The organism is Alteromonas sp. AWM4_230 (assembly GCF_056158305.1).
Window position 1 is genome coordinate 3,219,018 of the sequence record NZ_JBSWTB010000001.1, and the last position, 115,343, is coordinate 3,334,360.

Here is a 115,343-nt window from a genome sequence, read left to right on the forward strand (position 1 = left end):
CGACGATGAAATTGACTCTATTCGCTATTTCGATACTGAAACTCAGCGCTCTGGCGAAGCGGTAAATAAAATACGCTTACTACCGGCTCGAGAGTTTCCAACAGATAAAGAAGCAATCACCCTTTTCCGCCAGCAGTTTTTAGAAAAATTCGACGCCAACAACGCCTCTGAAAGCGTCTTTTCGCAAGTAAGCAAAGGTACCATGCCAAGCGGTGTGGAATATTACTTGCCTTTATTTTTCAAACAAACCGCGACTTTGTTCGATTACCTTCACCCGAAAAGCCTGCTGTTGCTTCACGGCGATGTGCAAGATGCCAGCGAGTTCTTCTGGGCCGATGTTCAAGAACGTTACGAGCAGTATCGCTATAACTTAGCTCGCCCGTTACTTGCACCAGATGAACTCTTTTTACCTATTAACGAGCTATTCGGTGCTATTAAGCAATGGCCTCGTGCGTCGCTTTCCAGCAAGGTACTTGAAGAAAAACAAGGTTCTACCAACCTTCAGTGCGAAAAACTGGATGACATTGCGATTAACTCGCAGAAAAAAGTACCTGCTGAACGACTTATTAAAACCGTAAATCAGGCCACTGACAACGGGGCTAAAGTACTGTTTTGTGCTGAAACCCAAGGTCGCCGAGAGGGTTTGATTACTGTGCTTGCCAAAGCAGGTATAAAACCCAAGATTGTTGATAGCTTTAGCGACTTCATCGCAAGCCACGACAGTATTGGTATTACCGTGGGTATGGTTGATAACAGCTTTCGCTGGCAAACCCAAGAAGGCGAGCTGTTATTTATCACAGAAACGGAGTTATTAGGCCAAAAAGTAAGCCAGCGCCGTTTACGTGATAAGCGCACCGCCACAGACGAAAGTGCCATTATTCGCAATTTGGCCGAGCTTTCTATTGGCCAACCGGTTGTGCATTTAGACCACGGCGTGGGCCGTTACCTAGGCTTGCAAACGCTAGATGCAGGCGGCGTTACCACTGAATACTTGTGTATTGAGTACGCCAAACAATCAAAATTGTACGTGCCCGTTGCCTCACTCCATTTAATTTCGCGCTACACAGGCGGAGACGCAGACAGCGCGCCAGTAAGCGCTTTAGGTTCTGACGCCTGGACAAAAGCCAAGCAAAAAGCCGCTGAAAAAGTCCGTGACGTGGCTGCGGAATTACTCGATGTATATGCACGCCGTGCCGCCAAGCCAGGTTTTGCTTACAATATAAACTGGGACGACTACCAAGCATTCTCAGACAGCTTCCCCTTTGAAGAAACGCCCGACCAGGCGCAAGCTATCGCTGCGGTTATGCACGACATGGGAAGCCCATCAGCTATGGATCGCTTAGTTTGCGGCGACGTAGGCTTCGGTAAAACCGAGGTTGCCATGCGAGCCGCATTCCTTGCCGCAAATGCAGGTAAACAGGTAGCTATATTAGTGCCTACTACCCTACTGGCTCAGCAACATTACGAGAACTTCAAAGACCGCTTCGCCGCCTGGCCGTTTGAAATTGAAGTAATGAGCCGCTTTGTCAGCGGTAAAGCGCAAAAGTCTGTGGTGGAGCGTATTGGCGAAGGTAAAGTCGATATCGTGGTAGGCACGCATAAGTTGCTATCTAGCGATATTAAGTACAAAGACTTAGGCCTTGTGATCATCGACGAAGAACACCGCTTTGGTGTGCGTCAAAAAGAGAAGCTAAAATCTTTACGTGCAGATGTAGATATTCTAACCCTTACCGCTACGCCTATTCCTCGTACGCTGAATATGGCGTTATCTGGTATGCGCGACTTATCTATTATCGCTACAGCGCCGGCGCGTCGTTTATCAATTAAAACCTTTGTACAGCAGCGCAATAAAGCCGTTATTCGCGAAGCCATCATGCGTGAAATTCTGCGTGGTGGTCAGGTTTACTTCCTTCATAATGAAGTGGAAAGCATTGCACGAACGGTGGAAGAGATTGCCGAAATTGTTCCTGAAGCACGTATAGCAATGGGGCACGGTCAAATGCGCGAGCGCGAACTAGAAGGCGTAATGAGCGACTTCTACCACCAGCGCTACAACGTACTAGTTTGTACCACTATTATTGAAACCGGTATCGACGTACCAAGCGCGAACACCATTATTATGGACAGGGCCGACCATTTAGGTTTAGCACAGCTTCACCAACTTCGTGGTCGCGTGGGTCGTTCACACCACCAAGCCTACGCTTACCTGTTAACACCGCATCCAAAGCGCATGACCAAAGATGCAGTGAAACGCTTAGAAGCCATATCTCAACTTGAAGATTTAGGTGCAGGTTTCGCCCTTGCTACCCACGACTTGGAAATTCGTGGTGCAGGTGAGCTTTTAGGTGACGATCAATCAGGGCAAATCGCCAGCATAGGTTTCAGCCTTTATATGGATATGCTCGATAAAGCCGTTAATGCACTTAAAGATGGTAGAGAGCCGTCGTTAGATGATGCAACATCAGGGCACACTGAGGTCGAACTGCGTATTCCGGCCCTACTGCCTGAAGATTATATTGCCGACGTTAACACTCGCCTATCGCTATATAAGCGCCTAGCAAGCTGCACCAACCAAGACGATATTGACGAGTTCCAGGTAGAGTGCATTGACCGTTTCGGTCTTTTACCAGAGCCTGCTAAAAACTTGATAGAAGTGGCTGAAATTAAACTAAAAGCCCAAGACTTAGGCATTCTAAAAGTAGACTTGTCGGCGCAAGGCGGTACCATAGAGTTTAAAGAAAACACTAAGGTCGACCCGGGCTTTATTATCAGCTTGGTACAAACTAAACCTAATACTTTCAAATTTGAAGGTAGCCAAAAACTGCGTTTGGTGAAAAAGACCGAAACAGCTAAAGAGCGCATCGCGTTTATTAGCGATATTATTGCCGATTTTGCAAAGGAGTCGCGATAACATGAAGTTATCTCGCTGGTGCCCGTTAGTCGCATCAATTAGCGCCGTATTTTTAACTACAATTTCGACCACAGCTTATGCCAACGATAACTGGTGGTTCGATGTGGAAGTGATTGCGTTTAAGCGCAACGTGGCACTGTCTGAATTAGAAGAGCAGTTTTCGCTAGCCGACAACTTAAACGCCCCTCGCGCTCAGGCAGACATCATCAGCGATGTAATTGCACCCGACATTAGCTATTTAAAGCAAGGCTTAGCCGTTTGCGGTGCAGACTCTACAATAAAATGGCCTAACAAAACCCTTTTTGATATTCCTTCAAAAGATGTAGATTTTTTATCGCTAGCTACCCCATCTAGCACACAAAATAGCGTTAAGAGTAAGGGCGCCTATAACAATGATACACAGGGTGTATCGCACTCTGACGCAACAAGCAGAGCCTACAATGATGCTTCAAGCGTGGCGGCAGGCGTCTCGTCTCGCACTTCAGGTGTAAATAATCAAAGAGAAACGGCGTTTAACAAAAGCCAAGATAACGCAGTTTATTCATCAACTGGGTATACCAGCAACACAGATTATTCATATGCCGAGACCGCAGGTAACGCACCAGATGCAGCAACAATTGCTAGCTACTGGACATGGTTTTTTGGTGTAAAACAAACAACGCCCGTTACTGTACCAGCCTTTAAGTTTTGCGAAGAAGCAAAACCTTGGCTTAGCGCAGAAATTACCACTGTACTAAACGTTATGGCCTCGACAGAGAGCGACGTGAACAATGAGGCAATGACAAGCGCGAATTCAGACAAAACCCGTGCAATTCAGTCTGCACTGAAGCCGGCCATAGTATGGAAGGTAAACAAGCCAGACAACAGGCTCCCTGCCCCTGCAAGTTTACCCATTGTTGTTGAAGGGCACGACTGGCCACTAGCCTCAAAAGCTCACCTGCTTACTAGTGAGCAACAAGCGCTATCATCTATCTCGCGTCAAATTCGCTCGAACCGACAGTTAGAACGCTTATTTCATGCTACCTGGCGTCAACCCGTTATGTTTGGCAAAAATAAGGCTTTTGATGTGCGCCTATATGGCGGTCAAAACTATGCACAGCAGTTCGATTTAAACGGCGATATGCGAGAGCAAGTGCAGCCCACCGCTGATATTGGCCAATCGCAAAATGGCAAGTCGGAATTTGGATATGGTGCAACCGCAGGTTTAAGCGCTAATAACACATCAAATACGCCAAACGACGACGCATTTAGCCCCGTAAGCACAAGCGAAGATGCGAATAGCACATACAATACTTCATCGTTAGGTGATGGTGAGTTAGCTAGCGTGTCTGATATTTTTGCTGACTTAGACCGCCGGCTTTCAAACCCACAAGCTATAAAGTATGAAGCGCTTAAAGCGCTAGATACTGCTATGATTGTGCAACAAGACGAAGATAACGGATCAGACGCAGCGTTAAGAACACCCATTTGGGAGATCGACGGCACAATAAAGGTATTTCTTAAATACATAAATCGCGTACCGTATCTTCATGTAGATGGTGAAATGTTTTATCGCCAACCAGTGCCGCTAAGCTACTTTAGCAGTGAAGAAAGTAACGCTGCATCAGCCGATCAAGCAACCCCAACCGAATACAAGTTGGTATCGATTCCGTTAGCCGAGCAGCGCCGAGTGATCAGTACTCAGCTACACTACTTCGACCACCCTTTATTCGGGTTTATAGTTCAGGTTCGCCGTTACAACCGCCCTAACGTCAGCGAGTAGCGTTTGTCGCGCCAGCTGCAGTATTGGCGCGTTCAGCTAGTTGCTAGTTGCGAGTTGCTAGTTGCTAGTTGCTAGTTGCTAGTTTGCAGCATTTAATGGCTTAGCGCGTAAAAGCAGAACGAGAAATGAGTTAAGAAAATAAGGTTTTTATGAAAATTTACACTCGCACTGGCGATAAAGGCAGTACGCAGATTTATGCCGACAAAGCCGTACGTGTTGATAAAGACGATTTGGTAGTACAAAGCTACGGTGACATGGACGAACTTAATAGTCACATTGGTTTGCTAGCCGCTTATGTTGCTAACGAACATAAGCCAATGCTGCACGATATTCAGCGTAACCTGTTCCAAGCTGGCTTTGCCATCTCTGCAAGCTCTACATTAAAGCAAGACGACGTTGAAAGTTTAGAAAGCCTAATAGACACCATTACTAGTAAAATGCCGCCCAATAATTCATTCGTACTGCCCGGCGGATGTAAAGCGGCAGCCCAGGCTCATGTATGCCGAGCCGTGTGCCGCCGTGCTGAACGCGCTGTTATCAGCCTTTCTAAACACTACGACGTACCCGAAGTAGTACACGCGTATTTGAACCGCTTAAGTGATTTCCTTTTCACCTTTGCGCGCTTTATGAATGTAGAAGCCGGGGTAGAAGAAACCGCGGTATAAAGAGCCAATTCTTAATTTGCCAACGACTAACCTAAGGGAGTAGTCGTCGGCAAAACCAGTGAAAGAGCAAGCAAAAGCACATCGAGAAAACCAGCAAGAACAACTGGCGAGCAAAACGGTAGGGTTAAAAAACCTACCGTTCGCTTAATTGCTTTACTAACTCAACGGCACTGTCGTACTTATCATTTAGCCCTGCAGGCATAACCCGCCCGTAAAGCGCCATAATCCGCTCTTGCTTCTGTGAATCGCCCTCACTTAAGTTAGAAAAGCGTGTTTCTAATCCATCCAAAATATTTTCGGCCCCTTCGGGGTTATTGCAAGCAAGTACCATGTCGCAGCCAGCATCTAGTGCAGCTTCAGCGCGCTCCACATAGCTTCCGGCAACACTTGCGCCATGCATAGACAAATCATCAGAAAATACAGCGCCACCAAAGCCCAAATCACGCTTAAGCACATCTTGTAGCCATTTTGGTGAAAACCCTGCTGGTTTATCGCACACCTGATTAAATATAACGTGGGCAGGCATAACGCCATCAAGCATTGCGCGCTGTATTAATCGTTCAAATACCACCATATCAGTGCTTCTTATCTCATCGAAATCACGCTCATCTACCGGTAATGCGATATGTGAGTCAGGGGCAACACTGCCGTGCCCAGGGAAATGCTTTCCAATAGCGGGCATATTGACGGTTTTTAGCCCTTGTATAAGGTGGGTAGCAAGACGTATCACCTCGTTCGCATTATCAGCAAATGCTCTATCGCCAATAACTTGCGATACACCGTTAATATCAAGCACAGGCGCAAAACTAAAATCAATATCTAAGATTTTAAGTTCATGTGCCAATACTAGCCCGCACGCCTTAGCATACGCTGCACTTTCATCCTGATGTTCCGACTGCTTTAAAATACTGCCCATTGCAGGTATAGCGGTAAAGCCCTCGCGGAAGCGCTGAACTCGGCCCCCTTCGTGATCAACCGCTATCAGTATAGGGCGTTTGGCATAGCGTCTTATATCCTGAACAAGCGCAGAAAGCTGGCGTTTGTCATGATAATTACGACTAAATAAAATTACGCCACCCACAACAGGATGGGCTAACTTTTCCTTTTCTTCAGGCGCAAGTTCTTCAGCCTGACAATCCAACATTAATGGTCCCACAGCACCGCCTTTGTATGTGTCATAAAACATCACTTCAATTTTGCTAGTTCTGTGGTTAGGATAGAGAAAAATAGGGAGTTTTACACGTGATAAATTGGTTCAAGTGGTTGGTTTTAAGTGTTTTAACACTGCTTCTAATAGCGGCTTTGGGACTTTATATATTGCTTCGGCTAAGCTTACCCGCACTTGATGGCAATAGTGCCACCTATCACGTAAACGCACCCACCAAGTTAAGCCGCGACAGCTTAGGTCATGCCGTCGTTAACGCCGACGACATTTTCGATGCTGCCTACGCTTTAGGTTTTGCTCACGCACAAGACCGGTTCTTTCAAATGGACTTACAACGTCGCGCTGCTTCGGGAAGTTTGTCGCAATGGGTGGGCGATGTAGCCCTAGACATTGATAAGAACGCCCGCTTTCACCAATTCGAAAAACGAGCAAAAGCCGTATTCAAGAACCTGCCTTCAACACAACAGGAATTGTTAGTACGCTATGCTCACGGTGTTAATGACGCACTAGATGAATACACCTTACCGCCGTTTGAATACCTGGCCGCAGGCGTTGAAATAAAGCAATGGCAACCCACCGACAGTATTCTAGTTATTTACAGTATGTATTTAGACTTACAAGGTACGCAAGTAGAACTAGATTTAGCGAGAGAAGCACTACTTTCAATTTTCGGAAATGATATATATAGCTTTATTACCCAGCCAAGTAACTATCAAGCAGCGTTAGACGCCAGCGAAATCCCGTTACTTGAGGCTGAAATACCAGACTACCCTGCTACCCTTCGTACAGATACCACTGCACCAGCTAGTAGTATTGACGAGCCCGCTGAACAGCGCTCGGAAATCAAAACCGTTGAGCCTATAAGCGACAATCAAAGTGAAGATTCTGCATCTATCGAATTTTCACACAATAAATATGGCACATCTAAACCTACACCAGATAAAAACAACAACACTGCTATTGCTCGTGCCCAATATAACGGCACTGAGCTTCCCGACATTGGCAGTAACAATTGGGCGGTTACAGGAAACTACACAGCAACAGGTGGAGGCCTTTTAGCGAACGATATGCACCTGGGTTTGCGTGTGCCCATTATTTGGTATCGCGCCCAGCTTAACTACCAAGAATCGGGTAACAAGGTGCAGGTAACTGGTGTTTCTTTACCAGGCATTCCTGGAATAGTGGTGGGTACCAACGGTCATATTGCGTGGGGTTTCACTAACGCAAATCTAGATAATGTGGACTGGATTGAATTAGAGGAAACAACGCCTACCGATACTGTAACAGAGCGTATTCCCCTGCCCGATGGCGAACATGAATACACATTTGAAGTAAGCGAATACGGCCCGGTAAAAGAACTCAACGGCAAACGGTACGCGCTGAACTGGGTCGCGCATCATCCCTTTGCTGCTAATTTGGGTATCATAAATTTTGGCGCCGCAAAAAATGTTCAAAAAGCGATTACTATAGGCAAGCGCATTGCCATTCCTACACAGAACTTAGTTGTTGTAGATGAAACTGGCAACGCTGCGTGGCTTCCTGGCGGCGCGGTTATGGATAGGCAAACGGCGTCGTTCACCGCTATAAAACAGCAAGATGCAATAGAACCAAAGCGCGCTACACAACTTCCAATGTTATTAAACCCTGAAATGGGAAGAATATGGACAGCCAATGCCAGGGTAATATCATCTGACGACTTCAAAGTCTGGGGCGACGGTGGCTATGCCCTTGGCGCTCGCGGGCAACAAATAAGAGACAGGCTTTTCGAAAAAGACACCTTCAGTGAAACCGACTTTTACGCTATTCAGCTAGATAATCACGCCCGCTTCCTCATTCCATGGCAGCACCTATTGTACGGCTTGCTTAACATGCAAGACATTGAGTTCAAACCAGACCTTGCTTATTTAAACGCGTGGAAAGAATGCGCATGTGAAGATTCAGTGGGCTACACCCTAGTTAAGCATTTTAGGCGCGAGGTAATACAAACACTGTTTGGTGGCATGCTTTCTCACTTAGACCAACAAGGTGTAAACAGCCGTACTCTGCTTAGGGGTATTGAGCCTGCCACTTGGCAGCTTATTCATAGCCAGCCTGGTTCCTGGCTGCCTACCGACACTGAAAGTTTCGACGAGTTATTGGTAGATGCTTACCGCCGAGCCAAACACAAATTATTAGATAAGTATTCTCCGGTAGAAGCTAACATGGAAACCTTAGCCTGGGGTAAGGTCAACGCTTTATCTGTAGAGCACCCTTTCGCTAGTCAAATTCCATTAGTAGGAAGCATGTTAAATATGCAGCAAGTAGAAGGCTTTGGCGATACCTACATGCCTGCGGTTCAAGCGCCTAGCTTTGGTGCTTCTGAGCGATTCTTTGTGAGCCCTGGTCATTTAGAAGATGCCATTTTAACCTTACCTGGTGGGCAGAGCGGACACCCGCTGTCAGATTTTTTTACAGCAGGTTTTAACGACTATGCCACCCATGCGGCAACGCCCCTACTACCCGGCGAACCTATACACAGTCGAACATTCTATAAAAAAGAGGTTGAATGACACCTGCAATCACACTACTTACCAAAAAGCGTATAGCCCATAAGGTATTAAAGTATGACCACGATGCAAATGCAGCATCCTATGGGCTAGAAGCGGTCGAAAAGCTAAACCTAGACGCCGATACTGTATTTAAAACCTTAGTGGTGAGTACAGACACCAACAAACTGGCTGTTGCTGTAGTACCGGTAAACACCAAGCTAAGCGAAAAGAAAATGGCGAAAGCATTAGGTGTGAAAAAGGTAGAAATGGCGCAGGCAAACGCGGTAATGGTTGCCACAGGCTATGTGTTAGGTGGGGTAAGTCCTTTAGGGCAAAAAAAGCGCTTAGCAAGCGTTATTCATAAAAGCGCTGAAAATCTGCAAACTATGCACGTAAGTGCGGGAAAGCGAGGGTTAGAAGTGGCCCTTTCCCCTGCCGATTTAGCTTCGCTGACCGGTGCTCAATTTGCTGATATTTCGGTTGCTTGACTCATATTGTTGTTCCATTACAGGTGTGGATTGATGTGGTAACACGATAACGCTGTCACACTTATCACATACGCCAACCAAAACCTTTTTAACCACACCCGTACCATCACTGAAAGGAACATCTCTTAATCGAAATTTCGCATTTTCAAATGATTGACACTTGTTACATGCCGCTTTTTGCGACTCGCCTACTTTGAAAATTTTCATAACTTTTCCTCAATGATGAATGCTAATAAATAGCCATCTTGGTTGGTAAATTTACGACTACCTAATTACCCGCCTGCGCTAACCACTGCTTTCGCGCTTCTTCAAGCGCTGTTTCGTCAGGCTGTTCGTTGCCCGAAATAGCTACAGCAATTTGCTGAATAATGTCATCGCGCTTTTTAATCAACGCATCAGTGCGAGGGAATAGATCTTTAGCTTCAGGATATTCCGCCTTCAGCGATTCAACGTCTTCTAAGGCATAATAGCGCGCTTCAAAGGCTTCGTTATACAACTGACGTTTAGCATTAAATACCACGTAGTCTTTGGCTGTCTCTGAATTAAGGTAATCCATATCCTCTGAAGATAAATTAGCGGCCTGCCCCACTTCACGGGCTTGAGCCATCCATGAATCTACAGCTTCGGCATTGCCCTCTTTAACAGCTTGCTTTACGCCTGCCTGCAAATCGCTGGCGTGAAGAATTTCCATCACTGTAATAAGCGGAACTTGTGCTGCGGTCTGGTCTCGATTGTCTGCATCTAGCGACAAATAAGCGAACCAAGCGAAGATAGCGGCAATAATAATAGCAAGAACGACAAGTGCTTTTTTCACACTTTCCTCCAAAGACATGCATATAGAAATCAGTGCGGGTGCACTGTAAAAAAGAAGCAATACAAAAAGAGCGAGAGATCTCGCTCTTTTTCAGTATTGTAACGACCTAAAGATTATTGGTCGACAGGCTCTGAGTTTTCAACTCGGCTTTTCAGTTTTTGACCCGGGCGGAATGTAACCACGCGGCGCGCTTTAATTGGAATGTCTTCACCGGTTTTAGGATTACGGCCAGGACGTTCGTTTTTATCACGCAAGTCAAAGTTACCAAAACCCGACAGTTTTACTTGCTCACCAGATTCCAGAGCGCCTTTAATCTCTTCGAAAAAAAGCTCTACCAGATCCTTCGCATCACGCTTGTTAATGCCTAGTTTCTCGAATAGGTGTTCAGCCATCTCGGCTTTGGTCAATGCCATAGTTTACTCTCTTAACGCGGCCCCAAACTCAGATTCCAGACCTTTAACCACAGTATCTACAGCTTGCTGAATCTCAGCTTCTTCCAAGGTTTTATCCGGATCTTGTAAATGAAGTGACAAAGCAAGGCTCTTATAGCCAGGCTCAATTCCCTTGCCTTTGTACTCATCGAACAAGTTTAGAGCAACTAGTTGATTTACGCCAATATTTTCTATGTAAGAAAGCACATTTCCTACACGCACTTCATCTTTAACCGTAATAGCAATATCACGGCGATTCGATGGGAAGCGCGATACTGGTACGGCTGACGGTAATTTGCGATCGGTAATGGCATCTACCACTAGTTCGAACACAAATACGCGGCCGTTAACACCAAGCAATTTAGTAAACTGCGGGTGTATAGCACCAATATAGCCAACTTCTTCATCATTAAGCAAAATTTTTGCCGTCATACCAGGGTGCAACGCACTATGTTGCCCTGTAACGAACTGGAACTCACCGGTTTTACCGGTAAGTGCCAACAACGCCTCAACGTCAGCTTTCGCATCGAAGAAATCAACCGGGCTGTCGCCCAAGTCCCAATGTTCTTCATTACGACGCCCTGCTACTACACCACCAATTACTTGCTGTTGCAATACACCATTAGGCGCATCTTGTTGAGGAATAAAGCGTAATCCGGTTTCAAACATGCGAACACGTTGTTGCTGACGCTTCTGATTATAAGCAGTAGCACCTAGCAAACCCGGCCATAAACTTACGCGCATTACCGACATATCAGATGAAATTGGGTGTGGTAACACCATGCCTTTCACGTCTGGGAATAATGCGTTTTGAATTTTAGGGTCAACAAACGAGTAAGTAATCGCTTCATTGTAGCCACGGCTAAGAAGCAACGACTTCATAGTGTTTAGCGGCAACTTAGCTTCTTGCGAAGGTAGCATTGCCAGCGTAGCTTTTGGCGCCACGTTTGGAATGTTGTTGTAGCCGTAAACGCGGGCAATTTCTTCAATCAAATCTTCTTCAATTGAAATATCGAAACGATAGCTTGGCGCAACCGCTTCCCAGCCTGCTTCGGTCTGAGTTACGTCTAAACCAAGGCGATTAAGCATTTCCGTTACTTTCTCATCATCAATGCTAATGCCTAGTACACGAGCTAAACGTTCACGACGAAGCGTAACCGTTGCCTGCTTAGGTAGCTTGTCTTCAGCCACAGCTTCAACAACAGGGCCAGCTTCACCACCACAAATTTCAAGTACTAGTGCAGTAGCACGTTCCATGGCTTTACGCTGAAGTAGCGGGTCTACACCACGCTCATAGCGGTGTGAGGCATCGGTATGCAAACCGTACTGACGGGCACGGCCCATAATGGCATCACGGCTAAAGAATGCACTTTCAAGCAAAATGTCTTGGGTTTCAGTAGTTACACCAGAGTGTAGGCCACCGAAAATACCCGCTATGGCTAGCGCTTTGTTGTCATCAGCAATAACTAACGTATTGCTTTGCAGCTTAGCTTCGGTTTCATCAAGTAGCGTAAGGGCTTCGCCTTCATTCGCCATACGTACGTTAATGTTGCCTTCAATGCTGGCAAGGTTAAACGCGTGCATTGGCTGGCCAAGCTCTAGCAATACAAAGTTAGTCACATCTACAATGGGGTCGATACTGCGAATACCGCAACGACGAAGCTTTTCAACTAACCACAGTGGCGATGCTGCTTTAACATTTACGCCTTTAACTACACGGCCTAAATAACGTGGGCATGCGTCATCCGCACTTAGCGTAATTGATAATTTGTCATCAATAGTTGCGTCTACCGCAGCTACTTCAGGCTCGCACACGTCAAGGTTATTAAGCACGCCTACTTCACGGGCAATACCGCGAATACCCAAACAATCTGCACGGTTTGGTGTTAGATCTACTTCAATAGCGTTGTCATCAAGACCAAGGTAATCGCGAATGTCTGCGCCAATAGGTGCATCGGCTGGAAGCTCGATAATACCGTCGTGGTCGTCGCTAATACCTAGCTCAGAGAAACTACATAGCATACCGAATGACGGCTCGCCGCGAAGCTTCGCTTTCTTAATTTTAAAATCGCCTGGCAATACAGCACCAACAACCGCTACCGCTACTTTAATGCCCTGACGACAGTTAGGTGCACCACAAACGATATCTAGTAGTTCATCGCCACCTACGTTAATTTTAGTTACGCGCAGTTTATCGGCATTCGGGTGCTGACCGCACTCAACTACTTCACCTACTAACACGCCTTTAAAATCGCCTGCTACTGGCTCAACGCCGTCTACTTCTAGGCCAGCCATGCTCAACTGTTCAGACAGCTCATGTGCCGACAGCGACGGGTTAACCCACTCTCTTAACCATTTTTCACTGAATTTCATGTGTACTCTCTGCCTTAGTTGAACTGCTTAAGGAAACGAAGATCGTTTTCAAAGAACGCGCGCAAGTCGTTAACACCGTAACGAAGCATAGTTAAGCGCTCTACGCCCATACCAAAGGCAAAACCTGTGTACTCTTCTGGGTCGATACCCACAGCTTTAAGTACATTTGGGTGCACCATGCCACAGCCTAGCACTTCAAGCCACTGGCCGTTTTTACCCATCACGTCTACTTCAGCTGAAGGCTCGGTAAACGGGAAGTAAGACGGACGGAAGCGAATTTCTAGCGACTCTTCAAAGAAGTGATGTAAGAAGTCGTGCAAAATACCTTTAAGGTCGGTAAAGCTAACGTTCTTATCAACCATCAAACCTTCCACCTGGTGGAACATTGGCGTGTGAGTTTGATCGTAGTCGTTACGATACACGCGCCCTGGCGAGATAATACGCAATGGCGGCTTTTCCGCTTCCATAGTACGAATTTGAACACCAGAGGTTTGCGTACGAAGCATCATGTCTGGGTTAAAATAAAAGGTATCGTGATCGGCACGCGCTGGGTGATTCGCAGGAATGTTCAGTGCGTCGAAATTGTGAAAACCATCTTCAATTTCAGGGCCGGTCTTAACTGAAAAACCAAGCTCACCAAAGAAAGATTCAATACGCGCAATTGTGCGGCTAACCGGGTGCAAGTTACCTGGCTTTTCTGTGCGACCAGGCAAAGTTACATCAATGGCTTCTTCGGCTAGCTTTTTGTTAAGCTCTTCAGTGCGTAAAAACTCACCTTTTGCAGAAATAGCTTGCTGAATAACCTGCTTAGCTTGGTTAATCTTTTGGCCCGCGGCAGGACGTTCTTCGTTCGATAACTTTCCAAGCCCTTTAAGTAAGTCGGTAAGTTTACCTTTCTTACCCATGAATTCGACCCTAACTTGGTCTAATGTGGCTGCATCTTGTGCAGCGTCAATCTGGCTTTGTGCCTGATTGATAATAGCGTCAAGCTCCATGTTTTCCTCAATTTACATGATGACTGCATGGCCAAAGCATAGGAAGAATTATTCTGTGCGCTAAGGCTTGCCTGAAATAAAAGCGGTAGTTTACACGAGTGACAGACATTACCGCTACCCTATATAGCTGATAATGGCGAAATTTTGTGGGTTTTAAACTGGCGACGGTAGAACTTACAACTTTATTTGAAACACGTGCGATATAACAAAGAAGTTCTAGCAACGTATTTACTAGTAGACTAAAGTATATTTTTTGAGCAACCATTTAGGCTACTTTATGAATATCTCCTATCGTCAACTGCTAAGTAGTATTGCTTTCATCTTCGCAAGCTTTTCGGTAAACAGTGCAATTGTAACTTATAACTTCAACGGGTTTGTTTCAGAAGTCGAAAACTCGGCACAAGAGTTTTTTAATCCATTTAGCTTACTGGGTGAACAGGTAACGGGTTCTTTCACGTTAGACACTTCAGCGCCCATCCGGGGAAGACTTGAGACAAGCTATTACTGGTGGTCTGTACATGATAACGACCGCCCAGCAATGACATCTAGTATTAGTTTCGGTGATATGTTCTTTAAACTAAACAACGAAGGGGTTTACTTAGAAGAATATGATGAATATTACCCCGAGGAAATGTTAGAAATGTACGATGGACCAACTTATGACGATGGCTACATTGGCGATGGTATATCGCTTAAAGATTACGCTAGAAAAACTACTCTCTTCTCAAATGGAAGCTTAGCAAAAACGTTGCACCTCAGTTTCGGCTTTCGTGATTTGATTAATGACTTTTTTCAATTTGATGAAGACACCTTATTGCGAGATGAAATGCCTGATTTCACATCTCCAGTTTCATGGTTCGATAACGACCTCAATACAGATACCCAAAGAGGTGGCGGTTCACTTAGACTAGTAAAGCGCATTGATGACGAGAATACGGGAGTTACTTATCCTGTGGATTCTACCGTTAGATTTGCTTTAACAAGCGTGGAAACGGTTAAGGTTAGTTCGCCGAATATGACTTTTAGCTTCTATTTGTTTGTCGTTTTTCTTTTATGGAGGAAAGTAGATAAGCAAAACTTTTTAATTTGATTCTTTACTGTCAAGACGGTTTGATACTCCATTCTGCTAGAAGACGCTAATCATACTGCCATCTAAAAAGCTCGACTATCAAAGTTTCTTATAAGACAATATTGTAATTCGAAAGTACCTTACGTACCTGGCCTTAACAGTATCGAACCGCATAAGAAACAAATAAAATGAAATTTAGGGAAGATATCAACGCATTGCGTGCCATCGCAGTTGCTTCAGTAGTCGTTTTTCACTTCAATCACAGTTGGTTGCCTGGCGGCTTCGCAGGTGTAGATGTCTTTTTTGTTATTTCAGGCTTTCTTATGACAATGATCGTTGTGAAAGGCTTGGAAAAAGAAAATTTCTCAATTCTATCATTTTACAATGCTAGAGTAAGAAGAATCATACCAGCCTTATCTGTTCTCTGCTTTGCCCTCTTGGTGTTCGGTTTATTTTTCATTCATCCGATAGACTATTTGAACTTAGGCAAACACGCAGCAGCAAGTTTATCTTTCGTATCAAACATGGTTTACTGGTCGGAATCTAACTATTTCAACCCTTCATCAAATGAAAAATGGCTGTTACATACTTGGAGCCTCTCGGTAGAGTGGCAATTTTATCTCATCTACCCTTTGGTTTTAGTTTTCTTAAATAAAGTTCTTTCGCTTCGACAGTTAAGGCTCGTTATACTTTGCGGAACTATTCTAGCTTTCTTGTTTTCTGCTTTCGTGACCGTTAAGTCGAGTAGCGCAGCATACTTTCTGCTACCGACTAGAGCATGGCAAATGTTGGCTGGGGGGTTAGTGTTTCTCTACCCTTTTAACATTAGAGATAGTTTTAGACATCCATTACAACTAACCGGCTTCGTTCTAATAATAAGCTCTTTCTTCATATTCACTTCGTCTACACCTTGGCCGGGATATGCTTCGCTATTGCCAATTGTTGGTGCGGCCATTGTATTAATTGCTAACAATAACTCTAAACTTGTAAGCAACAACATTACCCATTTACTAGGGAAATGGTCTTACTCTATTTATTTATGGCATTGGCCCATAGTTGTGGCAGGATATTATTTTGAGTTGGGTCCGAATTGGTGGGTAGTTGGTATACCACTATCCGTTTTACTCGGTGCTTTGAGTTTTACTTATATCGAATCTAAAACGCTAAAAGATTACCACTTGGACAATTTTAAAGTGCTTTTACGCCCCTTGCCATTCACAATTGTAGTTGCTCTAAGTGGCATGGCTATTTTTCATACTAACGGGCTTTTGCTACGTTTGCCACCAAGTGAACAAATGTTGGTTAAATCGGCTTTAGAAGCTAAAGAGGACTGGAATTATCCTGAACCCAATATGGAAGTCGCTGGTTTGAAAGTAAGGTTTATTGAAGGTAATTCTGATAAGAATATATTGGTCATGGGCGCAAGTCACATAGAACAAATCTATCCTTATGTTGAAAGCTTAAATAACGAGTTTAACATCTATTTTCTCACGAGAAGTGGATGTTTTGTTACACCTTCAATGATAAATCCAAAGTGGTCCTGCAGTAATCTACAAGACTATCAAAAACTGGTCAATAAAGTAAAATTTCACCGTGCTCTTACTTCATTTTACAATTTTGATTCATACCTACCTGACGAAGGGGAAGACCGAAAGCTCAGCAAACAGTTGAGAATCAAAGAGTTTGACGATTTTTTATCATCTTTAAAGCGTTCTATACCAGAAGTTTTTCTTATAACTGGAGAGCCAAAAGGGCTCGCATTCGATCCTATCATTAGTCTTCGTAATAATTTACCTAACGTAATTTCTGCAACTTCGGTACGTAATAAGTATTCTGAACATGTCAGAGCATTGGGTCTTTTAAAAAATATACGCGACATCAAAGTTATCGATCCCATCAAGTATTTATGTAACGACGGATTGTGTAAAACTCGAAATACTGAGAAGGGGTTTTATTATCGTGATGATAATCATATGCGACCGTGGTACTCCATAGAGTACAATAAATATTTAGAAATCGTCTTTAGTCAAAATTCAAGCTTGTAGTCGTTTAATAGAGTTACTTAAATGGAAAACAAAAAATTTCGGACCGATATTCAGGGTCTACGCGCGTTAGCGGTACTAAGTGTAGTTATCTATCATATCAGCCCAAAACATTTGATCGGTGGTTTTATCGGTGTCGATATATTTTTTGTTATATCTGGCTATCTTATTATCGGCCAAATCTGTCAGAAACTCGAAAGTCACAAATTCAGTTTAGTTAACTTCTATGCTAAGCGTTTCAAGCGCCTGTTTCCTGCATATATGGTTGTAGTAACGATTACCTCTTTCTTCGCATTCGTGTATTTCCTCCCAAGCGAATTCTCGGCTTATGCTAGTAGCTTAGTGTACTCCTCTTTTTACTTATCTAACTTTTATTTTTATTCCAAATCAGGGTATTTCGACTCTGAACTTCAAGGGAATCCGTTATTACATACTTGGTCACTTTCTGTGGAAGAACAGTTTTACGCTGTAATGCCATTCATATTGATATTCTGCTTCACAAAATTTAAAAAGTATAAATATATAGGCTTAATAAGTATCGGTTTTACTAGTTTTTTTGCGAGCTTGATATTGTCACAGACGGACATCAATTTTGCGTTTTTTTCTCCATTTACACGTTTTTGGCAGTTTATAGCTGGGGGATTTGCGGCTATTTATTTAACTCGCGTTACGCTTAATGCAGTTGTACGAGAAGCTATCAATGCGTTTAGCCTTTTCACTTTAATAGCTTGTATTTTATTTATGGGACACGATGATTTTCCAGGGACAAAAGTAATTATACCAACTCTAGCAACAACCTTGTTTCTTGGCTTATCTACACCAAATAGTATTACTTACAAATTGACATCCATACACATTGCAAAGTTCTTTGGCAATATATCGTATTCCCTTTACTTATGGCATTGGCCAGTAATCATTTTTTACCCGTTGATATTGCAGCAAGAGGCAACCCAACTTCATAAGCTATACATTCTTTGCATTTCTATAACTCTTGGTACTATCGGCTACTATTGGGTAGAAGAGCGTTTTAGGCGAGGTAAAAGCACCCCACTCAATGTAGGGTTAACAACTGCTGTATTAACGTTAGCACTCACTTTGACAGTTTGGAGAATTCAGCCAGTACATAACTCTTTGTTCTCAACTGAGCAAAAAAAACTTGAAAGCTATTTGTCATACGAAACGCCTCACTTTAGAGCAGAGACTTGCTTTTTAACGACCAAGTCAAATGGCGTAGAAGATTTTGATAAAGATGGTTGTCTTCAATCTACTAGCAGTAAAGAAAATATTGTATTAATTGGTGATAGCCACGCCGCACATTGGTTTTCTTCACTTAACAAAGCCGTATCCCCCAGTCAGTCACTCAGCCAAATTACTGCTAGTGGTTGTAAGCCGACAAGAAGAAGTTCTGGCGAAAAGCGTTGTGTCGAGTTAATAGAATGGGCATATGATGACGTTCTATTCAAGAACAAATTCTCAAAAGTTATTATTTCCGCACGTTGGCTAGAGAAAGATATCCCGAAACTAATACAAAGTGTCGAACTTTTGGGTTCTCGAGGATTAGACGTTATTGTCATGGGTCCAGTCGTAGAGTATTTTCAACCACTACCGAGAATTTTGGCAATCTCAGATGATTCTTCAGATATCTCCAAGAATAGTAACTTTCACAAAGTCGAAAAGATTGACGCTAAAATTCATAGAGAAGTGACAAAAGTAGGTGCCAAATATTTTTCAACGCTTAAAGCTATGTGCTCCAGCCCAACGGAATGCCTGTCTCAGGTGGATGGAGTGCCCGCACAATTTGATTATGGGCACTTAACCGAAGCAGGAGCGCAAAAGGTACTCGAAAAATTCAAGTACTTGTAACCGAAATTGGCTATTTTAACTATCGTATATAAATAACGTAACCTAAAAAGATTCTCATTTTTGGTTAGCTTTTTGCTTAATATGTCTTAGTAAGCGAAATATAAAAACATTTTTTAATTACCTCTTCAAAATCGTCATGGAATAAAGATGCAGAAAACAGTTTCCGTTGTAATCACAACACACAATCGCCCCGACTACTTAAAGGAATCACTCGCTGCAGTATTGAAACAAACTGTTATGCCAAAAGAAGTGTTCGTTATTGATGATGGCTCGTCAGTAAGCTATGAAGAAGTATTATCTCTCTTTCCAAGTGAGCAATTTACTTACGTTAAAGTTCCAGTGGCATCAGGTGCTAACGCGGCACGTAATTTAGGTATATCTAAGTCAACATCAGATATTATTGCTTTCTTAGATGACGATGACGTGTGGGACAACGACTATCTTGAACAACATATTGCAGTGCACCAACACGCCGATGCAGTAACTTGCGGCTATCGGTTTCTTGAAACACCGGATAAAATTCACATCAACGAAACTGAAGTTATCACTACAGATGTGATCAAAAAAGGTAATAAATTCTGCGGAATGAGTGGTGTTACGTGCAAGGCATCATTAGCTAAAAAGCTGATGTTTGATGAAGAACTAAAGAACAGCCAGGATTGGGATTTCTTTGTTCGTATTACGTTAGAAGACGCTGTTTTCAGAAACATACCTAAAGATATTTATTTCTATCGCAGAGGTCACTTTAGCATTTCTACCGAAGTAGCCAATATGCCACTAGAAAAAGTCTTCCCAAGGCTTAAGGCATTTAAAAAACATAAGGCGCTATTAGGTAAAGAAGCTTATAACGACCGTGTTGCTAATCAAATTCTTAGTCAAATTGGAAAGAAAAATAATAAGCTGGGCTGGATTGGATTGTCTGTAAGAGAAGCTGGCTTAGTAGCCACCGCAAAAGTTATATTAGGAAAAGACAGGCTTCGTCGGAAGTTCGGCAAGTAGCTTGAATAGTTTAAACTACTGTGTGCGCTGTTGACAAAATTTACAGCGCACTTTTTATATCAGCACAAGAGCGTTATAGGCTGTTTATTACCTCTGCATAGCGTTCTGCCACACTCTCCCAACTAAAATCGGCTGCTTGCTCTATCGGCGCATTGGCCCAGTCGGTTGATAATGTAGTGGCTATGGCAGCAGCGTATTCTTCAATGTTTTCAACATCACAAACTAGCCCAGCTTTACCTATTAGTGTTCTACGCATGGAGTCATCAGTAGCTACAACAGGTAACCCACTTGCCATTGCCTCTAGGTACACTCGCCCAAAAGGCTCGTCTTCAGATGGCAATGTAAATGCATCTACTGAACGATAAACATTAGGAATATCAGCGAAGTCGACTTTAACGATTTTAAAGCGTTGTGAACCTAACTTTTGAATACAAAGTTCGTTAAAGTACTGTACATCTGGGCCGTCACCACAAATAAGCAATGAAACATCGTTCAGCTGGCTTACTGCCTCGATGGCTAGATGTATACGCTTGTGATTTTGCCTATTTAACGCCCCCACAGTTAACAACACTTTGCCCTGTAAACCATGCTCATATTTCTCGCCTTGTGGGCTGAATTTAGCTAGATTCACACCGTTTGGGATGATTTCCACCCGTTGTTCTGGTGCTATAGAATGAACATATTCTTTGGTTTCTTGGTTAAACACCACTAAGCAGTCGGGCTTAAATTTTAAATTGCGACGTAACACTTTACCGTTCGATACCATCCCTGCCCTTTCGGTATAAAGAATAGGCGTTTTGAATAGCTTTCTAATTACTGCTGCTACTGCCAAGCCCCCATAATCATTATTGGGGTAAATGACATCACATCGCTTAAAAATTAAATATGGCGTGTATGTTAGGAAGCTAGTTAGCGACTCGATAAGCAAAGATGGATTAGAAACAAAGCGCGTTAGCAACCAATCAATGGTTTTATTGCGCTGGGCTTTTTTCACCTTCCCTCTGGGAATACAGGGAATAACTACACTGTACTCGCTACATTTAGATGAGCTTAAAAGCTTTACGTCAAAAAATGCGGCAAGATGTTCCGCCATTTCATACGCACTGAGCTGAGATCCGCCGCTGGATGAAAACCCTGCCTCAGGGTGAATAACGGCTACTTTTTTCTTCATAAAATTTCCATTTTAGTGCATAGAAGCAATTGCTTTGTCCGGTATCCTTGTTAAGTATACCAAATTGTCTTTAAAGATTATTCTTGTAATAGTCGAGTTAGTAATAAACTGTCACTTATATTCAATTTTCAAATATTTAGATTAAGCAATTTAGATTCCGTTTTTTCAAAAATTTAAAAGAACCAGAATAAGGTGGGCTGTTTTATCAGCAGAAGCAAACTAAAATTGTAAAGATCCCAGCGACCGCCTTGCTACGTAACAACGTTAGCACTACCCTTTTAATACAGCCCTAGTTTTCCTTTCATGCTTTTCAATCTATAGGGATATATCATGCATTCTGCTAACTCAAAGCCATCTATTTTCCACTTCACTTTAATTGGTTTGCTGTCTTTTTTAATGCTTTCTTGTGCCACAGTGAACAAGAATGATAAAGATAATACAAAAGGCGGCCAACCCGGCGATATTTTGCATAACTATCTTAATGCGAATATTAGCGACAATAATACCGTAAACTCATTACTAGCTAATTACAAAGGCCCGAAAAGCCTATCAACCATTGTAGAGAAGTACGAAGTCGAGATAGCCCAGTTGCATAAGCAAAAAGTATTATCACGTAAGCCATCACTTAGTGAAGATGCAAAGAAAAGGCTGTTTGCCAATATAACCTCTAACCAAGTCTCTGCACTGTTCGCTTTATATCCTATTGATACAGCAAAGTGGATGAAAATAATTTCAACATACTCGGGTTTGAGCAAAAACGATATTTACGAATCGGCAATTACAGCGGGGTTAGACCCTTCAATTGTTTTTGCCGCGTCGGCTTCTGGCTTTGAAGATACTGCTACCCCGCTTATTAACTCGATAGGGTTAGTTATTTACGGCCAGGGTGAAGAAAGTACTGCCAGCGTCAAATTTAGAACCGAAGATGATACTTATTGGCGTGAAGGGTTGGACCTAGCATGGGAGCCAATTTACGGGTCGTTCGCCGGAAGCATAGTGTACCTAGAAGCAAACACTACGTATCATATAGAAGTCACCATTACGGATGTTTATGGCGATATCGTTGAACATTCCTTTCAAACAACAACAAAACCTAATACGCCCCCTATCGACCCGAATAAAATTTATTACCTTTCTGAAATTTACTCTGGCGGTCAACTGGATTTAGAAGCACTAAATATAGAAGGTAGTGCCGATGGCTATGCAAAAATTATAGGCGACGGCCCCGTTATTGAAGCTGGCAACGATGTACTAGCGGCTGTGAATATTGGTAACAACTCATACGTTATGCTAGAAAACCTGACCGTTAAGGGCGGGCAGCGTTACGGCATATTTGCAAAAAAAGCACATCATATATGGATTAAAGGCTGCAACGTATCTGAGTATGGTAGAGAAGCAGTGGATATTAGAAATGGTGTAGCCTATTCAAGTACGACTAATAATTCACCTATCAATTATGATTCCGGTATTTACCTAGAACGAAGTGGAATTGCCGTGATTGAAGAGTGTGAGGTCCATAGCCCTAACTTAGGTGCGAATAGCTGGGCAGTAGGTCACCCTAAAGGTGCAAATGCGCTACAAGTTTGGGCATACCACGACAGTGATGCCTACAGGGGCGAATTCATTGTTCGAAATAACCGCTTTTATGGAGCGCCTAATCATAGATTCAACGACGTTATTGAGGGCAGAAAGAACTTCGAAAGACGTGGTGGCTTCGTTAAGAACTCAGCTATTTATGGCAACTACCTAGCCTATGCGAATGATGACTTAATAGAAATAGATGGCGGCCAACAAAACGTGTTGGTGTACGACAACGAAATGGAACAAGGCTATGCTGGTATTAGCATAGCGCCAAATACGTTAGGCCCTAGCTATATATTTCACAACTACATACACAATTTAGGCGATGAAACAGGTAAAGAGTGGACTGCAATAAAAGCTGGCGGACTAATTTCTAAACCAGCAGGCAGAACCTTTGTTTTTGAAAATGTTATTGATGTAGAGCGTAACGGCATTGCTGCATCAAAAGTGAATAATGACTCAACATTTTGGGTTACCACACAAAATAATATTATATTAACTCAGAATACTGGCTATTCAGTTGGCTACTGTATTTTTGATAAGGAAAAGTATTTAGGCAGTACAAGCACTAACGACCTTTGTTTTAACGAGAACTCTGGTGACGCAAGATACGAATTCAATTTAGATAATGTTATTGAACACCCCTACTCCGATGATTTTTCTTACATAGAGTCACTGCAAAGCTCGTCTGAACCTACTCTATATGTACCAGAAGAATTTAAAATTCCTAACTTTTCTACGGAGGTAGCGTTACAAGCAGTTGTAGAGCAGCCGCCAACAGTGTGGGAATTCAAAGCGAGCGAGATTGAGTACAGCGGATTTCCTAAACAGTACCGCTACGGAGCTACTACGATTTCTGATAACGATACCGTTACCTTAACTGGTAACAACTGGCAGATGTTCCCTATTAGCTACACATTAACTGAGGACTCTGTATTGGAACTAGAGCTTGAAGTAGAAGGTAACCCAGAGGTCGTTGGCATTGGTTTTGAGACAGATACTAAGTTAAATAGCTCTAAAGTCGTTAAATTTTATGGAAAACAAGCTTGGGGAATTAGAGGTGAAGACTCCTTTGCACCTAAATCTAGCGCTATAACTTTTCCTATTGGGCAATATGTGAAAGGTAGAGTGAACTATTTGATACTAGTACTAGATAACGATGATATTGAAAGCTGGCGCAATAGAGATAAAGCAGCTTTTAAAGCGATAAAAATTAAATAAAAGGAAACTGCGATTGGCATTACAAAGTGAATTTTCTAATCTTTAATTATGCCTTATATAGCTCTTAGGTAACATGAAAGATTACCAGTAACCCCCCTCTCGCTCAATAGTTTGGCTATCGTTAAAGCGCGGGCTAATTGTTAACCGGTGACTCAACACCTTTACCAAGACTGTAAAAGAGAGGCATTTCTATTTAACTAGAAAAACTTCTTACAGAAACTGTACTTTCGTAAGCACTTTACTCCTTCCATTTTTGCGAATAATTTGTCACCTTGTATTCAATAATTGATGTTATTATTCCTGAGAGCTAGTAATTTTAATAATAGTAGAATATTCATTGAACATTATTCTTATTTAAGCACGCTTATACCACACAAAATTCAAGGTACGTTTATTGCTAACTGTTTGGCAACCGGGAAATTTTTAAGCTAGCAGTGATACAGTTTTATAACAACTCAATTTAAAAAGAAGTACATGAAAGGATTTAAAATTTTATGAGCAGGATAGTTAACGCTACTAAATGGACTACCGTTGCAACGATAGTAACTATACTGTTAACAATATTACAAATATCAATTTTAACCCGTTATATCGAGCCTTCTACATATGGATATTTCGCTATTGTCAATTTAGCAATCGAAGTATTCACAGCTATGGCCCTTGGCGGCATATCCTCATTTGTAATATATAAAAAAGAAATAAGTCAACGTGGCACTAATACCATCTTTCTGATGGTTGCATGTAGTGGCATTGCAGCATTTCTATTTTTTTATTTTGTAGGCCCAATGCTTACCTCATTACTTGGCTACCCTATCCTCGAAGGGCCAATGCAGTTAGCTGCAATTCTACTTCCACTTTCAGCACTATCATCACAATACCAAGCTATTGGACTCAAGCAATTTTCACACGATAAGGTTGCAAAGATTGAAATAACAGCCAAAACTCTATCTTTTTTAATCGCTATCAATACCACCGAGCTAGAAATTTTCTGCTTACTCGTATCGTATATTAGTTATTATATATTTAGGCTTATTGGCTTGATTATCGTTTTCAGTAAAGTCGTGAATTTTAGCCCCTCTTTTGAAAGGGCAATTATAAAAGAAGCATTTAACTACGGAGCTTTTGAATTTGGAACGCAAACCTTAAATATCGTCAGACGTCAACTAGACGTCCTCATATTGTCACTTACATTGAGCGCGAACGATCTTGGGATTTATCATGTCATCAAGCAATTGGCCAGTCGACCAGCTATGGCAGTACAACCAATAGTAAACAAGGTAGCGCTACCAACTTTTGCAGGACTACAGTCTAATGCAAACCGCTTAAGAGAGACCTACTTGGATTTCATGGGCGCCCAATCATTTGTATTGGCATTTTTCTATGTTCCAATCATTCTCTTTTCAGACCTAGTAGCTTCATTATTATTGGGTGATGAGTATGCCTCCCAATACATAGTACTATCCTTATTAGGGGCTTTTTGGTTTATTCGAGTAGGTTCTAGTAACTTGATAGGTCCAATCGTTCTCTCTTCCGGAAAAACTAAGGCAAACTTTTACTGGAATCTTGGTATCATGATCCCGAATATTGCGGTTATATACTGCTCTTCTTATTTCGGTGTCATTCATCTTGCTGTAGCGCTGATAATATTCCAGCTACTAGTCATACCTACTGCTAACAAGTTGGTTGTCGGACAGGTTCTGAGCATTCCGCTGGCTAAAATTGCGCTTAGTTTGGCAATTCCGTTTTTACTGTTGCTGATTCCATTAATATTACTAAAAGTGCTTTTTTTAAACGTAACTATAGATACCTTTCTTATAGGGGAAAGCATCGTAGGCTTAGTAACGCTCTTAGTATCATTCCTATGCTTCAAATACATTTCATTTATTAGAGATGGCCTTCTTCGATTAAAAAAAGGATAGTTTCGTTGAAAAAAGTTATATTCTTCGTCAAAAAGTTTCCGATTCTTTCGCAGACTTTTGTAATAGATCAAGTAAACTCACTTATCGATAATGGGTTCGACGTTCAGATAGTTTCGTTCTATAAAGAAAAAGAAACTGTTCACTTAGCATCGCTAGAACGAAACAACCTTTTAGGTAGGACGCACTTTATTAGCCCACAGGGTGCGCAATCAGTGAAGAAACCCTTTAAACTGTTATTCATAGCAAAATTTCTAATTTTGTCTCGAACTTATGAAAATAAATTAGCGCCATGTGCTGATTTAGTAGTTCATCTTATGAAAAACAACAAAATAACCTTAGCTTATGAAATCGCAATTACTTCCTGGAAAAACAAGTCAGTAAATTTTAGTGCTGACAGCATTATCGCTCACTTCGGAAATAACGGTGTAGTCGCTAAGGCAATGAAAAACGCGGGCATCTTATCTGGCCATCTAAATACAGTTTTTCATGGTTACGAGATTAGTGAGTATGAAAATATAGAACTGTGGAAAGATAAATACGTCGACCTCGCAAAAGATAGTACTTTACTACCAATAAGCAATTTTTGGAAACAGCGCTTAGAGCAATGGGGAGCTAACAGCGAATCGATAAAAGTTTTGCGAATGGGTGTAAATGTTGACAAGTTATCACTGAAATATAAGCCTGTGAGCAAACCTATTCGAATAATTAGTGTAGCAAGAGCAACAGAGAAGAAAGGGCTTAAGTATGCTATTTCAGCAATGCACTATTTATCTAACGATTTCCATTTGGACATAATAGGTGGTGGCGCGTTACATGATGAGCTTGTAACACTGAGTAAAACGATTTCAGTAGATCATCGTATAACCTTTCATGGCGCACAATCGCCAGATTACGTCCAAAAAAGCCTTGAAAAATCAGATATATTTTTGTTGCCATCGATAGTTGATAGCAAGGGAGACATGGAAGGAATCCCGGTAGCTTTGATGGAAGCTATGGCTTCCGGCTTAGTAGTTGTTAGTACTTATCACAGTGGTATCCCTGAACTAATCGAAAATGGCGTAAGCGGATTTCTAGTCCCAGAGCATGACCCTGAAGCCATTGCAATAGCTATAAAAAACGTTGCTAACAGTGATGATCTAAACGATGTTGTAAAGGAAGCTAGAAAGAAGGTTGAAAACGAATTTAACTCTTTAAAGCTGGGTAAAGAGCTAAGTACACTGCTTAATAAACAGTAGACTACTCGCTACACTATTTGACGAATGTAGTTGCACTACTTTACTAACCTAACAGTTTGAAACAAGGAAAAGCAAACTAGCTCATGTTTGAAAAAGCATTATTAGCGTTAAAGGCCAAATGTCATTGTGCTTTTGTACGCAATGCCATTTAAAATTATCCCGTCAAGGCGGACAGAGCGATTGACACAAACAAAAAAAGCCGCTCAATAAGCGGCTTTTTCATATCGAAGTTGGTTTACTTTTTGATTTTACGTCTCAGCGCACCAACTAGCAAGATAGCTAGACCAGCAAAACCAATATGACTTGGTTCAGCTACTTGAGTAACTGAAGAAGATTGGCAAACTAAGATATTGTCACAAATTTCAACATTGGTGAATGAAGCAACAGAACCCGACCAATTTTCATCATTATCAAGAATAAAAACTATACGGTCGAATGAACCAGTAATATATTGTCCGATTTCAATTGAAAAGTTAACAACGCCATCGCCACTTTCATAATCAGAAAACGCATTAGCACTTGCGATATCAAGAGCTTGAGTACCACCGACAAAAGCAAAGTCAGACATTTCGTCATATACGTAACTATCGTTGTTGTCGAATGCGATTCCATACAACTCGGCGTTCAAACCTGTACCTTCAAATGTGAAGTTCAAGAATCGAAGTGCTTGTAAGAGTGCTGCTAGCAAGAATATCAACCCAAAGGTTACCTGCTAATGTTAATGTGCTTCCGCCATCCTCGATAGTAGCTGTACCCGCTTTAAATTGGTTACCATACTCTGTAGGCGTATAATTGTTAAAATCAATAAAAGCAGCATTTGCGCTACTTGCTAAAAACAACGTCGCGATACACGCAATTTTAGAAATAAACTTCATTTTAAATCCTTTGACAAAACTAAAAGGTAAAACCACTAACTAGTTAAAAGCAAAACATGTGCCATTAAAAATAAATAAAAATTACAATAACTTACAGAGGCACCTTGTATTAGTGTAAAAATTCTTGACAAAAAGTTCTAATTTAATGAGTGAGCGATCATGCCACGGGCTCTTTCGCGTTCTGATTCCACAGCAACACGTACCTTTTCACTAACTAAAGCGATATCAGATAATACACTGAATACTTTTTGCTCTAATGTTTTGTCTATTAATTCTACTAAGGGAACCCCGAAGTCACTTAACCCAAGTTGATTCATTATGCCTTCAGACTTGTGCTCGTAATTTAAAGCGAATGCGGGTGTACCAAAGTTCATAGAAATTATGGCGCTGTGGAGCCTAGTTCCGATTGTCAGCTCGCATTTACTAAGAAGATTGCCTAACTCCACATCATTCAACTCGTCCATAACAACTTTGAATTTGTCAGTATTTTTTATAAGCTTGCTTACTCTAAAAGCTACCATTCTATCGTCTTTTTGGTAACCCTCTATTCCAGTGCAAGTAGAGCACGCTAGTACATTTACACCCTTATCAATAAGACTATTACACAACTTACCAAAAGCAGCTTCATATTCTTCTTGAGTTATACCCAGCCTTTTATCAAATGGTTTAAGCTCTCTTAATGTGATAGCTACTGTTTTTCCACTAGCCACAAACTCGTCTAAAGTTTGATTTTCTAATACAATTTTATTACGACCAACTAACCACGCAGTGTCTGCTCCTTCAAAAAAACCTTCAGGCAGAGGCATTTTCTCTTCAAGAAGCCCTTTACTTACTGGCTCACGCAGTCCAAGTATCTTAGCTTTTGAAAAAACAAGTTCTGCAGCTTCGCAAAATAACTCATTTTCAAAAGGTCCTACTGAATGGCCAAGCATTAACAATGGACGTTTGGCTGCTATTGCGCAAAATGCGTGATAAAACTGACCTAGGCCATACAAATCAACAAAGAAAGAGCCGCCAACTTGAATTATATAGTCATATTTCGCCAGTGAAGTTATATAGTCTTTAAATTCAACAGGTAGGTTTTTGTCAGCTTCGCCCTCTTTAGCTGAAGACAGAAGCTGCTGAAAGAGTTTGTTTTTAAAAAGTCTATTCTTAATCTTTCCTTTTAAACCGCCTGAATAACTTTTGTATCTATATAACCAATCATTTGCGAACTTTTTGCCTAATAGTATTTCTGAACTGATAGGAAACCGCGAGATAAGATCAATATCAGTATTCTTATCATGCCTTTCAAGCTCTTCTATTAAACCGCGAAGTATCGCCCCATCACCTCTATTGCCACACGAGTGATTGCCTATTATTAAAACTTTCATTATTTAGTTGTTCCGTTAAAACTTAAGATTTGAAAATTGTGGTCAGATTAAATACTAAAACTAACTTCTATTAGCCTCTTTACCCAAAAAAAGACGAAAGAACTCAACATTACTAGTTATCCAGATTTTGAACAGTAGATAAATTAGGCCTGCTTTCCTACTGAGGGTTAGGTTAGAATAGAATAAGACGCTCTTTCCACGCCCAAGAAACATTTTTAAAAGTCTAATTAAAAAAGACACTCTGTCTACAGTTGTCGAGCGTTTTAACTTTGTCTCCCAGTTTCCACCTATAATTCTTTTACGTTTGACAATCAATTCATGGACATTTCTAGATGGGTGATTGACTGATGCTTCAGGGTTAAATATTACTGCTCCCCCCTTAGTTACAGCGCGCTGACTTATTTCTACATCTCCCCCAGACTTTAATTTAGAATTGAATACACCCACGGAATCGAAAAATTTCTTATAACAAAAGAAGTTTGCTGTAATACACTTGCCATTTTTAGCATTTTCTTCTTGTTTCATTGAGAAAGTATTTTCAAAATCAATAGCGCTTTGTTCAGTAAATTTTTCGTTCTCTTTAAAAAAATTGACCTCACCAGCTATTATTGTTGTTACCCCTTCCCCTTTAATCTTCGTAAGATTCGCGTCTATCCAGTTTTTCGAAACAATACAATCCGAATCAGTAAAAGCAGTAAAGTCGCCGTTACACACCGATAAGCCTTGGTTACGGGCCGCATAAGAACCTGGAACTTCGCAGCTTTCCACCACCAAGTCTTTATACTTAGTTTTAAGTTCACTTTCGATAATAGCCAGGGTGTTATCTGAAGAGCCGTTATCTACTACTATGACCTCTAAAGAGTAATTTATCTGAGACTGTTCATATACCGAATTCACACAATCTATAATGCGCTTTTCGTCGTTGTAAACTGGTATAATTACGCTAACTAATGGTTTTTCCACTTTCTTCCCTCTGGATCCCCCGGTTCTTAGTAGCAGAATGCTGTCGCATCCGCCTACATCATTACCATGAACCTATTCTTTATCTTTTTGCAATTCTTCTTACAATAGAGGTAGTTGTTTCGGCGATGTTTCCCCAATCAAATCGAGATAAGAAACTTTGCTGGTCTAGTTTTAAATCTAAACTTGCTAGTTTATTAAGTTTAGTCGACAGCTCTTCAATATCTCCGACACGAAAATAGCTATCGCTTTTAGCCTCTATATCTTTATTAGGGAATATGTCGCTCAGTAATACTGGCGTTCCTGCGCTAATTGCCTCTAATGCTACGATAGGAAGTCCCTCATGATATGAAGGTAAAACAAATATTTTTGCGTATTTAAACAAGGCATGTAATTCATTTCCGCTTCGACGGCCTGCGAATATCACTTTTTCAGCTCTATTGTTTAATAACGTTGATGCATATTCATCGACGTGATCAGCATCACCAACAATTACTAAAGGTTCCGCTATTCCTGATTTTTTGTAAGCTTGTACAAGATCATGAAACCCTTTTTCAGGCACTAATCTACCCACTGCGAGTAAATAGTTATGCGGTTGCAACCCAAGATCTTTAGGAAGAAAAGAGTCTGAAACATCCTCGGCAAACTTCGGTAGCATACCGTTAGGTACGTATTGAAGTTTATCTGAGTCATTTGGGAAACGTATTTTCAATTGCTCTGTTAAGGTCTTCCCTACGACTAAAACAGCATTGCCATAATTTATACCCATTTTTTCGCCAAACTTTAGTACCTTTTTAGCGAATGGACTCCACTTTTGCCTGTCGTAGTCTGCGCCATGGTGAGTAACCATAACCTTCATACCAAGTAATCGTGCTAATGGCGTGAATAGTGCGGGTCCTATGGCATGCAAATGCACAATATCTGGTTTTACAAAAAGTCTGGCATAAATAATAGCGATAAAAGTATGTAAGAAGGTTTCTAGCAATTTGTGCCTTAGCGCCCAAACACTAATAACTTCTACACCTTCATATTCATATCGCTTCTGACTTACATAAGGCGAGCGCGCTAAAACCGTAACCTCCGCTCCTTGCCTTACCATTTTAGGGTAAAGCTGTTGGCAATGAGACTCTATCCCTCCCATAACATCTGGGATACCGCGTAGACCTATTGCGCATATCTTCATAAAACTAATCCGTTGTAGTTAATGTTGCTAATTGGTTTCTAAAACTATACCGCGCTTTGGCAGGGGCAGTATTACCTAAAGAAACGCCTATCAAAATTGCGAAGAATATTAGCCCTTCTATATTCCATAGTGGCATTGTTGCTAAATTCATTGTTAGAAAGCCTATCAAAGAGAGTGGCAAGATTTTTGACAAGCGTTTGTCTTTTACACCAGCGGTAATAATCAAAGAATACGAGCATAGGAATAGAAAAGAGAACAGCCCTATGTATCCGTATTCATAAAAGTAAGAAACATACGTGTTATGTGCATAATGCTTAAAAACGCCGTTCCACGCCTCTGGTCCATAACCAACTAATTGTTGAAGCAAGTCTGAATTTGTTAGCGCATCTATATATTGGCTCCACAAATATACTCTTGAAGACATAATGTCTTTCTCAGCTTCAGTAAAATAGGCAGGCGCTTTAAATATTAGGTCTAAGTTCGACGCTAACATTCCGACGTCGGCAAACCTTTCCCTCATCGTAAAAGAAAGTGCCACGAAAACAAAAATAAGGAACATTGAAACCACTGTTAAAACAGGGGCTTTTTGGGAAGGCTTCAAACGTTGCTCTACCAACGAGTAATAGAATATTGCAGCAATGGGTAAAATTGTTAACACTGCAGTTCTGTAATTAACGAGTATAAGAAGAAAGACCGCTATTGTAAAAAGTGTAGTTCGAAACCTTATTGCATGTCTTTTTGTTAACCCTAGAACAAAGATGAAGCTAACTATTATCATAGAAAAAGCTGCTTCGTGATTGTATCCGCCAATATAGCTTGCCGAGCCATCGTTCTCTGTAGCTTTCACCTCTCCAAGCACTATAGACAGGACTTGCATTGCTACAGGCATAAAAAAGCACACCAATAGCTTTTTAAAGGTAACACTGTGACCTTGAGCCCTTACTGATAAAAATATAGCTCCAGTTAACACCAAGAAATAGCACCATTTAACTAATACATTTATAGTGCCTGGAATCAACATGTTAACAAAGCCACTTATTGCAATGGCAAGAAACAGAAAGTAGAAAGGAAGTAGTTTACGTAAGGTAAATACTGCAAACGGTAAGAAGAAAAGCCCAAGCCCTGCAACCGAAATACTTGAAAGCGCATTTATTGAAAAACCCGCTACCAAAGAAGGGTAAGTAATAGTATGAAACGCTGACAAAAAGAATCGCAGCCATATAGCGCAAATAGCAAACGCTAAATATTTATTGCAGTTCCCCGTTATGGTTCGATACACCATAATGAAGCTTATTAGGCCAACAACTACCTTTAACCCTTCGAACATGTTTATTTACAAACCTTTTCAATAATGGCTATGACTTTTTCTTGAAAGGCATTGTAAGAAAATTGCTGTGCACAGCTTTTACTCTTAGCAGCGTAAGATACCCGAGCGGTTTCATCACTGAATGAGCTTAACGCACTTGCAACACCTTCAGCGTTATTTAACTCACACAGAATACCGTTTTTTTCATCACTAGCGCCAGTTACTCTGTAAGGATATTGGTCGGCAATAATTTCCGCAGGGCCCGACTCACAGTTTGTTGCTATTACCGCTTTTTCTAAGCACATAGCTTCAACTATGGCGTTAGGGAACCCTTCAGCATTCGATGTACTTACAAAGTATTCAGCATGGCTTAAATAAGGGTATGGGTTTGCTTTAAAGCCAAGAAACTGAACCTTGCTATCAACTCCTAGTTCTTTAGCTTGCGCTTTAAGGTTCAATTCTTCATCGCCCACGCCCAAAATTACCAAGCTTTCTGCTATATTTGCTTTGGCGTAGGCGTTAAGTAGTAAAGAGAAGTTTTTATTCTTAACTAAGCGCCCTACTCCAATAATGTAAGGCTTAGTTGGTAGGTCAGACACACTTTCTGAGGCCTGGGCCTGAAGTTGGTCTATATCGTAAGGGTTATACAACACCGATACCTTGTCTCTTGATACTGAATAGTTATCGATAAGGTCGGCTTTTACGCCTTCGGATACAGCTACAACGCTGTCGGCTTTATTGTAAAGCAAACGGACTAATAAACGGCTTACACTATCCTTTAAGCCGCCAGAAAGGTGGCTTGTTGTATTAACCCGTTCGCTTATTATGGCTTTAAAGTTTAGCCGTTTCGCCAAGGTAACGTTTAAGAAGTTACTTCTTGTTAAAAAGCTAAAGCAATATTCTGGGTTTAGTTCTGCTAGAACGGGCTTAAGCTGCTGGTAGCCCGAAACTAAACTGCCCTGGGAATTAAGCACTATTTTATTAACGTACTCGGGGCAAACTTGAGATTCAGGCAAGTCGTCTAGCAGAATTAGATGTACAGGAATGTTTTTAGCAACGAAGTAAGATTGCATTATGGTTAACAGTTTAACCATTACTCGTTCAGCGCCACCGCCTTCAAGTGAATTGATGATAAACACCGCTGGACGCGCTGAGTACTCCATGAAAGTTCCTTTTCGTTGTAAATTTACTACAAAGCTGGGTAATGATACCAGAAGGTGTGCAAGTTCATAACCCACACCCTGTACTTATATGTTCAAGGCTCTATTTAAAGATAGCTTAAACATAAAATGTGCCAAAAAGATCAATATAGTACAAAAAAACTTTTCGGTATTTGAAATACCTTTCAAGTTCCTAATAAGTTTGCCATCATTGCTTTATTGGTAGGCAAGCTATGCTATCGCATAGTGGTGAAAGATTTTTTACACTTGCCTTAATCTATTGCATAAAGTACCCACGGTTTGCACCAAAAGAAACGTTTTTACTCTCCTTTTCTTACCCGTTTTACTGTGCGCAGCATGTTAACCGCTGTTCGCTCAGCCGTTGTTGTAGGTCTTGTCTTACTAGTGGTTACATCGCCTATTGCCCAACAAAAAACCGTTTTCACACCGCAAATTTATGACCGTATAGGCTCAATTTATGGAACTGAAGCTAGCGAAGACGTTGCTAAATGGCGACAATTGGTTGCTGAGTTACAAAGCGAAGACCTAGATGAAAAGCTTTACGAAATAAACCGCTTTTTCAATCGTTTTGATTTTGTAGACGACCTTGTTCACTGGCAGCAAAAAGACTATTGGGCAACGCCAATTGAGTTCATTTCTACCGGTGCTGGCGACTGTGAAGACTACACTATTGCCAAATACTTCTCTTTAATTGAACTTGGCGTTCCTGAACAACAGTTGCGATTAATGTATGTAACCGCCTTAGAATTACGCCAACCCCACATGGTTTTGGCGTATTATGAAACCCCAACCTCTATTCCACTTGTTTTGGATAATATAAATAGGCGTATATTGCCTGCTAATAAAAGAAGAGATTTGTCACCCATTTATAGCTTTAATGGTAACGGCTTGTGGGCCGCAAAAGCTATGGGAACGGGCCGCAAGCTGAGGGGAAGCGGCCCAATGAAGATGTGGGACGATATGGTAGAGCGGCTAGACCGCGTTATGTACGGAGATAAAGAAGAATAATGAGACTATCTACCCAACTAAGTACAAGCTTACTCGTTTTTTTGATACTGGTTTTTGCTGGCTCTTTCATAATAAACGTTAAGCTAACCAGAGAATATGTAAACGAGCAGCTTGCCACCCACGCGCAAGATACTGCGACTTCGTTAGGGCTATCTATTACCCCATATTTAAGTGAAGACAACGGTATTGCGGTAGCCGAAACCATGGTAAACGCTATTTTCGATAGAGGTTTTTACCAATACATAACCATTACCGACATGGAAGGCAATTTACTAATTGAAAGGCGTAACCCTAACACTATTGATACGGTGCCAGACTGGTTTACTAATATTGTGGAAGTTACACCACCGGTAGAGAAAACCGAATTAAATGATGGATGGACGATGGCCGGTGAACTTGCGGTTCAAAGTCACCCAGGGCTTGCCAATGAAACCTTGTGGGAAAGCGTTAAACAAAGTGCGTTTATGTTTTTCGCTGCCTTCGTTTTTGCCTATATTGCGCTGCTTTTTATTATTACTGCCATTACAAAACCCCTTCGTATTGTGGTAAACAAAATTGAGGATATTCAAAACCAAAAGTTCTCTCACATTAACTACAAACCTTTTACCAAAGAACTTTCTTTTATAACTCAGGCGGTAAACAGGCTTTCTTCGTCTGTTGAGGTAATGTTTAAAGAGTTAACCCAGAAGGCCGAGCAGTTCAGAATTCAAGCTTTTGAAGACAGTCTTACCGGTGTGCAGAATAGAAACGCATTTACCCGCCATATGAACGCGCTACTTAGTAAAACTGCCACCTCGGATGAAGGCTATGTAATTTTAATACGTCTTGCACAACTAAACGCTATTAACATGACGTTAGGTGCACAAGATGGCGATAACTATGTTACTGGTGTGGCTGAAGAGCTTAAAAACTTCTCATCTAGCATTCAAGAAACATCTTTTTTGTTTAGGGTATCGGGCGCTGATTTTGTTTTGGTTACAGAGGCTATGACAAAAAAAGAGTGCGAAGCGCACCTGCAGGCACTTAATACCACTTTGTCTCACTACAACCCGCTTAAAGATGGCAGTAAAGCGGTATGGATAGGTGCAGCGCAATTTAATGACCAACAATCTTTTTCTGAAATTATGGAAAATGCTGATAGCGCGCTTATGGCTGCCACAAAGCAACCCAACGGCTGGCAATTTGCTTCTGAGCTTTCTCATATTCACAGTAACACAGCGTGGAAAGAGCGTTTAAACCAAATTTTAAATCAGCAATACGCCGATATACTTATTCAGCCTGTAATGAACGTTGACCAAAACACGCCCGCTTATTTCGAGGCGTTTGCACGATTTAAAGACAAAGATACTGGCAACCCTATACCAATGTCTCAATTAATTCCGGCGTCAGAGCGCTTGAACTTAATTCCTAAGGTAGATAAGTTGGTGGTAAGCCTAGTGCTTAATAAGCTAGCAAAAGGTAAACGCAACGTAGCTATTAATATTGCGAACGCGTCGCTAGCCAATGCAACATTTAGACAGTGGCTATTAGGTTTACTGAACCAAAATGAAGCGCTGTGCACCTATTTGATCTTTGAATTAGAAGATTCGGCATTAATACACCATAAAAACGACGCAGTATCGTTTTGTAAGTCGTTGGTTAATTTAGGCTGCAAGATTACCATTGAGCATTTTGGAGACAATCTTGCATCATTAGTTGGGTTGAGGGCTATTCAGCCTCATTTTGTAAAAATTTCCGGCAAACTTACGAAAGATATTCACTCAGACAAAGACAGTCAGCTGTTTGTAAGTAGTTTATTGAGTATCGCTCGTGGGTTAAGTATTAACATTATTGCTGAACTTGTTGAGAATGAAGCGGAATGTGTCGCTTTATCAAAGTTAGATGTTTCATATCAGCAAGGTTTTTATTTTGCGAAACCTTCGCTGTGGCAGTACTAATACTCGCGTAAAATGAGCATAAATGAATAGATGTACAACAAAAGCGAGATCTTAGACGTTCACTTGTTGTACAATATGGTCATATGGCGTTAGCAAGAAGCTAACCCGACGTTTTTAATCTAAGGATAAGTTATGCGTAGCAACGTTTTTTTATCTGTGCTTTTAAGCGCTTTAATCGCTTTTTCGACAGTTTCTTTTGCACAAGAAGGTAGCGTACCTGGCCTACAAGTTAGAAACCTTTTGGTTACTGAAATTGAAGAAGGTGCCGCGGTTGAGCAAGCCGCTAGTGAAGTAAGCCAGACTGTACTTAGTGAAGGTATGTTTTTTGATTCTGCAGGTTTATCGTACCTAAGCGAGAACCAAGCTGCTTATCAATCGATGGTTGCTCTTCTGAATGACAATGCTACTGGGTTTGAAATTGCTATCGCAGGTTTTGGTGAATTGCCTGAACAACCTGCGCAAGTAGTAACTATCGCTATCCTGATGTTCCCAGAAGACGCTAACGAAATTTACAACATTGCCCTTCAGATGCAGGTTATCAGCGAAGAAGACGCATTATTAGCGGTTATTAATGCAGGTGTAGACCCTAGCACGTTAACGGCAACTGCTGCAGGCGCAGCTGGAAATACCTTCTCTCCGCTAGGTGTAGGTACGGGCGCTGCTGGTGCTGGCGGTGGCGATACCACTATTTCAGCGAACTAAAGCCCGTTATATTTAGATTCCGCGCTAGTACGTTGTAAGTGCTTATTTTTAATACCCAGAAAACCGAAAAGTTTCTTTTCGGTTTTCTTTTGTTTACCTTGTTCTGGCTGCCTTTATCACTAGGTGCCAATCGCCCGTGGGCATGGGCACTAATGCAAATGTCGGTTTTCCTTCTTGGCGGCATTTTATTACTCATTAACAACTCTTTACTTTCAAAGCTATACACACAATACAAACTGCTGGTAATTGTTTGGTTAGTATTCTTAACGTGGCAGCTTATCAATATAGTCCCTCTGCCCTTTTCTTTGATCGAAACCCTGCGCCCCGAACGCGTTAGTTTTTTACTAAATGAAAATATTCAGGGCATGAAAAGCATAAGTTCGCAATGGCTACCTCTTAGCTTCGATGTGGGCCAAAGCGACGTAATATTCTTTAAATCACTCGCCTATTGTTTCTTATTTTTTATAACGCTGACTTTGGTTAATACAGGCAAGCGACTTCGATATATATTGATAGTGATAAGTGCTGCAGGCGTGTTTCAGGCTATATATGGCTCGTTAGAAGTATTATCTGGTTTGCAGTATAGCTTGGTGTTCAAGTTACCTGTTTCGCATATCGCAACGGGAAGTTTTGTGTATAAGAACCACTACGCTAACTTTCTTTTGCTATGTTTAAGCGCTGCCATTGGCTATATGATCGCTAGTTTGCGTGTTCGAAGCGGTTCTAGCCCTAGAGAGCGATTACGTAGAATAGTGCGCTTTTGGTTAAGCAATAAAGTGCTGTTTCGTATTGGCATTATTATTATGGTTATTGCGTTAGTTATGTCTCGCTCTAGAATGGGTAACAGCGCCTTTTTCATAGCCATGACTATTACCGCCACACTAGGCTTAATTTACTTCAAACCCCGCCAAAAAAGCTATGTAGTGCTATTTATCAGTATGTTGGTAATCGACATTCTTATTGTTAGTAGCCTTTTTGGACTTAAGCAGGTTCAGCAACGTTTAGAGCAAACAAACTTAACTCAAGAAAGCAGAGATGAAGTTATTACTGATGCCCTGCCCCTTCTCTCCCAATATGGAATTATAGGTACAGGCGGAGGCACCTTTTATACGGTATACCCTCAGGTACAAAGTGAATCTATTCAGCACTTTTACGATCATGCTCACAATGAATACCTTCAGTTTGCTATTGAGTTTGGCATAGTAGGCGCAGCCATTATAGCCGTGCTTGTATTGCTGTGCGCGAAAAGAGCCTTAAGCGCAATACGACACCGAAGACATCCGCTGCCAAGGGGAACAGCCTTTGCAACTGTTATGGCAGTTATAGGGATGGCATTACACAGTACGGTAGACTTTCCTCTACAAGCGCCAGCAAATACCGCTATATTTATTATACTGTTAGCGCTAGGTGCGTTAAGCCGCGATATACCTATGGGAAGGCAAGATAAATAACCAGCATTGGTTTTATAACACAAGGGGATTTGTGTGGTATTAAAGATAAAGCGACCGATAAAAGAAGAGCCAAACGTTCAACACATGCTGGAACGTATGCCTAAAAATGTTGCCGATTCTTTCACTGACGACCAACTGTTTCACCTAAACACAGCCCTAGCCGGTAGGCGATGGGGTAGCCACAAAGTTGATGTAAGAGGCACTATAGGTTTACTGCGAAGCCGATATTACTTCGTTTTACTGGCAGGCCGAGATAAGCGCGACCTATCGCGTACCGAGAGCCGCATAGGTAAGCTAGTGATGGCAGCGGTTATTGCTTTATTCTTATGCGTATCTTTAGTGCTAGGCTTAGTGCTGCTGTATATATTAAAAAGTTGGCTGGGTATTAACCTTTTCGAAGGGTTTTCCTTAGGCCTCTGGGATTGGTTAAAGGGAAAGGATAGCTAATTGTAGGTTATGCAGTTAGGAATGCGTTTTCTAACTGGATAACTGGCGTCACGCAACCATCTACAAACGGTTTCATTCGCATTGTGCTTTTGTATTGCCTTTAAAACAAAATCTCTGCTTAGCGGGTTCTGAATGCCTAAATTTAAATGCTGCTTCAATTGCTCTTTAACTTTCACGTAGTGAATAGACCTTGCACTAAACATTTCTAAACCGAACTCCACAATAAACTTGTGCACTATGGCATCTTGTGGGCCGGCTTGCTTGGCGTTTTTTAGGTAGTGGTAAAATTCATTATCTAACTCACCCTTCTGTAGCTTTACAGAAGCCAAGCCAATCCAGCTGCCGCTCCAAGCAGGCCGTAATAACAGGCTTTTTTCATAGCTTAGTGCCGCATTGTTTAAGTTAGCCTTAGTGCTCTTTAAGCTTAATTCAGCATCGTTAGATTGTTTATTCCTCTTTTCAACAACGGCTTTCCACTCAAATAATTGCCCCTGTATTTGATAATAAAGAGCGTTATCGGGGAAGTAATCGATAGCGTTCCCTATTTTACCTAGGCCCCTGTCAATTCTGTTTATTGAAGCTTTTTCAGGGCTTAGTTGCCATCCTTCAATATCATTTTTCACGCTGTAATACGCGTTACCCGCAATGAAAAGCTGGAAGCTCCACAAGAAACAGAAACCGGCAAGCGCCACCATTACCCACTTCAGTATTAAGCTGTTATTTGTAAAGGTATTGAGTAAACGCTTAGTCATTGATAGGTTCATTTTTTTCGAACGACACTATCCCACCAGGCCGTGTTATAAAAACCTCTTGTGCAAATTCATCACTAAACTTTGTCACTAGGTCGAAAGCGGCGCTCATATCGTTAGGGCGGCGTATAAGGTCATGGGTGTCTGACGCTACAACATGAAATGCTTTGTTTCGCATCATAGCTAATGCAAAGTCTTCTACCTTTTCGCCAAAGCGGCCTGTTAACGCACCTGCGGTAACTTGAAACATACAGCCTTGTCGCTGCAGCCAATTAAATTTGTGCTGCTCGGCTAACAGCTCGCGATTGCGCTCTGGGTGTGCAATAAGTGGTTGTACGTTATTTTTCAAAAGCCATTTTATAAGCACTTCCAAGCCTTGCGGTATATGGCTATGTGGCATTTCTAGTAGCAGGATATGCTTGCCTTTGTATTCGCCTAAAAAAGGCAGTTCTTTTTGCTTGTACCAAATAGGAATTAGCTCGCTGACGCGCACTTCTGCGGCAAAAGAAAGAGAAAGGGGAATAGATGCGCGATTAACTTCTTTTTGAAACTCTAAGAAAGTTTGTTCGATAGACTGTAACGTATTGTCGAAGTAGCCTTTGTGTATATGTGGTGTGCAAACCATATGGCGAACACCGCCATCTACGGCTTGCTGCGCCATTTCCAAGGCGATGTCTAAAGACCTGGCACCATCATCGATGCCAGGTAATATGTGGCTATGTAAGTCTATCAATAAATGCTGTTAGCTGTTTTTATGACTGGTATACCCATATTGGTCATAAAACCCAGCGTACCTTTGTGCTGCTCCTGATTTGCGTAAGTCTACTTGATTTAGTACTACACCATCAAGGCGATGACCTACTTGTAAGAAGCGAGACAACCCATTATTAATAAGCTTTTCACTGGTACTATCGGCGCGTACAACGTAAATAACCGAGTCACAAGAGTTCGCAATCAACATAGAATCGCTTACCGCTTGAGTAGGTGCCGTATCAATTACAACGTACTTATACTGAGTTTTTAACAGCTCAATAAGCTCGTTGAAACCCTTATCAGACAAGAGTTCCTGCGGGTTAGAAGGTATAGTACCTGCAGATAAGATGTCGATATTAGATTCTTCATCTCTTACCAAGCACTCATCTAACGTATGAGACTTCAAGATAAGATTGGCAACGCCCGGCTGATAGTTCGGAATGTTAAATTGCTTACCCACACTAGGGCGACGTAAATCGGCATCGATTAGAATAGTTTTATCAAGCTGACCTAATGCGAACGCCAAGTTTATAGAAACCGTCGTTTTACCTTCTTTAGGTACACTTGAGGTTACCATTATGGCTTGTTGCTCTTTGTCTAAATTCAATAAAGATAAGCTAGTACGCAATGTACGAACAGACTCGGCAAACTGATGCTTTTTACCGTCGAAGAATGAACGAACGGGCAAGTCGGTCTTTTTCTTGTGTGGTAACCAAGGAATAAGGCCCAGCATGCGTTGACCAAGCTTGCGCTCAACATCTTCCACTGAACGTATACCACTGTTAAGCGTTTCCATCGCAATAGCTAAGAACACACCAAAACCCACGCTGAATACAAAAGCTGCGCCAATTAACAATTTCTTGTTTGGTTTTGAAGGCGCGTAATTTGGAAGCGCTTCATCCAATACTCTAGCGTTGGCAGATTCAAACCCACCTAGTTCGTCTGTTTCTTTTAAACGTGTGAAAAATGAATTATATAGCTGCTGGTTTATATCCACTTCACGCTGAAGGGCTTTGCGCTGATTATCCAAACCAGATAAGTCACGGAATTCGGCTTTTGCACGAGACACTTCTCGCTCTAGTTGGGCTACCCTATCTTCAGAAACTTCGTATTGCGTTGTAATGCTTCTAATTAGGTCGCGAATTTGGCCGCTTAATGTTTCTCTAATTGATGAGAGCTCGGCGTTTGCTGCAATCATACGCGGGTGTTTCGGGCCGTATACATTGCTAAGCTCACTTACTCGCGTCATCGCCTTAGCTTCATCGCGGCGAACGTCTCTGATAGTCGGGTGGTTCAGCACTTCAGGCAGGCGTGCAATGTCATCTAATGAAACATCATTACGCGTTTGCTTGTAAATAACCGCGTTTAGTTTAAGCGCCGTCTGTGCATCTAATAACTGCTTACTTAGTTGCTCTAGTTCTTCAGACGCTAACCCCACTACACCATCAATATTTACCACTTGGTTTTCTTCATAGAACTTCGCCAAGTTGCGTTCAGCCACATCTAGCTTTTGCTTCAACCCTTCTAAGCTTTCTGTAAGAAAAGACGTTGCTTTTGCAGTCATATCTAACTTAGCTTGAAGGTAGTTCTCGATGTACACATCAGTAACTGCGTTAGCTAGTTCAGCCGAAAGTTGCGGAGACTCGGTAGTAACTGTAACACGCATTACTTGCGTATTATCTACCATCTCTACTGACAATGCTTTCATTAATAGGGACGTAGCTTTACGTTTTTTAGCCGCTAAAATTTGCTCTTCGGTAAGCTCTTTTGGGTCTTCCTGAGGCAAAAACGGCAATGCTTCCAGCAAACTGGCTTTAAGCTGGTCGGCAATACCCGGTTCTTCTTTGGCTGGCATAAACTTTTCATTGTTCCATAATGACAAGCTTTCTACCGTACGCTCTGCAATTTGACGCGACTGCAATATTTCAAACTGAGTTTGCATGTAGTCTTTACGCTTGGTATCTAAGCCATAGACTTCTTCAATTGAAACAACATTTGCTTTGTCTGCTTCTACCAAAATAGTGGTGGTAGAGGTATACATAGGCGTCATGCGCATTACCAGAAGCGCCACGAGTAATGTGAAGGCAATTGCTAATGAAACAATACGAAATGCGTAACGCTTTATAATTCCTAAATAGTGAGCAATGTCGATGGTTTCATTTTCAAACACACCGGCGTTTAACTCTTCCCTGCTATTTACTGCCATTTTTATTCCTGAACGCTACGTATAATTTAGAAGAAACGCTGATTAATGGTGATTATGTCACCAGGCTGGATCATGTCACTAACCGTTACTGTGAACTCGTTAGTTCTGCCATCTTTTTCACGAATGATGGTAATTTTGTCGCGCGCTGCGCGTTCGGTATACCCGCCTGCCAACGCGGCCGCTTTATTTACTGACAACCCTGGTTGATAAGCATAGCCGCCAGGGCGCTTAACTTCACCATCAATAAAGAACGGACGATATTCTACAATGGCAACAGACACCGACGGGTTAACAAGGTAGTCTCCTAGTAAACCGTCGTAAATAAGCTGCTCTACTTGTGCAGCAGTTAAGCCTACAAGCTTTATTTCACCAAGAAATGGATAGTTGATAGTACCTACATCTGGCAGGCGAACTTCCATTGAAAGGTCTTCTTGCCCAAAAACGCTTATTTGAATTCTATCGCCAGAACCCAACTGATATTGGCTCATACTTAAATTGCCCTCTTGGGCCATTACTTGTAACGAGCCAAAAAGTAAAAATATTAATGAAAATAAGCTAACCGCTTTTTGCTTCACAGTGTTACCTCTACTGTTACACCAATTTCGCTTTTGTCGTAGCCAATAGTATCTCTGTTACTATCTCTGTCTGTGTACTGATAATAGGTGCTGAATTTTAACCATCTACGTGCTTGATAATTTAGCGCTGCAGAGTAGTTCATCAATTCGTCATCCCTATTAACAATATCTATTTCATTGAATACATATTCGTCATTTTGCTGCGTAACGCTGAAAGACGTGCTGACTCTCTCTAACCAATCATGGTTCCATCGCACACTATAATTTTGACCTCGAATGAAGTCACCCTCACCGTTAGTTTCAAACGTATCTGCGCTGGTAGAGATTCTTACAGTTGAATAGCTAACAGGTTGCCAATCAATACCAACCTCCCAGTCGGTACCATAGAAAGTACCACGAGATTCATCATCAAAGTCTTTCTCTTTATAACCTACTTTCGCAAAGCCGGTAGTTGCAGCAGTACTCTCCCATACAACACCAACAAGTATACGGGTTTCATCATTATCACGAGTAACTAAACCAAGTTGTTCATCATATTTTACGAAAGTTTTTGTTACATCAACAACCATACTTGTTGCAGAGCCGATCTGGTAACCAAATTCAGCGCCGACCATATTTTTTGCGCGATCACGAATAATGTAAGCATCTTCGGTTCTATCGTAATCAAGGGTTTGACGACGGGCTTTTAAGGTTATCATGCCATCTGTAGTAGCAGCGCCATAGCTATATTCACCATATAAATTGCTGCTTTTGTAAGTGTCTGGCGTCGATATATCTAACCCTGATCCAATTGAAAAACCGGTACCTCGGTCTTCATGTCCGTCTTCATATTGAGCAAGTGCGCTTATGCGATGACGGCTGTTTAGTTCAAAGTCTCCCGAAGCTTCTACAAAATGGTCAATGTAATCATCATTTTCGCTAGAAAAATAAACACCTTTCTCTAATCTATAGCCAACTTGAATTGGGTTTCCGTCCACCTCTGTAGCAGCAATTAGCTCTGGTGAAAATGTTGTTCGCCAGCTGTAGATTTTACTTTGATTGTCTCTGGCATTCGCCACGTTATCGACATAAGCCATCGATGATGAAAATGATGGGATTAAATCGAACTGCCCTGCTTGAATTCGACCGGCCTCTTGGGCATATAGTGTCGGAGTGGCGCAAATAACCGACATTGCTATTATGCTTTTGGTCCTTTTAAACATGTGTTTTCCTTCCTTCGATGACCTATCTTGGATGACAATCAAATAAATTTAATGTCGCTTCGGTTATAACCATGGCAAAGATGTCGGAATCAAAATGAAAACCCTGCATCTTTTACAGCATTTTGGTGTTTTTTACCGAAACGTCGAATCTAAGTACGGTACCAGCAATAGGCGTGCCGTATTTGCAATATTGCTTAACGATATCATTACTAAATAAAAAGCACGCTTTTGCTAATTGGTTAAACATTCACCGCATCACGCACCGTAACAAAAGAATACAGTAAAGTACCTATGTATTGTTTCAGCTATGTGTCTGCGCAAAAAACTGAATAATATGCTATCGTATTTATATAAAGAATGAAAAGCGCAAGCGCATCATTCTACTCTTTTTGCACCAAATTAGTACGAAATAAATTTCCACGGTGTAATAAAATTACAATATCGAAGAGATATTGTTACAATAGTTAGGTACGTTGTGCAAATAGCAAAAATAACAATACGATGAACAATTTTTTGGTATCACAACGAAAAGCACAAGTAATTTCAGGCACAACTATTGCTTAGAATTACACAAATGTATTAGCTGTTTTTACTATTTACGTAATACTTGGATCAGGTTAGCTAAACAAACCAGCCATCCATAGCGGCCTTCACTTTTCACCTAGAGATTACCTAAATGGACAATAGAGTAGAATCTAATAAAGCGATTAAAGCGCATCCGGTAGAACCTAATACCAGTGGTGGTTTAGTTGTTAGAAACCAAAGTGGTTTTTCTACTATTTATAGGCTTATTGACCTTTCACTTGTCACCATTCTTTATTATTCGTCTGCGGCTTATTATGGAACGCAGATAGATACTACAAGCCTTATCCTTTTATTTATTAATGTTATTTGCTTTCAAATTTCAGCAGAAGGCGTAGAGCTTTATAGATCATGGCGTGGTCATAGAACACCAGAAATGTTGCGAGCAGCGGCAATTACATGGATGCTGAGTATTTTAGGTACTTTGACTATGGGGTACTTTTTCGTTCAGGAAATTAAGACTCCACCACCTGCAATTCTATTATGGTTCGCTTCGTCATTTGTTGTGTTAATAATGTGGCGTTTTGTAATGCGTAAGTTTCTATTTCGCATTCGTAAAAGTGGTTTGAACTCACGTCGCTCTATTATTATTGGTGCTACTCAACTTGGCGCAAATGTCGCACTTCAGATACAACAAAACGAGCATTTGGGGATTAAGTTCAACGGCTTATATGACGACAGGGATGCAGATCGTTTGCCTCACGAAATGCAGGGTGCGGTGTTAGGGAATATAGAGGCAGCCATAGAAATGGCGAAGCGCAATGAAGTTGACTACATCTACATTGCCCTGCCAATGAGTGCTGAAAACCGAATTCGCAGCATTTTAGAGCAATGTAGCGATACCACGGCTAACGTTTACGTTATTCCTAACTTCTTCATGTATAACTTACTGAATGCTAGATGGCAGACAGTAGGAAACGTGCAAGCGCTCAGTGTATACGATACACCATTCCAAGGCGCAAGCGACGTTCTGAAGCGTTTAGAAGATATTGTTTTAAGCACCCTGATTCTAATGCTTATATCTGTTCCTATGTTAGCGATTGCAGCAGCAGTTAAGCTTACATCCAAAGGGCCTGTAATTTTTAAACAAAAGCGTTACGGTTTAGACGGTAAACAAATCACGGTTTACAAATTCCGGTCTATGACAACCCAAGATAACGGTGCGGTTGTGAAGCAAGCAACGAAAAATGATGCGCGTTTAACGAAGATTGGCGGCTTTTTAAGAAGAACGTCTTTGGATGAACTTCCACAGTTTATCAATGTTTTGCAAGGTCGTATGTCGATTGTGGGCCCTCGTCCCCATGCGGTAGCTCACAACGAAGAATACCGTAAGATAATCACCGGCTATATGCTTCGCCATAAGGTTAAGCCAGGAATTACAGGCTGGGCACAAGTGAATGGCCTACGTGGCGAGACAGAAACGACTAATAAGATGGTACAGCGCGTAGAATATGATTTAGATTACATACACCGCTGGTCTATTTGGTTTGATATCAAAATTGTATTTATGACTGTTTTCAATGGCTTTATAAATAAGAACGCTTACTGATAACGTTCACTAAAGTTCGACAAAAGCGGCAATTTGCCGCTTTTTTATTTTGAAACATTTTATAATTAGGTAAACGATACCGAACAATATTCAAAAGAGCACGCCAGGAGTATAACCATGCTTCAGAATAGTTATTCATTCTTAGGGGCTTTTATGGTATTCAAAAAAACCTGATTTTAAATTTGTGTCTGGCTGTAGAGGCGTGGTTAGCAACTATATAGCATTATCATACTCCCACTGATCTCTACATAGCTTATATTTAAAGAACTCTGCTTCTGTTTCCTTTAAAGCCGCTGACAAAGCGCTAATTTGGACTTCCATTTTCTCTTTAAACCCCAGAAGGTTCCCAGCAAATAAATCGCTGTAGGCATTTAGCGTCTGCTTAAAGTCATCTGAAGAACGCTGCTCGGTTGTCTGCGCATAAGCATATGACCAACTATTGAATTGACTTAAACATCTTTTCCTTATTCCCCCGTCCACATTGCTAGCGCCACTAAAACCGCTCGTCAGTTCAGAAAGAATATTTAACCTGCGCTCAGCTTCATCCATAAGTGAAACACTTACTCCGCCAGACTTTAAAAAATGTAGGTCTTTAATCATTAGTAGGGAAGATAAGCGATAACGAACCTGATAAGCGTTTTTGCATTTATTTTTACATGCAACAAAGTCAGAACGCGCTCTCTCTATTTGCATACTAAGCCGTTGCAAGTCTGCCGAATGACTGAAACCTGCGCGAACAGATGAGTTTAGGGCATTGCCTATAGATGAACCAATAGAGGCAGCAGCTAATTCCCCGACAGTAAAAAGTTGCATACCGAATTCATCTGAACTTTCAGATTTTTGCTCTAGACTTTGATTAGTAATTTCATCCGGCTTTTTTAGGGCAAGTTTTTTGAATTGCGCTATGGGGGTATATCCAGCACGTTCGAGCCAAATTACCTGTGAATTAAGGAGCGAGGCTCCCAAACCATATAAGGGAGAGATCTCCCTATCATCGGAATAACCAATAAGCCCTAGATTAGCGGCGACATTTTGTTTTGGTTCTACTGAAAATACGGTATCCCAGAGCTCGTTCAGCTTATCAAGATTCAGTCGTAACGGTTGTGCAAAAGACGATTCCCATTCAGCATAAGCATTTAAGTCTGTAGTAGGGATACTTTCTAGCCTTGAGACAACTTTATCTATTAAGCTTGTTAAATAGTATGCTGCATTTATCTGAATAAACTGTTTGACATCGTATTGAAAGCTGCGGTTTACGCCTTCTGCATTAATACGTTGATATAGCTCTGATGTTTTATCATTGAGGGTGGTTATTTGATTTTTAATTTCTTCATCAGTTAATTCTCTGTGCTGGATTTGTTTTGCAATTTCTTTTCGCGTTTGCGAGTCACAATTTTCAGTAAAACAATTCCTCACACTTGGCTTTTCGAAAGCCCTCTCTATGCTTGTGTTTTTTAAGTAAAACTGGTCAAAAAATGCGAACTCTATGAATTCGCGGCTCATCTCAGCTCCGTTTTTTCGGATAATTTCTTTGATTGTAGTATCTGCGCGCTGTAGAAACGAAACTCTCCAAGCTTGCCAAAATGCGTCATGATCAAAAGCCATTCGACAGAGTCTTTGCTGAGTTAAAGTGAAAGTCAGGTCTTTTTCCGAGCCTTCGCATAAAGCATATTTACTCACATACGTATTTTCGTGGAGCAATGAGTACCAGCTCTTGTAATAGTCCGCTTGATGAAGGCTAAATTGCTCTTTTAATGCCCATAGGTTTAGCGCAAATGAAATACCTTCCAATGAAATAGGTATGGAACTAAGGACATCAACCCACCCCATCATTATTCTTTCATGAGTTGGGTACAGCAGATTATCAAGTACATCTTGTTTATTCAAATTCGCGATATCTTGACGGCGCATCTGTTCAGATTCTTTATATGCGTTTTTCATCATCCCCAAGAGTTGGAGGCTTATAACATTGAGTTCCTGAACGTCCTTCGGCTCACTAAGTGGGAAAGTTACAGTTTTAGCAGGAGGTATAGCATCTCGTTTCGTAATATGTCGATGGCTGCTTGGAGTTTGGTTTTTTTTGAGCATTTTTACCTCCCATCCGTATTTAACTTCTAGGAGTCTGGGGTCACTTTTATTCAATAAGACTCGCTGTCCATATACAGAATCGTTAAAAGAAATATAAGGATAGTCTGCGATATCTTCAGCTTGCGATTGAGCAATTTGCATAAACCTATCCATTCCCTCCAGCTTTGCGAGATACAATTTCAAAGACAAACCAAAGTTACTTACGTAATCAGGCCTTTTTCCAAATTCAGAAATTTTAATTAGATGGAGGAATTTGTCTGTTTGTAAGGATGTAGTCCACTCTTTTCGTTGCACCCGAGAAAATGAGATTGTGGTAAATTTTTTGTTTGTAGAATCTACTAACTGGTACTCTACATCCGCTTCTCTATAAAAAATTGCATTATCATCGGTGTGAAGTTTATAGACAAGGTGATTGACGAGGCGCTCCCCTAGCCTTTTTTCTTCAACGAATGCCCTGACATTTTCCGCTTTTACATTTACGCGAAGTACCAATTTTTGAATTTCTTTAAAAGAACTACCTTGCCGTTTTTCGACTTTCTTTACTTCATTGAAAACGTCAATGTATTCAAAATTAGCTTTTCGTCTAATTAAAGATTTTGTACTTGGATTCCAATTCAAACCTGAAATAAAAATGTTAGGGTTCTTAGAAAACTGCACATAAGGGTTATCACCGCTAATTGATTTGGCAGAGACGATCTGTTGGGTAGAAGTATCTCTTCGTGAGCGTGTACTTTCTTTGTTAACACGTTCCTGAATATCTTCGTTTAGATTTTGATGAGTTTTTTTGTTTTCTGCAGTTATCGCCGCATTATTGTTAGTTAACGTATCTACGGAGGGCATGGAGTACAGCAAGGAAGCACCATCGAATCTGGAGCTTTTGTTAGTTTGAAGTTTTTTGATAAGAACTAACATAGTATTTCGGTGCTTATTCTTCCTGTCGTCTATTATATTTTTTACATCATTTTTTATTCCCCAATAGATTGGTACCCCTTCTTCCCTATTTAAAGTAAGAAAGCGCAGCACAGCATAGGGTAAATATTCTGAATTTTTATGTTCTTTAATAAGCTCATGAAGAATTACTCTCTCTTTTTTTGCTAGCTTCTGTTTTTGTCTAAAACTACTGGTTGTTAGGTTTTCTTTTGACACTAACTCACTGAGAATTTCTTGGCTGGCGAGCGCTTTCTCGTAAAGTTTATGAGCCTCTGTATTTTCATCAGATAAAGCAACGTTGCAGGAGAAACTCAGAACGATGAAGCAAAGAAGCATTTTAGAAAGGGGAAGTGATTTAATTTGGTGCATATAGAATTTCCAATATCCGTATTGTATAGGTTTAAGTAAGCCTAGCTATGCATTCACTGTTTTTAGAACGATTCTTATAGCCAACAAATGTTAGATTGAGCTTAAGCCTAACCCATATTGATCATTTTTTAACCTTAAATATGGATGAGTTAGCTTATTAATTTAAAAACCTTCATCTAATCAGTTAAATACGGACAACGAAGCGTCAGTGTGAAAGTTAGATTTAGGCTTAAGTATGAAGAATGAGTTTGAGAAGAAGTGTGTTAGAAATTAAAAACGAAAAAAGGCGAGCATCCTGCTCGCCTTTTTCCGAAAGAACTTAAACTTAATTAGTTAATAATTAAGCTAATGCGCCTTTAGCCGCTTCGACTAGTGCGCTGAAAGCTGCTTTGTCATGTACTGCGATGTCGGCAAGGATCTTACGATCGATTTCAACAGACGCTTTCTTCAAACCGTTAATGAAACGGCTGTATGACATACCATTTTGACGTGCAGCAGCGTTGATACGTGCAATCCATAGTTGACGGAATTGACGCTTGCGCTGACGACGGTCACGGTAAGCATATTGACCAGCTTTAGTTACAGCTTGTACCGCTACGCGATATACACGTGAACGTGCGCCGTAATAACCTTTTGCCTGCTTGAGGACTTTTTTGTGACGAGCACGTGCGATAGTGCCGCGTTTTACTCTAGCCATTAATCAGTCTCCTAAGTCTTATACGTAAGGCAACATGCGCTGAACCAATTTGGTATCAGAGTCATGAACCAGTTTTTTGCCACGAAGGTGACGTTTACGCTTAGAGCTCTTCTTAGTCAGAATGTGACGTAAGTGAGACTGTTTGCTTTTAAAGCGGCCAGAACCCGTTTTCTTGAAACGCTTGGCGGCACCGCTTACAGTTTTCATTTTAGGCATTGCTAAAACTCCGCATTGTTTAATATCGGTATTTTTCGTGTTGCAGTCACTTCATACCGGCTAATGTTTAGCAGCAAGGTGTTTAAGGGTGCAGATTCCTTAAAACTTTAGACCGTTACTACTTCTTATTTGGGGCTAGCACCATGATCATCTGACGGCCTTCCACACGACGTGGGAAAGACTCGCAAGTAGCGATATCTTCTAAATCGGTTTTAACGCGGTTTAGTAGATCGATACCGATGTCTTGGTGCGCCATTTCACGACCGCGGAAGCGGATCGTAACTTTGGCTTTATCACCACCTTCAAGAAAGCGACGCAGGTTGCGCAGTTTTACCTGGTAATCGCCTTCATCAGTGCCAGGGCGAAATTTAATCTCCTTGACCTGAATTTGCTTCTGTTTTTTCTTCTGCTCTTTTTGAGCTTTACTTTTTTCGAAGAGGAATTTGCCATAGTCCATAACTTTACAGACTGGCGGCTCGGCATTCGGACTGATTTCTACTAGATCTAGGCTCGCTTCTTCAGCGGCACGCGTAGCATCTGCTAGCGAAACCACACCAACCTGTTCACCGTCTTTGCCAATTAATCTTACTTCTCTGGCTTTAATCTCATCGTTAATGCGGGCTTTGTCGCCCTGAGCCTTGTTGTTAGCGCCTTTAATGTGCTATTCCTCCAAACATTTAATTCTTTTGTCTGCTTCTGGGTTGGTCGATTGACCTAAAGTAAAACCAAAAGCAGACACCTTACTTGTGCATTATACACAAATTGCTCAACTATTTAATTGTCTTTTCTACAACTTCTTGTTGAGCCATGGCAATAAAGTCTTCCAGGCGCATTTTGCCTAGGTCGTCACCGCGACGAGAGCGCACTGCTACTTCGCCTGCTTCCATTTCTTTATCGCCCACAACTAGCATATATGGAATACGCTTAAGTGTGTGCTCGCGGATTTTAAAGCCGATCTTCTCATTACGCAAGTCAGACTTTGCTCTAAACCCTAAATCTTGCAGTTTTTTTACACAATTTGATGCGTAATCAGCTTGTTTGTCAGTAATGTTCATTACAACAACCTGCTGAGGTGCTAACCAAAGTGGGAAGAAACCTGCAAATTCTTCGGTCAAAATACCAATGAAGCGTTCAAGTGAACCCAAAATAGCGCGGTGAATCATTACCGGTACTTTGCGCTCGCCATCTTCAGCTACATAGGTAGAGCCTAAACGACCTGGCATTGAGAAATCTAGCTGTACGGTTCCGCACTGCCATGCACGGTCTAAGCAATCGTGCAGCGTAAACTCAATTTTCGGCCCGTAGAACGCACCTTCGCCTGGCTGATAATCGAATTCGATATCGTTGGCTTTAAGTGCTTCCGCAAGCGCAGCTTCAGATTTATCCCAAATTTCGTCAGCACCTACACGCTTTTCAGGGCGGGTAGACAGCTTAACTTTAATATCTTCAAAACCAAACGCTGCGTATGTCTCATATACCATCTTAATACAGTCACTTACCTCTTGTAGGATCTGTTCTTCTGTACAAAATATATGAGCATCGTCCTGCGTAAAGCCACGAACTCGCATTAGACCGTGTAGTGCGCCCGATGGTTCGTTACGGTGACAGCAGCCAAACTCCGCCATTTTTAGCGGTAGGTCGCGGTACGATTTCAAACCTTGGTTGAAAATTTGTACGTGGCCAGGGCAGTTCATCGGCTTAACCGCATATTCACGCTTTTCAGATTCTGTGGTGAACATGTTTTCAGCGTACTTGTCCCAGTGACCCGATTTTTCCCAAAGCGTACGGTCCATCATCAATGGTCCTTTTACTTCATCGTAGCCGTATTCGCGAAGCTTCTTACGTACGAAGCTTTCTAGTTCGGTATAAATTGACCAACCATCGTTGTGCCAAAACACCATACCTGGCGCTTCTTCTTGCCAATGGAATAGGTTAAGTGCTTTACCGATTTTACGGTGGTCGCGCTTTTCTGCTTCTTCTAGGCGCTGTAGGTAAGACTTAAGCTGCTTCTTGTCGGCCCATGCAGTACCGTAAATACGCTGAAGCATTTTGTTGTCGCTGTCGCCACGCCAGTAAGCGCCTGCCACTTTCATTAGTTTGAAGTGGTGACAGAACTTCATGTTTGGCACGTGAGGTCCACGACACATGTCTGTGTATTCTTCGTGGTGATAAAGTGCTGGGCGGTCGTCCTTGCTGATGTTTTCATCAAGAATTTCCATTTTGTAGCTTTCGCCGCGTGCTTCAAATGCATCGCGTGCTTCTTGCCAGCTAACTTTGTTTTTAACCACGTTGTAATTGGTTTTAGCCAGTTCAAGCATACGCTTTTCTAGTTTGGCTAAATCTTCCTGGGTTAGGCTTTCTTCCATATCAACGTCGTAATAGAAACCGTTGTCGATAACTGGGCCGATAGCCATTTTGGTGTTAGGCCAAAGTTGTTTGATAGCGTGACCTAACAAGTGCGCGCAACTGTGACGAAGAATTTCTAACCCTTCATCGTCTTTTGCAGTAATAATTTGAAGTTGTGCGTCCGCGTCAATCATATCAACGGCGTCAACTAATTCACCGTTTACTTTCCCTGCAATGGTTGCTTTGGCTAAACCAGGGCCAATATCGTTTGCAACGTCTAGTACAGAAACAGCGTTATCGAAAGCGCGTTGGCTTCCATCAGGAAGGGTAATTACAGGCATTTTAATTCCTTTACAGTGGTGACGCCTACTCTGCGCCACATGCATTTATTTGATAAATTTAATCGTGCTTTTTAGCACTCGAAACTTGCTTTACATTAATCGCGTTGGCGTAACAATAAGATACCCGCGCTGCACTTGTTTACTTAGCATTCGTTAAACAAGCCGCATTAAAGCAAGTGGTGGATTATAACTAGTGTATGGTCAACTTCAATATTGAAAAGCCTTAATTCACTAATTAGTGTGCCTTTGTTTATATCAAATAGGTTTTTAATTAGATTTGATGTTGTAACTTATGCATTTCACCATTTTTAACCCATACTTTAGTTGAAGGCGATAACGGTGAAAAAACAAGCCTCTTGTATAAGCTTTAATTTGCATTAGACCAATTGTTGCACATCACCCTTTCCGCCTTTTTGGGCTTAAGCATTAAACCAAGCAGAGTATGTAATATGTGGCATTTTATAAGCGAGCATATTTCAGATGAAACCCAGCAATTTTTTAGCTGCCAGAAGGCTGAGCGCGTAAGCGGTGGCGACACTCACGAAAGCTACATCATAAAAGATGAGACTCACAGGTATTTTGTAAAAACGAGGCGCTACGACGACACCCAGCAACTTTCCCATGAAGCGGAAGGGCTCACTGCTATTGCCAACACACAAACCATTTCTACACCCCAAGTTATTTGCCATGGTATTACGGCTAACGAATCGCCCAATATGGAATATTTAGTACTTTCACACATTCGATTTGTTGAGCCTGCCCTAAGCGATTATTTTACGCTAGGGCAACAGCTTGCTGCGCTACATAGCGTTAACGCCTACACCAGCTATGGGTGGCCCCACGACAACTATATCGGAGCCAGCGTGCAAACCAACGGGCGCATGGCATCGTGGGCCGACTTTTTTGCCGAGAAACGCATTGGCAGTATGTTAGAACGCTTGGCATTGAATGGGCTATGGACAAAACAAAACGGCGATATTGATAATATCGTTACAAAGGTAAGGCACTTATTAAGCTTGCATCAACCCCACCCATCTCTGCTTCACGGCGATTTATGGGCGGGTAATGCGGGCTTTAATAAAAAAGGGCCTGTTTTGTTCGACCCTGCCGTGTATGTTGGCGACGGGGAAACCGACCTTGCTATGGCTGAACTGTTTGGTGGTTTCCCTGATACCTTCTTTGATGGCTACCACCAGCACACGCCAATTGAAAAAAATTACGCGTTAAGAAAACCAATTTACCAGCTTTACCATATTTTAAATCACGGGTTATTATTCGGCGCACATTATATTGCGCAAGCCGAACAGATATTAGAAGACATATATAGGCATTAAAAAAGCGCAGTACACAAGCCTTAAAACCGCCAAACGATTTAAAATAGAGAGTAGCTTTTATTATGACAAATTCAGGCCCTGTTGCATTTCCTGTAGCAATGATTACTGGGGCAGCTAAACGAATAGGCGCCGCCATGGCGTGTAAGCTACACAGTGAAGGCTATCGCATTATTATTCATTATGGGCACTCCAAAGACGATGCTTTTGCGCTGGCTGAAAAACTAAATAGTCAGCGAGCGGATTCTGCCGCCTGCCTACAAGCCAACCTTTGCAATTCGGACGAAGTAAATGCACTAGGCAAAAAGGCGCTAGATGTATGGGGCCAGCTAGATGTGTTAGTAAACAATGCTTCAAGCTTTTACCCTACGCCCATAGGCGATATTTCAGAAGATGATTGGGATTCTCTAGTAGGAAGCAACGTAAAAGGCCCCCTGTTTTTATCACAAGCGCTAGCTCCCGCTTTAAAAGCTAACAAAGGCTGCATTATCAATATGGTCGATATGCATATTGACCGGCCGCTTCCAAAACATAGCGTTTATTTAATTGCTAAGTCGGGCCTTGCCTCGCTTACCCAATCGTTAGCAATAGATTTAGCCCCTAATGTACGTGTAAATGGTATCGCCCCTGGCGCTATTTTATGGCCAGAGCGGGAAATGGATGATGCAGAAAAAGACAAACTGCTATCAAGCATTCCACTGGGCGAACTAGGTACGCCAGAAGACATTGCTAATACGTTGTCGTTTTTAGTGTCGGCGCCCTATATCACAGGGCAAATTATCTATGTTGACGGTGGTCGTGGTCTTCACACTGGTGCATCAGCATGAAGGCTTTACGCAACCTGCCTTTTCAATTAAAAAGCGCCTGCGGCTATGGGGATAGAATTGAGCGCAGCTATGGGAATAAAAGCGCACGCGACGTTCAAGATACAAATGTATACGGCGGCGGTAAATTCATAAAACTCTGCCGTATAAGCATAGTCGGTGCTAGCTTAGCAACCTTGTTCGGATGCTTTGGAGGCGATACGGTAAAGCAGAGCATTGAAGATTACGCAGAACGACTTTCAAGAGTACTAGACACTCCCCTACCCGATACATTTAACGACAAGATCACTACCCCACTTCCTAAACTGGCCGACTCAGCCACGCTAAAACACACTATAGAGGGTGTTAGCATTAACTTGCGCGAATTTTATGCACTGCAAGATTGTGAGCTGGGCACTGTAGTTGCCGAACGCAATACATCGTTGGGAAAAAGCCAGTTGCCGTCCCAAAGGCTAGCTTATGAAAGCAAGCTACTTAGCGTATTGAAAAGCTGTGAAGCAGTGCTCTCGGAAGCTGGCAGTGCAAGTGAAAGCCCAGATGAAAAAGCGAGTAAAAACGCCTTCAAAAACAATCAGGCACTGGCCGAAACTATTGCTTCGTGGCGTGAACAAAAGTCACAAGATTACAGCAAAACGTGGGCGAACCTTATTCAGGGAAGCCAAGAGTTAAGGTTGGCGCTAAATACCCCTGAACGCCTGTTTTCCGTTGAAAATAATAAAGACGCCCTTTCAAGCGTAAATGCGCTGTTTTACCTAAGCAGCTTGAACAAGATGTCATTTTCTTCTGACGAAACGGCATCAAAGCATAGCGCTAAAACGTTGACCGCCAATCATAGCCGGGTGGGCAACGCTTCTGGTGGCGATAATGGTAGCGCCAGTGACAAGGTCATTAATAAAAGCCCGGTTGACAGCGACGAAAGCCTTATCGACAGCAGCGAGTTAGAACAACAGCTGCAAATTATACGTTCAGCGCGGTTACCCGCTACGCTATGGCATACACAGCAGACGCTAACGCAAAATCTCTCTTTGCTTACCAATATGCTAACCACTGAACTGGATGCGGTAAGCTGCCCAGAAGGCCGCGCTAGTGATAAAGCAAAAATACTGCGCAATGTGTTTTATTTATTTTTTATTGAAGAAATACAGCCAGTAGGAAGCTTGGTAAACCAATATCATTACAAGCTAGTTCCCTTGTGGGAAGACTGGCTTAAACAGCCTTCGTTACATGAAGAGTTCAAGCGTTATATTAGACTTCACTCTCAAGACGGTTTTGATGAATACAGTCGCGCTATGAAAGCCCACGTTAACCTGTGGCAAGGGTTTCTGGGCAGGTGTAACCTCTCACCAGTACCACCGGTTTAACGGGCAGCGCTACACACTTACCCCTTAAACCAAAATAGTTGCATTGCTACAAGATGTTTTCCCCAGCTTCTGGGTCTCTCGACTTGCGAGCCTGCTCTCTTATTTCGTGCGCTTCTGATGATACGTCATCTTGAACAGATGTCGGCCGTTGGCGAGTTTCTGGTTGCTTATTACTTTTATGGCTATCATCTTTGCGGCTACTATTTTTTTGCTGCTCGTTACTGTGCTCTGAAGTACCTGAGGGCTCAACAGTATAATCACCAGCCGCGCTGTGACCCAACGGGTTCTTGCTCTGGCTCGTATTTCGACTCTGGTTCTTCAAGTTGTCAGTGCTTTTACTGCTTTTAGCTCTATCACTTTTATCACTTGCATGCTCAACTGCATCTTCTTGGGCCGATTCTTTTCCACCAAAAAAGCCTGTAGACACGCTTTCCCTGCCTTCTGTACCTGGTTCAGGCTTTGGTTCTGGGCTTAGCTCTGGTTTTAGTTCTAGGCTTTGCTCTAGGCAGTCTTCTGAGTTTTTTTCATGGCGTTGCGAGCCTACCGGTTCGCTTCTCTCAACACTAAGGTGCATACCTTGTGGGAATATCCGCTCTCGAGCATCATCCGGCATGCTAATATTCGCGTCTAAGAACGCTTGCGTAATATTACGCATTAGCACAGACGCCATTTTGAGCACGCTGGTTTTCTCTACATCCACCCAAAAATAAACCTTTACGTTGTAGGTAGAAGCGCCCAACTCATCAATAAGAATTTGAGGTTCAGGGTCGCTTAACACATTGCCTTGCTCTGCGGTAACTTCGCGGGCAATTCGCTGCGCATCTTGTATGTCGGCGTCGTAACCTACCCCAATAACAAAGTGCCCTCGCATAAGCGGGTTAGCGGTTAAGTTCTTAATCACACCTTTATAAATAGTCGCGTTGGGTATTTGTATATGGTTACCGTCAAAGTCCACCAGCGTTGTCGCACGTGCCGTCACTTTCTGAATAATGCCGGTGAAGTCATTAATTTGTACGATATCGCCTATTCGAAACGGACGTTGAATGGTAAGCAAAAGGCTTGAAATAAAGTTCTCTGCAATATCGCGAAACGCGAAACCAAGAATAAGCCCAACGACACCAGTACCGCTCACTACCGCAATGGCAAACCCAGTAAGCCCTGCTAAAAACAAAAACAGATAAATACCCAGTAGTATTAAAATTAGGCTAACGCTTCGCTGAATTACCGAGCGCAGAAGCGGAGATGTGGTAGTACGCGTTAACGGCTTAACTAAAACCTTTGCAACGTGTGGCGCCAAAAGAATGAACGCCACCATAATAACTATTCCTAGCGCCATGCCTGGCAAACGATAAATAAAGCTATCCCATAGCTGCGAGAGCAACGACTGAGCGCTCGACAAGCTAGTTATCGCACCAGCGTCATCATCTTGCTGAAGCAGAGTTTGTGTGAAGGGGTTGAAAGCTATTTCTTTTAAATTCAGGACTATGCCGTTTAAGTTTGTGACTACGCCGCTCAAACTTTCGGATACGCCGCTGGAAAAGAAACTATTCTCTAAGCATTTATTTGCGATTGTTGATAGCAAAGTTTGCAAAGCACTGAACATAACCCTACTCCTTGGTGTTCATGTGTGATTGTTATTAACAAAAATGGTTACGAAGCAATAACTAAATAAGATCCCAACCCAATGGTGAACAAGAAGCTTCCCCAGATGGCATGCTCAATAACCACAACAGGCGTTGAGTTTGTGTGCATATACCTGTAGCCAAAAATAGCACCGCCAACCCAAGAGACTATTACAGCAATCCAGTTACCATACACCAAATGAGCTAGCCCAAACAGAAAGGTACTTAGCGCCCATCTTGCGTATTTGGAGGGCAAAATACGCTTGTACCGGTGAAAGAAATAGGTGCGAAAGATTATCTCTTGCGGGATAACTGACACTATGGGGTAAATCAGCAAAGTCGCTACCCACATCCACGGTTGATTCATAGGCCAGTGTAAAAACAGCTCTGGTTTTAAAAAATAAACTACCAGCGCCAATAAGCTCGCCCACGGCAAAAATAGCCTGAGCGTACTTTTAAAATGTATTCGATAATCTTCCCAATGCCACAATTTAAAACGTTTAAATTGTTTATCTGCTAACAAGACAGCCAAACAGCACAGCCCCATTACCCCTAATATAGGCATGAGATAATCTGCAAAATGCTTAATCCAGTAAAGAACGGCAAAAGGAACTGCTACAAATAGCAAGATCAATTCAGACCACAGCTTTGCCACAACTCACCTCTTTCTTTAGACCACGCTGAACTCGCTGTAGAACTTTCCAGTTAATCTGGTGTACCTGAAAAAACAGCTAAGCCAACAAAATAATTACCAACTGATGACACTTTCGTGAATTTTTACCGTTAGTATGTATGAAAGTGTAGTGCCAAAATGTGTGAATTGAAGAAGTAATTAGATGCAACTTTAGCCCAATGAAGCGCTTCGTTTTGATAACCCCTTATTGGCTTTAAAGTTTTTAAATTTGGTTTCGAAAAATAAAGTGTGAAGAGCGGCGTTTGATAACCTATTTATCCATTCTTATCGTTCCTATCTTCGCAACCCTTGGTTATTTTCAGTGGAATTGACTAGTAGATTTCACGTTGTGTTTGTATATCGAACAAAAGTCGTGAAATAATTGCACAAGATGTATAAGGCGATACCAATGACAAAAAATAGCCCTAGCGACGTTTTACAACAGATTGAAAAACACTATGCCGCGTTGTCGCCTTCGGGCAAATCTATCGCGCATTACATTCAGCAAAATCCAATCGCCGTACTCAGCCAGTCCACCTCATTTATTGCAGAAAAAACAGGAACTTCGAAAGCTACAGTAAGTCGCTTTTTTCGCCAGTTAGGCTTTGAGTCGCACCAACAAGCCAAAGACGCATTGGTACAACTGCGAGAGCAAGGCGTACCTGTAGTAAACCCCTCAAGCAGCGTTTTACAGCATGAAAGTGATAGTAAGAATTTAGCTAATACGTTCGAAGGTACATCGTCTGAGGCATTAAGAGATATAGCGACATTGCTTGCCTCAGCAGGTCAGGTTACGTTAATTGGATTTCGCAACGCTTACCCTATCGCCCTTCATTTTAGGCAGCAGCTTAAGCAAATTAGGACGTCGGTTCGCGTTCTGCCCCAACCCGGGCAGACCCTTAGTGAAGATCTAATTGATCTTACTGAGAACGATCTTGTGGTGCTTTTCGGCTTTCGACGCAGGACCCGCCAGTTTAAGTTTGTTCTAAACAGCATTAAACACTGCAAAACTGTACTAATTACCGACCCTACAGGCCAAGGTTACCGCCACGATGTAGACCACCTCCTTGTAACCCACATTGGCAGCGACTCTCCTTTCGATAGCTACGCCGCGCCGATGAGCTTAGTCGCATCCCTATGTAACCTTACCTATGATGCCTTAGGCAGCAAGGCCGCAGACCGTGTTGATGCTATTACAGATATCTACATTCAAATGGATGAACTAGAAAGTCCTAAACGTTAACTCTTCCCATAGCACACTTTTTAAGCAATACTGTAAAGGCGGTCGTAGCACACAATTACGATTTCGCAAGCGAAAATGGAACCTTTCCGATAAAAAAAAGGTATAAGTCTTAATGACTTTAATTTTACTGCAGTAAGCGTGTAGTTGAGGTGAATATGGATAAAACGCGAGTAGTCATGGAAGAGGCTAACGGTGTACTAGACTTTTGGTTTGGTGAACTGTCACCCGAGCAATGGTTTAAGGAAGATTCTGCACTAGATAAAACCATTGCTTCACGGTTTTCTACGTTGCGCGCAGCGGCTGCGCGGGGTGAACTTTGGCCTTGGCGCGCTACGGCCACAGGTAGGCTTGCCGAAATTATTCTTCTTGATCAATTTTCCCGAAATATTTATCGCAATCAGCCGGATGCGTTTAGTGCTGACAATATAGCGCTAATATTGGCTCAAGAAGCGGTAAGCGTAGAGGCTGATAAAATGCTTACCCCGCAACAACGGGCGTTTCTTTATATGCCTTTTATGCACAGCGAATCGTTAGCTATTCACGATGTTGCAATGGAACTCTTCTCTCAAGAAGGGCTTGAGCGGGAATATACGTTTGAGAAACGCCATCAGGCGACTATTGAAAGGTTTGGTCGCTACCCGCACCGAAACTCGGTGTTAGGCCGTGAATCGACAGCCGAAGAAGCTGCCTTTCTAAAGGAAAACCCTCAAGGCTTTTAGCTATAACCGCAGCCACGATCTAATGGGGGTACGTATACCTTTAACCTACTCCTATTAACCTATCGTCAGTTAATCCAGCAAAAACGCAGACAAATAGGTGAAGTGTAAGACTCAGAAAATCATATAACTCTGTAAACGTGCTTAGCGCTAATCAGCCGTGATCAGCCAAAATAGGCCATAACCGATCCTTGCTTTGCGTTTTTGCTTACGCCTTCTTCTATTTCCTGTCAGGAATTTATTTCTATTGAAGCGAAAAGCAACGATCGTTTCTCTTGACTTTAAAGTGAAACAGTTGTTTCATGACAGAAAGACTAATAAAGAAACAATAATTAATAAGTAACGCGCTGTGAGCTCTCCTTTTGTAGTAAAGCCCTGTGATGCAAAGTTCACGCAGGCGATTAAAAATTTAGAAGCAACCTTTAATGGCATTGATAACCGTGAGGGCGACACGTCTTCTTTAAATAACGGGGCAAGCCAAGGGTTAACCGAAGATTCAAAAAAAGCGCGTAACCCAGTCAAACCACTTAGCGGTTTAGGGCTTGCGGTAAAAGACTTATTCGATATGGAAGGTTTACCAACAGCAGCGGGCAACCCGGATTGGTTGGCTACGCACCCCGTACCAAAAAGTACGAATAGCTGCGTGGCGAACATGCTTAAAGCAGGTGTCGCGTTTAAAGGTAAAACCATTACTGACGAACTTGCTTACAGCTTACACGGGCAAAATAAGCATTATGAAACGCTTGTGAACCCGGTAGCGCCAGCTCATATACCTGGCGGTTCTTCGTCGGGCTCTGCGGTGGCGGTTAGCGCCCACCTTGCCGACATTGGTCTTGGTACCGATACAGGTGGCTCTATACGCGTACCGTCTAGCTATCAGGGTTTATGGGGGCTTCGCACCACCCATGGCGCCGTCGCTTGCGACAACATGGTAGCCCTTGCGCCATCGTTCGATACCGTGGGATGGATGACAAGGGATTTAGATACGCTGACAAAGGTAGCCAATGTTTGTCTTGATAGCGCTACGCAAAGTGACATATCTGACGAACCTCGCTTGGTTATAGCGGCACACTTATTTGAGCAAACCGCTCACAAATCGCTTTGCCAAACTTGGCTTAACGCCCTTGAAGACAGCAATAATTGTATTGCGCTATCAGAAGCACAGCTTGATTTAAACAAGTTACAAACCGCCGCTACATTTCGCACGTTACAAGGCAGTGAAATTTGGCAGCAGCATGGCGAATGGATTGAAAGTACTCAACCCGACATCGCTAACGATATTATGTTGCGCTTGGATTGGTGTAAAACCATAACAACACAAGATGTAGAACAAGCAAAAGCGCAGCAAACCGTGGTAATAAACCATTTAACTAGGCTGTTTGAAGAAATAGACGTTTTGGTTATTCCCACAACACCTGGTGTTGCACCTCGATGTGACGCCGACGATACGACTCTGGCAAATGATAGAAACGCTCTGCTCGCACTTACTGCAGTAGCCGGGCTTGCGGGTTTACCCCAGCTTCATTTACCGTTGTTTACCCTACACAATGCCCCGTGCGGATTATCGCTTGTGGGCAAAAAAGGCAACGATCTTGCACTTCTCGCGTTAGCTAAAACGCTAACCACTCGCTAAAGGTGTAAAGCGCGCAACGTATCTGTATAAACCTCATTTAAGTGACGGTTGTACCGCACTAAAGTAAGGCAGAAAGCGCCCTATTGCATTCAAGTAGAAAGTAGGAACGGAAGTAAGACCAAAACGCTTGTCAATTTACCTAGCCTTTAACTAATTAAGGCTAAACACGACGGCGTGGTTGCTGAGTTTTTGAAGGAAATAATTATGAGTGAAAAACCTAATATTGCGTTTACAGCCCCTCACTTTGCAGCATCACAAGTGGGCTTAAACATACTAGAAAAAGGCGGCACTGCTATTGAAGCTATGGTAGCCGCTGCTGCCTCTATTGCAGTTGAGTACCCGCATATGAACGGCATGGGTGGTGACGGGTTTTGGCTTATCAGTGAGCCGGGCAAAAAACCTATTGGTATTGATGCATCTGGCGTAGCAGCAAAAGGCGCTACGCCTGCGTTTTACGAAGGTAGCGATGCTATACCAAGCCGAGGCGGGAAGTCTGCATTGACAATGGCAGGCGCCGTCGCCGGTTGGAAAGCTGCCCTAGAGATAAGTCACGAATGGCAAAACGGTTTACCGTTAAACACATTATTCGATACGGCGATAAGCCAAGCTAACTGGGGTATTGAAGTTACCCAAAGTTTAGTTGATGCCAGTAACAAAACCTTCGATGAACTAAGCGCTGACGAGAACTTCGCGCAGTTTTTAATTAAAGGCAAGGCGCTTAAAAAAGGCAAAATTTTAAAGCTGACAAAGCTTTCAGAAACCTTGAAGCATTTGGCAGATAAAGGGCTTGATGATTTTTACCACGGTGAATTAGCTGCAAAACTAGCTGAGGACTTAGAAGCGGCTGGCTCCCCTATTCGCCTTGAAGATTTCAACAATTATAAAGCAACGATTGTTGAGCCATTGTCAGTATCTACCAGCAAAGGCAAGCTTTATAACCTACCTGCGCCAACGCAAGGTGTAGCCTCGCTTATTATCTTAGCGCTTTATGACAAAGTTCAGCATTTAGGCAATACCGATGCAGACATGGTGCATTTACTGATTGAGTGTACAAAACAAGCTTTCATTGCCCGCAATGCAAATGTAACCGACCCGTCGCGCACCCCGGTTAATTTACAGAGCCTGTTAAGTGACGACGCGCTTGATGAAATGGTGAAAAACATTTCACTGGATAAAGCATTGCCGTGGCCACACGAAGCCAAGCATGGCGATACCATATGGATGGGATGCTGCGACTCAGAAGGTCGTATGGTGAGCTACATTCAATCTCTTTATTGGGAGTTCGGTTCAGGCATAGTTAGCCCACAAACTGGCATTGTATGGAATAACCGAGGTACTTCATTCTCGCTAGACCCAAACAGTAACCAATATTTAGCGCCTGGCTTAAAGCCATTTCATACGTTAAACCCAGCGTTTGCCGAGCTTATCGACGGACGTCGTATGAGTTACGGCACCATGGGCGGTGAGGGTCAACCTCAAACCCAAGCGGCGCTATTTGCCCGCCATATTTACCACGGACAGCCTATTGGTAAAGCCATTTCCCTTGGTCGATGGTTACTTGGCAGAACGTGGGGCGATCAAAGCCACAACTTAAAAGCAGAGCGTGACCTAGTTGAATACGTGGGCGAGAGCTTACTGGCCAGAGGGCACGATATGGTAACGGTAGACCCTTGCAACGAACTTATGGGTCATGCGGGTGCCATTATTCGCGACACAGAAGGCACTGTTAGCGGCGCGAGCGACCCTCGAAGTGACGGCAAAGCCTACTTAGGTCATCGGAAGATTCGTGCTTACAGCTAAATATAACGTTAAGACGCGTTCATTAGCATGCACAGGCTAGCCTGCGTCAATTAACGCCCTCAAACTGGGGTGTTGTCTAAACCGCGTTAACTGGGATGCGCCTACATGGGCGCATCTGCAACAGCTCGACGCTTACAAATTCGCTAAAGCAACAATTGTTAGAGAGAAAGAAATCACATGCAGTTTTTAATGGATAACCTCACGGTTATATTATCGCTCGCAGGAACGGGCGTATTTGCCGGCATACTAGCAGGTATGCTTGGCGTAGGTGGCGGCATTGTAATTGTGCCGGTACTGTTTTTCTTATTCCAAGCACTTGGCGTGTCGCCTGAAAGTGCCATGGTTATTGCCACAGCCACATCATTGGCAACTATTGTCCCTACGTCAGTTAGCTCTATACGCGCTCACCACAGTAAAGGCAACGTTGACTTTGCGCTGCTAAAAGCATGGGCCGTATTCATTTTAATTGGGGTACTTGCGGGAAGCTATGCGGTAACCGTGGTTAACCCAACGTTCTTGACCCTGTTGTTCGGCGTTATCGCAACCTTATCGGCCATCAATATGCTTATTGGCAAAAAAGATGCGCTATTTAAAGGGCTACCGGGCCGTGCAGGTCAGTCAGTAATGGCAACGTGTATTGGTTTATTTAGCTCTATGGTGGGTATTGGCGGCGGTACGCTAACCGTGCCTACACTCACTTTTTGTAATTACCCAGCGCACAAAGCTGTGGGAACTGCTGCGGCGGTAGGCTTAATCATTTCGCTACCCGCAGCACTTACGTTGTTATTCGTAGGAACCACACCTGCTGACGCCCCCTTTGCAACATACGGCTATGTAAACTTGCTAGGTTTTGCCTGTATTGTTCCGCTAACGGTCTTATTTGCACCAGTCGGCGCGACCATTGCTAACAAGCTAGACGCAGGTTTACTTAAGAAAATCTTCGCCGTTGTTCTCATCATCACTGGCTTGCGCATGCTAGCGCAAGTGCTTATCTAGGAGTGCCCACATGTCTAACGAAGCGTCTAAAGAAGCGTCTACAAGTACTTTCGCGCCACTTAATCCACCACCTCGGTTGTTAATGGGCCCAGGCCCTATTAACTGCTACCCACGTGTGTTAAGCGCTATGTCTACACAATTAGTGGGCCAGTATGACCCTGTAATGACGGGCTACATGAATGAGACAATGCAGCTTTATCGCGATGTATTTAATACCAAAAACCAACAAACCTTTTTGGTTGATGGTACGTCGCGCGCGGGTATTGAAGCGGTTTTAGTATCGGCAATAGAGCCAGGCGACAAAGTACTCGTGCCTATTTTCGGGCGCTTCGGTCATTTACTGGCTGAAATTGCAGAGCGTGCCGACGCTGAAGTACACACCATTGAAGTACCTTGGGGTGAAGTATTTACGCCAGAGCAAATTGAAGCGGCGGTAAAAGAAGTAAAGCCTAAGTTGCTTGCCATAGTACAGGGCGATACATCTACCACAATGCTTCAACCACTTGCTGAAATTGGCACCATTTGTGAGGCGAACGACGTTTTGTTTTACTGCGATGCAACCGCGTCAGTAGGTGGAAACCCTCTGGATGTTGATGCATGGAAATTAGACGCGGTATCGGTTGGCCTTCAAAAGTGTTTGGGTGGTCCGTCAGGTAGTGCGCCTATTACCCTTAGCGACAAGTTTGTGAAAACCGTACGTACTCGTCATCACGTTGAAGCCGGTATTCGCGATGCCCATCACGAGGCGGCACGCGGCCCTAAAATTCGCTCTAACTACTTCGATTTACCCATGATCATGGATTATTGGGGTGAAGAGCGCTTAAATCATCATACCGAAGCGGCCAGTATGCTTTACTGTGCGCGTGAATGTGCACGCGTGCATTTAGAAGAAGGTCAGCAAAACGTTATTGCTCGTCACAAAGTGGCTGGTGACGCCATGCTTGCCGGTATTCAGGCTATGGGGCTTGAACCATTCGGCGACCTTAAGCACAAAATGTACAACGTGGTAGGTGTTCATATTCCATATGGTGTTCACGGCGAAGAAGTACGCGAAACCCTTCTGCTGCGATTTAATATTGAAATTGGCACCAGCTTTGGGCCATTAAAAGGTAAGATTTGGCGCATAGGGACTATGGGCTACAACGCCAGAGAAGATGCCGTACTGCATACACTCCAATCGCTTGAAACCGTACTTCGCATGCAAGGGTTTGCGCTACCTGCGGGCAAAGGAGTAGACGCTGCGCTTAGCGTTTATGCTGAGGCTAAAGCAACGGGAGTTGCGAATGGGTGAATTCGTGGAATTTACTGAACTAGCGACCCAGGTTATGGCAAGGTGTGAAACGTTAGGCACCTTAAGCCAAGACCCCTCTTGCCTAGACAGGCGCTATTTAACCGAGCAGCACAAGCTTGCCAATCAATTGACGTCTGGCTGGATGATTGAGGCGGGCATGACCACATGGCAGGACGCCGTTGGTAATATCTGGGGTCGCTACATATCGAGCGTGCCTAACGCGCCACGACTAATTTTAGGCAGCCACCTCGACACCGTGCCTAATGGCGGAAAGTACGACGGAATGCTGGGCGTAGTTGCTGCTATCTCAATGGTTGCTATGTTTGACGGCACACAAGCCAAGTTCCCTTTTCACATCGACATTGTGGGTTTTTGTGATGAAGAAGGTACGCGTTTTGGCACCACGCTATTAGGCAGCCGTGCACTAACCGGTAAATGGCAAGAGCAATGGCGTCACTTAAAAGATGAAAACGGTGTAAGCCTAGAGCAAGCCATGGCTAACTTTGGGCTTAGTTTCGATGCGGTTAACAGCGCGGCTATTTCCCCCACTGATATTCTGGGCTACCTAGAGCTTCACATTGAACAAGGCCCTGTTTTGGAGCAAGAAAACCTACCTGTGGGTGTAGTAAGTGCTATTGCAGGTGCTAAGCGCTTTAACTTTACGGTAGACGGTATGGCTGGACACGCCGGCACTGTGCCCATGTCTATGCGTCGTGACGCCCTATGCGCAAGTGCAGAAATGTTACTAGCGGTAGAGAGCATTAGCTTGCAACGCCCCGGCGTAGTGGCCACCGTAGGTAAGATTGAGAATGCACCAAACGGCGTAAATGTGATATCTGGTCGCACGCGATTTTCTCTTGATATTAGAAGCGAAGATGATGATTTACGCGATTCAGTATTGGCAGAAATATTGCAAAAATTTGATGACATTGCGCAAGCTAGGCAGTTAACACTTACCCGCGAGCAAACCCATAGTGCGCCTGCGGTACATTGCGATAGCCAGTTGAAAGAAGCGCTAGTTCGCGGTGTTGAAGAAAGCGGTATAGCACCGCGAATTCTTGCTTCAGGTGCGGGTCACGATGCCATGGCTATAGCAGATATTTGCCCAGTAGCCATGCTCTTCTCGCGCTGTAAGGGTGGTATAAGCCATCACCCAGCTGAGTCTATTACCCATGAGGATGTGGCTGCCAGTTTGTCGGTGCTTTATAAAACCATAAGCAAACTTAAGCACGCGTAATGTTCAAATCAGTACAGTCTTAAACAAGGGTCGATAATGAAAATAACAAGGATTTACAACGATGAAGCGGGCAAAAGCCACTTTGGCGAGGTTGAAATAGCGCTAAAAGACGGTGGTCCAATCGGTATGCTTTCAGAGAAATTTGGTGCAGATAAAATTATCTTTCGCGAGACACCTGCCGACTATGACTTCAAATGGCACCCTGCACCTGCACGGCAACTTCTTTTTATAATAAAAGGTCGTGCAGAATTTACAGTATCAAACGGAGAGCGCCATGTATTTGGAGCAGGCGATGTACTGCTGCTAGAAGATACCGAGGGTGAAGGTCACTGCTCTCGCGCGATGTACAATGAAGTACGTCACTCAATTTTTGTCACGCTAGATGAAGGCGTTACGCTTTAAATTAAACCTTCGAATCTCTCTTGAAAAAATGCGCTAATTTAGCGCATTTTTTTGTTTAAGCACCAAATTGGGGCTTACCCATTCATCCTTCTTATCCATCAAGATATAGGAATTAAAAATTCACTATTAAAAACAGTGTGATACAGCGGCAATTACAAGCAGACCAATTGGTCAATATCTTGCAGTTATTGACCAACTGTTATTAAGAAATATTGCTCATGTCTTCAAATCACAGCGAATTACTTTACGATCTTCATGATAGCCCGGCATTTCTTCCTTCTCTTACCGCGGCGTTCCAGCATTTATTAGCCAGCTTTGTTGGCGTTATTACCCCAACACTCATCGTTACCTCTACACTAGGACTTACCGAATATACGCCTTACCTTATCAGCATGGCACTGTTTGTTAGTGGCCTAGGTACTGCAATACAAACAAAGCGTATTGGGCCGGTAGGTAGCGGGTTGGTCGCTATTCAAGGCACCAGCTTTGCGTTTATTAGCGCGCTGATTTTGGCGGGAAACCAAGTTAAAGCGAATGGCGGTACGCCCGAAGATATCTTAGCACTGCTGTTTGGACTCACCATGGCAGGTGCACTTGTTGAGGTCGTATTCAGTCTATTTGTAGATAAACTTAAACGCATCATTACCCCTTTAACTACGGGCATTGTAATTACGGCCATAGGGCTTAGCTTAATCAACGTGGGTATGACAGACCTTGCAGGCGGTTTTCATGCAGTAGACTTTGCCAGTACCGACAACCTAGCGGTAGGTCTTGGCGTGTTGCTTGTCATTGTATTTTTAAACGCATCTCACAATCATTGGCTACGCTTAAGTGCTATTTTTATTGGCATGGCCATTGGTGCAACCTATATTGGGTTCACAAAAGGTCTTGATTTTAGCGGCCTTGCCTCTTTATCTATTGTTGCTATTCCTACGCCGTTTGCGTTTGGCATCTCATTTGATATCAACCTGTTTTTACCTATTGCGCTAATTTACTTATTCAGTGCAATAGAAACAGCGGGCGATCTTACGGCCAACAGCCTTTTCTGCAAGCAGCCGGTGAGCGGTCCAATTTACTTAACTAGAATAAAGGGCGGTATTTTAGGCGACGGCGTGAATTCGCTACTGGCCGGTATGTTTAACACGTTTCCGAACACTACCTTTGGCCAAAATAATGGAGTTATCCAGCTAACCGGCATTGCAAGTCGTAAAGTGGGCTTCTTTGTTTCTGCGCTGTTTGTACTTATTGGCTGCTTTCCAATTGTGGGTGGTGTGCTTCAGGCCATCCCTAAGCCGGTTTTAGGCGGTGCAACATTAGTAATGTTTGCCATGGTTGCAGTAGGCGGCCTTAAACTTCTTGCCAGCTATGCCTTGGATAGACGCAGCAGTTTAGTTACGGCGTGCGCTCTCGGCATGGCAATTGGTGTAATGATGGTACCCGAAGCCTTAGCCGAACTCCCTAATTGGCTTGAAAATATTCTGCTTTCCCCGGTTACATCAGCAGGACTTACGGCGGTCATTTTAGATGTAACGCTACCCGGGAAAAAAGCCGCAAATGAGAAGTCAGAAATTTTAGCCGCCACCGGCAATCAACTTTCAGAAGGTAATGCTAGTGAAGCTTTGGATGACTCGGTCAAAACCGCTTCCCCAGAGATAAAAAAGCGTACTAAAGAGAATCGCAATAACTCAGCAACTTCACCCCATAAAGCGATATTAGGTATAAAGCAGCGCCAAGTACTGCGCCCTGCTCTTTATAGTGCAAAACCACGGTAGAAATCACTGCGAAGGTGCAAAAATAAGAAAAACCTTATTCGTTAACATAATGATAACAATATAAGAACAACATTATATTTTTAAATCCATATAATTCAGCAACTTAAGAGCAGGTTAAAAGTTGACCAACTGGTTAGGAAGTTGGCACCCATCCTGCTAAACCTCTTGTATACAGCAAGGCGCAATAGAAATAGTGCGTTGATAAAGCCCTAAAAAAGGGCAACTAAAAATAACGAGGAAACCATGAAAAACACTACATTCGCATTATCTCCTCTAGCAAAAGCCTTAGCGATGACAACGGCGGTAGCCTTGTCATCTCAAGCATTTGCACAAGAAGAGACAGAGGTAAAAGAGAAAGATGTCGAAAAGATTCAGGTAACTGGGTCACTAGGCAGCTTGCCTGGTCAAGACGTCGAGTCGGTATTTGGCTTTGGTAAATCTATTCTTGAAACACCCCGTTCTGCATCCACTATTTCTCAAGAGCAAATGGAGCGTTTTAACGTTTCAGATATTGATGAATTAGTAGCATTTGCACCGGGTACGTTCACCCAGTCTTTCTTTGGTGTTGCGGGTTCACTTGACGTACGTGGTACACCGGGTGAGACATATTTTCGTGGCGTTAAGCGTCTAGATAACCCGGGTAACTACCCTACCCCTATCGGCGCATCTAGCCGTATCGATATCGTACGTGGCCCTGCATCACCCATTTATGGCCCGTCTAAAATTGGTGGGTACCTAAACTTTAATCCTAAATCTGCCCGTGCTTCGGGCGGTCAGTATCTAGATGCACCTACTGGCGCCTTGTCATACACCACTGGTTCTTGGGATAAAAGCATCTTAACCGCAGAAGTTGGCGGCCCGACTAGCGTCGCTGGCAAAGAAATGGGTTACTACATATACGGCGAGCTAGAAAATTCAGACAGCTATTACGACAATACGCAAACTGACCAAACGGTATTACAAGCATCATTTAACATTGATGTTACCGACAACCTTCGCTTCGAATTCGGTGGTATGTACCACGACTATGACGGCAACCAAGTTGCTGGTTGGAACCGTCTAACCCAAGAGCTAGTTGACGACGGTACTTATATTACAGGTACAGCACAGCCTCTAGACACTGATGGCGACGGCCAAATTAGCCACGAAGAATACGCTGCTGTAAACATTGCCGGCGAGAGCTTCTTCTATGTTCCAGCGTCTAGCTTTACGGATGAAGAAGCCACAGCGTTAATGCAATTAGAAAACGTTGGAACCACAACGCTTAGTGGAAACCAAGTACTGGTAGCGCCTGATGATCAGCTTGGCAACGAAGCTATTACTCTGTATTTCGACACGATTTACTACACAGACAACTGGGAAATCCGCAACCAACTTTTCTATGACGCATACGACAACATCAATGAAAATGCGTACGGTTTCTCACAGTTCCACGATAGCTGGGTTGTTGAAGACAAGCTAATTTTCGCTACCGAATATGAAAACGATGGCCTGCTTGCACAGTTTCAATTCTCGCCATCTGTTCGATATACCGACTTCGAACACGGCGATGATTTCACGTTTGAATATTTCAACCGTCGCGACCTAACCATGCCATCTTCAGCACTGGATCGTCGTTTATTGTCTACCCGCTCAGGTAAAAACTACGATAACTATGACGTGGGTAACTACCTAGACCTAGGTATTGCTGCAATGACAGACTTAACTTGGGATTGGGGCTTAAACCTAGTATTAGGCTTGCGTTACGACACTATCGATATTGAAAGTACTTCACGTACCGACCTTCTGTTAGGTGCAACAGGCGATGAAACACCAGAATACGCTGAAGAAACGGTAGACGGGTGGTCTTGGAACGCCAGCCTTTCATACGAATTCGAATTTGGCCTTATTCCTTATGTAACTGCGGCCGAACAAGCAACGCTTGTAGCAGGTCAAGGTGCTGAGATTGGTGTTAGCCAACTAGGCGACGGCAGCGCATTTGATACCTCTGAACTTCTTGAGTTTGGTATTAAAGGTTCTTTGTTAGAAGATACACTGTATTTTGCACTTTCATCGTTTGAGCAAGAGCGTACCGATTTTAACGCGCAAAACACGGTAACTAATAATACCACCAACAACAAAGGTACTGAGTTTGAACTTCGTTGGGTAGTAAACGACAACCTTGTTGTATCTGCAGGTTACACCAACATTAAGGTAATTAACCTTACAGCACTTGAAAATGGTAACCAGTTTGGTTTCTTGGGTGCTGAAGACTTAGTGAACCTTGAAGATCCTTCATTGATCTTCGGTGGTAACGTGATTGGTCTTAACCTTATCGGTGAAGGCTTTAATAATACAGATGGACGTAAAGCAGGTATCCCCGAAAACATCTATACGCTAACAGCGACTTACGATTTCCAAAATGGTTATGCGGCTAACGTAAGCGTGGTAGATGTTGAAGAAGTAGCATCAGGTTTCTCTGCTGCAGTGACACTACCGGCTTACACGCTAGTTAATGCAGGCTTATCTTATCAGGCTGAAGACTGGTCATTTAACTTAACCGTTAAAAACCTAACTGATGAACGTTATTTCCGTTCTAACTTCCCTGATCTATTCGGTAGCCAAATCGTTCTTCCTGAACTACCGCGTCACTTTAACGCTAAAGTTACTTACTCATTCTAAGTATGCTTAGCGTGTGAATGGCATCACGCTTCCTATAATTCTTGGAAGCGCGATATCATCGTTCATTCAAATTACGTTTAATAAAGAGCTCAGTTTTTACATCTGGGCTCTTTTTTTAGGAGTATCTTATGCCTCTACCCTATTTCATTCGCCACGTATTACAGCAGCCGCTATTGAGTATTGTTAAAAACAACCGCAATTCAGCTTTTCGTAAACCAACTGTGTGGGCTATTTTCATAGGAGTAGTAATAAGTGTTTTATCTACCCATGCTTACGCTAATGGCGAAGAAAAGCCGATGGAAGTTAAAGTGGTAGTGGTGAGTATGTTTGAAATTGGCGATGATGAAGGTGACGCACCCGGCGAATTTCAGTTGTGGAAAGCCCGTCAAAAGCTCACAACAAAATACCCACTGCCCCACGGCTTTCACGATGTGTATGCAAACACTGAAACGGGCGTAATTGGCATAGTAACGGGTATGGGCATTGCGCGTGCTTCAGCGGCAATAATGGCGCTAGGGCTCGACCCTCGTTTCGACTTGTCAAAAGCCTATTGGCTTGTAGCTGGCATTGCTGGTGTCGACCCTGCCGATAACACTATTGGCAGCGCTATTTGGACTGATTATGTTGTAGATGGTGACTTGGCACATCAGATTGATGCAAGAGAAATCCCTTCAACGTGGAGTACAGGATATTTTCCTCTGTTTACTCACGCGCCTTATGACAATGCCGAATCAGTAGATGTGAATAATAGCCCGAACGGCGAGGTTTACGCGCTTAACCTTCCTTTGGCGAAATGGGCTTATTCAATGACCAAAGACACCAAACTTTTAAACAACGAGGCAATGGATGCACTACGAGCAAAATACACTCACTCACCTAATGCGAGGGTACTTCCTAATGTGTCTATGGGTGCCCATTTATCTGCGTCTACTTTCTGGCATGGAGAGAAACTAAACACGTGGGCAAACGATTGGGTTGCATACTGGACCAAAGACAAGGGCAACTTCGTGACGTCGGGCATGGAAGACTCGGCTACGCTTCAGAGTTTATCCTATTTAGACAATGCCGGTTTGGTAGATAAAAACCGCGTAATGATTTTAAGAACTGCGAGTAATTTTACTATGCAGCCACCTTCGCTAAGCGCATCAGAAAATTTGAAACTTGAAAGCTCGGGTGACGGTTATGCTGCAATGGGAGCAGCAATTGAAGCGGCGTATAACGTAGGCTCACGTGTTGTCGACTATATCACTGGAAACTGGGATTCCGTAGAAGACAACATACCTGGCGCTAAATAAACGCAAAACACTAATTATCACTAATACTTTGGTTAACAGCCAAATTTATTTGTCACTGTTACTACAAATATTTGCAGCAGCACATGTAACTTCAATAAACGAGGGGCTTTGCCTTTTAATACAATTACAAGCCCCTAAGCCGCTACAGATTTTGCATCTAGCGCAAACTTAAGCTGTAAAGTTACATCATTTTGCACGACGGGCTTGGCCAGAAAATCCTGCATGCCTGCTTCGCTGCAGCTAGCTTTATCTTCGGCTGTCGTGTTAGCGGTAACCGCAATAATTCGGCCATGTTTAGGCATTAGATTTTCTTGGAGTATTATTTTCGTTGCACTTACGCCATCCAATACAGGCATAGCACAGTCCATAAAAATGATATCGTACTTTTTGGCTCTTGCCATTTGTACTGCGACTTCTCCGTTTTCCGCTTCATCGGGTAAGTAATTAAACTTCTCTAACATAGACCCTAAGACCAGGCGATTGATATCGTTATCGTCTACTACCAATATATTTAAAGGCACACTCAAAAGCTCAGAGGACAATTCCACATCGCCACTGGCTTTTTCATCTAACGACGCCATTTCAATGGGTATAGCCACATCAAAACAGGTTCCCTTACCCACATTTGAGCGCACTTCAAGCTCACCACCCATCTTGTCAACGAGTTGGTTTACAATAGAAAGACCTAACCCATTGCCGTTTAGCTCTTCTGACGCGCTGTCGGTATCATTCTGAAACGGTCTGAAAATCCGTGACAAAATATCGTCGTTCATGCCTACGCCGGTGTCTTCAACTGAAGCAAGTAGAATGGGAACCTCGCCTTGATGTTTTAGCGTAACCTGCACTGAAATATAGCCTTTCACAGTGAACTTTACAGCATTCGACAATAAGTTAGTTATTACCTGACTGATTCTTGCTGCGTCGCCATGCACGTAGGTCTTTTCATCAAAAGACAGCACAGCGTAAAGCCGTACGCCTTTTTCAGCACATTTAGTTTTAAACACATCGACGATCTCTTCGCACAAAGAGCGAACGCAAAAATCGCTGTGCTTAAGGCTAAATTCCCCGTTGATAATTGATGTATAATCAAGCACATCGTTTATAAGAGATAACAAACGATCGGCGCTGTGTAACGCTATGTCAGCTTTTCTAATTCTTACATTGTCTTTTGTTTCAAACTTTATAGCCTGAAGCATGCCGGTAATGCCGTTCAAGGGCGTTTTTAGCTCGTGGCTAATTCTAGACAGCAACATGCCGCGCTCTTTCGACGCGGCTTCTGCCTCTTTGCGTCGCGCATCCAACTCTAACCTGAGCTGAACGGATTTATTCACGTTTTGACACGTCCCAAACAAGCGAACGCACTTCCCATGCTTCATCTCCGCCATGCCGTGGGTTTCTATCCACACCGAATTACCTTCTGCAGTAATAAGTTCAAGTGTTGCGCTCCATGGCTCACCGGTCTCGATAGTGTGAGAAACGATACGGCTTATTTCATTTCTATCAAACCCTTCTTTGTAGAAGCTGATTGCCGTATCTAGCGTAGGCATGTAGCTATCATCCACCTCGTGAATACGGCGAGTTTGGGATGACCAGGTTAACTCGTTGGTAATAAGGTCGACTTCCCACGTACCAACATTCGCTACGTTTTGTAGCTTTTCATACAGCGTGTTTTGTGTTGATTCAGCTTTTTCTATATGAAACTTGTCCAAAGTAACGGACAACCATTCATCGAGCAACGCCACTTTATCCAGGTTACTTGGCTGGTCTGGGCATGCATTGATGAACACTAAACAGACGTATCCGCCATCAAGCTTGTGGACCTGGCCCCTAATGTATTTTTCCGCACTGAAGTAGGTCGTAAACCACTGCTTAAATGCTAGAGAACACTTAGCACTGCTTACGGGAAAACAATTGTCTACCGGCGTGCAGCTTGCAAACGAGGGAATAGATTTAAAACTGGGAGGATAAGCAGATGAAGCTTTAACAAGGATGTTGACGGTATCCTCTTCGAGGTGCAAAAGCAGCGCTTGGAATATCCCAAGTGAGTCACAACCACGATTTAATAACTGAGTAAGCGATGCTTTTAGCTGCTCTTCCAGCTTCACATTCAAACTCGATTGCTCGTCGAAATAAACCATTGCTCTTTACCTAAGCCTCAAACGTGTACCAGAGGGGTACTATCCACTGCTATTACAAATTTTGGGGATAGTACGTCACTACGCTTGATGATAGCGTGCAAGCAACACTTGCGACATTAAACAATAGGATAGTTTACAGCCTTATCTATATTTAACCTTTGGCTTGATTTCGGCCTAATTCCTTAGCTTCAAACAAGGATACGTCAGCGTCTTCAATTAAGGCTGCAAGGTTGTCTTGCACAACTTCCGTTGCCTTCCAAACCGCAAAGCCTGCGCTGATAGAAACACGATTTTCGATGCCTTTTCCATGAGGTATTTTCGCTTTGGCTACTGCATCTACAAGCTGATTTGCCACGAGCTTTGCCCCTTGACGGTCGATATAAGGCAGGATAATTAAAAACTCTTCACCGCCGAAACGTATCACAGCATCTTTGGGTCGTTTCACTGTATCAGAGACTATCTGCGCCACTTTTTGAAGACACAAGTCACCTTCAAGGTGCCCATAGGTATCGTTAAAGAGTTTGAAGTAATCAATATCGAGCATTATTGCCCCTACCGATCCCTTGTCTCTGGCTACCTGCTTTATCAATAAAGGAATTTCCTTGGTCAGGTACATTCTATTGTAAAGGCCAGTAAGCTGGTCGTGAAATGTCATCATTTCAAGAAACTCAGTACGCAGCTTGTTTTGAAGGTGTGTTTTCACTCGGTGAGTTAGCGTTGACGCATTCACCGGCTTCATTACAAAATCAGATGCACCTACTTCCCAGCACGCGTTTTCACTTTCAATATCCATGGTAGACGTGACGAATATAACTGGAATATCTTTGGTATCAGGGGATGCTTTTAATGTTGCACACACCTCCAACCCACTGATATCAGGCATGTTCATGTCGAGTAAAACTAGATCGGGCAGCGCTTTGGCACAGTGGGAAATGGCATCGCTGCCAGATTCGACCGTCGTGCAATGAAACTCAGCTTCAAGTATAGATTGTAATAGCAATCGGCTCATTGGCTCGTCGTCGACAATAAGTACATTGCACTGTGAGTAGGGTTTGATTTCTTTTCTGTCCATTGTTTTTTCTAATGCGAGCTGCTCGCCACACAAGCGATTTCGCATTGTAACATAAAGCTTTTTTAATAATTATAGTATTGCTTTACAGTCTAACACCTTAAAGAAAGATGTATATTGAAAAGGTTGAATTTAGATACGCTATAGGTATTAGGAAAACACCTTACGCCTTGAGGATATATCGAGATGAGTAAGCCGCCCTCAATCAGGCGACTTCTTCACTACCGATAAACTGTGCGAAAAAATCGTTCATGGCTATGGGACGACACATAAAATAGCCTTGACCTTGATGGCAGCCTAGTGCTTTTAACCCGTTGAAGTGTGATTGGGTTTCAATCCCCTCTGCTACGATAGTCAGCTCCAAGCTTAAGGCTAGATGCACGATAGCAGTGACAATATCGTGAGCCTGCTGCTCCTTATCCATATCAATAACAAAGGACCTGTCTATTTTTAACACGTTCAGTGGAAACTGACGTAGATAAGATAAACTTGAATATCCAGTACCAAAGTCATCAAGGGCTATGGTAACGCCTAGCGAGGTCAGCTTGTTGAGGATATCACGTGTTTGTTCAAAATCGTGCATTAGCGCCGACTCTGTCACTTCAAGCTCTATTGAACTGGCTTCAATGCCCGTTGCATGAATGATTTCTGCAACTTCATCCGCAAACCCGGGGTTTGCTAGCTGTTTGGCAGCCACGTTCACCGCTACTTTAAAGTGCTTGCCTTGTTCATTACAACGAGCAATGAACTCACAACTTTTCTGAAGCACCTGTTTACCGAGCTGGTGTATAAGTCCGGTTTCTTCGGCGAGGGGAATGAATTCGTCTGGCCCGATTACATTGCCGTTTTCATCGAACATTCTAACTAAACTTTCAGCGCTGAATACTTCGCCGCTATTAAAGTCGTATTTTGGCTGGAGATAGATAGCTAAACTGTTGTTTTCAATTGCTTGTCTTAGCTTAATCTCCATTTCGACCCTATGATGCATGGCGTGCTGTAAGTCTTTTGAGAAAAAGCTGAAAGTGTCTTTACCTTTCGATTTCGACCGATACATTGCGGAGTCAGCATGGCGCATCATTTCTTCTGCATTCACTGCATCCTGTGGGTACAAGCTTATTCCTATGCTTAAACTCAACCTATGAGACTTCCCATCTATCTCAATCGGTTCTCTACCCGCCTGAAGACAGGCCATAGCAATACTATCTGCACTGAATCCAGATCCTATATCCGATAAAAGGCAAGCAAACTCGTCTCCGCCTACTCGAGCGAGTGTGGCGCTTTGACCTAACGTGTTTGCAAGGCGCTTGGCTACGGTTGCTATAACGAAATCGCCGACCTGATGCCCTAGGCTGTCGTTGAGATATTTAAAGTTATCGATATCAATTAACAGTAGCGCGATGCTTTGCTTACTCGTAAAACTTCGCGCTATAGCCTGGACGATGCGGTCGTGAAGTAACACACGGTTGGGCAAACCTGTAAGCTGATCATGGTTGGTTAAGTGCGTCATCTTCACCGCCATTTCTACGGCTTCAGAAACATCCTGAAACACCATGACGGCCCCGTTTATTTTGCCCTCATCGTCGATAATCGGTGATGCGGTATCTTCAACCCTAAAAATCTGGTTGTGCCTACTAACGAGGGTTGCGTTATAAGACATAGCTACGGGGCGTTTTACCTCAAGCGCGTAAAGCGCTGGGTTTAACAGTGGTTCATGGCTTGATGCATCACGCAGGTTCATTACTTCATCAATAGGCTTGCCTAAAGCATCCTGCACACTATGTCCGGTAAGCCTTTGTGCCACGGGGTTTATGAATGTGATATCTCCGGCAGCGTTAATCGAGATTACGCCGTCAGCTATAGATTTTAATGTTATGGCAAGCTGTTTTTTTTCAGCCTCAAGCTCTTGGTTAACTTTTTTCAACAAGGCTTTTTGAGATTGAATCGTGAGATGGTTTCTCACCCTCATTCGACACATTTCTATATCGATAGGCTTTGGGATAAAGTCAATCGCCCCAAGCGACAGCGCACGATGCTCGTTTTCAGTATCGCTGTGAGAAGTGACAAAGATAACAGGAATTGAAGCTGTGCTTGGACATACTTTAAGTTGCTGACATACATCAAAACCTGAAAGCTCAGGCATGCTGATGTCTAAGACTATCAAATCAGGCTGATGTGACTGTACTACAGAGAATGCTGTTGCACTTTGTGAAACCGTAACGACTTCTGCTAAAGATTCTATCGCATTTTCCAGTAGCAAGAGTGTTGTTGGTTCATCGTCAATGATGACTACTTTTTTCGTCTCATTTTCCATGAGAATTACCACACTACATTATAAACTCCTTATGTAGTATCGTCCTACATACGCAAAAAAACATTAACCTTTAGTCTATATTGGTTATTTTAAGTACAAACTTTAGGGTAACTCATTGACTATTATGCTGTTGGTGACGCACAATTATTATACTACCAAACCCTGTGTTAACTGCTTGGTGATAAGAATGGATACGTTACATACGCATACCGCGCTTCCCAAAGAACAATTATGGAATAGAGACGCTGCGCTAAGCAGGCTCGGCGGCAACGAAGGATTGTTAAACCGCATCGTTGAAATGTTTTTAGGTCAAATAGCGCAGAAAGAAGAAGCCTTGCAAAAGGCCGCAACTGAGTTAGACGTCGATGCCGTCAAGTTTACAAGTCATGCAATGAAGGGTGTATCAGGGGATGTAGGGGCTGATGCTATTCGAGAAAAAGCGTCATCTATTGAAAATAAAGCCAAGCAAGGTGATTTAACAGAGATAGCTTCAGACATAGAAGAACTAAAAAGCTTAATCGAGCAAACGCTTATTATTATGCAATCTTAGGGCGAAGCGAGCTTATTGAGATTTACTTTAATAAGCTCGCGCTATTGCTTTTGCAAGTCGCTTACATAGCCCCAGTTACTTGCTTAACAAATGCGTTTTTCTTTTCTTCGGGTAAGAAACTTGCCTTAAAACTGTTTGCGGCCAGCACGCGAATTGTATCCTCACCTATGTTTAGCGACGTGTGAAGTGCTTCAAAATTTTCATTCAAAAAACCACCAAAATAGGTGGGGTCGTCAGAATTAACCGTTACTAATAAGCCAGCATCTAGCAGTTGCACGATATTGTGCTCTTTCATATCGTCAATTACGCAGAGTTTTAAGTTACTCAATGGACATACGGTAAGCGGTATTTGCTTTTCTTTTAAGAGCGCCATGAGCGCTTGGTCTTCCTGGCAGCGTACGCCATGATCAATGCGGTCCACGTCAAGCAGTTCAATCGCTTCCCAAATATAAGACGCCGGCCCCTCTTCCCCTGCATGGGCAACAATCTTAAAGCCTAGAGACTTCGCTTTTTTGAAAACCCGCTCGAATTTAGACGGGGGGTGCCCTAGTTCAGAGCTATCGAGGCCCACCGCCGTGATGTACTGATAGTAAGGTTTCGCTGCTTCTAGTGTTTCGAAAGCTTCGCTTTCTGGTAAGTGTCTTAGAAAAGACATTATTAAGTAGCTACTTATGCCAAATTCACTTTCTGCTTTTTGTATAGCTTTTAAAAAGCCAGGCATAAATACATCAAAACCTATACCCCGCTCAGTGTGAGTTTGAGGGTCAAACATGATTTCGGTATGAACTATATTTTCTTCAGCGCACCGGGTTAAGTATTCCCACATCAGCGTAAAGAAATCTTCTTCATCTCTTAACACCCCTGCCCCCGCGTAATAGAGGTCAAGAAAGCTTTGTAAATCTTTGAAGTTATAAGCGGCTTCAATCTCTTCCACGCTTGCGTAAGGAAGTGATACACTGTGCTTTTCAGCTAGGCGCCACATGAGTTCAGGCGTTAAGCTACCTTCTATGTGCAGATGCAGTTCGGCCTTTGGTATGTTTTTAATTATTGATGACAGCGACATGGCCCCTCACTTATTTGCACCATAACAATGCAATGGCATTTTATTGGTGCGTAATAGTTTATCTTTAATGCTATCTGTAAACGAGTTCTATTGCTCATTTAGGTTTTTGTTTGCGGTTTTTATAACATCATCTATGTTGATTACTAACCGTTTGGCTGGCTTTGTGCTGCCTAGCTAGTGACCTTAAGTCACGCAATGATTGTTATTTAATCATTGTACTGAAAAGTAAGTTAGCACAAAACACACCAACAAGTTGACTAATTGGTCAGTTTATTGCTTTCAAACGCACAAAACACTACATAAAACATAAACAGAGAACTCTAGATGTCCAACAACGTTATTGAACGGCTATTTAAGCTGCAGGAGCACGGTACAACGGTAAGAACTGAGATCATTGCAGGTCTTACTACGTTTGCGGCTATGTCTTACATCCTTGTGGTAAACCCAGGCATTTTGGGCCTTAGCGGCATGCCGGTAGAAGGTCTAATTACAGTGACAGCAGTCGCAGCCTGCATCGGCACATTGATGATGGCGTTGATGACTAACTACCCTATTGCACTGGCACCGGGCATGGGTTTAAACGCTTTTTTCGCTTTCACTATCTGCCTCGGCCGTGAAATTCCGTGGGAAGCTGCCCTCGGCATTGTGTTTTGGAACGGTATTCTCTTCTTAGTACTCTCTCTCACAGGCGTACGAACCAAAATAGCTGAATCTATTCCGCCGTCTCTCAAGATAGGCGTTCAGTGCGGTATAGGCTTATTTATTGCCTTTATCGGCCTTAAGAATGCAGAACTTATTGTTGATAACCCTGCAACCTTTGTTCAGCTTGGTGATCTTTCTGAGCCTGCAGTGATGCTTGCTCTTGTTGGTATTATTTTTACTATTGTTCTTATGGTTAAGCGCGTTACCGGCGCTATATTAATTTCTATCGTTACCCTTACTTTAATCGGTGCCTTTATCCCTACCGAAAGCGGAACGTTAACTGCCACACCATCTGCTGTTGTAGGCATGCCCGAATCTATGTCTAACACCTTTATGGCAATGGACTTCTGGTACCCTATCGACCATATCGCCGAGACATGGGACCTTATTTTCGCGCTTATGTTTGTGAACATGTTCGACACTATAGGCACGTTAATTGGTGTTTCTCGCAAAGCTAACTTGCTGGACTCAAAAGGCAAGCTACCGAAAATTGGCCCGGCCATGACTGCTGACGCATCTGCGAGTATTGCTGGCGCAATGGTAGGTACATCGCCAGTGACAAGCTATGTTGAGTCCGCCACTGGCGTATCAGCGGGAGGACGAACAGGCCTCACCGCTGTGGTCGTGTCTGCATGCTTCCTGTTGTCGCTTTTCCTTACGCCACTGATGAAAGTCATTCCGCTAATGGCCACTACTCCAGCACTGCTAATGGTAGGCATTTTAATGATGGATTCGATTCGACATGTAGATTTCGATGACTTAGGGGCTTTGGCTACTGCGTCTGTTGCACTTATCGCTATGCCGCTTACCTTCAGTATTAGCGAAGGCATTGCCCTTGGCTTCATTACTTATGTGGGTATAAAGGTGGGTACGGGTAAGTTTAAAGAAGTAACGCCACTTACTTATGCACTAGCTATCGTTTTCTTACTTAGATACTTACTAGATTTGAAATAATTTGTCTTTGCGTGTGAATGATATTGCGCGCAAGCCCTTAATTTGGATAAAAGAAAGGTGGCTTAAATGCCACCTTTCTTTTTTATAAACGCGCTATTGATTTACTTTAATCCATCGTATGTGAAGGTAACTGCTTTATCACCCATAAATACGATTTTCACATGTTTACTGTCTTCCGCGCCCCATGTACACGCCATAGTGCCCATTGTTTTACCACAGTTGTCGGCTGAACCTAGAATAGCTTCAACTTCGTCCTGAGACATGCCCATTTCTAACTTGTCATAGTTTTCTTTAGTTAGTTTTGAACATGCGGTCAGTGCTAGTGCGCCTAAAGCAATGAAGGCCAATTTTGATTTCATGGTGTTATCCTTTATCTGAGTGAAAGTAAAAGCAACCTACCTGGCGCCCTTATCTTTCACCTCACTTTATGTCAATTACAATGGGCGTACTGTAAATGCTACGTACGCGCCTTGTCACTACCGTCTTTAGGATGAGTAGCTAACCAGTGGCGAGCAATCTGCTCTCGCGTGGCTAACCACACTTTGTCGTGTGATTTCACGTACTCGATAAAACGCTTCAGCGCAGCAAGCCTAGCTGGCCTTCCTATAATACGATTGTGAAGGCCAATAGAAAGCATCTTAGGCGCCGCTTCCCCTTCTTCATACAGCACGTCGAACGCGTCTTTTAAATAGGTGAAGAACTGTTCACCGCTGTTAAAACCTTGCGGCGTAGCAAAGCGCATATCGTTTGTGTCTAACGTGTAAGGCACTATAAGTAGCGGCTTGCTGTAATGGCAGTCGTAATATGGCAAATCGTCTGCGTAAGAATCAGCGCAATATAAGATATCGTCACGCTCTGCTATGAGTTTAAGCGTATTAGGACTCGTTCTTCCCGTGTACCATCCTACGGGTTTCTTACCCGTTAACTGCTCATGAAGAATAATCGCTTCGTCGATTTGTCTGCGCTCATCATCTTCACTCATATCCTGATAGTGTACCCAGCGCATGGCGTGACTGGCTATTTCCCAACCTGACTCCATCATAGCTTTAACAGCGTCAGGATGGCGCTGCATGGCCATGGTAACGCCAAATACAGTCACGGGAATGTCGTACTTATTAAGTAAGCGATGTAAACGCCAAAAGCCTGCGCGACTGCCATATTCGTAAATTGACTCCATACTCAGGTGACGATCTTTATATGCCTGCGCGCCGATAATTTCAGATAAGAATATTTCGGATGCTTCATCACCATGAAGCACACAGTTCTCGCCACCCTCTTCGTAGTTTAAGACAAACTGAATAGCTATTTTGGCATTATTCGGCCAGTTCGCATGGGGGACATGTTCACCGTAGCCAATAAGATCACGAGGATAAACAGATTCTGTCATACTACACCTCGAAACTTTCAGGTACCGCAAGACCGCAGCCGCCTAGCACAAGCTTAACCACTTGCTTAGTGGCGTCTTCAAAATCTGCCTTTGTCATTTTCTTACCCCGTAGTCGGGTAATTTGCGCTGAGAAATCAGCATAGTGTTGAGTGCTGGCCCAAATGGTATAGAGCAAGTATTCGCCTTCAACGGGAGGAAGCTTTCCTTCTTGTACCCACGCTTCGATGACCTCAAGACGACCTTTCATCCATAGTGCGTGCTCTTCATCGAAGTATCCGCTTAAGTTCTGCGCCCCGTTGATAATTTCCATGGCGAAAATCTTTGAAGCCATCGGGTGAGTGCGTGACACTTCCATTTTTTCTGCTATGTAATTGGCAAGCACTTCGGCGGGGTCATCTTCTACCGTTGCTTTGTCAAAACGCGAATTCCATAATGAAAGCGTTTCTTCTAATACCGCTACGTAGAGTTCTTGTTTCGTTTTGAAGTAATACAGAACGTTGGTTTTTGGAAGACCTGCTTCGTCAGCAATCTTCTGTACCGCCGTACCTTTAAAACCAAACTGCGCAAAACATTTTTCTGCGGCTTGGAGTATTTTTCTTCTATTCATAGCGCCAACACCTGCGTCAGCACTTTTTACCTTCATCATTATTATCTAAATTCCTTTGCAATCTACTTTGCAAGCGTACAGGCAGGATAAATGCTGCATGCCTTTCCGATAGGTTAGCATTTATTACCAAGGTGTTGCTATGCTCTTAAAGTTCAGAGTTACCCATCACCTGCGGCCCTCACTAATGAAATGAGCCATCCAGAAAGCATTTATTCTGCATTCAACTTAAAACCTAGCACGAATCTTGCCTTTTTCTTTTTACTAACTGATGCATTGCTTGTTAAAGAAAACATGGAAAGGCGTTACATAACTTTCCAATAAATCTGTAAAAAATCATGGCCTTTTATAACGCGGCCATTTTTTATAAGCAATAAATTGACCAAATGGTCTACTTTTCTTAGAAAAATACAGCTATATTAATGAATACAAGAATGAATATAACAAGAAGGTGTGAGTATGATTCGCTTTCTAATAAATAACGATGTTGTTGAGTTAAATGAAGCGCGAGCCGACCTCACCCTTCTACAGTTTATACGGGAACATCGTAAGAAAACAGGCACTAAAGAAGGCTGTGCAGCAGGCGACTGTGGCGCATGCACGGTCGTACTTGTGGAACCAGTATCATCTGATAACGCCACAAAACTTAACTACCGAACTGTGAATAGCTGTATCACGCTAATGAGCGCAGTTCACGGTAAGCAGCTATTGTTCGTAGAACATTTAAGCGATGGTAAACACTTACACCCTGTGCAACAGGCGCTAGTCGACCACCATGGTTCACAGTGCGGCTTTTGTACACCGGGGTTTATCATGTCGATGTTCGCTTTGTACCATAGCAATTCAAAACCTAATCGCGACCATGTGTTGAATGCTTTATCTGGCAACCTGTGCCGCTGTACTGGATACCGCCCTATTATCGATGCCACGCTTGCGGTATGTGAGCAAGCACCAGATGATCAGTTTTCCAAGCGCCAAGAACAGACCCTTGCGACATTACACACTTTGTCAGGTGAAAAGCCTTCTGGTACAGGCAATGTACATACGCCGACCTCCCGTGAAGAGTTGAAAGCGCTTATTAAAGCGAACCCTAACGCACAGCTAGTGGCGGGCAGCACTGATTTAAGTTTGCAGTTCACTCAACAGTTAAAAAACGTAGAAACGCTTATCAGCGTCACACATATCGATGCACTAAAGCAATGCACCAAAAACGAGCATTCTCTTGTTATTGGTGCAGCAGTCCCACTCAATGATGCGGCACCGCTTTTACTAAACGCATTTCCACAAGTAGCTGAACTGGTAACGCGCTTTGCGTCTTTGCCTATTCGCAACCAGGCGACAATTGGTGGGAATGTGGCCAACGCATCACCTATTGGTGATATGCCTCCCTTACTACTTGCGCTGAACGCTATACTGCATTTAGATAATGGAGAGCGTGTTCGCACAATTCCAATTAACACTTTTTTCACAGGTTATAGGGAAACAACGCTAGCTAACGATGAATGGATAAGCGCAATAGAAATACCGCTTAAACAGCCTAATCAAACGCTGGCCGCCTATAAAATATCAAAACGTTTTGAAGATGATATATCGGCAGTATGTGCGGTATTTAACGTTACTTTAGAAAATGGCAAGGTCGAGGCTATTACCAGTGGCTTTGGTGGTGTCGCTGCTGTGCCGTCAACCTGTGAAGCATTGGAAAATGCACTGAAAGGTAAACAGTTCGCTAGCAAAGAATGCTTAACCTTAGGCAAGCAAATCTTATTTGATGCGTTTACGCCTATTGATGATGTGCGTGCAACAGCACAATACCGCAAAACCGTGTTAGCTAACTTGTGGCACCGCTTCTGGTTAGAAAACCAAACAATTAACCATATTGAAACTCGGGTGGTGCAGCATGCGTAAGTTAATTGATGCCCCAAATCCTTCAGAAACAAATGGCAAACAAGGTGTTGTTCACGTTTCTAAAAAGCACGAAAGTGCGACACGTCAGGTACAAGGTAGCGCCAACTACGTTGATGACGTAGTTGAACCTCAGGGTACGCTTTATGCGGCAGTCGGTGTAAGCCAGTGCGCCAAAGGTACTATCAACTCGGTAGACCTTGACGCCGTGCTCCAAAGCGAAGGCGTTATTGATGTCATCACCATTGATGACGTACCTGGCCATAAAGACATTGGCCCTGTGTTTGAAGGCGACCCACTACTTGCGAACGGCGAAATCAAGTTCTTCGGTCAACCGGTGTTTGCAGTACTTGCCACTTCAGTAAACCTTGCCCGACAAGCTGCACTAAAAGGCAAAATAGAAGTAGACGAAGTTACACCTGTACTTGATGCTGAAGCCGCCCACCAGCAGCAAACATTTGTTCGCCCTTTACATCGATTTGGCCAAAATGCGGCCCGCGTAGACAGCACTATTGAAAAAGCTAAATACCAAGCACACGGTTCGCTAAGCATTGGCGGTCAGGAGCACATGTACTTAGAAGGTCAAGTGAGCCTTGCGATCCCCGATGAAGAAAATCGCATGAAAATCTACACCTCTAGTCAGCATCCCAGTGAGGTGCAGAAGCTAGTTGCAGAAGTGCTAGACGTTAAATTACACCGCGTAATAGTAGACATGAGGCGTATGGGCGGCGGCTTTGGCGGTAAAGAAACCCAAGCAGCACAGTGGGCCTGTATCGCTGCTTTACTGGCCTCGCGCAATCAGTGCGCAGTTAAACTTCGTTTGCCGCGCTTCATCGATATGCACGTTACGGGTAAACGACACCCGTTTGAGAATGAATTTGATGTGGCATTTGACGAAACAGGTAAAATTGAAGCTACTCGCATGACCATTAATGGCATTTGTGGGCACTCCCCTGACTTGTCAGACGCTATTGTAGATAGGGCCATGTTCCACGCTGATAACGGCTACTTCCTAGGCGATAGCGATATTGTTGGTCACAGATTGCAAACCAATATGGTATCGCACACCGCCTATCGAGGGTTTGGCGGCCCGCAAGGCATGATCATGGCTGAAGCCATGATTGATAAAATTGCACGAACTATCGGTAGCGACCCGTTGTCGGTCAGGAAACGTAACTTATACGGCCCGACAACCGGGTGTTTTACTCCCTATGGCATGAAAGTAGAGCACAACCTTTTACCCGATATGATTGCCGAGTTAGAAGAAAGCGCACAGTATTGGCAGCGCCGAGATGCGATTGCAGCGTTTAATCGCGAAAGCCCAGTTATCAAGAAGGGCCTAGCGCTAACGCCGGTTAAATTTGGTATATCATTCACCGCAAAGCACTTAAATCAAGCTGGCGCTTTAGTCCATATTTATACCGATGGCAGTATTCAGGTGAACCACGGTGGCACGGAGATGGGCCAAGGCTTGCATACAAAAATAGGCCAGATTGCAGCCAATGAGTTTGGTCTAGATTTAGATATGATTGAAGTTACCGCTACGCGCACGGATAAAGTACCGAACACTTCGCCAACAGCGGCATCAAGTGGTACTGACATGAACGGAAAAGCCGTACAAAACGCGTGTATTACTTTAAAAACCCGCTTGGCTGAATGCTACGCCAAAAGCTTAGATCTAGAAGGCCGCGCTAGTGATGTACAGTTTATTAATCAACATGTTGTACTAGACGAAAACAGCATTGCCTTTACTGAACTTGTTCAGCAAGCGTATTTTGATCGCGTGTCGCTGTCTTCAAGCGGTTTTTATAAAACCCCTAAATTGCAGTACAACCGTGACACAGGCGAAGGCCGCCCGTTTTTCTATTTTGCTTACGGCGTTTCGATGAGTGAGGTGTCTGTAGATACGCTGACCGGTGAATACACCGTAGATAAGGTTAACGTTATTCACGATGTGGGCAACAGCCTTAACCCAGCAATTGATATTGGCCAAATTGAAGGCGCGTTTATTCAAGGTATGGGCTGGCTTACCACCGAAGACCTAAAATGGAATGAAGCAGGCAAGCTAATAAGTGAAAATATGGCAACCTACAAAATTCCTGCCATCGGCGATACGCCCAAGGAGTTTAACGTGAAGCTTTTTGGTAGAGAAAATGCTGAAGACAGCATATACCACTCAAAAGCCGTGGGTGAGCCACCGTTTATGCTAGCAATTTCAGTATGGTGCGCCTTAAAGGATGCGATATCTAGTCTATCTGGCTACACCGTTGACCCTCAGCTAGATACGCCAGCCACACCCGAACGCGTGTTAAATGCTGTCGCCGCAATCCAACAGGCAGATCAACAAGCCGATCCACGGGGTACTGCTGTATGAGTCGCGCCCCCCATTCATTTAGTGCAACGCAATCATTTCGCGCCCTTCCGTCAATTCGCGCAACATATTGGCACGAGGCTGTAGCCGAGTGCCAGGAGCGTAATGAGGGCTATGTTTTGGTTACCGTTGTAGGTACAGCGGGCTCAACTCCCCGTGAGCCGGGCAGTAAAATGGTGGTCACCGCTTCACATAGTATTGATACTATTGGTGGCGGGCACCTTGAGTTTGATGCCATTACTCGCGCCCGTGAATATCTTGCTAAGGGCAAAACATGCACTGAGCTTCATAGCTACCCGTTAAGTAGTTCTTTAGGGCAGTGCTGTGGCGGTGCGGTAAAGGTCCTATTTGACGTGTGCAATGTTCATCAGCAGCATATCGCCATTTTTGGCGCAGGCCATGTAGCAAAAGCGCTGGTGCCTATTTTGGCACAATTGCCTGTGCGAATTTCATGGATAGATAATCGAGAAGATTTGTTCCCATCGACGCTACCAGCCAACGTTCAAAAAGTAGTGGAAGAAGCGCCCGAGAGCGAGGTAAGGCATCTTGCTGAAAATAGCTGGTTGATTATTCTCACCCACGATCATCAATTGGACTACCGTATTACCGAGCAGGCATTAAAGCAGCCTTCCCTGCCTTTTGTTGGGTTAATAGGTTCAGACACTAAAGCAAAGCGTTTTATTACCAAGCTAACCCAGCGCGGGTTTGACGACAGTGCGCTCGCAAGGCTGTTCACGCCTATTGGCAATAGAGATATTCCTGGAAAGCGGCCTATTGAAGTTGCTGTTTCTATATCAGCGCAAATCATTGAGCGTCTTCATGCAACCGACACAGTAGCTGCTTCAGTGAAAAGCATTGATACGAACACTGAGCCATACAAGGCTGAACACATAAACATCACTGCTAAAATACGGTAGAAGTGCGGTAGAAGTACGGAAAAAGAGAAGGATACCAGCAGTGACACTTACTGAACTAAATACACTAAGCGCTGACGAAGCATTTTCTTGGTTTGAGCAATGTTGCGCGGCGAAAGCATGGATCTACCAAATGGTAGAAGCACGCCCTTACAGCGATCACGATGCCATAGTTAATCAAGCGAAAGATTCCTGGGCAAAATGTAGTGATGATGACTACCTAGAAGCCTTTACGGCGCACCCTATGATTGGTGACGTAGACTCTTTACGTAAAAAGTTTGCCAACACTAAAGCTATTGCTGCCGGCGAACAATCAGGTGCGGCTAGTGCGTCTGAGGCCGTTTTACATCAACTAAAAGAAGCTAATCACGCCTATTTAGACAAACATGGATTTATTTTTATTATCTGCGCTACCGGGCTTTCTGCGCAAACCATGCTAGAAGCTTTGCAAGCAAGGCTGCCAAATACGACGCAGCTAGAGATTTCAAATGCAGCTGCAGAGCAAATAAAGATAACCCTTTTGCGTATTAATAAAGCATTAGATTAATGCCCGGCGTTATAGAAGAGCCAAAACGCTTACGCTATATGCAGCAGTAATACGAATAGAAAATTATTTAAGGAATACAGTATGAATACGCTTTCAAGTCACGTACTAGACACCACTTTGGGTAAGCCTGCACAAGGCATTGAACTTACCCTTACACTACCTGACGGCAGCACCCTTTCTGGTGAAACAGACAGTGATGGCCGCTTTAAAAACTGGGGCGTTGAGGATGGTTTTGCTGCAGGGGTTTATACCTTGCGCTTTCACTGCAAGCCATACCTAACACAAACTCATGGCAGCAGTTTCTATCCACACATTGATATTACGTTTGAACTTGTTGAGAATGGCGGTCACTATCACGTACCACTTCTTATCTCTCCATTCGGTTTCAGCAGCTACAGGGGCAGCTAACAAACATGCAGCTTTTTCGTGCAAGCATTGCGCACTTTCCTAAACAAACCACACAATTTGATAATGATATTGCCGTTTTTAAAGACGGTGGTTTGCTGGTAGATAACAAAGAAATAAAAGACATTGGCCCGTTTAGTGACCTAGCTGAACGTTACCCTGCCGCCACTGTCACTGATTTTTCGGGCAAGTGGATTTTACCAGGCTTAATAGACAGCCACCTGCATTATCCGCAAACCCAAAGTATTGCCCACTATGGTGAGCAGCTTTTGAGTTGGCTAGAAAACTACACGTTTCCCACTGAAATGCAGTTTGCCGATAGCGAACACGCCGACACCATCGCTAAAGTATTTTTAAACCAGCTGCTAAAAAACGGCACCACAACGGGGTTTGTTTTTACAACCGTTCATAAAAGCAGTAGCCAAGCACTATTTAGTGCCGCCAGCGAGATTGATATGGCGATAGTGGCTGGTAAAGTGTGTATGGACAGAAACTGCCCAAGTGCGCTGAACGATTGCCCTGACACAGCGCGAGCTGATAGTGCAGAGTTGATTGAGACTTGGCACAACAAGGGTCGTAATCGCTATGCGCTTACGCCTCGTTTTGCCCCTACCAGCACAGAAGCCCAGCTTGCCGCACTAGGCGAACTTGCCCAGCAATATCCCGACGTCTTCATTCAGACCCACCTGTCTGAAAATTTAGACGAGATTGCATGGGTAAAAAGCTTATTCCCTAACGCTGACGGCTATCTAGATGTTTACGACAGCTACAATTTGGTGCGGGAGCGCGCAGTGTTTGGCCACGGTATTCACCTTACGCCTAACGAATGGGCGCGCCTAGGCGACAGCGGTGCTACGGTTGCGTTTTGCCCTACGTCTAACTTGTTTTTAGGCAGCGGTCTTTTTGATATGACCGCAGCCCGTGCTAATAAAGTACATGTTGCCATGGCTACCGATGTGGGCGCAGGTACCACATTCAACATGTTTAAAACCTATGGCGATGCATACAAGGTCAGTCAGTTGCGCAACGAGCCCATTAGCCCGTTGGAAGGATTTTATCTTATGACTCAAGGCGCAGCAGTGGCCCATGCGCTTGACCATGAAATTGGTAACTTAAACCCAGGTTCTACCGCAGACTTTATCGTTGTAGAGCCAAGGTTTGATGAATTAACACGGTTGAGAATAAAAGAAGATGCTGACTTCGACGATGTGTTTTTCGCATTGAGCATTTTAGGTGATGACCGCGCTATTGAGCAGACGTGGATAAGCGGTAACTGCCGCTACGTCAAAGAAGATAAAGAGTAACAAGCTACTGTAGGGCCAGCCGGCCCTAAATAAGGAGAATAATAATGCCGTGGCTAGATTGGATAAGTTTATTTGTACGTTGGTTTCACGTTGTGGCCGGTGTAGCTTGGATTGGTGCGTCGTTTTACTTCATATGGCTAGACAACAACTTACGAACGCCACCTAAGTGGAAACAAGACAAAGGTATCAAAGGCGATTTATGGGCCATTCATGGGGGTGGCTTCTACGAGGTCGCCAAATACGCCTATGGTCCTGAAAAAATGCCTGAAACATTACACTGGTTCAAATGGGAAGCTTATACGACCTGGTTATCAGGCTTTGCCCTTTTGATCATTGTTTATTATTTCGGCGCCAGCGCTTACCTTATTGATCCATCAGTAAACGCTATGTCGCCAGCTACGGCAATATCATTAGGTTTGGGCTTAATCTTCGGTGGACTAGCCATATACGAATTTGCATGTCGTAGCCCGTTGGCTAAATACCCTCTCGCCTTTGGTATTGGGTTAGTTGCTTTAGTGTGTGTTGTTAGCTATTTATCTACCCAGTGGTTTAGCGGTCGTGGCGCCTATATTCACGTAGGAGCCCTTATTGGCACTATTATGGCAGGTAACGTGTTTTTCAATATTATGCCTAACCAGCGCAAAATGGTGGCTGCTGTAGCTGACAAGAAAGATATAGACCCAGCGTGGGGCGCCAGCGCAAAACTTCGCTCGGTGCACAATAACTACTTCACGCTGCCCTTGCTGTTTATTATGATTTCAAATCACTACCCTATGACCTATCAGCACTCACAAAATTGGCTTGTACTTATTGCCATTATGGCCGCTGCCGCGTGGATACGTCATTTCTTTAACCTGCGTCATGTGGGTACCACTAAACCAAGTATTTTAGTCTCTGGCGCTGTGGCCATGCTCGCTATAGCACTGTGGGTATCTTGGCCACAAGCATCTTCAATTCAACCGTTAAGTCATGATGACGCACTATCTTCTTCAACTATGAACTCGCAGTTGGCGAACCAATCTGAATTAAGCGCGCCGACAAGCGGGATAGTAAACGAAACTTCATCGGTAGTTAGTGACGAACGTGTGGCAAGTTTAATCACAACTCATTGTGTAAGCTGCCACTCGCGCACACCAACCGACGAGATATTCAAAGTGGCACCTTTAGGCGTAGTCTTAGATTCATGGGAAGATATTGAGAGGTTCGCGCCACAAGTGGTACGAAGAACCACTGTGACTAAAGACATGCCATTTTTGAACAAGACAAAAATGACCGAAGAAGAAAGGCAAGTTATAGCTCTCTGGTTTGCACAGCGACAGCAATAAAATACGATGAGCGATGTAGCAGGTTGCGCTACATCGCTTTATTCCACTCGCTACTTTTCGCTGCTATAGCTTGCCCACGTTGCTTTTTTTCGTACATTACCTCATCAGCTCGGTCTAGCCACTCCTGCACAGAGTCGATACCTTCGTTCCACTGCACCCAGCCAACGCTAAAGCTGATAGGAACGACATCTTTACCATCGATATCAATTTCAAATTTACTGTTTTTTATTCTGTCAAAAAATACAGCTGTTTCGTCCTCATTAGTACCGTAGAGTAAAATGACAAACTCATCACCGCCGATACGACCAAACCTGTCGCTATCGCGCAAAAGTGCCCCCATTTTATTAGAGAACTCAACTAACGCTTTGTCGCCTATCTTATGCCCGTATTTATCGTTTATTTCTTTAAATTTATTGAGATCGACATAGACAAGGGTTGACGCTTTTTGACCTCTTCCCATTCGAGCAATCTCATCGCTTAACTGACAGAAGATCTCTCTTCTGTTGGCAAGCCCAGTAAGCGAGTCGGTTTTAGAAAGATGCTCTAATTTAGTTACAGCACTCATTAAAGCCTGCTGCTGTGTTTTCTCTTTTGTTATATCGTCTGCGGTACCTAAAATAAGCGACTGCATCTCTCTATCGTCATAGATTAAACTGCCTCGGTCATGAAGGTATTTAACCTCACCTTTCGCATCATAAATACGGTATTGAATATCCCAATTTTGTAAAGGACGCTGACTAAACTGTTTTAACACCCGGGCCTTATCATCTTCGTGAACATGGTCGATAAAGCTCATAGGATTACAATAGAGTTCGTACTCGTTGCGACCGAGAATATTTGCATATCCATCATTAACGTAGTGCAGCTTCTTAAAATCTGGTGTTGCAACCCAAATGAAAGTTCTGTCCGAAAATGCGCTTACGATCTTACTGAACAAAGCGTCGATCTGGAAAAGCTCAGACTTAATACGCTTTTTCTCGTCGATATCCTCGACCACAGAAATAAAGTAGTCTGGGTTACCTTGCTGGTCTCTGACGAGGGAAACTGTCAGTTGGGCCCATACCTGCTCTCCGTCTTTTTTTAGATAGCGTTTTTCAAGCGTATAGCTCTCAATATCGCCTTCTAAGAGACTTTCTAAATGATCCAGATCTTCAGCGAGATACTCGGGTGCTGTTAGTTCCTGAAACGTTAGTTTGGTAAGTTGTTCGTTTGTGTAGCCTAAAAAGTCACATAGGCATTTATTCACACGAATGAAGCTCCCATCCACACTAACATGAGCAAGCCCTACCGGGCACAAGTGAAAGGTTTTTTCAAACATAGGGCATCGCCCCGCTAAATAGGTGCATTCCGTCGCCTTAAAAATAATGTTTAATTCACTAGGTTAGTTTATAGCGTATTTATTTTTCTTTAATTTCGCGCCTCTGAAAATCAGGACGTTACAACCAAATCCATTACTTATACTTAAGTATAAGTAAGTATAGATTAGTTTTTTGTATTAGCTAATGAATATAACTAAGAAAAAGGCTTAGATAGAAGAAGTTACGTGCGCGTCAGCATTATCTAGAGCACAGAATTCAAAAAGGTGCATTTTATCTTAAAAAAGCGGTGACTTGACTTTAAACGCTAACTTAAAATTCTTGATATGCTTATGTTTAACTCTTTTTTGAGGGACAGTGTTATGGTCGAATTCTCCGTCATTATTTATTCTAAACCTGATCAGCAGAGCAGATTGTTAGAAACTTTAACACCGCTAGTTGAAGCAAGCCATGAAGAACCGGGCGCAATCATGTACGACCTACATTCATCTGGTGACGGTGTATTTGTTATAACCGAGAAATGGGAGTCTCAAACTGCGCTTGACGCTCATGAAGCGACAGCGCATTTTAAAGGCTTTCAGGATAAAGCGGGGACGCTTGTTGAGAAGGTACTAAGATTGCCGCTGGTATCAATGTAGTATAATTATCTTAAGCGGTAGTTTTAAAACGGTGAACAGCAACGCTCACCGTTTTCACTATTTTATAATCTGCACGTTACAGCTTAGTCGTTCGTATGGCTTTCAGACCAGACTCTTAACTGTTCGAGAATGTCTAAGGCAGAACGGCCAAAATCCGTCAGGCTATAAGCAACGGCTATAGGGCGAGAGTCGATAACATTGCGTATCACCATACCGTTGTTTTCAAGCTCTTTTAGACGCTGGTCTACCATCTTGCGGCTGGCGCCACCAAGCATTCTACATAAGTCGTTAAATCTAACAGGCTCATCTTTGAGATGATAAATAATAGAACCCGTCCACTTTCCACCAATTAGGCGCATTCCACGCTCTATAGCACAAGGCTCTGTGCACGTATTTAAAACGGTTTTTCTACCCTTAGCGTCTGTTTTTATTTCACTTTCCATCAAATTTCCTAAAAAAACCACCTAGTTACTAAAAGTATACTAATTGTTTGTTTGAACAAGGTAACTAAAATAGACCACATAAGCAAGTTTGCCTTTAAGTTTACCTTTAGCTAATTCGTCTAATATCAATGTAAAAAGTTCACTGCGGGCCTCTTTGGAGTGTAAGCCATGAAAGATATTCATTTATACACCGCAAGCACAATGAATGGATGGAAGCCCGTTATCTTTTTAGAAGAGGCTGGTGTAGATTACGACTTAACTCACATTGACTTCGCCTCTCGGCAGCAAAAGTCGCCTGAATATATAGCCATCAATCCCAATGGCCGCATCCCAACTATCATCGATAAATCTAACAATAACTTCGTGGTTTTCGAGTCCGGCGCCATACTTTGGTATCTAGCGAAAAAGTATCAAAAGTTCATTCCGCAAAACAACGATAAGGAATCAGAAGTTCTGCAGTGGCTAATGTTTCAAATGGGAGGGATCGGGCCAATGATGGGACAAGCCATGTTCTTTCAGCGGATTGCGCCCAAACAGGGTGAGCACAACTCCTACGCCACTAACAGGTACGTTTCAGAAAGTCGGCGCCTTTTAGAAGTGCTAAACACAAGGCTTGAAGGTCGAAGTTATTTGGTGAACGACGAGTTCACTATTGCTGACATGGCAACCTACCCTTGGGCCAGGGCCTATCATTGGGCAAAAGTAGATGTTTCGGGTCTAGAAAACCTTAAAGCATGGTTTAAGCGCATCGATCAGCGCAAAGCAACTCAGCGCGCACTAACTATTCCGGAACCTTTTGAGGCTTTCTTTGGCAGAGGGGATTCAGAACAACAAGCTAAGCAAGAGAAAGCTAACGCTGACAGATTTTAGTATTACTAATTAAAACAGGCAAAACAGACCGTTCAAACCAAGTGAAGCGCCTTGGCGAGAGCATATTGAACATTAACTTCACGGTGACACAAACCATGATTGAATTTACATTAAATGGAAAAAAAGTGCAGACAGATGCTGCATCAGATACGCCTCTCGTTTGGGTGATACGCGATGAGTTTGGATTAAAAGGTACCAAGTTTGGGTGCGGCGTTGCCATGTGTGGCGCATGCACGGTACATATTGACGGTAACGCTATTCGCTCTTGCTCTTATCCTGTTTCGTTAGCTAAAGGCAAGAACGTAAACACTATCGAAAGCCTCAACAACGAGCATCCGCTGCAATCTGCTTGGGTAGAAGAGCAGGTTCCTCAGTGTGGCTATTGCCAGTCTGGTCAAATCATGCAAGCAGCGACCTTACTAGACAGAAACCCAAATCCGAGCGACCAAGATATCGTTAACCACATGAGCGCAAATTATTGCCGCTGTATGGCTTATGCGCGGATAAAAAAAGCGATCAAGCGCGCCGCAACGTCTTCAGTTCAATATTTTGACCCAAACGCTTCATCAGAAGGTGAAAACGCATGAGCATGAAAAACATCTCTCAAGAAAAGAAAGACATGATCAACTTATCTCGCCGTTCTTTCATGGTGGGGTCAATGAAAACATCTTTATTTATGGCATTTGGTGCTGCCGCTATTCCATCTCTGTTATCAGCGAAAGAAAGTATTCAAACTAAACAGTTTTCACCAAATATCTGGTTTGAAATGGATACAGATGGCAACGTCATCGTCAACATCGCCAAAGCGGAAATGGGTCAGCATATTGGTACGCCAATCGCTAGAATCTTAGCTGATGAACTTGAGTGCGACTGGGATAAAGTGTCTATAGTGCACGTTGATACAGACCCAAAATGGGGCTTCATGGTAACAGGCGGCTCTTGGTCAATTTTCCATACCTACAAGCCTATGTCTCAGGCAGGCGCCGCTGGCCGCATGGTGTTAATTGATGCTGGAGCAAAATTGCTTGGCGTACCTGCCGATAGTTGTAAGGCAGAAAAAGGCTTTGTTATCTCAGGTAACAAGAAAATTAGCTATGGCGATATCGTAGCGAATGGCAAAGTAGACAAAACATTCAGTGCAGATGAGCTTGCTGAACTGCCGATTAAGCCGGGTAAAAAACGCCACCTTATTGGTGTTAATGCAGACTACAAGGCTCTCGACATCCCGCCAAAAACTAACGGTACTGCAGTATACGGCATTGATGTTGAAGTGGAAAACATGCTTTATGCACGCCCCATTCTACCTCCTACTCGTTATGGCAGTGCAGTAACGAATGTGGACGACAGTAAAGCTAAGAGCTTACCGGGATACAAAGGTTATAAAGTGCTTACCGATCCAAGCGGTACCATCGAAGGCTGGGTTACTGTATTGGCTACAGACTACCCCACCGCGATTAAAGCCGTTGATATGGTGAAAGTTAGCTACAACGCCGGTAAAACTGCCAATGTTTCTGAAGCTGATATACAAAAAGAAGGCGAAAGAATTGTACGTGATCGCAAGGAAGGCACCGTTTTTGTAGATGAAGGGAATATAGAGCTGGCGCAAACGAAAGCGGCACAAACTATTGAGGCTTTATACACCACCGCTACTGCCAATCATTTCCAGCTAGAACCACTTAACGCTATTGCTGAATTTAAAGGCGGTAAATGGCATATTCATACGGGTAACCAGTGGCAGAGCCTAACACTCCCTACTGTAGCTAAGGCCGCAGAAGTACCAGAAAGTGATGTGATCCTTCATCAATATTATCTTGGCGGTGGTTTTGGTCGACGCCTTTATGGAGATTGGATTGTTCCAGCTTTGCTTACAGCTAAAGCTGCTGGCCAGCCAGTCAAATTGGTGTTCATGCGCCCGGATGATACATTATTTGATCAACCCCGCTCTGCATCTACCTCACTGTTTAATGCGTCGTTTGATGAAAATAATCAGTTTTTAGGCATGGAGCATGCGCTTGCGGCAGGCTGGCCAACACTAAAAATGGCACCGGGATTTCTAGCACCAGGAGTAAGCGGCGAAGGAAAAGTCGATATGTTCTCGGCATCTGGCGCCGACCATTGGTACACCATGTCTCACCATCGCGCCCGTGCGGTTAACAATAAGGTGGCACAAGATACATTTACGCCAGGTTGGCTGCGTTCGGTAGGTCAAGGTTGGATTGTATGGGGCTTAGAATCATTTATTGACGAAGTGGCAATGAAAGCGAACAAAGACCCCGTCGACTTCAGACTTGCTATGTTAGATGGAAAAGGAAAACAAGGAGGCAAAGCGCCAGAAAGTGTCGGCGGTGCCACTCGACTCGCCAATAGTCTTGAGATTCTTAAGAAAAAGACGGCGAATGTTAAACTTGGTGCTGATGAAGGCATTGGCTATAGCGTAAGTGCAGGTCAAGAACGCACTATGCCAGCTTGGCTCGCGACTGCAGCTCATGTTCACGTTAACAAGCGCACAGGAAAGATAACGGTTAAGAAGCTATGGGTTGTTTCTGATGCTGGTATTGTTATTCATCCAGATGGCGCAATAGCGCAGCTTGAGGGTTCATTGCTGTGGGGATTGAGCTTGGCATTGTTTGAACATAACGAAGTGAAAAACGGTCAGGTTTCAAAAACAAACTTACATACCTACCTTCCTCTACGTATGAACGATGTTCCAGAAATGGATATTGAACTTGTTGAAAGTGAGGAGTTTCCAGTAGGACTGGGTGAACCAGGCGTTATTGGTGTCGCGCCGGCTATCGGCAATGCCGTGTACCAAGCCATTGGTGTACGGCTACGTCATTTGCCCATGCTTGCTCAACACGTTACCGCAGCACTAAAAGCATGAGGGCAGTATGATGAAAATGATATCTGCTTTAGGAGTAAGCGCCCTATTCGCACTTATGCTCATCGGGTGTAGCTTACATGAAAATGACGATAGCAATCATGAAAGTTTAACTGCTAACGCTTCACAAGTGGCTAACTCAACACCTGCTTTTGAAGCTTATCAGCAAGATCCTAACCCAACGACTGCGTTCAACTACTTGTTCGATGTAGCAACACATCCACGGTGTGTGAATTGTCACGGTGTTATTGAGGACGGTGCTCACCGTCCAACGGTGGGCGACAACAAAACTCCTCATCCGATGAACATAACCTCTTTGAACAACTTAAAAATGGCTGTTCAAGACGGAAAGTTTGTTCAGGTTGGCGAGACGCACCCCGTAAACTGCCGTGGGTGTCACCAAGATGAAAATGCGCGTGAACCCGGCAGGCCTCCTGGCGCAGCAAACGACCTTATGCCAGGTTTCGTGTGGCACATGCCGCCTCCTACCATGATTATTGGTAACGACATGACCCCCTCAAAGTTATGCAACAATTGGTTAAACCCGCGTTTGAACTCTTTTCTTGCTCAACGTGGGGGTAGAGATGACATGAAAACGTTCAAAAAAGAATTTGAACACCATGTCAGTGATGATCCATTAGTGAGATGGGCATGGAACCCCGGCCCAGGCAGAACACCTGCTCCTGGGACACATGCACAGTTCGCTAAGGCAATGTCGGTTTGGATTAACGGCGGCGCACCTTGCCCGACAGAAAGTTAAGTTAAAAAAGTCTTTGCCCGAAATTGAACAGCCCGTTTTAAGCGGGCTGTTTAAGGAAAGAAGTAGGCACAACTTGTTTAGGCGAGATTAGAAATGATAGTGAGCACTTAATACGAACGATTCTGAGCCTGGGTTTGTATCACCTAGTCCGCCGTTAGATATATGCCCGACTTCAGCCTCTAGCGAAAAAGATTCAGAGAAATTGTAGAGTCCGGAAAGTGATGAGTAGAATTCAATGGTGTCGCCTAAATTTTCAGATTCATCAACAATGCCCGCGTGAAAGGCAACGCGCACGGAAAAGTCATTGTATTTGTAGACGTCTTTTGCCAATCCAGCCGCGAAATAGTGTTGGCCTTGATCTGCGTTTACCAAGAGTACCGTTGGCCGGACTCCGTAGAACGATTCAAGCGGTTTGTGGATATAGGCCACATGCAGAGCGTAACGGTCTGCATCATCAAACAAGTTCCATACCGCAGCCCCAGCTTTAAGCTCACTTCCTTGCGGCAGGGCTTGAGTAGAAAAAGAAACAAGGGGAGAAAGTAAAGATAATGCAAGTGTGAGTGTTTTTACTGGTGTTTTCATGGTTATACTGTTCTAAGCAGAGGTTAAAAATAGTGTTCCGTCGACGCTTCTATTCGAAGCTGTTTTTATACGTGAGTACATAATGGTAATCAGGTTACTTTTTTCAACCTATTAAATATTAGTAACCTTATAACTTTGAGGAAAAACACATTCTTATTTGCTCTAAACGTACAGATTGAATTAATGAATAACCTAGGTTTTTTTGACCTTTGCTGTGTTTTGCACATCAAAAATCAACGGCTCCTTATAGCTCAACGAGAGCTGGCTGTAACACTGAGTAGAAATGTATGACTGACGAGAACATCATTGAAAGCACTGTAGAGAGCACCAAGAAAAGTAAGAAAGTACTGGTTCTCTTTGCCCACCCCGCGCAAACCCGTTCAGAAGTAAATGTGCCGCTTTTTCACGAAGCAAAAATGAATAAGCACGTTACCGCCGTTGACCTGTACGCAGAATACCCAGATTTCAATATTGATATTGAGCGGGAACAGCAGCGTTTAGTTGACCACGATGTCATTATTTTTCTGTTTCCTCTTTACTGGTACTCAACGCCTTCTATTTTAAAAGAGTGGCAAGATTTGGTTTTGGAATATGGGTTCGCGTACGGCCACGAAGGTACTGCGCTTAAAGGTAAATTGTTTTTTTGTGCGTTGAGTGCTGGCGGCAAAGAAGAGGCCTATCAAACTGATGGCTTTAATCATTACACCATCAGGCAACTACTTCAGCCTTTAGAGCAAATGGCACAAATCACCCATATGACCTACATCGCTCCATTTGCAATATTTGGCTCGCGTACTGCGCAAGAAGAACACCGGGTAGCTCAACATAGGAGTAAGTGGTCAACCCTGCTTAATAAATTAACGTCGAACACCCTCGATTTAGAAAAGGCAAAGCGCATCGAGAATCTGGCAGACCTTTGTACACCTCAAGGAGATTAATGTGACTGGCTATTTTCTATATGCATTTATCTATCTGGTCGCCGCCGTAATCGCAGTGCCCATTGCGAAGCGCCTTGGTTTAGGGTCTGTATTAGGCTATTTAATAGCAGGGCTAGTGATTGGCCCCATATTCGGCCTTGTTGGTGACGAAACTGTCGCAATTCAGCATTTTGCTGAATTTGGTGTAGTCATGATGCTGTTTTTAGTTGGGCTAGAGCTAGAGCCCCGCTCTTTATGGGCAATGAAGTCAAAGCTTATGGGATTAGGCGGTTTGCAATTAGCATTTACTACCGCGCTTATCACTGGTGTCGCTCTGTTGCTTGAACAGCCTTTCAGCATTGCTCTTACCATTGGTCTTATTTTCGCCCTTTCTTCAACCGCCATTGTTTTACAAACGTTGCAAGAAAAAGGGCTGCAAAAAACAGAAGGTGGTAAAAGCGCCTTTTCCGTTTTGTTGTTTCAGGATATCGCGGTTATTCCCATGCTTGCCCTTATCCCCCTCCTTGCCATACCCGAACTGGTAGAAGCAGGAAATGCACATGGCGGCGATACAGGGTCACACGATAGCTTTAATTTAGTTGACGGGCTTGCCCCTTGGGCATCAGGTCTTGTGATCATTAGTTCAATTGCCTTTTTAACCATCGGAGGACACTACTTAAGTCGCCCCTTATTTAAGTTTGTTGCTGCGTCGGGTTTACGGGAAATTTTTACCGCCACAGCGCTTATGCTCATTATAGGAATTGCAGCACTAATGGGACTTGTAGGTCTCTCTCCCGCCCTTGGTGCATTCTTGGCTGGTGTAGTTTTAGCAAACAGTGAATTCAGGCATGAACTTGAAGCCAATATCGAGCCGTTTAAAGGCTTATTGTTAGGCCTCTTTTTTATAACGGTAGGCGCAGGCATTAACTTCTCTGTACTTAGTGAGAGCCCAATGCTAATAGCAGGGCTAACCGTAGCTGTTATGCTTGTGAAAGCCATTGTGCTGTTTATCATCGCCTTAATTTTCAAAATAAAAGGCACAAACAAATGGCTGTTCACACTAAGCCTTGCCCAGGCGGGGGAGTTTGGCTTCGTACTGTTAAGTTTCGCCTCGCAAAACTACGTGTTGCCTAGCGACATCATTTCAGTACTTTCGTTAGTCGTGGCAATTTCTATGTTTTTAACGCCAGGGCTTTTCATCTTATTCGACAAAGCCATAATTCCTCACTATAAAAACGCTAAATCACAACGTGACGAAGATGTTATCGACGAAAAAGGTACCGTGGTTATTGCAGGAATTGGGCGCTTTGGGCAAATTATTAACCGTCTTTTAGTAGCCAACGATGTAAATACCGTTGTCCTCGATATTCGTTCTGAGCAAATAGATCTAATAAGAAGTATCGGCACCAAAGCTTATTTCGGTGATGCATCCAAACCTGACATTTTGCATACCGCTGGGGCACACGAAGCCTCTTTGTTGGTTATCGCCATTGACGACAGAGAAACAGCCGCAGAAATGGTAAAGTACGCAAAGCATTCATTCCCTAACACTAAAGTGCTTGCACGTGCCTTTGACCGTGGTCATGGATACCGCTTGCGCCAGCTGGGCGCAGATTATGTAGTATCTGAAACCTATCACAGTGCGCTAGAGATGGGCGCAGAAGCATTACGCTCACTCAATATTCACCCCTTTCAGGTTGAACGACAAAAGATGGCCTATAAAAATATTGAGACGCAACAAAACGATGTGTTGTATCACGCGTGGGTGGATGAAGCCAGTGGCGAACGAGTTGATAATAATTACCTTAAGCTCTTTATTGAACTGGAGTCACTAATCGAAGGTGCGCTTAAAGCAGATTTACACGACAAACATTCAAAGATGCGTGGTTGGACTCCACCGCCTAAAGGTTATGCTGAAAAACTAACGCCCGATGAGAAACCAGATAACGCAAAGAAGTAATGGACGTGTAACTTAGCGGTATTTCTGTTGCGTATTCGCGTTACGGGTCGAAGATGTTGATTTGAACTCGCTGGTTAAACCTTGAACTGGTGAGCAAAAATTCTGATCGAAAACGAAAAATAACGCTATAACCTTTAAGTACGTTGAAGTAAGCGTATATTAGATTTCTATACCATCCGCTTTAATGATGGTTAATAGGCGCGTAATACAAGATAACCCATTGCCAAAATGGGAACGAAAAGTGGTTTATTTAAATGGAGAGTTACCATGTTGTCTAAAAAGAGTCTCTTTAACAGTGTAGCCGTGCGCGCTGTGGTTGCATTTACCGCACTTGCTGGCCTAAGTGCGTGTGAAGACGCCCCTACTCCACCTAAAACTGTATCTTCAACACCGGTAACGCTTTATGAAGTTCAGCATTCAGACGAAACCATTGCTAAATTCCCAGGGCAAGTGGAAGCGGCTGAGTATTCAAACCTTTCTTTTCGTATAGGCGGTAAGCTTCAAGAACTTAACGTAAAAGCAGGCGAGGAAGTGAAAGAGAACCAGCTTATCGCACGGCTTGACGACCGAGATGCAAAAGCACAACTCGCCACCGCCCAGTCTCAGTTTGATGTGACTTCAGCTATGTTTGAACGTATGGAAGCGTCAGTTGAAAAAGGCGCGGTAAGCCGCTCTACTTTTGATGAAGCAAAGGCCAATTTTTTAGCGGCTAAAGCCAGCCTTACCAATGCACAAGACCAACTCAGTTACACTGAGCTTCGCGCTCCTTTTGCTGGGCTTATTGCATCTGTACCCGTTGAAAACTACCAAGTCATTGTGCCTCAGCAAACCATCGCCGAGCTTCATATGCCAGGCGCGATTGATGTAACGTTTCAGCTGCCAGAGCAAAAAATGCGCATGATTGATCGCTCTCGAGCCCGTGAAAACCGTACCTCGGAAATGGCGTGGGTCACCTTTTCCGGCATGCCAGAGAAGCGTTACTCGGCTATGTACAAGGATCACGAAAGCACCACGCGTCAAGGTGAACTTAGCTATGAAGTGACCATTACCCTGCCAGAACCAGACGATATTAATGTATTGGCAGGCATGAGCGCTACCGTATTACTTGATATGACCAAGCTCATTGAATCTGATGCGAAACTGTGGTTAGTCCCTTTTGGCGCTGTAGTTACAGACAATGCAGAGCCAGACAAAGCCATTGTGTGGCGCTTCAAACCAGATAGCAATGATGCAAAAAAAGGTACAGTCGAAGCGGTAGAAGTTATGATCACACGGGGAATTTCTAACGGCTTACTCGTAGAAGGTCCGTTGAACGACGATGATAAAATCGTTGCTGCAGGTGCTCATTTAGTAAAAGAAGGCCAATCTGTAACTGAGTGGACGAAAGAAGGAGGCCTGTAAATCATGGTCGAGTATTTTTTTCGTCAAAAAGTAATAAGCTGGATGGTCGCCATCATTTTAGGTGTTGGCGGTATTGTGACGTTTCTTGGCTTGGGTCAACTAGAGTTTCCAGAATTTACAATCAGAAATGCACTTGTTATTACCCAATATCCAGGTGCGACGCCCGAACAAGTTGAAGAAGAAGTCACGCTACAGCTTGAAAAGGCTATTCAGCGTATACCCAACGTAAAGCGCATTAGTTCTGTAAACATGGTAGGGCTATCGCAAATTACGGTAGAGCTTAAAAGTAGCGTTCAGGCTAAGGACCTTGAACAATACTGGGATAATTTGCGCCGTAAAGTAAATGACGCGCAGGCATCCCTGCCTCCGGGCACTGGCACCTCTATCGTAAATGACGATTTTGGTGATGTGTATGGACTTTTAATGACCTTGCAGAGCGAAGACTACTCATTAAAACAGTTAGAAGATTTTGCTGACCTAATGCAGCGAGAAATCCAACTTGTAGAGGGCGTTAAAAAAGTCTCCATTGCCGGCACTGTTAGCGAGCAAATTATCGTATCTTTAGATCACGATAAAATGAAAGCCCTCAATATTTCTGCAGAATCAATCGCTGGTTTGTTAACTGCGCAAAATGTGGTGGGTAATGCAGGCTCAATTAAAGTTCAGGGCAAACGCTTATCCATACAGCCCACCGGCGAATTTGATGACTTAGAAGCATTAGGTCAAGTTGTTATTGGCTCACCGGCAAGCGGGCTGATTCGCCTCACCGATATCGCAACTATTGAGCGCAAACTTAACGACACCCCCTCGCTTCTTTACCATAGTTCTGGCACCCCTGCCCTGTCTATTGGCGTGTCGTTTGCGTCTGCAGTAAATGTAGTTGATGTGGGCAAGCGTCTTGATACTAAAATTGCCGAATTAGAACAACGCATGCCCCTCGGCATGAGCCTTAATACGGTTTACAACCAGCCAGCGGTGGTTGACGACTCCGTAACCGGCTTTTTGATTAACCTTGTTGAAGCCGTGGCCATTGTTATTTTTGTACTATTGCTTTTCATGGGCTGGCGCAGTGGCGTTTTGATGGGGCTTATTCTCGTACTGACTATTCTTGGTACCTTTATCATGATGTCAATCAAAGGTATTGAGTTACAAAAAATCTCTTTAGGGGCGCTTATCATCGCCCTCGGCATGCTTGTCGACAACGCTATCGTGGTTACCGAAGGCATGTTAATTGGCGTTAAAAAAGGACAAACTAAGCTTCAGGCGGCGAAAGACGTAGTGTCTCAAAACGGTTTACCTCTTCTAGGCGCCACCGTAATTGCCATTACCGCTTTCGCACCTATTGGGCTCTCTCCGGATGCTACTGGCGAGTTCGTTGGCTCACTGTTTTGGGTACTGTGCTTCTCGCTATTTTTAAGTTGGATCACTGCTCTTACTATTACGCCTTTCTTTTTCGACTTACTGTTTAATACAAATAAAGAGCGTCAATCAAATGATGAAGATGATGACCCTTATAAAGGTATTATCTTCACCGTTTATAAACGAATACTTACCGCTGCGATTAATCATAGGTATATCACTATTGTACTTGTCGTAATTGCCTTAGTCGGTAGCATTGCATCGGGTAAATTCGTAAAAAACGCGTTTTTTCCTAACTCATCTACTCCGCTCTTTTTTGTTGACTTACGTCTGCCAGAAGGTAGCGATATTCTAACGACTGAACAATCGATACGCCGTTTAGAAGAAAAAGTAATGGATATGCCTGACATCGCTAATATCACCAGCGTAATAGGCGGCGGCGCACAGCGTCTTACCCTGACTTACTCACCTGAAGACCGCTACGCAAGTTACGGGCAACTTATCGTAGAAACCAATACGGTGGAAGCTCGCGATGCTAGAATGCGAGAAATCATTGAGTTACTTCGCGAAACCTTTCCTAATGTGCAGTACAAAGTGCAAGCACTTCAGGTAGGTCCTTCTGCGAAAGCGGCTATTGAGGCCAGGATATACGGGCCCGAGCCTGAGGTTTTACGTGAGATAAGTAGTGACGTAGAAGCTATATTCCAAGCAGAACAAACCATGGACAGCGTGCGTTTGTCGTGGAGTAATAAAGTGCCATTTGTTGAGCCAGTATTCTTGGAAGAACAAGCCAGGCGTATTGGTGTAACACGAGATGCTGTGCACACTGCGTTTCTTCTGAATAACGAGGGTGAAACTGTTGGCCTTTACCGCGAGGGCAGCGATTTAATACCTATCGTCATGCGCAACGATCCTAATCAGCGCTATGACATTGATAACCTCGCTTCGCTTAACGTATGGAGCCAGGAACAAAGTAAGTACATCAGCATGGCTGACGTGATCAGCAACGTGGATGTGACCCTTGATAACCCTATCATTAAGCGCCGTAATCGAGTGCGCATGCTCGCCGTTTATGCAGAGCCTCTGCCCCTATCGGGCGAAACGGCAGCCAGCGTGCAGGCGAAAGTTAGACCTCTTGTAGATGATCTTGAGTTGCCTGATGGTTACCGCATCGAATGGGGCGGCGAGTACGAGACCTCGACTGATGCACAAAGCGCACTATTTTCGAGCATGCCGATTGGAATTTTGGGTATGTTTATCATTACCGTATTACTGTTCGGTAGATTGCGCCAAGCGTTAGCGATTTGGGGCGTTATACCACTTACTACTATCGGTATTATCGGCGGCTTAGTGCTCGTTGGTGCTCCATTTACTTTTATGGCGTTGCTTGGCAGTTTAAGCCTTATCGGTATGGTGCTTAAAAACGGTATTGTGTTGATGGAGGAGATAAACGTGCAGGCTAAGGGTAATAACGATGCGTTTAATGCCGTAGTTAAAGCATCGGTGTCTCGTGTACGACCAGTTTCTATGGCAGCCATTACTACCATACTAGGCATGATCCCGTTGTTTTCTGACGCGTTCTTCGCGTCAATGGCGGTAGTCATTGTATTTGGTTTGACTGTTGCCACCGTACTTACACTGCTTATATTGCCTGTGCTGCACTGTACGTTCCACGGTATAAAGTCTGAGTAAAAAGCCTACAAGCAAATTGTACAAAAAAAGCTGGCTCCTTTTTTAGGTTGCCAGCTTTTTTATGTTGGCGCTAATGCCTACAAAAGGTTACTGAACAGATGCCATTTTGGCCTAAGTTTCTGCTGTTTACACAAGCCATTTGAAAATTTGCCAGCTTTACTATTAGTTATTCACACCACAAAATTTTTGCTTGGTCATTGAGTGCTAATGCAGCTTCTCTAAATCTCGTCTCAATTTCAAAGCGTCTAATTTTCATCGTCGGCGTAAGCATATTATTTTCAACTGTCCATGACTCACTTGCCACAAGAATATGGCTTAGCTTTTGATGGTTTTCTAGGCTTTCATTAGTATTTTGAAGAAACCGCTCAAGCTCTCGTCTAATAGCGTCTTTATCTAATAATGATGCAGTATCGCTAAGTACAACTGCCGCGAAAGGTTGAGGCCTGTTGCTCCCCATCACACACGCTAATTCTATAATGTCGTGATTACACATCATTGCCTCGATAGGAGAAGGAATAATGTACTTTCCCGTTGTAGTTTTAAATTCGTCCTTTAATCGGCCTACAATTTTAAGAGCGCCCTGTTCGTCCCACTCGCCTCTATCTTTGGTTTTAAACCAGCCGTCGTCGGTGAAACTTTCACCGGTTGTCTCTGGGTTTAAATGATAACGGTTAAATACATTGTGGCCCTTCACCTGAATCTCATTATCTTGTGAAAGACGAACCTGGGCATCAGTAAAGGGCCTGCCTATTGTACCTATCATCGAAGATTTAAACGGATAGTTAATACACCCTGCCCCCGTTACCTCGGTCATGCCCCAGGCTTCAGAAATATAGATATCAAGGGCTTCAAACTCTTCAATTATTTCTTTCGCGATTGGTGCGGCAGCCGATACCCAAATCCTTGTTTCTTCGAAGCCTAAACTACATTTTATTTTTCGTTTAATACTTTGATTTATAGAAGGCTCCTTTAACAGCGCTGACAGTTTGTTCTTGGGAACAGTGTGATAAATTGAAGCAAGAAACTTGGCCCATAGGCGAGGAACTGAGAAAAAAACAGTTGGTTTTGCCGCTTTCAGGTCATCAATGAAGGTTTCAAGTGACTCGGAGAAATAAGTCACTGCTCCTGGGGCATAAATCATCATACCTTCGGTAACAACACGCTCGGCAATATGAGCAAGAGGTAGATAGGAAAAGAGCCTATCGCTTTGATTTACGTTAAACAATCTTGCAGTATCAGCACATGATGATGCATATGCAAGCTGTGTAAGTTCCACGCCTTTGGGCGTGCCCGTCGAGCCCGATGTGTACATGATACTGATAACACTATCAGCCGCCCCTTTAAAAAACTCACCGGTAAACGACTTTTGTGCCATCCAATCTTTCCATGTAATTGTGCCGTCAATCGAACCACAAGGAAGTGCTATCTGTGCAAGTGAAGAAGGAAACACCCGCATACCTATTTGATTATCGTCAAGCCTTCCAATGAATATAGCCTTGCATTTTGTGCGCTCAATAATAAAAGCCAGCGTTTTTTCATTTGCAGTTGGGTAAATGGGGATCGAAACCATACCAGCCAGCATTATCGCCCAGTCAGCTATGATCCATTCGGCGCTATTTTTGCCATAAATTGCCACAGCATCGCCTTTACCCAGCCCTAAATCATGCAAACCACCTATTAACGATCGCACCGCTTTTTCTACTTCTTTCCAAGTCCATACGCGCTGCCTTACACCATCAGGTTGGTAAAATGCCGGTTTCACAGCAAGATGTTTAAAGTTGTGGCTCAGCGCACTTAAAGGGAGTACATCATTCATTATTTCGCATCCTTAGGCAGTTAGTTAGGCACAAGGGAACCAAAACCTACCAATTGGTAGGCCAAATAGAAATAACTTACCAACTGGTAGGTTGTCAACAATAATAAAATTATTTGTAAAAAATTTTAATCGCTTAGAGGTGGCAAAATTTTTTGGTAGGACTAGGAATTGAGGGTTGTGAGACAAACAAACCGTTAGCAGAAGAGAAAGAGTGTTTTAATGGCTTTCCATTAGCTTTCATTTGTAGAAACAGGTTGAATATTGGCCCTATCAAGGGTCAATATTCACTTCAAGAAAGAGAAGCACCTATCGCAATCCCATGCAAGGTGCGCTTATTAATCAAAAATAATGCCCTTTAACATCTCCATGTGCTGCTTTTCGTGTCGCTCCCGCTCTTCAGGCGTATAAAGCTTGTCGAGCGTGGGACGGGAAACCACATAGTACTGCGTTGCGCCCAACAAGTGATACACAAAAGCAAACGGTGACTGCTCTTTAAAGTACCCGTGTTGTTGCCCGCTCGTTACAATACCTACAACATCATCGAGAAACGGGCGTAAAAACCACTTATGTGCCTGTTCAGCTCGTTCGCGATTATCAAGCAGCTCACGCATAAGCAATATAATTACTCTCAATCGTTCTTCATCAGCACATACCATTCTTTTAAATAGTGCGAAGAGTTGATTTGGCGCATTATCTGATTCAGTTTTTATTTCCTCTATCAAATCGACGAGATGATGAGCGGCCTGTGCTATTACGGCTGCGTAAAGTTTTTCTTTTGAAGGGAAATGATGCAGCAGGCCTTGTTTGCTAACGCTAACCTCCGCGGCAACATCGTTAATACTTGTGCCATAAAAACCATTTTTCGAAAAAAGAATTGTGGCGGTACTCAATAACTTATCTTTCGTTTTTAATTTCACTTCATCATTCCAAAGCAAAAAGTGTAAATAGTATATTGACAGCTTACCACCTGGTAGGTATTTTGTAAAAACCTACCACCCGGTAAGTGAATTAAAATACGTATACCGCGTTTGATTTATCAAAACATACGCTTCCCGTTTAGGAGTGACATCATGAACACCGATATCGAAAAGTTGTTGATTAAAAATGCGAAACAAAACGTCGCTAACAAAACCACCTCACTGGGTGATATTGAGGTTCGTTCAGACACCAACAGATACACTAGCCAATCTCGATTTAACGATGAACTAAAAAAGGTGTTCAATTCTCTACCGACCATTGTGGCTCATGCCTCTGAAGTAGGTGAGCTCGACAGTTATAAGGAAGTTAAGACAACTATGGGCTCGTTGATTGTCAGCCGTGATTCGAACAACCTCGTGCACGTATTTAGAAACGCCTGCCGACATAGAGGTGCGAAATTAGTTGAAGGCTCGGGGTGCAGTAAGCAGTTTGTATGCCCTTACCACGCATGGTCGTATACCACTGATGGCGCTCTTAACAACATTCCAGGTCACCAGCACTGCTTTCCAAATACCAATAAGTCAGACAATGGCTTAATAGCACTGCCTAGCATTGAAATGTATGGCTTTATATGGGTGTGTCCAAGCGCTGCTGAAAATGAAGATATCAAAGCCCATTTAACGGGTCACTTGGCAGGTATGAATGCGCACCTTGAGTGGCTTAAAGCAGATGAACTAACGCATTTCAAGCGCTTTACTAAGGTATGGAAGGGTAATTGGAAGCTCTTTTCTGAAGGCGGACTTGAGACTTATCACTTTGCATTTGCACACAAAGAGACCATTGCGCCGTTTTTTTACAACAATGTTGCGGTAATTGACAAGGTTGATATGCATTACCGGGTAGTTATGCCCACAAAGAACCTGTCGTCTGAGGAAGCACAGGCAACAGATAATTTATCGCTGCACGACTATAGCCACACGCTGTTCATGTTGCTGCCGAATACGGCGCTGCTTATACAAAAGGAACACGTGGAATTTATTAACTTTCGCCCGCTGAGCGCGGGAGAAACCGAAATTACTATTACGACCTTAATCCCCAAGAGCGCGGATCTTAACGATATTAATCAGCTTCGTCATTGGCAGAAAAACCACGACATCACCAATACCACGCTCAACGAGGATTGGGCTTTGGGTGAGTCTATCCAATCATCGTTAGAAAGCGGCGCCCTGCCCTACATTCAATACGGTAAGAATGAGTGGGCTTTACACGCCTTTAATGAAGAGCTTGATGCACTTCTTTCAGTGTAACGACTGTTTTGCATAAAAAATTGTCTTTAGTGGCTATAAAACAAAAGGCTCGGTGAGGTAGAAACTATGTCGCAGTATAGAATATGGGAATGTCAGGCTTGTGGTTGGCTATATGATGAGGAACAAGGCTGCCCTGAAGAAGGCTTACGTCCAGGTACTAAATGGGAAGACATTCCCGACGATTGGTGTTGCCCTGAATGCGGCATTAGTAAGTCTGATTTTCAAATGAAACAAGTGCCTGAGGTAAGCGATGTTGAGCATATAAACACTCAGAAGGCATCGCTCCCCCCCTTTGACAGTGAAGGCCCTGCAAGCACAAAGCCGTTAGCCAGCCAAGGAACTCAGCACAACGACGCAAGCGATGCTCCTATTGTGGTTGTCGGTTCGGGCATGGCGGGCGTTAACTTTGTGAAATCGTACCGTCAACACGACAAACATACGCCCATTGTTGTTATCTGTGCAGATGATGGCGCGGTTTACAGCAAGCCTCAGCTATCTAATGCTTATGCTCAACAAAAAAGTGTCGCTACGCTTACGCAAAGTTCGGCTTCGGATTTTTCACGCCAATATCGCGTTAGACTATTTACTAATACGTTGGTAGAACATATCGACACGTACGCTAAATGCTTGTTACTTCAAGGTGGCGGAGAGCAACCTTATGACAAGTTAGTTCTAGCGACAGGTTCATCGGCAATGACGCCAGCTATTGAGGGTAATGCAAGTCACAAGATTCGCGTTGTGAATAACCTCACGGATTATGGACAGTTCATTACCGACGCCGCGCATGCTCGCCACATTACGATCATGGGGGCTGGCTTAATTGGCTGTGAATTTGCTGATAACCTGCTGCTGGCAGGTGTTCATGTGAGTATTGTCGACCCTCAACCCAGTGCGCTCAACGCGCTGCTACCCAAAGAAGCTTCTACTTCACTCACTCATGCATTAGCAGAGGCAGGTGCAGCATTTCATTTTGACACTACTGTATCGCGTGTTGAAAATGATGGGCAGGGCGTAGAAGTGTTGCTTGCTAACGGCAAGCGATTTAAAAGCGACCTTGTGCTGTCAGCAATTGGTGTAAAGCCCAATATTGAGTTGGCGTTACGCGCTGACATTTCGTGTCAGCGAGGCATTTTAACCAATAGTAACCTAGAAACATCGGCACCAGATGTATTTGCCGTGGGAGACTGTGCGCAAGTTTCAACACAGCATGACGATGCAGGCGCCCATATAATTGCTGATAATAAGCCCGAGCGGGTTGGCGTAGTGCTGCCCTATGTCGCGCCATTACTGAATCAAGTTAAGTTACTGGCGTCAAACTTAGCCAACGAGAAAATGGACGAGAAGCAACCCGCGCATTTGTCCTACCCCATTATGCCCATTGTTGTAAAAACCAGCTGTCATCCTATAAACATGGTACTACCCACTCATACTCCTAGTGGTCGTAATCGTTGGGTAATTGAAGAACAAGACAATAAAGGTGTCAGTGCAAGGCTGCTGGATAGTAAATTCAATACCATTGGCTATGTGTTAACTGGTTGCTTTAATTCACCTAGTTCTGCGAAAGCATTCGCTCGACTCATCCCAGATTAGCTTCCCGTATTACAAAGTAATTGTGCTTCATAGTTAAATCTGTCAGTACAGCCCAAACTTCAGACAAAGCAACAAAAACTACACCCAACAGTTTACTTTTAACAAAGTTAGTTTATTATGAGTAAACTACACTGTGCAGTATACTTTTAATTTTAGGTGAGAGCATGCCCGTTTTTAATCGCACACGCTTTCTTGTTGGAGTTTTATTTATGACATCTTTCTGTGGTTCTTCAAA

Annotated in this window: 92 protein-coding genes (2 of these 92 cut by a window edge); 54 read left to right on the plus strand and 38 right to left on the minus strand. The window is 43.3% G+C overall.

Annotation, left to right across the window (positions count from 1 at the left end; translation table 11 throughout):
* The 3 genes from mfd to ACXACS_RS13845 all read left to right on the plus strand — a co-directional run.
* Positions 1 to 2,911 carry the 3' portion of a transcription-repair coupling factor gene (mfd, locus tag ACXACS_RS13835; RefSeq protein WP_474807389.1) on the plus strand. It extends 587 nt beyond the left edge of the window, so 2,911 of the gene's 3,498 nt are visible here — the last part of the coding sequence; its start codon lies off the left edge, out of view; it ends in the stop codon at positions 2,909 to 2,911.
* Position 2,912: 1 nt separating this feature from the next.
* On the plus strand, positions 2,913 to 4,673 hold the full coding sequence (locus ACXACS_RS13840; RefSeq protein WP_474807391.1) for a CsiV family protein: 1,761 nt from the start codon (positions 2,913 to 2,915) through the stop codon (positions 4,671 to 4,673).
* Positions 4,674 to 4,822: 149 nt separating this feature from the next.
* A complete protein-coding gene (locus ACXACS_RS13845) occupies positions 4,823 to 5,338 on the plus strand; it encodes a cob(I)yrinic acid a,c-diamide adenosyltransferase (RefSeq protein ID WP_474807393.1) in 516 nt (171 codons plus the stop codon).
* A gap of 133 nt (positions 5,339 to 5,471) precedes the next feature.
* On the opposite strand, the gene nagZ is transcribed toward ACXACS_RS13845, so the two are convergent.
* A complete protein-coding gene (gene nagZ / locus ACXACS_RS13850) occupies positions 5,472 to 6,482 on the minus strand; it encodes a beta-N-acetylhexosaminidase (RefSeq protein WP_474809279.1) in 1,011 nt (336 codons plus the stop codon).
* Between the two features lie 98 nt (positions 6,483 to 6,580).
* On the opposite strand from nagZ, the gene ACXACS_RS13855 reads away from it, so the two are divergent.
* Both ACXACS_RS13855 and ybaK read left to right on the plus strand, forming a co-directional pair.
* Positions 6,581 to 9,052, plus strand: coding sequence for a penicillin acylase family protein (locus ACXACS_RS13855; protein WP_474807395.1), 2,472 nt, complete (start codon positions 6,581 to 6,583; stop codon positions 9,050 to 9,052).
* Positions 9,049 to 9,519, plus strand: a complete 471-nt coding sequence (gene ybaK, locus ACXACS_RS13860; protein WP_474807397.1) for a Cys-tRNA(Pro) deacylase — start codon at positions 9,049 to 9,051, stop codon at positions 9,517 to 9,519. Before ACXACS_RS13855 ends, ybaK begins: the two co-directional genes overlap by 4 nt.
* Here the strand turns inward: ybaK and ACXACS_RS13865 are convergent.
* The 5 genes from ACXACS_RS13865 to pheS form a co-directional block, all read right to left on the minus strand.
* The gene (locus ACXACS_RS13865; RefSeq protein ID WP_474807399.1) at positions 9,472 to 9,726 is read right to left on the minus strand and encodes a hypothetical protein; all 255 of its coding nucleotides are present in this window, start codon (positions 9,724 to 9,726) and stop codon (positions 9,472 to 9,474) included. The two genes, ybaK and ACXACS_RS13865, sit on opposite strands and share 48 nt — an antisense overlap.
* Before the next feature lie 61 nt (positions 9,727 to 9,787).
* Positions 9,788 to 10,333 (minus strand): hypothetical protein, encoded by a 546-nt coding sequence (locus ACXACS_RS13870; protein WP_474807401.1) that lies wholly within the window; start codon positions 10,331 to 10,333, stop codon positions 9,788 to 9,790.
* A gap of 113 nt (positions 10,334 to 10,446) precedes the next feature.
* Positions 10,447 to 10,746 (minus strand): integration host factor subunit alpha, encoded by a 300-nt coding sequence (ihfA, locus tag ACXACS_RS13875; RefSeq protein WP_012518129.1) that lies wholly within the window; start codon positions 10,744 to 10,746, stop codon positions 10,447 to 10,449.
* Between the two features lie 3 nt (positions 10,747 to 10,749).
* Entirely contained in the window at positions 10,750 to 13,137 is a 2,388-nt protein-coding gene (gene pheT / locus ACXACS_RS13880; RefSeq protein WP_474807404.1) for a phenylalanine--tRNA ligase subunit beta, read from the minus strand.
* A 14-nt stretch (positions 13,138 to 13,151) separates the two neighbouring features.
* On the minus strand, positions 13,152 to 14,132 hold the full coding sequence (gene pheS / locus ACXACS_RS13885) for a phenylalanine--tRNA ligase subunit alpha (protein ID WP_015066912.1): 981 nt from the start codon (positions 14,130 to 14,132) through the stop codon (positions 13,152 to 13,154).
* 277 nt (positions 14,133 to 14,409) lie between these two features.
* On the opposite strand from pheS, the gene ACXACS_RS13890 reads away from it, so the two are divergent.
* The 4 genes from ACXACS_RS13890 to ACXACS_RS13905 all read left to right on the plus strand — a co-directional run bounded on the left by ACXACS_RS13890 (position 14,410) and on the right by ACXACS_RS13905 (position 20,105).
* Positions 14,410 to 15,222, plus strand: a complete 813-nt coding sequence (locus ACXACS_RS13890; protein WP_474807406.1) for a hypothetical protein — start codon at positions 14,410 to 14,412, stop codon at positions 15,220 to 15,222.
* Between the two features lie 167 nt (positions 15,223 to 15,389).
* Positions 15,390 to 17,246: an acyltransferase family protein gene (locus ACXACS_RS13895; RefSeq protein ID WP_474807408.1), complete on the plus strand. Its 1,857-nt coding sequence runs from the start codon at positions 15,390 to 15,392 to the stop codon at positions 17,244 to 17,246.
* 21 nt (positions 17,247 to 17,267) lie between these two features.
* Positions 17,268 to 19,106: an acyltransferase family protein gene (locus tag ACXACS_RS13900; protein ID WP_474807410.1), complete on the plus strand. Its 1,839-nt coding sequence runs from the start codon at positions 17,268 to 17,270 to the stop codon at positions 19,104 to 19,106.
* Between the two features lie 147 nt (positions 19,107 to 19,253).
* Entirely contained in the window at positions 19,254 to 20,105 is an 852-nt protein-coding gene (locus tag ACXACS_RS13905) for a glycosyltransferase (protein WP_474807412.1), read from the plus strand.
* Positions 20,106 to 20,178: 73 nt separating this feature from the next.
* On the opposite strand, the gene ACXACS_RS13910 is transcribed toward ACXACS_RS13905, so the two are convergent.
* Entirely contained in the window at positions 20,179 to 21,276 is a 1,098-nt protein-coding gene (locus ACXACS_RS13910; protein WP_474807414.1) for a glycosyltransferase, read from the minus strand.
* Positions 21,277 to 21,606: 330 nt separating this feature from the next.
* Between ACXACS_RS13910 and ACXACS_RS13915 the strand changes: the two genes are divergently transcribed.
* From ACXACS_RS13915 to ACXACS_RS13925, 3 genes are all read left to right on the plus strand, one after another.
* Positions 21,607 to 24,078: a right-handed parallel beta-helix repeat-containing protein gene (locus tag ACXACS_RS13915; RefSeq protein ID WP_474807416.1), complete on the plus strand. Its 2,472-nt coding sequence runs from the start codon at positions 21,607 to 21,609 to the stop codon at positions 24,076 to 24,078.
* 494 nt (positions 24,079 to 24,572) lie between these two features.
* Positions 24,573 to 25,997, plus strand: a complete 1,425-nt coding sequence (locus ACXACS_RS13920; protein ID WP_474807418.1) for an oligosaccharide flippase family protein — start codon at positions 24,573 to 24,575, stop codon at positions 25,995 to 25,997.
* Positions 25,998 to 26,002: 5 nt separating this feature from the next.
* Complete coding sequence (locus ACXACS_RS13925) at positions 26,003 to 27,232, plus strand: glycosyltransferase (RefSeq protein WP_474807420.1); 1,230 nt, start codon at positions 26,003 to 26,005, stop codon at positions 27,230 to 27,232.
* 235 nt (positions 27,233 to 27,467) lie between these two features.
* Here ACXACS_RS13925 and ACXACS_RS13930 read toward each other — a convergent pair whose 3' ends face one another.
* From ACXACS_RS13930 to ACXACS_RS13960, 7 genes are all read right to left on the minus strand, one after another.
* The gene (locus ACXACS_RS13930; RefSeq protein ID WP_474807421.1) at positions 27,468 to 27,887 is read right to left on the minus strand and encodes a hypothetical protein; all 420 of its coding nucleotides are present in this window, start codon (positions 27,885 to 27,887) and stop codon (positions 27,468 to 27,470) included.
* A complete protein-coding gene (locus ACXACS_RS13935) occupies positions 27,871 to 28,107 on the minus strand; it encodes a hypothetical protein (protein WP_474807423.1) in 237 nt (78 codons plus the stop codon). Before ACXACS_RS13935 ends, ACXACS_RS13930 begins: the two co-directional genes overlap by 17 nt.
* 137 nt (positions 28,108 to 28,244) lie before the next feature.
* The gene (gene wcaK / locus ACXACS_RS13940) at positions 28,245 to 29,480 is read right to left on the minus strand and encodes a colanic acid biosynthesis pyruvyl transferase WcaK (protein ID WP_474807424.1); all 1,236 of its coding nucleotides are present in this window, start codon (positions 29,478 to 29,480) and stop codon (positions 28,245 to 28,247) included.
* A gap of 60 nt (positions 29,481 to 29,540) precedes the next feature.
* A complete protein-coding gene (locus tag ACXACS_RS13945; RefSeq protein ID WP_474807426.1) occupies positions 29,541 to 30,443 on the minus strand; it encodes a glycosyltransferase family 2 protein in 903 nt (300 codons plus the stop codon).
* A gap of 79 nt (positions 30,444 to 30,522) precedes the next feature.
* The gene (locus tag ACXACS_RS13950) at positions 30,523 to 31,623 is read right to left on the minus strand and encodes a glycosyltransferase family 4 protein (RefSeq protein ID WP_474807428.1); all 1,101 of its coding nucleotides are present in this window, start codon (positions 31,621 to 31,623) and stop codon (positions 30,523 to 30,525) included.
* A 4-nt stretch (positions 31,624 to 31,627) separates the two neighbouring features.
* Positions 31,628 to 32,950 carry an O-antigen ligase family protein gene (locus ACXACS_RS13955; protein ID WP_474807429.1) on the minus strand — a complete coding sequence of 441 codons (1,323 nt, stop codon included), beginning with the start codon at positions 32,948 to 32,950 and terminating at the stop codon, positions 31,628 to 31,630.
* A gap of 2 nt (positions 32,951 to 32,952) precedes the next feature.
* On the minus strand, positions 32,953 to 34,092 hold the full coding sequence (locus ACXACS_RS13960) for a glycosyltransferase (protein WP_474807431.1): 1,140 nt from the start codon (positions 34,090 to 34,092) through the stop codon (positions 32,953 to 32,955).
* A 297-nt stretch (positions 34,093 to 34,389) separates the two neighbouring features.
* On the opposite strand from ACXACS_RS13960, the gene ACXACS_RS13965 reads away from it, so the two are divergent.
* From ACXACS_RS13965 to ACXACS_RS13985, 5 genes are all read left to right on the plus strand, one after another.
* The gene (locus tag ACXACS_RS13965) at positions 34,390 to 35,118 is read left to right on the plus strand and encodes a transglutaminase-like cysteine peptidase (protein ID WP_474807433.1); all 729 of its coding nucleotides are present in this window, start codon (positions 34,390 to 34,392) and stop codon (positions 35,116 to 35,118) included.
* Entirely contained in the window at positions 35,118 to 37,055 is a 1,938-nt protein-coding gene (locus tag ACXACS_RS13970; RefSeq protein WP_474807435.1) for a bifunctional diguanylate cyclase/phosphodiesterase, read from the plus strand. Before ACXACS_RS13965 ends, ACXACS_RS13970 begins: the two co-directional genes overlap by 1 nt.
* A 132-nt stretch (positions 37,056 to 37,187) precedes the next feature.
* A complete protein-coding gene (locus ACXACS_RS13975; protein WP_474807437.1) occupies positions 37,188 to 37,757 on the plus strand; it encodes a hypothetical protein in 570 nt (189 codons plus the stop codon).
* Between the two features lie 44 nt (positions 37,758 to 37,801).
* Positions 37,802 to 39,208 (plus strand): O-antigen ligase family protein, encoded by a 1,407-nt coding sequence (locus ACXACS_RS13980; RefSeq protein ID WP_474809281.1) that lies wholly within the window; start codon positions 37,802 to 37,804, stop codon positions 39,206 to 39,208.
* Positions 39,209 to 39,241: 33 nt separating this feature from the next.
* Positions 39,242 to 39,655: a 3-phosphoshikimate 1-carboxyvinyltransferase gene (locus ACXACS_RS13985; protein WP_474807439.1), complete on the plus strand. Its 414-nt coding sequence runs from the start codon at positions 39,242 to 39,244 to the stop codon at positions 39,653 to 39,655.
* Here the strand turns inward: ACXACS_RS13985 and ACXACS_RS13990 are convergent.
* The 5 genes from ACXACS_RS13990 to ACXACS_RS14010 are packed head-to-tail and all read right to left on the minus strand — an operon-like array spanning position 39,652 to position 45,140.
* Positions 39,652 to 40,407: a VpsP family polysaccharide biosynthesis protein gene (locus tag ACXACS_RS13990; RefSeq protein WP_474807441.1), complete on the minus strand. Its 756-nt coding sequence runs from the start codon at positions 40,405 to 40,407 to the stop codon at positions 39,652 to 39,654. The two genes, ACXACS_RS13985 and ACXACS_RS13990, sit on opposite strands and share 4 nt — an antisense overlap.
* Complete coding sequence (locus ACXACS_RS13995; RefSeq protein WP_474807442.1) at positions 40,400 to 41,137, minus strand: tyrosine-protein phosphatase; 738 nt, start codon at positions 41,135 to 41,137, stop codon at positions 40,400 to 40,402. Before ACXACS_RS13995 ends, ACXACS_RS13990 begins: the two co-directional genes overlap by 8 nt.
* A 9-nt stretch (positions 41,138 to 41,146) precedes the next feature.
* Positions 41,147 to 43,363, minus strand: coding sequence for a GumC family protein (locus ACXACS_RS14000; RefSeq protein WP_474807444.1), 2,217 nt, complete (start codon positions 43,361 to 43,363; stop codon positions 41,147 to 41,149).
* Positions 43,364 to 43,389: 26 nt separating this feature from the next.
* Entirely contained in the window at positions 43,390 to 43,875 is a 486-nt protein-coding gene (locus ACXACS_RS14005; RefSeq protein WP_162889845.1) for a polysaccharide biosynthesis/export family protein, read from the minus strand.
* Positions 43,876 to 43,934: 59 nt separating this feature from the next.
* A complete protein-coding gene (locus ACXACS_RS14010) occupies positions 43,935 to 45,140 on the minus strand; it encodes an outer membrane beta-barrel protein (protein WP_474807447.1) in 1,206 nt (401 codons plus the stop codon).
* Positions 45,141 to 45,234: 94 nt separating this feature from the next.
* Here ACXACS_RS14010 and ACXACS_RS14015 point away from each other — a divergent pair, with 94 nt between their 5' ends.
* Positions 45,235 to 45,357: a hypothetical protein gene (locus ACXACS_RS14015; protein WP_474807448.1), complete on the plus strand. Its 123-nt coding sequence runs from the start codon at positions 45,235 to 45,237 to the stop codon at positions 45,355 to 45,357.
* Between the two features lie 459 nt (positions 45,358 to 45,816).
* A complete protein-coding gene (locus ACXACS_RS14020; RefSeq protein ID WP_474807450.1) occupies positions 45,817 to 47,271 on the plus strand; it encodes an undecaprenyl-phosphate glucose phosphotransferase in 1,455 nt (484 codons plus the stop codon).
* 213 nt (positions 47,272 to 47,484) lie between these two features.
* Here the strand turns inward: ACXACS_RS14020 and ACXACS_RS14025 are convergent, their stop codons facing one another.
* The 5 genes from ACXACS_RS14025 to thrS form a co-directional block, all read right to left on the minus strand.
* Positions 47,485 to 50,658, minus strand: a complete 3,174-nt coding sequence (locus ACXACS_RS14025) for a hypothetical protein (RefSeq protein WP_474807452.1) — start codon at positions 50,656 to 50,658, stop codon at positions 47,485 to 47,487.
* Between the two features lie 340 nt (positions 50,659 to 50,998).
* Positions 50,999 to 51,355, minus strand: coding sequence for a 50S ribosomal protein L20 (rplT, locus tag ACXACS_RS14030; protein WP_012518092.1), 357 nt, complete (start codon positions 51,353 to 51,355; stop codon positions 50,999 to 51,001).
* An 18-nt stretch (positions 51,356 to 51,373) separates the two neighbouring features.
* Positions 51,374 to 51,571 carry a 50S ribosomal protein L35 gene (gene rpmI, locus ACXACS_RS14035; RefSeq protein ID WP_012518091.1) on the minus strand — a complete coding sequence of 66 codons (198 nt, stop codon included), beginning with the start codon at positions 51,569 to 51,571 and terminating at the stop codon, positions 51,374 to 51,376.
* 118 nt (positions 51,572 to 51,689) lie between these two features.
* A complete protein-coding gene (gene infC / locus ACXACS_RS14040) occupies positions 51,690 to 52,229 on the minus strand; it encodes a translation initiation factor IF-3 (RefSeq protein ID WP_171338159.1) in 540 nt (179 codons plus the stop codon).
* A gap of 112 nt (positions 52,230 to 52,341) precedes the next feature.
* Positions 52,342 to 54,258: a threonine--tRNA ligase gene (thrS, locus tag ACXACS_RS14045; RefSeq protein ID WP_474807456.1), complete on the minus strand. Its 1,917-nt coding sequence runs from the start codon at positions 54,256 to 54,258 to the stop codon at positions 52,342 to 52,344.
* A 449-nt stretch (positions 54,259 to 54,707) separates the two neighbouring features.
* Here thrS and ACXACS_RS14050 point away from each other — a divergent pair, with 449 nt between their 5' ends.
* From ACXACS_RS14050 to ACXACS_RS14060, 3 genes are all read left to right on the plus strand, one after another.
* Positions 54,708 to 55,592, plus strand: a complete 885-nt coding sequence (locus ACXACS_RS14050; RefSeq protein WP_474807458.1) for a fructosamine kinase family protein — start codon at positions 54,708 to 54,710, stop codon at positions 55,590 to 55,592.
* 62 nt (positions 55,593 to 55,654) lie between these two features.
* Positions 55,655 to 56,416: a pteridine reductase gene (locus tag ACXACS_RS14055; RefSeq protein ID WP_474807460.1), complete on the plus strand. Its 762-nt coding sequence runs from the start codon at positions 55,655 to 55,657 to the stop codon at positions 56,414 to 56,416.
* Complete coding sequence (locus ACXACS_RS14060) at positions 56,413 to 57,774, plus strand: DUF3080 family protein (protein WP_474807461.1); 1,362 nt, start codon at positions 56,413 to 56,415, stop codon at positions 57,772 to 57,774. The genes ACXACS_RS14055 and ACXACS_RS14060 overlap by 4 nt, the downstream gene beginning before the upstream one ends.
* Positions 57,775 to 57,820: 46 nt before the next feature.
* On the opposite strand, the gene ACXACS_RS14065 is transcribed toward ACXACS_RS14060, so the two are convergent.
* Both ACXACS_RS14065 and ACXACS_RS14070 read right to left on the minus strand, forming a co-directional pair.
* A complete protein-coding gene (locus tag ACXACS_RS14065; protein WP_474807463.1) occupies positions 57,821 to 59,377 on the minus strand; it encodes a mechanosensitive ion channel family protein in 1,557 nt (518 codons plus the stop codon).
* A 47-nt stretch (positions 59,378 to 59,424) separates the two neighbouring features.
* Entirely contained in the window at positions 59,425 to 60,051 is a 627-nt protein-coding gene (locus ACXACS_RS14070; RefSeq protein WP_474807465.1) for a CPBP family intramembrane glutamic endopeptidase, read from the minus strand.
* A 427-nt stretch (positions 60,052 to 60,478) separates the two neighbouring features.
* Here ACXACS_RS14070 and ACXACS_RS14075 point away from each other — a divergent pair, with 427 nt between their 5' ends.
* The 11 genes from ACXACS_RS14075 (at position 60,479) to ACXACS_RS14125 (ending at position 75,115) form a co-directional block, all read left to right on the plus strand.
* On the plus strand, positions 60,479 to 61,312 hold the full coding sequence (locus ACXACS_RS14075) for a MurR/RpiR family transcriptional regulator (RefSeq protein ID WP_474807467.1): 834 nt from the start codon (positions 60,479 to 60,481) through the stop codon (positions 61,310 to 61,312).
* A 155-nt stretch (positions 61,313 to 61,467) separates the two neighbouring features.
* Positions 61,468 to 62,031, plus strand: coding sequence for a DUF924 family protein (locus ACXACS_RS14080; RefSeq protein ID WP_474807469.1), 564 nt, complete (start codon positions 61,468 to 61,470; stop codon positions 62,029 to 62,031).
* Positions 62,032 to 62,377: 346 nt separating this feature from the next.
* Positions 62,378 to 63,661: an amidase gene (locus ACXACS_RS14085; protein ID WP_474807471.1), complete on the plus strand. Its 1,284-nt coding sequence runs from the start codon at positions 62,378 to 62,380 to the stop codon at positions 63,659 to 63,661.
* Between the two features lie 204 nt (positions 63,662 to 63,865).
* On the plus strand, positions 63,866 to 65,461 hold the full coding sequence (locus tag ACXACS_RS14090) for a gamma-glutamyltransferase family protein (protein WP_474807473.1): 1,596 nt from the start codon (positions 63,866 to 63,868) through the stop codon (positions 65,459 to 65,461).
* A 177-nt stretch (positions 65,462 to 65,638) separates the two neighbouring features.
* Positions 65,639 to 66,457 (plus strand): sulfite exporter TauE/SafE family protein, encoded by an 819-nt coding sequence (locus ACXACS_RS14095; protein ID WP_179983038.1) that lies wholly within the window; start codon positions 65,639 to 65,641, stop codon positions 66,455 to 66,457.
* Positions 66,458 to 66,467: 10 nt separating this feature from the next.
* A complete protein-coding gene (locus ACXACS_RS14100; protein ID WP_474807475.1) occupies positions 66,468 to 67,748 on the plus strand; it encodes a pyridoxal-phosphate-dependent aminotransferase family protein in 1,281 nt (426 codons plus the stop codon).
* Complete coding sequence (locus ACXACS_RS14105; RefSeq protein ID WP_474807477.1) at positions 67,741 to 68,985, plus strand: allantoate amidohydrolase; 1,245 nt, start codon at positions 67,741 to 67,743, stop codon at positions 68,983 to 68,985. The genes ACXACS_RS14100 and ACXACS_RS14105 overlap by 8 nt, the downstream gene beginning before the upstream one ends.
* A gap of 36 nt (positions 68,986 to 69,021) precedes the next feature.
* Positions 69,022 to 69,387: an AraC family ligand binding domain-containing protein gene (locus tag ACXACS_RS14110; protein WP_179983035.1), complete on the plus strand. Its 366-nt coding sequence runs from the start codon at positions 69,022 to 69,024 to the stop codon at positions 69,385 to 69,387.
* 218 nt (positions 69,388 to 69,605) lie between these two features.
* Positions 69,606 to 71,159, plus strand: coding sequence for a uracil-xanthine permease family protein (locus ACXACS_RS14115; protein WP_474807479.1), 1,554 nt, complete (start codon positions 69,606 to 69,608; stop codon positions 71,157 to 71,159).
* A 243-nt stretch (positions 71,160 to 71,402) separates the two neighbouring features.
* On the plus strand, positions 71,403 to 73,820 hold the full coding sequence (locus ACXACS_RS14120) for a TonB-dependent siderophore receptor (protein ID WP_474807481.1): 2,418 nt from the start codon (positions 71,403 to 71,405) through the stop codon (positions 73,818 to 73,820).
* A 128-nt stretch (positions 73,821 to 73,948) separates the two neighbouring features.
* On the plus strand, positions 73,949 to 75,115 hold the full coding sequence (locus ACXACS_RS14125; RefSeq protein ID WP_474807483.1) for a purine nucleoside permease: 1,167 nt from the start codon (positions 73,949 to 73,951) through the stop codon (positions 75,113 to 75,115).
* Positions 75,116 to 75,249: 134 nt separating this feature from the next.
* Here the strand turns inward: ACXACS_RS14125 and ACXACS_RS14130 are convergent, their stop codons facing one another.
* The 3 genes from ACXACS_RS14130 to ACXACS_RS14140 form a co-directional block, all read right to left on the minus strand.
* Positions 75,250 to 77,253: a hybrid sensor histidine kinase/response regulator gene (locus ACXACS_RS14130; protein WP_474807486.1), complete on the minus strand. Its 2,004-nt coding sequence runs from the start codon at positions 77,251 to 77,253 to the stop codon at positions 75,250 to 75,252.
* A 151-nt stretch (positions 77,254 to 77,404) separates the two neighbouring features.
* The gene (locus ACXACS_RS14135) at positions 77,405 to 78,325 is read right to left on the minus strand and encodes a diguanylate cyclase (RefSeq protein WP_474807488.1); all 921 of its coding nucleotides are present in this window, start codon (positions 78,323 to 78,325) and stop codon (positions 77,405 to 77,407) included.
* Positions 78,326 to 78,527: 202 nt separating this feature from the next.
* Positions 78,528 to 80,633 carry a two-component system response regulator gene (locus ACXACS_RS14140; protein WP_474807490.1) on the minus strand — a complete coding sequence of 702 codons (2,106 nt, stop codon included), beginning with the start codon at positions 80,631 to 80,633 and terminating at the stop codon, positions 78,528 to 78,530.
* Between the two features lie 187 nt (positions 80,634 to 80,820).
* Here ACXACS_RS14140 and ACXACS_RS14145 point away from each other — a divergent pair, with 187 nt between their 5' ends.
* A complete protein-coding gene (locus ACXACS_RS14145; RefSeq protein ID WP_474807492.1) occupies positions 80,821 to 81,183 on the plus strand; it encodes an Hpt domain-containing protein in 363 nt (120 codons plus the stop codon).
* A 61-nt stretch (positions 81,184 to 81,244) separates the two neighbouring features.
* On the opposite strand, the gene ACXACS_RS14150 is transcribed toward ACXACS_RS14145, so the two are convergent.
* The gene (locus tag ACXACS_RS14150; protein ID WP_474807494.1) at positions 81,245 to 82,246 is read right to left on the minus strand and encodes an adenosine deaminase; all 1,002 of its coding nucleotides are present in this window, start codon (positions 82,244 to 82,246) and stop codon (positions 81,245 to 81,247) included.
* 324 nt (positions 82,247 to 82,570) lie between these two features.
* On the opposite strand from ACXACS_RS14150, the gene ACXACS_RS14155 reads away from it, so the two are divergent.
* Complete coding sequence (locus ACXACS_RS14155) at positions 82,571 to 83,902, plus strand: NCS2 family permease (RefSeq protein ID WP_474807496.1); 1,332 nt, start codon at positions 82,571 to 82,573, stop codon at positions 83,900 to 83,902.
* Positions 83,903 to 84,003: 101 nt separating this feature from the next.
* Here ACXACS_RS14155 and ACXACS_RS14160 read toward each other — a convergent pair whose 3' ends face one another.
* From ACXACS_RS14160 to ACXACS_RS14170, 3 genes are all read right to left on the minus strand, one after another.
* Positions 84,004 to 84,261 (minus strand): DUF3862 domain-containing protein, encoded by a 258-nt coding sequence (locus tag ACXACS_RS14160; RefSeq protein WP_474807498.1) that lies wholly within the window; start codon positions 84,259 to 84,261, stop codon positions 84,004 to 84,006.
* Between the two features lie 98 nt (positions 84,262 to 84,359).
* Complete coding sequence (puuE, locus tag ACXACS_RS14165; protein WP_474807500.1) at positions 84,360 to 85,289, minus strand: allantoinase PuuE; 930 nt, start codon at positions 85,287 to 85,289, stop codon at positions 84,360 to 84,362.
* A gap of 1 nt (position 85,290) precedes the next feature.
* Complete coding sequence (locus ACXACS_RS14170) at positions 85,291 to 85,935, minus strand: TetR family transcriptional regulator C-terminal domain-containing protein (protein WP_474807502.1); 645 nt, start codon at positions 85,933 to 85,935, stop codon at positions 85,291 to 85,293.
* 417 nt (positions 85,936 to 86,352) lie between these two features.
* On the opposite strand from ACXACS_RS14170, the gene xdhA reads away from it, so the two are divergent.
* The 7 genes from xdhA (at position 86,353) to ACXACS_RS14205 (ending at position 94,661) form a co-directional block, all read left to right on the plus strand.
* Positions 86,353 to 87,798, plus strand: a complete 1,446-nt coding sequence (gene xdhA / locus ACXACS_RS14175; RefSeq protein ID WP_474807505.1) for a xanthine dehydrogenase small subunit — start codon at positions 86,353 to 86,355, stop codon at positions 87,796 to 87,798.
* Positions 87,791 to 90,169 (plus strand): xanthine dehydrogenase molybdopterin binding subunit, encoded by a 2,379-nt coding sequence (gene xdhB / locus ACXACS_RS14180; RefSeq protein ID WP_474807507.1) that lies wholly within the window; start codon positions 87,791 to 87,793, stop codon positions 90,167 to 90,169. The genes xdhA and xdhB overlap by 8 nt, the downstream gene beginning before the upstream one ends.
* Positions 90,166 to 91,083 (plus strand): xanthine dehydrogenase accessory protein XdhC, encoded by a 918-nt coding sequence (gene xdhC / locus ACXACS_RS14185; protein WP_474807509.1) that lies wholly within the window; start codon positions 90,166 to 90,168, stop codon positions 91,081 to 91,083. Before xdhB ends, xdhC begins: the two co-directional genes overlap by 4 nt.
* A 40-nt stretch (positions 91,084 to 91,123) precedes the next feature.
* Positions 91,124 to 91,627 carry a 2-oxo-4-hydroxy-4-carboxy-5-ureidoimidazoline decarboxylase gene (gene uraD, locus ACXACS_RS14190; RefSeq protein WP_474807511.1) on the plus strand — a complete coding sequence of 168 codons (504 nt, stop codon included), beginning with the start codon at positions 91,124 to 91,126 and terminating at the stop codon, positions 91,625 to 91,627.
* An 81-nt stretch (positions 91,628 to 91,708) separates the two neighbouring features.
* Complete coding sequence (gene uraH / locus ACXACS_RS14195) at positions 91,709 to 92,035, plus strand: hydroxyisourate hydrolase (protein ID WP_474807513.1); 327 nt, start codon at positions 91,709 to 91,711, stop codon at positions 92,033 to 92,035.
* Between the two features lie 5 nt (positions 92,036 to 92,040).
* The gene (gene guaD, locus ACXACS_RS14200; protein WP_474807515.1) at positions 92,041 to 93,336 is read left to right on the plus strand and encodes a guanine deaminase; all 1,296 of its coding nucleotides are present in this window, start codon (positions 92,041 to 92,043) and stop codon (positions 93,334 to 93,336) included.
* 44 nt (positions 93,337 to 93,380) lie between these two features.
* A complete protein-coding gene (locus ACXACS_RS14205; RefSeq protein WP_474807518.1) occupies positions 93,381 to 94,661 on the plus strand; it encodes a urate hydroxylase PuuD in 1,281 nt (426 codons plus the stop codon).
* Positions 94,662 to 94,689: 28 nt separating this feature from the next.
* Here the strand turns inward: ACXACS_RS14205 and ACXACS_RS14210 are convergent, their stop codons facing one another.
* Positions 94,690 to 95,979, minus strand: a complete 1,290-nt coding sequence (locus tag ACXACS_RS14210) for a diguanylate cyclase (RefSeq protein WP_474807520.1) — start codon at positions 95,977 to 95,979, stop codon at positions 94,690 to 94,692.
* A gap of 360 nt (positions 95,980 to 96,339) precedes the next feature.
* On the opposite strand from ACXACS_RS14210, the gene ACXACS_RS14215 reads away from it, so the two are divergent.
* Positions 96,340 to 96,615, plus strand: coding sequence for a putative quinol monooxygenase (locus ACXACS_RS14215; protein WP_474807522.1), 276 nt, complete (start codon positions 96,340 to 96,342; stop codon positions 96,613 to 96,615).
* An 83-nt stretch (positions 96,616 to 96,698) separates the two neighbouring features.
* Here the strand turns inward: ACXACS_RS14215 and ACXACS_RS14220 are convergent, their stop codons facing one another.
* Complete coding sequence (locus tag ACXACS_RS14220; protein ID WP_474807524.1) at positions 96,699 to 97,058, minus strand: winged helix-turn-helix transcriptional regulator; 360 nt, start codon at positions 97,056 to 97,058, stop codon at positions 96,699 to 96,701.
* Between the two features lie 168 nt (positions 97,059 to 97,226).
* Here ACXACS_RS14220 and ACXACS_RS14225 point away from each other — a divergent pair, with 168 nt between their 5' ends.
* From ACXACS_RS14225 to ACXACS_RS14240, 4 genes are all read left to right on the plus strand, one after another.
* Positions 97,227 to 97,928 carry a glutathione S-transferase family protein gene (locus tag ACXACS_RS14225; RefSeq protein WP_474807526.1) on the plus strand — a complete coding sequence of 234 codons (702 nt, stop codon included), beginning with the start codon at positions 97,227 to 97,229 and terminating at the stop codon, positions 97,926 to 97,928.
* Positions 97,929 to 98,023: 95 nt separating this feature from the next.
* Positions 98,024 to 98,515: a (2Fe-2S)-binding protein gene (locus tag ACXACS_RS14230; protein ID WP_061485514.1), complete on the plus strand. Its 492-nt coding sequence runs from the start codon at positions 98,024 to 98,026 to the stop codon at positions 98,513 to 98,515.
* Positions 98,512 to 100,809 carry a xanthine dehydrogenase family protein molybdopterin-binding subunit gene (locus ACXACS_RS14235; RefSeq protein WP_474807529.1) on the plus strand — a complete coding sequence of 766 codons (2,298 nt, stop codon included), beginning with the start codon at positions 98,512 to 98,514 and terminating at the stop codon, positions 100,807 to 100,809. The genes ACXACS_RS14230 and ACXACS_RS14235 overlap by 4 nt, the downstream gene beginning before the upstream one ends.
* A gap of 7 nt (positions 100,810 to 100,816) precedes the next feature.
* Positions 100,817 to 101,566, plus strand: a complete 750-nt coding sequence (locus tag ACXACS_RS14240; RefSeq protein ID WP_474807531.1) for a hypothetical protein — start codon at positions 100,817 to 100,819, stop codon at positions 101,564 to 101,566.
* Positions 101,567 to 101,653: 87 nt separating this feature from the next.
* On the opposite strand, the gene ACXACS_RS14245 is transcribed toward ACXACS_RS14240, so the two are convergent.
* The gene (locus tag ACXACS_RS14245; protein ID WP_474807533.1) at positions 101,654 to 102,148 is read right to left on the minus strand and encodes an acyloxyacyl hydrolase; all 495 of its coding nucleotides are present in this window, start codon (positions 102,146 to 102,148) and stop codon (positions 101,654 to 101,656) included.
* Between the two features lie 287 nt (positions 102,149 to 102,435).
* Between ACXACS_RS14245 and ACXACS_RS14250 the strand changes: the two genes are divergently transcribed.
* The 4 genes from ACXACS_RS14250 to ACXACS_RS14265 all read left to right on the plus strand — a co-directional run bounded on the left by ACXACS_RS14250 (position 102,436) and on the right by ACXACS_RS14265 (position 109,477).
* On the plus strand, positions 102,436 to 103,086 hold the full coding sequence (locus ACXACS_RS14250; RefSeq protein ID WP_474807535.1) for an NAD(P)H-dependent oxidoreductase: 651 nt from the start codon (positions 102,436 to 102,438) through the stop codon (positions 103,084 to 103,086).
* 1 nt (position 103,087) lies between these two features.
* On the plus strand, positions 103,088 to 105,025 hold the full coding sequence (locus ACXACS_RS14255; RefSeq protein ID WP_474807537.1) for a monovalent cation:proton antiporter-2 (CPA2) family protein: 1,938 nt from the start codon (positions 103,088 to 103,090) through the stop codon (positions 105,023 to 105,025).
* Positions 105,026 to 105,292: 267 nt separating this feature from the next.
* Complete coding sequence (locus ACXACS_RS14260; RefSeq protein WP_474807538.1) at positions 105,293 to 106,426, plus strand: efflux RND transporter periplasmic adaptor subunit; 1,134 nt, start codon at positions 105,293 to 105,295, stop codon at positions 106,424 to 106,426.
* A 3-nt stretch (positions 106,427 to 106,429) separates the two neighbouring features.
* On the plus strand, positions 106,430 to 109,477 hold the full coding sequence (locus ACXACS_RS14265; protein ID WP_474807540.1) for an efflux RND transporter permease subunit: 3,048 nt from the start codon (positions 106,430 to 106,432) through the stop codon (positions 109,475 to 109,477).
* A 166-nt stretch (positions 109,478 to 109,643) separates the two neighbouring features.
* On the opposite strand, the gene ACXACS_RS14270 is transcribed toward ACXACS_RS14265, so the two are convergent.
* Both ACXACS_RS14270 and ACXACS_RS14275 read right to left on the minus strand, forming a co-directional pair.
* On the minus strand, positions 109,644 to 111,293 hold the full coding sequence (locus ACXACS_RS14270) for an AMP-binding protein (RefSeq protein WP_474807542.1): 1,650 nt from the start codon (positions 111,291 to 111,293) through the stop codon (positions 109,644 to 109,646).
* Between the two features lie 335 nt (positions 111,294 to 111,628).
* Complete coding sequence (locus ACXACS_RS14275; protein WP_474807544.1) at positions 111,629 to 112,210, minus strand: TetR/AcrR family transcriptional regulator; 582 nt, start codon at positions 112,208 to 112,210, stop codon at positions 111,629 to 111,631.
* Between the two features lie 153 nt (positions 112,211 to 112,363).
* Here ACXACS_RS14275 and ACXACS_RS14280 point away from each other — a divergent pair, with 153 nt between their 5' ends.
* From ACXACS_RS14280 to ACXACS_RS14290, 3 genes are all read left to right on the plus strand, one after another.
* Positions 112,364 to 113,518, plus strand: a complete 1,155-nt coding sequence (locus ACXACS_RS14280; RefSeq protein WP_474807546.1) for an aromatic ring-hydroxylating oxygenase subunit alpha — start codon at positions 112,364 to 112,366, stop codon at positions 113,516 to 113,518.
* A 66-nt stretch (positions 113,519 to 113,584) separates the two neighbouring features.
* Complete coding sequence (locus tag ACXACS_RS14285; protein WP_474807548.1) at positions 113,585 to 115,108, plus strand: FAD-dependent oxidoreductase; 1,524 nt, start codon at positions 113,585 to 113,587, stop codon at positions 115,106 to 115,108.
* A 209-nt stretch (positions 115,109 to 115,317) separates the two neighbouring features.
* Positions 115,318 to 115,343 carry the 5' portion of an MBL fold metallo-hydrolase gene (locus ACXACS_RS14290; protein ID WP_474807550.1) on the plus strand. It continues 997 nt past the right edge of the window, so only the first 26 of its 1,023 coding nucleotides appear in the window; the start codon lies at positions 115,318 to 115,320; its stop codon lies off the right edge, out of view.

Excerpts from the sequence above, each read along its gene's own strand:
- xdhB (WP_474807507.1), top strand. The coding sequence starts at position 87,791 with ATGCGTAAGTTAATTGATGCCCCAAATCCTTCAGAAACAAATGGCAAA.
- ACXACS_RS14010 (WP_474807447.1), bottom strand. The coding sequence starts at position 45,140 with ATGTTTAAAAGGACCAAAAGCATAATAGCAATGTCGGTTATTTGCGCC.
- ACXACS_RS14095 (WP_179983038.1), top strand. The coding sequence starts at position 65,639 with ATGCAGTTTTTAATGGATAACCTCACGGTTATATTATCGCTCGCAGGA.
- ACXACS_RS14245 (WP_474807533.1), bottom strand. The coding sequence starts at position 102,148 with ATGAAAACACCAGTAAAAACACTCACACTTGCATTATCTTTACTTTCT.
- ihfA (WP_012518129.1), bottom strand. The coding sequence starts at position 10,746 with ATGGCATTGACCAAAGCCGAGATGGCTGAACACCTATTCGAGAAACTA.
- ACXACS_RS13975 (WP_474807437.1), top strand. The coding sequence starts at position 37,188 with ATGCGTAGCAACGTTTTTTTATCTGTGCTTTTAAGCGCTTTAATCGCT.
- ACXACS_RS14120 (WP_474807481.1), top strand. The coding sequence starts at position 71,403 with ATGAAAAACACTACATTCGCATTATCTCCTCTAGCAAAAGCCTTAGCG.
- ACXACS_RS14170 (WP_474807502.1), bottom strand. The coding sequence starts at position 85,935 with ATGATGAAGGTAAAAAGTGCTGACGCAGGTGTTGGCGCTATGAATAGA.
- nagZ (WP_474809279.1), bottom strand. The coding sequence starts at position 6,482 with ATGTTGGATTGTCAGGCTGAAGAACTTGCGCCTGAAGAAAAGGAAAAG.
- ACXACS_RS13990 (WP_474807441.1), bottom strand. The coding sequence starts at position 40,407 with ATGACTAAGCGTTTACTCAATACCTTTACAAATAACAGCTTAATACTG.
- ACXACS_RS13905 (WP_474807412.1), top strand. The coding sequence starts at position 19,254 with ATGCAGAAAACAGTTTCCGTTGTAATCACAACACACAATCGCCCCGAC.
- ACXACS_RS14270 (WP_474807542.1), bottom strand. The coding sequence starts at position 111,293 with ATGAATGATGTACTCCCTTTAAGTGCGCTGAGCCACAACTTTAAACAT.
- ACXACS_RS14115 (WP_474807479.1), top strand. The coding sequence starts at position 69,606 with ATGTCTTCAAATCACAGCGAATTACTTTACGATCTTCATGATAGCCCG.
- ACXACS_RS13935 (WP_474807423.1), bottom strand. The coding sequence starts at position 28,107 with ATGAAGTTTATTTCTAAAATTGCGTGTATCGCGACGTTGTTTTTAGCA.
- rplT (WP_012518092.1), bottom strand. The coding sequence starts at position 51,355 with ATGGCTAGAGTAAAACGCGGCACTATCGCACGTGCTCGTCACAAAAAA.
- ACXACS_RS14215 (WP_474807522.1), top strand. The coding sequence starts at position 96,340 with ATGGTCGAATTCTCCGTCATTATTTATTCTAAACCTGATCAGCAGAGC.
- ACXACS_RS14005 (WP_162889845.1), bottom strand. The coding sequence starts at position 43,875 with ATGGCCCAAGAGGGCAATTTAAGTATGAGCCAATATCAGTTGGGTTCT.
- ACXACS_RS13890 (WP_474807406.1), top strand. The coding sequence starts at position 14,410 with ATGAATATCTCCTATCGTCAACTGCTAAGTAGTATTGCTTTCATCTTC.
- ACXACS_RS14250 (WP_474807535.1), top strand. The coding sequence starts at position 102,436 with ATGACTGACGAGAACATCATTGAAAGCACTGTAGAGAGCACCAAGAAA.
- ACXACS_RS14145 (WP_474807492.1), top strand. The coding sequence starts at position 80,821 with ATGGATACGTTACATACGCATACCGCGCTTCCCAAAGAACAATTATGG.
- ACXACS_RS14285 (WP_474807548.1), top strand. The coding sequence starts at position 113,585 with ATGTCGCAGTATAGAATATGGGAATGTCAGGCTTGTGGTTGGCTATAT.
- ACXACS_RS14155 (WP_474807496.1), top strand. The coding sequence starts at position 82,571 with ATGTCCAACAACGTTATTGAACGGCTATTTAAGCTGCAGGAGCACGGT.
- ACXACS_RS13865 (WP_474807399.1), bottom strand. The coding sequence starts at position 9,726 with ATGAAAATTTTCAAAGTAGGCGAGTCGCAAAAAGCGGCATGTAACAAG.
- wcaK (WP_474807424.1), bottom strand. The coding sequence starts at position 29,480 with ATGAAAGTTTTAATAATAGGCAATCACTCGTGTGGCAATAGAGGTGAT.
- xdhA (WP_474807505.1), top strand. The coding sequence starts at position 86,353 with ATGATTCGCTTTCTAATAAATAACGATGTTGTTGAGTTAAATGAAGCG.
- ACXACS_RS13960 (WP_474807431.1), bottom strand. The coding sequence starts at position 34,092 with ATGGAGTACTCAGCGCGTCCAGCGGTGTTTATCATCAATTCACTTGAA.
- pheT (WP_474807404.1), bottom strand. The coding sequence starts at position 13,137 with ATGAAATTCAGTGAAAAATGGTTAAGAGAGTGGGTTAACCCGTCGCTG.
- ACXACS_RS14140 (WP_474807490.1), bottom strand. The coding sequence starts at position 80,633 with ATGGAAAATGAGACGAAAAAAGTAGTCATCATTGACGATGAACCAACA.
- ACXACS_RS14130 (WP_474807486.1), bottom strand. The coding sequence starts at position 77,253 with ATGGTTTATTTCGACGAGCAATCGAGTTTGAATGTGAAGCTGGAAGAG.
- ACXACS_RS14210 (WP_474807520.1), bottom strand. The coding sequence starts at position 95,979 with ATGTTTGAAAAAACCTTTCACTTGTGCCCGGTAGGGCTTGCTCATGTT.
- ACXACS_RS14105 (WP_474807477.1), top strand. The coding sequence starts at position 67,741 with ATGGGTGAATTCGTGGAATTTACTGAACTAGCGACCCAGGTTATGGCA.
- guaD (WP_474807515.1), top strand. The coding sequence starts at position 92,041 with ATGCAGCTTTTTCGTGCAAGCATTGCGCACTTTCCTAAACAAACCACA.
- ACXACS_RS14055 (WP_474807460.1), top strand. The coding sequence starts at position 55,655 with ATGACAAATTCAGGCCCTGTTGCATTTCCTGTAGCAATGATTACTGGG.
- ACXACS_RS13920 (WP_474807418.1), top strand. The coding sequence starts at position 24,573 with ATGAGCAGGATAGTTAACGCTACTAAATGGACTACCGTTGCAACGATA.
- ACXACS_RS14065 (WP_474807463.1), bottom strand. The coding sequence starts at position 59,377 with ATGTTCAGTGCTTTGCAAACTTTGCTATCAACAATCGCAAATAAATGC.
- ACXACS_RS14000 (WP_474807444.1), bottom strand. The coding sequence starts at position 43,363 with ATGGCAGTAAATAGCAGGGAAGAGTTAAACGCCGGTGTGTTTGAAAAT.
- rpmI (WP_012518091.1), bottom strand. The coding sequence starts at position 51,571 with ATGCCTAAAATGAAAACTGTAAGCGGTGCCGCCAAGCGTTTCAAGAAA.
- ACXACS_RS14220 (WP_474807524.1), bottom strand. The coding sequence starts at position 97,058 with ATGGAAAGTGAAATAAAAACAGACGCTAAGGGTAGAAAAACCGTTTTA.
- ACXACS_RS14135 (WP_474807488.1), bottom strand. The coding sequence starts at position 78,325 with ATGGACAGAAAAGAAATCAAACCCTACTCACAGTGCAATGTACTTATT.
- ybaK (WP_474807397.1), top strand. The coding sequence starts at position 9,049 with ATGACACCTGCAATCACACTACTTACCAAAAAGCGTATAGCCCATAAG.
- ACXACS_RS14160 (WP_474807498.1), bottom strand. The coding sequence starts at position 84,261 with ATGAAATCAAAATTGGCCTTCATTGCTTTAGGCGCACTAGCACTGACC.
- ACXACS_RS14050 (WP_474807458.1), top strand. The coding sequence starts at position 54,708 with ATGTGGCATTTTATAAGCGAGCATATTTCAGATGAAACCCAGCAATTT.
- ACXACS_RS13845 (WP_474807393.1), top strand. The coding sequence starts at position 4,823 with ATGAAAATTTACACTCGCACTGGCGATAAAGGCAGTACGCAGATTTAT.
- ACXACS_RS13900 (WP_474807410.1), top strand. The coding sequence starts at position 17,268 with ATGGAAAACAAAAAATTTCGGACCGATATTCAGGGTCTACGCGCGTTA.
- ACXACS_RS13840 (WP_474807391.1), top strand. The coding sequence starts at position 2,913 with ATGAAGTTATCTCGCTGGTGCCCGTTAGTCGCATCAATTAGCGCCGTA.
- ACXACS_RS14260 (WP_474807538.1), top strand. The coding sequence starts at position 105,293 with ATGTTGTCTAAAAAGAGTCTCTTTAACAGTGTAGCCGTGCGCGCTGTG.
- ACXACS_RS13950 (WP_474807428.1), bottom strand. The coding sequence starts at position 31,623 with ATGAAGATATGCGCAATAGGTCTACGCGGTATCCCAGATGTTATGGGA.
- ACXACS_RS13895 (WP_474807408.1), top strand. The coding sequence starts at position 15,390 with ATGAAATTTAGGGAAGATATCAACGCATTGCGTGCCATCGCAGTTGCT.
- ACXACS_RS14150 (WP_474807494.1), bottom strand. The coding sequence starts at position 82,246 with ATGTCGCTGTCATCAATAATTAAAAACATACCAAAGGCCGAACTGCAT.
- ACXACS_RS14090 (WP_474807473.1), top strand. The coding sequence starts at position 63,866 with ATGAGTGAAAAACCTAATATTGCGTTTACAGCCCCTCACTTTGCAGCA.
- ACXACS_RS14015 (WP_474807448.1), top strand. The coding sequence starts at position 45,235 with ATGAAAACCCTGCATCTTTTACAGCATTTTGGTGTTTTTTACCGAAAC.
- ACXACS_RS13955 (WP_474807429.1), bottom strand. The coding sequence starts at position 32,950 with ATGTTCGAAGGGTTAAAGGTAGTTGTTGGCCTAATAAGCTTCATTATG.
- ACXACS_RS14205 (WP_474807518.1), top strand. The coding sequence starts at position 93,381 with ATGCCGTGGCTAGATTGGATAAGTTTATTTGTACGTTGGTTTCACGTT.
- ACXACS_RS14230 (WP_061485514.1), top strand. The coding sequence starts at position 98,024 with ATGATTGAATTTACATTAAATGGAAAAAAAGTGCAGACAGATGCTGCA.
- ACXACS_RS14075 (WP_474807467.1), top strand. The coding sequence starts at position 60,479 with ATGACAAAAAATAGCCCTAGCGACGTTTTACAACAGATTGAAAAACAC.
- ACXACS_RS14080 (WP_474807469.1), top strand. The coding sequence starts at position 61,468 with ATGGATAAAACGCGAGTAGTCATGGAAGAGGCTAACGGTGTACTAGAC.
- pheS (WP_015066912.1), bottom strand. The coding sequence starts at position 14,132 with ATGGAGCTTGACGCTATTATCAATCAGGCACAAAGCCAGATTGACGCT.
- ACXACS_RS14235 (WP_474807529.1), top strand. The coding sequence starts at position 98,512 with ATGAGCATGAAAAACATCTCTCAAGAAAAGAAAGACATGATCAACTTA.
- ACXACS_RS14020 (WP_474807450.1), top strand. The coding sequence starts at position 45,817 with ATGGACAATAGAGTAGAATCTAATAAAGCGATTAAAGCGCATCCGGTA.
- ACXACS_RS14060 (WP_474807461.1), top strand. The coding sequence starts at position 56,413 with ATGAAGGCTTTACGCAACCTGCCTTTTCAATTAAAAAGCGCCTGCGGC.
- ACXACS_RS13915 (WP_474807416.1), top strand. The coding sequence starts at position 21,607 with ATGCATTCTGCTAACTCAAAGCCATCTATTTTCCACTTCACTTTAATT.
- ACXACS_RS14110 (WP_179983035.1), top strand. The coding sequence starts at position 69,022 with ATGAAAATAACAAGGATTTACAACGATGAAGCGGGCAAAAGCCACTTT.
- ACXACS_RS13970 (WP_474807435.1), top strand. The coding sequence starts at position 35,118 with ATGAGACTATCTACCCAACTAAGTACAAGCTTACTCGTTTTTTTGATA.
- ACXACS_RS14025 (WP_474807452.1), bottom strand. The coding sequence starts at position 50,658 with ATGCACCAAATTAAATCACTTCCCCTTTCTAAAATGCTTCTTTGCTTC.
- uraH (WP_474807513.1), top strand. The coding sequence starts at position 91,709 with ATGAATACGCTTTCAAGTCACGTACTAGACACCACTTTGGGTAAGCCT.
- ACXACS_RS14280 (WP_474807546.1), top strand. The coding sequence starts at position 112,364 with ATGAACACCGATATCGAAAAGTTGTTGATTAAAAATGCGAAACAAAAC.
- ACXACS_RS13910 (WP_474807414.1), bottom strand. The coding sequence starts at position 21,276 with ATGAAGAAAAAAGTAGCCGTTATTCACCCTGAGGCAGGGTTTTCATCC.
- xdhC (WP_474807509.1), top strand. The coding sequence starts at position 90,166 with ATGAGTCGCGCCCCCCATTCATTTAGTGCAACGCAATCATTTCGCGCC.
- ACXACS_RS14240 (WP_474807531.1), top strand. The coding sequence starts at position 100,817 with ATGATGAAAATGATATCTGCTTTAGGAGTAAGCGCCCTATTCGCACTT.
- ACXACS_RS14225 (WP_474807526.1), top strand. The coding sequence starts at position 97,227 with ATGAAAGATATTCATTTATACACCGCAAGCACAATGAATGGATGGAAG.
- thrS (WP_474807456.1), bottom strand. The coding sequence starts at position 54,258 with ATGCCTGTAATTACCCTTCCTGATGGAAGCCAACGCGCTTTCGATAAC.
- ACXACS_RS14125 (WP_474807483.1), top strand. The coding sequence starts at position 73,949 with ATGCCTCTACCCTATTTCATTCGCCACGTATTACAGCAGCCGCTATTG.
- puuE (WP_474807500.1), bottom strand. The coding sequence starts at position 85,289 with ATGACAGAATCTGTTTATCCTCGTGATCTTATTGGCTACGGTGAACAT.
- ACXACS_RS14100 (WP_474807475.1), top strand. The coding sequence starts at position 66,468 with ATGTCTAACGAAGCGTCTAAAGAAGCGTCTACAAGTACTTTCGCGCCA.
- ACXACS_RS14265 (WP_474807540.1), top strand. The coding sequence starts at position 106,430 with ATGGTCGAGTATTTTTTTCGTCAAAAAGTAATAAGCTGGATGGTCGCC.